The sequence below is a fragment of the Mesorhizobium sp. P2_E9 genome (genome assembly GCF_056403815.1).
On sequence record NZ_JBFUET010000004.1, the window covers coordinates 227,627 to 340,349 of the forward strand.

General features: G+C 62.2%; 115 protein-coding genes and 1 tRNA gene (2 of these 116 cut by a window edge). 75 read left to right on the top strand and 41 right to left on the bottom strand.

The features are described 5' to 3' along the window. Positions 1-4,302, bottom strand: the 5' portion of a protein-coding gene (locus AC1D05_RS09440; protein WP_477440305.1) for a kinesin. Its footprint begins 2,292 nt before the window's first position; only the first 4,302 of its 6,594 coding nucleotides appear in the window; it begins with the start codon at positions 4,300-4,302; its stop codon lies beyond the left edge, outside the window. Between the two features lie 271 nt (positions 4,303-4,573). On the opposite strand from AC1D05_RS09440, the gene AC1D05_RS09445 reads away from it, so the two are divergent. From AC1D05_RS09445 to AC1D05_RS09455, 3 genes are all read left to right on the top strand, one after another. Further along, the gene (locus AC1D05_RS09445) at positions 4,574-4,942 is read left to right on the top strand and encodes an Hpt domain-containing protein (RefSeq protein WP_172228633.1); all 369 of its coding nucleotides are present in this window, start codon (positions 4,574-4,576) and stop codon (positions 4,940-4,942) included. A 97-nt stretch (positions 4,943-5,039) separates the two neighbouring features. Next, positions 5,040-5,360, top strand: coding sequence for a 2Fe-2S iron-sulfur cluster-binding protein (locus tag AC1D05_RS09450; protein WP_027044661.1), 321 nt, complete (start codon positions 5,040-5,042; stop codon positions 5,358-5,360). 98 nt (positions 5,361-5,458) lie between these two features. After that, positions 5,459-6,490: an NAD(P)/FAD-dependent oxidoreductase gene (locus tag AC1D05_RS09455; protein WP_477440307.1), complete on the top strand. Its 1,032-nt coding sequence runs from the start codon at positions 5,459-5,461 to the stop codon at positions 6,488-6,490. A 110-nt stretch (positions 6,491-6,600) separates the two neighbouring features. Here the strand turns inward: AC1D05_RS09455 and AC1D05_RS09460 are convergent, their stop codons facing one another. Together AC1D05_RS09460 and AC1D05_RS09465 are read right to left on the bottom strand one after the other, a co-directional pair. Next, complete coding sequence (locus tag AC1D05_RS09460) at positions 6,601-8,070, bottom strand: MDR family MFS transporter (protein ID WP_477440309.1); 1,470 nt, start codon at positions 8,068-8,070, stop codon at positions 6,601-6,603. 231 nt (positions 8,071-8,301) lie between these two features. After that, positions 8,302-8,925 carry a DUF922 domain-containing Zn-dependent protease gene (locus AC1D05_RS09465; RefSeq protein ID WP_477440311.1) on the bottom strand — a complete coding sequence of 208 codons (624 nt, stop codon included), beginning with the start codon at positions 8,923-8,925 and terminating at the stop codon, positions 8,302-8,304. Between the two features lie 100 nt (positions 8,926-9,025). On the opposite strand from AC1D05_RS09465, the gene folP reads away from it, so the two are divergent. The 3 genes from folP to folK are packed head-to-tail and all read left to right on the top strand — an operon-like array spanning position 9,026 to position 10,736. Further along, a complete protein-coding gene (gene folP / locus AC1D05_RS09470; RefSeq protein WP_477440313.1) occupies positions 9,026-9,877 on the top strand; it encodes a dihydropteroate synthase in 852 nt (283 codons plus the stop codon). A 3-nt stretch (positions 9,878-9,880) separates the two neighbouring features. Then, entirely contained in the window at positions 9,881-10,240 is a 360-nt protein-coding gene (folB, locus tag AC1D05_RS09475) for a dihydroneopterin aldolase (protein WP_027044656.1), read from the top strand. Then, positions 10,224-10,736, top strand: coding sequence for a 2-amino-4-hydroxy-6-hydroxymethyldihydropteridine diphosphokinase (gene folK / locus AC1D05_RS09480; RefSeq protein ID WP_477440315.1), 513 nt, complete (start codon positions 10,224-10,226; stop codon positions 10,734-10,736). Before folB ends, folK begins: the two co-directional genes overlap by 17 nt. A gap of 35 nt (positions 10,737-10,771) precedes the next feature. On the opposite strand, the gene AC1D05_RS09485 is transcribed toward folK, so the two are convergent. Together AC1D05_RS09485 and AC1D05_RS09490 are read right to left on the bottom strand one after the other, a co-directional pair. Next, entirely contained in the window at positions 10,772-11,317 is a 546-nt protein-coding gene (locus AC1D05_RS09485) for a DUF924 family protein (RefSeq protein WP_477440317.1), read from the bottom strand. A 15-nt stretch (positions 11,318-11,332) separates the two neighbouring features. Then, the gene (locus AC1D05_RS09490; RefSeq protein WP_477440318.1) at positions 11,333-13,168 is read right to left on the bottom strand and encodes a monovalent cation:proton antiporter-2 (CPA2) family protein; all 1,836 of its coding nucleotides are present in this window, start codon (positions 13,166-13,168) and stop codon (positions 11,333-11,335) included. 160 nt (positions 13,169-13,328) lie between these two features. Here AC1D05_RS09490 and AC1D05_RS09495 point away from each other — a divergent pair, with 160 nt between their 5' ends. The 3 genes from AC1D05_RS09495 (at position 13,329) to AC1D05_RS09505 (ending at position 16,032) form a co-directional block, all read left to right on the top strand. Then, a complete protein-coding gene (locus tag AC1D05_RS09495) occupies positions 13,329-14,318 on the top strand; it encodes an AraC family transcriptional regulator (protein ID WP_477440579.1) in 990 nt (329 codons plus the stop codon). Positions 14,319-14,377: 59 nt separating this feature from the next. Continuing rightward, positions 14,378-15,586, top strand: coding sequence for an MFS transporter (locus tag AC1D05_RS09500; protein ID WP_477440320.1), 1,209 nt, complete (start codon positions 14,378-14,380; stop codon positions 15,584-15,586). A gap of 179 nt (positions 15,587-15,765) precedes the next feature. After that, positions 15,766-16,032 (top strand): hypothetical protein, encoded by a 267-nt coding sequence (locus AC1D05_RS09505; protein ID WP_095200069.1) that lies wholly within the window; start codon positions 15,766-15,768, stop codon positions 16,030-16,032. A gap of 94 nt (positions 16,033-16,126) precedes the next feature. Here AC1D05_RS09505 and AC1D05_RS09510 read toward each other — a convergent pair whose 3' ends face one another. The 4 genes from AC1D05_RS09510 to AC1D05_RS09525 form a co-directional block, all read right to left on the bottom strand. Then, positions 16,127-16,678 (bottom strand): hypothetical protein, encoded by a 552-nt coding sequence (locus AC1D05_RS09510; protein WP_172228651.1) that lies wholly within the window; start codon positions 16,676-16,678, stop codon positions 16,127-16,129. Between the two features lie 123 nt (positions 16,679-16,801). Further along, the gene (locus AC1D05_RS09515; protein ID WP_477440322.1) at positions 16,802-17,887 is read right to left on the bottom strand and encodes a YcjF family protein; all 1,086 of its coding nucleotides are present in this window, start codon (positions 17,885-17,887) and stop codon (positions 16,802-16,804) included. Beyond that, a complete protein-coding gene (locus tag AC1D05_RS09520; protein ID WP_477440324.1) occupies positions 17,884-19,359 on the bottom strand; it encodes a YcjX family GTP-binding protein in 1,476 nt (491 codons plus the stop codon). Before AC1D05_RS09520 ends, AC1D05_RS09515 begins: the two co-directional genes overlap by 4 nt. 88 nt (positions 19,360-19,447) lie before the next feature. Then, positions 19,448-19,951: a SixA phosphatase family protein gene (locus AC1D05_RS09525; protein ID WP_477440326.1), complete on the bottom strand. Its 504-nt coding sequence runs from the start codon at positions 19,949-19,951 to the stop codon at positions 19,448-19,450. 276 nt (positions 19,952-20,227) lie between these two features. Between AC1D05_RS09525 and dksA the strand changes: the two genes are divergently transcribed. Further along, the gene (gene dksA, locus AC1D05_RS09530) at positions 20,228-20,644 is read left to right on the top strand and encodes an RNA polymerase-binding protein DksA (protein ID WP_006202025.1); all 417 of its coding nucleotides are present in this window, start codon (positions 20,228-20,230) and stop codon (positions 20,642-20,644) included. 164 nt (positions 20,645-20,808) lie between these two features. On the opposite strand, the gene AC1D05_RS09535 is transcribed toward dksA, so the two are convergent. After that, positions 20,809-21,573 (bottom strand): hypothetical protein, encoded by a 765-nt coding sequence (locus AC1D05_RS09535; protein WP_477440328.1) that lies wholly within the window; start codon positions 21,571-21,573, stop codon positions 20,809-20,811. 318 nt (positions 21,574-21,891) lie between these two features. On the opposite strand from AC1D05_RS09535, the gene cckA reads away from it, so the two are divergent. Both cckA and AC1D05_RS09545 read left to right on the top strand, forming a co-directional pair. Then, entirely contained in the window at positions 21,892-24,468 is a 2,577-nt protein-coding gene (cckA, locus tag AC1D05_RS09540) for a cell cycle histidine kinase CckA (RefSeq protein WP_477440330.1), read from the top strand. Positions 24,469-24,558: 90 nt separating this feature from the next. Further along, positions 24,559-25,272, top strand: a complete 714-nt coding sequence (locus tag AC1D05_RS09545) for a purine-nucleoside phosphorylase (RefSeq protein WP_477440331.1) — start codon at positions 24,559-24,561, stop codon at positions 25,270-25,272. On the opposite strand, the gene AC1D05_RS09550 is transcribed toward AC1D05_RS09545, so the two are convergent. Then, positions 25,269-25,574 (bottom strand): ribbon-helix-helix domain-containing protein, encoded by a 306-nt coding sequence (locus tag AC1D05_RS09550; protein ID WP_027044642.1) that lies wholly within the window; start codon positions 25,572-25,574, stop codon positions 25,269-25,271. The two genes, AC1D05_RS09545 and AC1D05_RS09550, sit on opposite strands and share 4 nt — an antisense overlap. Before the next feature lie 228 nt (positions 25,575-25,802). Between AC1D05_RS09550 and AC1D05_RS09555 the strand changes: the two genes are divergently transcribed. From AC1D05_RS09555 to AC1D05_RS09565, 3 genes are all read left to right on the top strand, one after another. Next, positions 25,803-26,198 carry a VOC family protein gene (locus AC1D05_RS09555; RefSeq protein ID WP_477440333.1) on the top strand — a complete coding sequence of 132 codons (396 nt, stop codon included), beginning with the start codon at positions 25,803-25,805 and terminating at the stop codon, positions 26,196-26,198. 76 nt (positions 26,199-26,274) lie between these two features. Continuing rightward, the gene (locus tag AC1D05_RS09560; protein ID WP_477440335.1) at positions 26,275-26,805 is read left to right on the top strand and encodes a gluconate 2-dehydrogenase subunit 3 family protein; all 531 of its coding nucleotides are present in this window, start codon (positions 26,275-26,277) and stop codon (positions 26,803-26,805) included. A 49-nt stretch (positions 26,806-26,854) separates the two neighbouring features. Beyond that, a complete protein-coding gene (locus tag AC1D05_RS09565; protein ID WP_477440337.1) occupies positions 26,855-28,426 on the top strand; it encodes a GMC family oxidoreductase in 1,572 nt (523 codons plus the stop codon). Between the two features lie 59 nt (positions 28,427-28,485). Here the strand turns inward: AC1D05_RS09565 and AC1D05_RS09570 are convergent, their stop codons facing one another. Beyond that, entirely contained in the window at positions 28,486-28,884 is a 399-nt protein-coding gene (locus tag AC1D05_RS09570; RefSeq protein WP_477440339.1) for a hypothetical protein, read from the bottom strand. A gap of 343 nt (positions 28,885-29,227) precedes the next feature. Here AC1D05_RS09570 and urtA point away from each other — a divergent pair, with 343 nt between their 5' ends. From urtA to AC1D05_RS09600, 6 genes are all read left to right on the top strand, one after another. Then, positions 29,228-30,508, top strand: a complete 1,281-nt coding sequence (urtA, locus tag AC1D05_RS09575) for an urea ABC transporter substrate-binding protein (protein WP_477440341.1) — start codon at positions 29,228-29,230, stop codon at positions 30,506-30,508. 106 nt (positions 30,509-30,614) lie between these two features. Continuing rightward, on the top strand, positions 30,615-32,231 hold the full coding sequence (gene urtB / locus AC1D05_RS09580) for an urea ABC transporter permease subunit UrtB (RefSeq protein ID WP_477440343.1): 1,617 nt from the start codon (positions 30,615-30,617) through the stop codon (positions 32,229-32,231). After that, positions 32,228-33,463: an urea ABC transporter permease subunit UrtC gene (urtC, locus tag AC1D05_RS09585; protein ID WP_477440345.1), complete on the top strand. Its 1,236-nt coding sequence runs from the start codon at positions 32,228-32,230 to the stop codon at positions 33,461-33,463. Before urtB ends, urtC begins: the two co-directional genes overlap by 4 nt. A gap of 6 nt (positions 33,464-33,469) precedes the next feature. Beyond that, positions 33,470-34,216: an urea ABC transporter ATP-binding protein UrtD gene (urtD, locus tag AC1D05_RS09590; protein ID WP_477440347.1), complete on the top strand. Its 747-nt coding sequence runs from the start codon at positions 33,470-33,472 to the stop codon at positions 34,214-34,216. A 71-nt stretch (positions 34,217-34,287) separates the two neighbouring features. Next, positions 34,288-34,983 (top strand): urea ABC transporter ATP-binding subunit UrtE, encoded by a 696-nt coding sequence (gene urtE / locus AC1D05_RS09595; protein ID WP_013895283.1) that lies wholly within the window; start codon positions 34,288-34,290, stop codon positions 34,981-34,983. A gap of 267 nt (positions 34,984-35,250) precedes the next feature. After that, positions 35,251-35,427, top strand: coding sequence for a hypothetical protein (locus tag AC1D05_RS09600; protein WP_013531844.1), 177 nt, complete (start codon positions 35,251-35,253; stop codon positions 35,425-35,427). Positions 35,428-35,564: 137 nt separating this feature from the next. Here AC1D05_RS09600 and AC1D05_RS09605 read toward each other — a convergent pair whose 3' ends face one another. From AC1D05_RS09605 to AC1D05_RS09645, 9 genes are all read right to left on the bottom strand, one after another. After that, the gene (locus AC1D05_RS09605; RefSeq protein WP_477440349.1) at positions 35,565-36,713 is read right to left on the bottom strand and encodes a GGDEF domain-containing protein; all 1,149 of its coding nucleotides are present in this window, start codon (positions 36,711-36,713) and stop codon (positions 35,565-35,567) included. A 171-nt stretch (positions 36,714-36,884) separates the two neighbouring features. Further along, positions 36,885-37,691, bottom strand: coding sequence for a DUF72 domain-containing protein (locus AC1D05_RS09610; RefSeq protein WP_477440351.1), 807 nt, complete (start codon positions 37,689-37,691; stop codon positions 36,885-36,887). A gap of 24 nt (positions 37,692-37,715) precedes the next feature. Continuing rightward, on the bottom strand, positions 37,716-38,378 hold the full coding sequence (locus AC1D05_RS09615) for a hypothetical protein (protein ID WP_477440353.1): 663 nt from the start codon (positions 38,376-38,378) through the stop codon (positions 37,716-37,718). Continuing rightward, positions 38,379-38,831 (bottom strand): GNAT family N-acetyltransferase, encoded by a 453-nt coding sequence (locus AC1D05_RS09620; RefSeq protein ID WP_477440355.1) that lies wholly within the window; start codon positions 38,829-38,831, stop codon positions 38,379-38,381. It abuts the gene before it with no gap. A gap of 34 nt (positions 38,832-38,865) precedes the next feature. After that, positions 38,866-41,787 carry an excinuclease ABC subunit UvrA gene (gene uvrA, locus AC1D05_RS09625; protein WP_477440357.1) on the bottom strand — a complete coding sequence of 974 codons (2,922 nt, stop codon included), beginning with the start codon at positions 41,785-41,787 and terminating at the stop codon, positions 38,866-38,868. 723 nt (positions 41,788-42,510) lie between these two features. Beyond that, positions 42,511-42,810: a hypothetical protein gene (locus tag AC1D05_RS09630; protein WP_477440358.1), complete on the bottom strand. Its 300-nt coding sequence runs from the start codon at positions 42,808-42,810 to the stop codon at positions 42,511-42,513. 84 nt (positions 42,811-42,894) lie between these two features. After that, positions 42,895-43,500: an ATP-dependent Clp protease proteolytic subunit gene (locus AC1D05_RS09635; protein ID WP_477440360.1), complete on the bottom strand. Its 606-nt coding sequence runs from the start codon at positions 43,498-43,500 to the stop codon at positions 42,895-42,897. Positions 43,501-43,522: 22 nt separating this feature from the next. Beyond that, a complete protein-coding gene (locus tag AC1D05_RS09640) occupies positions 43,523-44,011 on the bottom strand; it encodes an SRPBCC family protein (protein WP_477440362.1) in 489 nt (162 codons plus the stop codon). Beyond that, a complete protein-coding gene (locus tag AC1D05_RS09645) occupies positions 44,008-44,322 on the bottom strand; it encodes an ArsR/SmtB family transcription factor (protein ID WP_010909628.1) in 315 nt (104 codons plus the stop codon). Before AC1D05_RS09645 ends, AC1D05_RS09640 begins: the two co-directional genes overlap by 4 nt. A gap of 227 nt (positions 44,323-44,549) precedes the next feature. On the opposite strand from AC1D05_RS09645, the gene AC1D05_RS09650 reads away from it, so the two are divergent. Beyond that, entirely contained in the window at positions 44,550-45,077 is a 528-nt protein-coding gene (locus AC1D05_RS09650) for a single-stranded DNA-binding protein (RefSeq protein WP_477440364.1), read from the top strand. Positions 45,078-45,193: 116 nt separating this feature from the next. Then, positions 45,194-45,619: an OsmC family protein gene (locus tag AC1D05_RS09655; protein WP_477440366.1), complete on the top strand. Its 426-nt coding sequence runs from the start codon at positions 45,194-45,196 to the stop codon at positions 45,617-45,619. Positions 45,620-45,668: 49 nt separating this feature from the next. Here the strand turns inward: AC1D05_RS09655 and AC1D05_RS09660 are convergent, their stop codons facing one another. The 3 genes from AC1D05_RS09660 to AC1D05_RS09670 all read right to left on the bottom strand — a co-directional run bounded on the left by AC1D05_RS09660 (position 45,669) and on the right by AC1D05_RS09670 (position 47,339). Further along, the gene (locus AC1D05_RS09660) at positions 45,669-46,298 is read right to left on the bottom strand and encodes a MarC family protein (RefSeq protein ID WP_023670949.1); all 630 of its coding nucleotides are present in this window, start codon (positions 46,296-46,298) and stop codon (positions 45,669-45,671) included. 103 nt (positions 46,299-46,401) lie between these two features. Further along, the gene (locus tag AC1D05_RS09665) at positions 46,402-46,779 is read right to left on the bottom strand and encodes a VOC family protein (protein ID WP_477440368.1); all 378 of its coding nucleotides are present in this window, start codon (positions 46,777-46,779) and stop codon (positions 46,402-46,404) included. A 32-nt stretch (positions 46,780-46,811) separates the two neighbouring features. Beyond that, positions 46,812-47,339, bottom strand: coding sequence for a hypothetical protein (locus tag AC1D05_RS09670; protein WP_477440370.1), 528 nt, complete (start codon positions 47,337-47,339; stop codon positions 46,812-46,814). A gap of 85 nt (positions 47,340-47,424) precedes the next feature. Here AC1D05_RS09670 and AC1D05_RS09675 point away from each other — a divergent pair, with 85 nt between their 5' ends. Next, the gene (locus AC1D05_RS09675) at positions 47,425-48,318 is read left to right on the top strand and encodes a helix-turn-helix transcriptional regulator (RefSeq protein ID WP_477440372.1); all 894 of its coding nucleotides are present in this window, start codon (positions 47,425-47,427) and stop codon (positions 48,316-48,318) included. On the opposite strand, the gene AC1D05_RS09680 is transcribed toward AC1D05_RS09675, so the two are convergent. After that, positions 48,282-48,905 carry a ParB-like protein gene (locus AC1D05_RS09680; RefSeq protein ID WP_477220394.1) on the bottom strand — a complete coding sequence of 208 codons (624 nt, stop codon included), beginning with the start codon at positions 48,903-48,905 and terminating at the stop codon, positions 48,282-48,284. The two genes, AC1D05_RS09675 and AC1D05_RS09680, sit on opposite strands and share 37 nt — an antisense overlap. Further along, positions 48,902-50,602: a SulP family inorganic anion transporter gene (locus tag AC1D05_RS09685; protein WP_477440374.1), complete on the bottom strand. Its 1,701-nt coding sequence runs from the start codon at positions 50,600-50,602 to the stop codon at positions 48,902-48,904. Before AC1D05_RS09685 ends, AC1D05_RS09680 begins: the two co-directional genes overlap by 4 nt. A 211-nt stretch (positions 50,603-50,813) precedes the next feature. Between AC1D05_RS09685 and gyrA the strand changes: the two genes are divergently transcribed. After that, on the top strand, positions 50,814-53,618 hold the full coding sequence (gene gyrA / locus AC1D05_RS09690) for a DNA gyrase subunit A (protein WP_477440376.1): 2,805 nt from the start codon (positions 50,814-50,816) through the stop codon (positions 53,616-53,618). Between the two features lie 69 nt (positions 53,619-53,687). On the opposite strand, the gene AC1D05_RS09695 is transcribed toward gyrA, so the two are convergent. Continuing rightward, the gene (locus tag AC1D05_RS09695; RefSeq protein ID WP_172228706.1) at positions 53,688-53,840 is read right to left on the bottom strand and encodes a hypothetical protein; all 153 of its coding nucleotides are present in this window, start codon (positions 53,838-53,840) and stop codon (positions 53,688-53,690) included. 194 nt (positions 53,841-54,034) lie between these two features. Between AC1D05_RS09695 and coaD the strand changes: the two genes are divergently transcribed. The 7 genes from coaD to tgt are packed head-to-tail and all read left to right on the top strand — an operon-like array spanning position 54,035 to position 58,637. After that, entirely contained in the window at positions 54,035-54,535 is a 501-nt protein-coding gene (coaD, locus tag AC1D05_RS09700; protein ID WP_477440377.1) for a pantetheine-phosphate adenylyltransferase, read from the top strand. A gap of 17 nt (positions 54,536-54,552) precedes the next feature. Continuing rightward, a complete protein-coding gene (locus AC1D05_RS09705) occupies positions 54,553-55,140 on the top strand; it encodes a peptidylprolyl isomerase (RefSeq protein ID WP_477440379.1) in 588 nt (195 codons plus the stop codon). A gap of 43 nt (positions 55,141-55,183) precedes the next feature. After that, a complete protein-coding gene (locus AC1D05_RS09710; RefSeq protein WP_023696509.1) occupies positions 55,184-55,696 on the top strand; it encodes a peptidylprolyl isomerase in 513 nt (170 codons plus the stop codon). Positions 55,697-55,708: 12 nt separating this feature from the next. Beyond that, positions 55,709-56,158 carry a DMT family transporter gene (locus AC1D05_RS09715; RefSeq protein ID WP_477220400.1) on the top strand — a complete coding sequence of 150 codons (450 nt, stop codon included), beginning with the start codon at positions 55,709-55,711 and terminating at the stop codon, positions 56,156-56,158. Further along, complete coding sequence (gene queA / locus AC1D05_RS09720) at positions 56,158-57,246, top strand: tRNA preQ1(34) S-adenosylmethionine ribosyltransferase-isomerase QueA (RefSeq protein WP_477440380.1); 1,089 nt, start codon at positions 56,158-56,160, stop codon at positions 57,244-57,246. The genes AC1D05_RS09715 and queA overlap by 1 nt, the downstream gene beginning before the upstream one ends. Next, positions 57,236-57,505 carry a hypothetical protein gene (locus AC1D05_RS09725; RefSeq protein WP_477440382.1) on the top strand — a complete coding sequence of 90 codons (270 nt, stop codon included), beginning with the start codon at positions 57,236-57,238 and terminating at the stop codon, positions 57,503-57,505. Before queA ends, AC1D05_RS09725 begins: the two co-directional genes overlap by 11 nt. Continuing rightward, entirely contained in the window at positions 57,498-58,637 is a 1,140-nt protein-coding gene (tgt, locus tag AC1D05_RS09730) for a tRNA guanosine(34) transglycosylase Tgt (protein ID WP_477440384.1), read from the top strand. Before AC1D05_RS09725 ends, tgt begins: the two co-directional genes overlap by 8 nt. Here the strand turns inward: tgt and AC1D05_RS09735 are convergent. Together AC1D05_RS09735 and AC1D05_RS09740 are read right to left on the bottom strand one after the other, a co-directional pair. Next, a complete protein-coding gene (locus AC1D05_RS09735) occupies positions 58,634-59,401 on the bottom strand; it encodes a hypothetical protein (protein ID WP_477440386.1) in 768 nt (255 codons plus the stop codon). The two genes, tgt and AC1D05_RS09735, sit on opposite strands and share 4 nt — an antisense overlap. A 368-nt stretch (positions 59,402-59,769) precedes the next feature. Continuing rightward, the gene (locus AC1D05_RS09740; RefSeq protein ID WP_477440388.1) at positions 59,770-60,183 is read right to left on the bottom strand and encodes a DUF4864 domain-containing protein; all 414 of its coding nucleotides are present in this window, start codon (positions 60,181-60,183) and stop codon (positions 59,770-59,772) included. 194 nt (positions 60,184-60,377) lie between these two features. Here AC1D05_RS09740 and AC1D05_RS09745 point away from each other — a divergent pair, with 194 nt between their 5' ends. From AC1D05_RS09745 to AC1D05_RS09830, 18 genes are all read left to right on the top strand, one after another. Continuing rightward, a complete protein-coding gene (locus AC1D05_RS09745) occupies positions 60,378-61,001 on the top strand; it encodes a thioredoxin domain-containing protein (protein WP_477440390.1) in 624 nt (207 codons plus the stop codon). Positions 61,002-61,082: 81 nt separating this feature from the next. Then, positions 61,083-61,319 (top strand): Lrp/AsnC family transcriptional regulator, encoded by a 237-nt coding sequence (locus tag AC1D05_RS09750; protein WP_010909609.1) that lies wholly within the window; start codon positions 61,083-61,085, stop codon positions 61,317-61,319. Positions 61,320-61,489: 170 nt separating this feature from the next. Then, on the top strand, positions 61,490-62,902 hold the full coding sequence (locus AC1D05_RS09755) for a circularly permuted type 2 ATP-grasp protein (protein WP_475450674.1): 1,413 nt from the start codon (positions 61,490-61,492) through the stop codon (positions 62,900-62,902). A gap of 21 nt (positions 62,903-62,923) precedes the next feature. Beyond that, positions 62,924-63,865, top strand: coding sequence for an alpha-E domain-containing protein (locus AC1D05_RS09760; protein ID WP_477440392.1), 942 nt, complete (start codon positions 62,924-62,926; stop codon positions 63,863-63,865). A gap of 64 nt (positions 63,866-63,929) precedes the next feature. Continuing rightward, positions 63,930-64,724: a transglutaminase family protein gene (locus AC1D05_RS09765; protein ID WP_477440394.1), complete on the top strand. Its 795-nt coding sequence runs from the start codon at positions 63,930-63,932 to the stop codon at positions 64,722-64,724. Positions 64,725-64,755: 31 nt separating this feature from the next. Further along, positions 64,756-65,487, top strand: coding sequence for a proteasome-type protease (locus tag AC1D05_RS09770; protein WP_172228726.1), 732 nt, complete (start codon positions 64,756-64,758; stop codon positions 65,485-65,487). Positions 65,488-65,600: 113 nt separating this feature from the next. Continuing rightward, entirely contained in the window at positions 65,601-67,016 is a 1,416-nt protein-coding gene (locus AC1D05_RS09775) for a pyridoxal phosphate-dependent decarboxylase family protein (RefSeq protein WP_477440396.1), read from the top strand. Positions 67,017-67,068: 52 nt separating this feature from the next. Next, on the top strand, positions 67,069-67,473 hold the full coding sequence (locus tag AC1D05_RS09780) for a hypothetical protein (RefSeq protein ID WP_477440397.1): 405 nt from the start codon (positions 67,069-67,071) through the stop codon (positions 67,471-67,473). A gap of 126 nt (positions 67,474-67,599) precedes the next feature. Beyond that, entirely contained in the window at positions 67,600-68,367 is a 768-nt protein-coding gene (locus tag AC1D05_RS09785; protein ID WP_172228732.1) for a DeoR/GlpR family DNA-binding transcription regulator, read from the top strand. 128 nt (positions 68,368-68,495) lie between these two features. After that, the gene (gene glpD / locus AC1D05_RS09790) at positions 68,496-70,022 is read left to right on the top strand and encodes a glycerol-3-phosphate dehydrogenase (RefSeq protein ID WP_477440399.1); all 1,527 of its coding nucleotides are present in this window, start codon (positions 68,496-68,498) and stop codon (positions 70,020-70,022) included. 42 nt (positions 70,023-70,064) lie between these two features. Next, positions 70,065-71,144, top strand: a complete 1,080-nt coding sequence (locus tag AC1D05_RS09795) for an ABC transporter ATP-binding protein (RefSeq protein ID WP_477440401.1) — start codon at positions 70,065-70,067, stop codon at positions 71,142-71,144. A 9-nt stretch (positions 71,145-71,153) separates the two neighbouring features. Further along, complete coding sequence (locus AC1D05_RS09800; RefSeq protein WP_477440403.1) at positions 71,154-72,221, top strand: ABC transporter ATP-binding protein; 1,068 nt, start codon at positions 71,154-71,156, stop codon at positions 72,219-72,221. Next, the gene (locus AC1D05_RS09805; RefSeq protein WP_477440405.1) at positions 72,222-73,088 is read left to right on the top strand and encodes a carbohydrate ABC transporter permease; all 867 of its coding nucleotides are present in this window, start codon (positions 72,222-72,224) and stop codon (positions 73,086-73,088) included. Position 73,089: 1 nt separating this feature from the next. Next, on the top strand, positions 73,090-74,010 hold the full coding sequence (locus tag AC1D05_RS09810; protein WP_477440407.1) for a carbohydrate ABC transporter permease: 921 nt from the start codon (positions 73,090-73,092) through the stop codon (positions 74,008-74,010). 67 nt (positions 74,011-74,077) lie between these two features. Beyond that, entirely contained in the window at positions 74,078-74,365 is a 288-nt protein-coding gene (locus AC1D05_RS09815) for a DUF2160 domain-containing protein (protein ID WP_475450683.1), read from the top strand. Positions 74,366-74,444: 79 nt separating this feature from the next. Continuing rightward, on the top strand, positions 74,445-76,169 hold the full coding sequence (locus AC1D05_RS09820; RefSeq protein WP_477440409.1) for an ABC transporter substrate-binding protein: 1,725 nt from the start codon (positions 74,445-74,447) through the stop codon (positions 76,167-76,169). A gap of 92 nt (positions 76,170-76,261) precedes the next feature. Continuing rightward, entirely contained in the window at positions 76,262-77,755 is a 1,494-nt protein-coding gene (gene glpK / locus AC1D05_RS09825; protein WP_477440411.1) for a glycerol kinase GlpK, read from the top strand. A gap of 32 nt (positions 77,756-77,787) precedes the next feature. Further along, on the top strand, positions 77,788-78,264 hold the full coding sequence (locus tag AC1D05_RS09830) for a DUF6882 domain-containing protein (protein WP_477440413.1): 477 nt from the start codon (positions 77,788-77,790) through the stop codon (positions 78,262-78,264). Between the two features lie 101 nt (positions 78,265-78,365). Here the strand turns inward: AC1D05_RS09830 and AC1D05_RS09835 are convergent, their stop codons facing one another. Beyond that, positions 78,366-78,869, bottom strand: coding sequence for a BA14K family protein (locus AC1D05_RS09835; protein WP_477440415.1), 504 nt, complete (start codon positions 78,867-78,869; stop codon positions 78,366-78,368). 304 nt (positions 78,870-79,173) lie between these two features. On the opposite strand from AC1D05_RS09835, the gene AC1D05_RS09840 reads away from it, so the two are divergent. Continuing rightward, a tRNA-Lys gene (locus AC1D05_RS09840) sits at positions 79,174-79,249 on the top strand. Between the two features lie 359 nt (positions 79,250-79,608). Next, complete coding sequence (locus tag AC1D05_RS09845; RefSeq protein WP_477440417.1) at positions 79,609-80,328, top strand: carbonic anhydrase; 720 nt, start codon at positions 79,609-79,611, stop codon at positions 80,326-80,328. A gap of 39 nt (positions 80,329-80,367) precedes the next feature. Here AC1D05_RS09845 and AC1D05_RS09850 read toward each other — a convergent pair whose 3' ends face one another. Continuing rightward, positions 80,368-80,931 carry a hypothetical protein gene (locus tag AC1D05_RS09850; RefSeq protein WP_477440419.1) on the bottom strand — a complete coding sequence of 188 codons (564 nt, stop codon included), beginning with the start codon at positions 80,929-80,931 and terminating at the stop codon, positions 80,368-80,370. A gap of 102 nt (positions 80,932-81,033) precedes the next feature. On the opposite strand from AC1D05_RS09850, the gene AC1D05_RS09855 reads away from it, so the two are divergent. The 5 genes from AC1D05_RS09855 to AC1D05_RS09875 all read left to right on the top strand — a co-directional run bounded on the left by AC1D05_RS09855 (position 81,034) and on the right by AC1D05_RS09875 (position 87,220). Continuing rightward, complete coding sequence (locus AC1D05_RS09855) at positions 81,034-82,095, top strand: glycosyltransferase family 4 protein (RefSeq protein WP_477440580.1); 1,062 nt, start codon at positions 81,034-81,036, stop codon at positions 82,093-82,095. A gap of 42 nt (positions 82,096-82,137) precedes the next feature. Next, a complete protein-coding gene (locus AC1D05_RS09860) occupies positions 82,138-84,300 on the top strand; it encodes an amylo-alpha-1,6-glucosidase (RefSeq protein ID WP_477440582.1) in 2,163 nt (720 codons plus the stop codon). A gap of 109 nt (positions 84,301-84,409) precedes the next feature. After that, positions 84,410-86,179 (top strand): alpha,alpha-trehalose-phosphate synthase (UDP-forming), encoded by a 1,770-nt coding sequence (locus AC1D05_RS09865; protein WP_477440421.1) that lies wholly within the window; start codon positions 84,410-84,412, stop codon positions 86,177-86,179. Then, positions 86,179-86,961 (top strand): trehalose-phosphatase, encoded by a 783-nt coding sequence (gene otsB / locus AC1D05_RS09870; RefSeq protein WP_477440423.1) that lies wholly within the window; start codon positions 86,179-86,181, stop codon positions 86,959-86,961. Before AC1D05_RS09865 ends, otsB begins: the two co-directional genes overlap by 1 nt. A 46-nt stretch (positions 86,962-87,007) precedes the next feature. Continuing rightward, a complete protein-coding gene (locus AC1D05_RS09875) occupies positions 87,008-87,220 on the top strand; it encodes a hypothetical protein (protein ID WP_477440425.1) in 213 nt (70 codons plus the stop codon). A gap of 9 nt (positions 87,221-87,229) precedes the next feature. On the opposite strand, the gene dprA is transcribed toward AC1D05_RS09875, so the two are convergent. The 4 genes from dprA to AC1D05_RS09895 form a co-directional block, all read right to left on the bottom strand. Then, positions 87,230-88,363, bottom strand: coding sequence for a DNA-processing protein DprA (gene dprA / locus AC1D05_RS09880; RefSeq protein ID WP_477440584.1), 1,134 nt, complete (start codon positions 88,361-88,363; stop codon positions 87,230-87,232). A gap of 17 nt (positions 88,364-88,380) precedes the next feature. Beyond that, positions 88,381-88,968, bottom strand: coding sequence for a glycerol-3-phosphate 1-O-acyltransferase PlsY (gene plsY / locus AC1D05_RS09885; protein ID WP_477440427.1), 588 nt, complete (start codon positions 88,966-88,968; stop codon positions 88,381-88,383). Positions 88,969-89,029: 61 nt separating this feature from the next. Next, positions 89,030-90,316, bottom strand: a complete 1,287-nt coding sequence (locus AC1D05_RS09890; protein WP_477440429.1) for a dihydroorotase — start codon at positions 90,314-90,316, stop codon at positions 89,030-89,032. Further along, positions 90,313-91,278, bottom strand: a complete 966-nt coding sequence (locus tag AC1D05_RS09895; RefSeq protein WP_258583625.1) for an aspartate carbamoyltransferase catalytic subunit — start codon at positions 91,276-91,278, stop codon at positions 90,313-90,315. The genes AC1D05_RS09890 and AC1D05_RS09895 overlap by 4 nt, the downstream gene beginning before the upstream one ends. Before the next feature lie 177 nt (positions 91,279-91,455). Between AC1D05_RS09895 and AC1D05_RS09900 the strand changes: the two genes are divergently transcribed. The 3 genes from AC1D05_RS09900 (at position 91,456) to AC1D05_RS09910 (ending at position 94,160) form a co-directional block, all read left to right on the top strand. After that, positions 91,456-93,084 carry a DNA alkylation response protein gene (locus tag AC1D05_RS09900; RefSeq protein ID WP_477440431.1) on the top strand — a complete coding sequence of 543 codons (1,629 nt, stop codon included), beginning with the start codon at positions 91,456-91,458 and terminating at the stop codon, positions 93,082-93,084. Between the two features lie 156 nt (positions 93,085-93,240). Next, a complete protein-coding gene (locus AC1D05_RS09905; RefSeq protein ID WP_477440433.1) occupies positions 93,241-93,819 on the top strand; it encodes a hypothetical protein in 579 nt (192 codons plus the stop codon). Then, positions 93,819-94,160 carry a DUF6105 family protein gene (locus AC1D05_RS09910; RefSeq protein WP_172228752.1) on the top strand — a complete coding sequence of 114 codons (342 nt, stop codon included), beginning with the start codon at positions 93,819-93,821 and terminating at the stop codon, positions 94,158-94,160. Before AC1D05_RS09905 ends, AC1D05_RS09910 begins: the two co-directional genes overlap by 1 nt. Here the strand turns inward: AC1D05_RS09910 and ruvX are convergent. Continuing rightward, positions 94,078-94,584, bottom strand: a complete 507-nt coding sequence (gene ruvX / locus AC1D05_RS09915) for a Holliday junction resolvase RuvX (protein ID WP_477440586.1) — start codon at positions 94,582-94,584, stop codon at positions 94,078-94,080. The genes AC1D05_RS09910 and ruvX overlap by 83 nt on opposite strands. A gap of 123 nt (positions 94,585-94,707) precedes the next feature. Here ruvX and AC1D05_RS09920 point away from each other — a divergent pair, with 123 nt between their 5' ends. The 7 genes from AC1D05_RS09920 (at position 94,708) to AC1D05_RS09950 (ending at position 99,927) form a co-directional block, all read left to right on the top strand. After that, entirely contained in the window at positions 94,708-95,415 is a 708-nt protein-coding gene (locus AC1D05_RS09920) for a metal-dependent hydrolase (protein ID WP_477440435.1), read from the top strand. A 24-nt stretch (positions 95,416-95,439) separates the two neighbouring features. Further along, positions 95,440-95,856, top strand: a complete 417-nt coding sequence (locus tag AC1D05_RS09925) for a hypothetical protein (protein WP_477440437.1) — start codon at positions 95,440-95,442, stop codon at positions 95,854-95,856. 44 nt (positions 95,857-95,900) lie between these two features. Further along, complete coding sequence (locus tag AC1D05_RS09930) at positions 95,901-96,710, top strand: radical SAM protein (protein WP_477440439.1); 810 nt, start codon at positions 95,901-95,903, stop codon at positions 96,708-96,710. Between the two features lie 75 nt (positions 96,711-96,785). Next, on the top strand, positions 96,786-97,073 hold the full coding sequence (gene gatC / locus AC1D05_RS09935) for an Asp-tRNA(Asn)/Glu-tRNA(Gln) amidotransferase subunit GatC (protein ID WP_010909575.1): 288 nt from the start codon (positions 96,786-96,788) through the stop codon (positions 97,071-97,073). Between the two features lie 7 nt (positions 97,074-97,080). Further along, entirely contained in the window at positions 97,081-97,536 is a 456-nt protein-coding gene (locus tag AC1D05_RS09940; RefSeq protein WP_477440441.1) for a GNAT family N-acetyltransferase, read from the top strand. Continuing rightward, a complete protein-coding gene (locus AC1D05_RS09945) occupies positions 97,536-99,101 on the top strand; it encodes an amidase (protein ID WP_477440443.1) in 1,566 nt (521 codons plus the stop codon). Before AC1D05_RS09940 ends, AC1D05_RS09945 begins: the two co-directional genes overlap by 1 nt. A gap of 28 nt (positions 99,102-99,129) precedes the next feature. After that, the gene (locus tag AC1D05_RS09950) at positions 99,130-99,927 is read left to right on the top strand and encodes a YdcF family protein (RefSeq protein WP_477440445.1); all 798 of its coding nucleotides are present in this window, start codon (positions 99,130-99,132) and stop codon (positions 99,925-99,927) included. On the opposite strand, the gene AC1D05_RS09955 is transcribed toward AC1D05_RS09950, so the two are convergent. Beyond that, entirely contained in the window at positions 99,900-100,619 is a 720-nt protein-coding gene (locus AC1D05_RS09955; protein ID WP_477440447.1) for a DUF599 domain-containing protein, read from the bottom strand. The genes AC1D05_RS09950 and AC1D05_RS09955 overlap by 28 nt on opposite strands. A gap of 173 nt (positions 100,620-100,792) precedes the next feature. On the opposite strand from AC1D05_RS09955, the gene AC1D05_RS09960 reads away from it, so the two are divergent. The 3 genes from AC1D05_RS09960 to AC1D05_RS09970 all read left to right on the top strand — a co-directional run bounded on the left by AC1D05_RS09960 (position 100,793) and on the right by AC1D05_RS09970 (position 103,689). Beyond that, complete coding sequence (locus AC1D05_RS09960; RefSeq protein WP_477440449.1) at positions 100,793-102,196, top strand: L-serine ammonia-lyase; 1,404 nt, start codon at positions 100,793-100,795, stop codon at positions 102,194-102,196. 77 nt (positions 102,197-102,273) lie between these two features. Next, complete coding sequence (locus tag AC1D05_RS09965; protein WP_056576946.1) at positions 102,274-102,711, top strand: DUF1489 family protein; 438 nt, start codon at positions 102,274-102,276, stop codon at positions 102,709-102,711. 276 nt (positions 102,712-102,987) lie between these two features. After that, the gene (locus AC1D05_RS09970) at positions 102,988-103,689 is read left to right on the top strand and encodes a DnaJ domain-containing protein (RefSeq protein ID WP_477440451.1); all 702 of its coding nucleotides are present in this window, start codon (positions 102,988-102,990) and stop codon (positions 103,687-103,689) included. A gap of 48 nt (positions 103,690-103,737) precedes the next feature. Here AC1D05_RS09970 and AC1D05_RS09975 read toward each other — a convergent pair whose 3' ends face one another. Then, positions 103,738-105,195, bottom strand: a complete 1,458-nt coding sequence (locus AC1D05_RS09975; RefSeq protein WP_477440453.1) for an SPOR domain-containing protein — start codon at positions 105,193-105,195, stop codon at positions 103,738-103,740. A 287-nt stretch (positions 105,196-105,482) separates the two neighbouring features. Here AC1D05_RS09975 and AC1D05_RS09980 point away from each other — a divergent pair, with 287 nt between their 5' ends. The 5 genes from AC1D05_RS09980 (at position 105,483) to AC1D05_RS10000 (ending at position 110,614) form a co-directional block, all read left to right on the top strand. Continuing rightward, on the top strand, positions 105,483-105,812 hold the full coding sequence (locus tag AC1D05_RS09980) for a phasin family protein (protein ID WP_172228772.1): 330 nt from the start codon (positions 105,483-105,485) through the stop codon (positions 105,810-105,812). Between the two features lie 297 nt (positions 105,813-106,109). Continuing rightward, positions 106,110-106,439, top strand: coding sequence for an ATP-dependent Clp protease adapter ClpS (gene clpS, locus AC1D05_RS09985; RefSeq protein WP_027029050.1), 330 nt, complete (start codon positions 106,110-106,112; stop codon positions 106,437-106,439). Between the two features lie 6 nt (positions 106,440-106,445). Then, positions 106,446-108,914, top strand: coding sequence for an ATP-dependent Clp protease ATP-binding subunit ClpA (gene clpA, locus AC1D05_RS09990; protein WP_477440455.1), 2,469 nt, complete (start codon positions 106,446-106,448; stop codon positions 108,912-108,914). A 62-nt stretch (positions 108,915-108,976) separates the two neighbouring features. Then, positions 108,977-109,552, top strand: a complete 576-nt coding sequence (locus AC1D05_RS09995) for a chloramphenicol phosphotransferase CPT family protein (RefSeq protein WP_477440457.1) — start codon at positions 108,977-108,979, stop codon at positions 109,550-109,552. A gap of 120 nt (positions 109,553-109,672) precedes the next feature. Then, a complete protein-coding gene (locus AC1D05_RS10000; RefSeq protein WP_477440459.1) occupies positions 109,673-110,614 on the top strand; it encodes a phosphatase PAP2 family protein in 942 nt (313 codons plus the stop codon). A gap of 3 nt (positions 110,615-110,617) precedes the next feature. Here the strand turns inward: AC1D05_RS10000 and AC1D05_RS10005 are convergent, their stop codons facing one another. The 3 genes from AC1D05_RS10005 to AC1D05_RS10015 all read right to left on the bottom strand — a co-directional run. Then, positions 110,618-111,052, bottom strand: a complete 435-nt coding sequence (locus tag AC1D05_RS10005; protein ID WP_477440461.1) for an HIT family protein — start codon at positions 111,050-111,052, stop codon at positions 110,618-110,620. Between the two features lie 174 nt (positions 111,053-111,226). Then, positions 111,227-112,441 carry a GNAT family N-acetyltransferase gene (locus AC1D05_RS10010; RefSeq protein ID WP_477440463.1) on the bottom strand — a complete coding sequence of 405 codons (1,215 nt, stop codon included), beginning with the start codon at positions 112,439-112,441 and terminating at the stop codon, positions 111,227-111,229. Between the two features lie 55 nt (positions 112,442-112,496). Beyond that, a protein-coding gene (locus AC1D05_RS10015) for a glycerophosphodiester phosphodiesterase (protein ID WP_477440464.1) crosses the window boundary here: on the bottom strand, positions 112,497-112,723 show its final stretch. The gene runs 502 nt beyond the window's last position; 227 of the gene's 729 nt are visible here — the last part of the coding sequence; the start codon falls outside the window, past its right edge; the stop codon is at positions 112,497-112,499.

The window sequence follows — 112,723 nt, forward strand, 5'->3', positions numbered from 1 at the left end:
TGCCGTCTCGACGGCGCGGGCAACCAGCTTCTGGTCGGCCGCATCAAAGGCCCCCGCAATCTCGTTTGCACGGGCAGCCAGATGATCAGCGGTGTCCTGAGCCCGGGCGGCCAACTGATCGGTTGTTGCCTGGGCGCGGGCGGCAAGCTTCTGGTCCGCCACGTCGAAGGTGCCGGCGATCTCGCCGGCGCGGGCGGCCAGCTGGTCGGCGGCTTCATGGGCACGGGCCAGCAGCGAGCTGGAGGTGTCGTCGGCACGGGCCAGCAAGGCGTTAGATGTATCTTCCGCACGGGCGTGGAGGCGACGATCGGCCTCCTCGAACGTGCGGGCGATGTCTTCGGCCCGTGCAAGCAGGGCGGCGGACGTCTGCTCGGCGCGCTCGGCGATCTTGCGGTCGGCGTCGCTGAAGGCCGCACCAGCTTGCTCATGCAACGTGCTGGTGACTTCCAGGACCTTTTCGCGCAAGGCGCCGGCAACGAACACCGCGCTCTTCTCAAGCACGCTCCGAACATTGTCGACGCCGGTCGAGAGCGCACGCTCCATGGTTCCGGCGCGTTCCTCGATGATGCCGGTCTGACGGCTGAACGCCTGCTCGATCTTGTCCACATCGGCGGCGATCGCGGCCGAAATGTCGGTGCTCCGGGCCGCGATCTGGTCGATGTGGCCGGACAGCGAGCGATCGACATCCTTGCGGGTCTCGGAAAGCTTGCCGAGATCGTCTTCCAGCGCGCGGGTGAGCATATTGCGGCCTTCGGCCAGCTTGCCGACATGGCCGGCGATGATGCCGTCGATCTCACCGCGGCTTTCGGTCAGCTTCTGCAGGTCGGCCTCCAGCACCCGCGAAAGCTGCCCGCGATCCTCCACCAGCTTTTCCGACTGGCTCGATATGACACCCCTGATGGTGTTGAGGTCCGATTCCAGCGCGCGCTTGAGAATGTCGCGGCCTTCGGCGAGCTTCTCGACCTGGCCGGCGACCAGACCGTCGATGCTGGAGCGGCTTTCGGCCAGCTTGGCCAGATCGGCTTCGAGGGCGCGTTTGAGAACGTCGCGTCCTTCGGCGAGTTTCTCGACCTGGCCGGCAACCAGGCCGTCAATGCTCGAACGGCTTTCGGCCAGCTTGGCAATATCGTCCTCGAGGGCTCTCGACAGAGTAGAACGATCCTGGATCAGCCTGTCTGCATGGCTGTTGACCAGGCCGCTGACGCTCTCAAGGTCGGCTTCCAGAGCTCGCGCGAACTGCGCGCGGTCATCGACAAGCTTCTGCGACTGGTCGTTAACCGCACCTCTGATTGTGTTGAGGTCGGTTTCCAGAGCCCGCTTGAGGATATCTCGGCCTTCGGCGAGCTTCTCGACCTGGCCCGAAACCAGCCCGTCAATGCTGGACCGGCTCTCGGCCAGTTTAGCCAGATCGTCTTCCAACGCCTTGGACAGCGTCGACCGGTCCTGCACCAACTTTTCGCCATGGCTGCTGACGAGGCTGTTGACGCTTTCGAGATCGGCTTCGAGCGCCCGAGCGAACTGGGCGCGATCGTCGACCAGTCTCTGAGACTGGTCGGCAACAGTGTTCTTGATCGTGTGGAGGTCGGCTTCCAGGGCGCGCTTGAGAATGTCGCGGCCTTCCGACAGCTTCTCGACCTGACCGGCGACCAGACCGTCGATGCTGGAACGGCTGTCGGCCAGCTTGGCGAGGTCGTCCTCGAGGGCCTTCGACAAGGTCGAACGATCCTGAACCAGCCTGTTCATGTGGTCGGCGATCACACTGTTCACATTCTGCAGGTCGGCTTCCAGGACCCGCGACAGCTGTCCGCGGTCCTCCGCCAGCCTTTCCGACTGGCTCGAGATTACGCCCTTGATGGTGTTGAGGTCCGATTCCAGCGCGCGCTTGAGAATGTCGCGGCCCTCGGCCAGCTTCTCGACCTGACCGGCGACGAGGCCGTCGATGCTCGAGCGGCTTTCGGCCAGCTTGGCAAGATCGGCTTCGAGCGTCTGCGACAGCAGGCTGCGGTCGTTGGCAAGCTTGACCGAATGATCGTCAAGCAGGCCCCTGATGCCCGAGAGGTCGTTCTCGAGCGAACGGCCGAGATGGCCGCGGTCTTCCACCAGCTTTGTCGAATGCGCCTCGATCAGGCTCTTGATGCCGGCGATGTCGTTTTCCAAGGCCTGGGCGAGCACCGCGCGGCCTTCGGCGATCTTCTCGACCTGGCCGGCGACCAGACCGTCGATGCTGGCGCGGCTGTCGGACAATTTGCCGAGATCTGCTTCCAAGGCGCGCGACAGGATGTTGCGACCTTCGGCGAGCTTTCCCACATGATCGGCGACCATTTCATCAATGATCGTACGGGCTTGCACGAGTTTTCCGGAGTCTTCGTTGAGAGCCAGCGAGAGCCGGTTGCGGCCTTCTTCGAGCCTTTCGAGATGGCTGCCGAGCGACGCATCGATGGCAGCGCGCGATTCGTTGACCTTGCGCAGATCCTCTTCGAGGGCGCGCGCGATCAGGGTGCGGCCTTCGGCCAGCTTCTGCACCTGGTTGGTCACCGCGGCATCGATGCCGGCGCGACCCTCGGCGAATTTCGCCAGATCCGCCTGCATGGCTTCGGCCATGCGCTCGCGGCTTTCGGACAGTTTGCGGCTGTGGTTTTCGACGGCTTCCTCGATGCCGACGCGGGCGTCGGCAAGCCGCTGGATGTCGCTGTCGAAGGAACGCGAGACGACATGACGCGCCGCTTCCATGCGCCCGGCGAAGTCGCTGGCGCGAGCTTCGAGCATGCTCGATGTCGAGGTGACGATGTCGGCCATATCGGCGCCGATCTGGGTCTTACCCTGATCGATCATCGCGGCCAGCGTATCCTTGCTCTCGGCGAAGGTGTGGGCGATTTCGCGGGCGCGCTCGACCAGCGTTTCATTGATCTGGCGGGCGCGGGCCTCGAGCGCGGCGTTGAGCTTCTGGGTGCCGGTGTCCAGCGCCTCGGCGCGGGTCTGGAACTCGCTGATCAGCGCCTGGCCGCGTTCGGCCAGCGTGCGCTCGATGCCGTTGAGGCTGGCTTCGAATTCCGAATTGAGGGTGCGCGCGGCGCCGCCAAGCAGCGACACCATGCCGGTGGTGCGATCGTCGAGCAGATCGGTCAGCGACCGGGTCAGGCCGTCCGTCGTGTCCGTCAGCTTGGCAATGCGCGTGTCGAGAAGGCTGGCGAAGGCCTCGCCAGAGGTCGACAGCCTGTCGGTGATGTTATCAAGCCGGCCTTCCACGGAATCGAAGATCGACATCGAGCTTTCGTTGATGCGGTCGATCAGCGTGTCGCCGGAGTTGGTGATCGTCATCGACAGCTTGGTCGATGCGTTGAGGATCGAGTCGCGGATGATGTCGCTGGCAGCGCCGATTTCATCTCGGAGCGTCTCATGCGCACCCGAAATCGAGGCGCGGACGCGCTCCGCATGGGTGACGACCGCCTCGCGCTCGCTGCCCAGCCCGTCGACGAGCGAACGGATGCGGGTTTCGTTTTCAGAATAGGAGCGCTCGATCTGGTTGACTTCGCTGTGGACCAGCGTTTCCAGTTCCACGGCGCGGGCGAGCGTGCGTTCGATGCCTTCGCCCATGGCCGCCACCTCGCGGCGAACGGCCTGGCCGATCATCATGACGCGGTCCTGCGCCATGTTTTCCGGCTCGGTCAGGCGGAAGGCCACTTCCGTCATCGACTGTGCGGCAAGGCGCATGTCCTGGGCGCGGCGAATCATGGCCGCGAAGGCCCAGAACAGGATGATCGGCACGATCGCCGCGACGGCGATGCCAATCAGCTCGGGACGGGCCAGGAACTGGTCGAGCGTGCGGATCCGCCAGATGCTCGGTCCGAACAGCAGGTTGGCCAGCCCGCCGGCGCCCGCGATCCAGGCGAGCGAGACAAAGGCAATGATCCAGTAGACGGTGTTGGAGGCGCGCCTGTTCAGGCTGTGCAGAAGCGTCTTGTAGTCCTTCTGACGATCGTCATTCGCCGGCGCAAAGCCCGTCGGCTGCGTGCCATTGCCATTGCGTGTCTCAACGGGACGCAACTCGGCGGGCTTGGCCTTTGCGGCCTGATTGGCAACAGGAGCCTGATTGGCGGCGGGCGCCGGCTTCTGGTTGCGTCCCTCGCGTGCCAGTTCGTCGGCGGCCTGGGATATCTGCGCTTCCAGATCTTCCATCGAAGCCGCGATATCGAGGTCGCCGCTGCCGACATCGCTGCTGAGGTCGAGATCGAGCGCTTTTTCCAGTTCCCTGGCCACGTCGCTGTCGAGATTTCTCGTCGTCGTCGTTGGTTTCTTTGCCATGCCTTCGCTACCCTGTACTAGCTGCCGCGGGCTTATAATTGTCGTTGTCGTACCCCCGCGCAGGAGGCTGAAAATGGACCCTCGTATCGTAATGACACAGGGGGGTAAAGAAAACATGCATTCCGCGAGATACGTAAAACTTTAAATATAAGGTTAACGGAAGCGTGATTTGGGCGCCGCTTTCGCAACATTTTTCCCGGCCATTCATTAACCCGTTGTCCATTGGATTCGCCTAGTTTTTCGGGCGACCGAAGAAACGGAGTTCGAGTTCATGCGTGGCGAAAGCGGCATTGCCTTCTCAATGCCCGGGGGCGACGTATCGGGAACCAGGCAGTCCCGACCGGTCGATTTGGCACACCTTGCCCGGCAAACGATGGGCGACCGCGCCCTTGAGCAGGAAGTGCTGGCGCTGTTTGTACAGCAGGCGCTGTCGGTGCGCGACAAAATAGTCGATGCCGACATCAAGGACAGGCTTCTGCTGGCGCATGGATTGAAAGGGTCGGCTCGCGGCGTCGGCGCCTTCGCCATCGCCGATTGCGCGACCGAGATCGAGCGGCGACCGGAAGACAACCAGACACTCAAACGGCTTGGCAAGCTGATCGACGAAGTGCGCGATTTTATCGCCGCCATCAATCGCTGATCCCGGTTTGTGGAAAAACGTCACGGAGCGGCGCTTTCGCGCGGCAGTTGACTTGTCTGCCGGAGTGATTATCTCGGCGGAAACTCTCAGGTGACAAATGACCAAACTGACCTTCATCGCCCATGACGGCACACATTTTGACATGGATGCCGAAAACGGCTCGACGGTCATGGAAAACGCCATCCGCAACGCCGTGCCGGGGATCGAGGCGGAGTGCGGCGGTGCTTGCGCCTGCGCGACCTGCCACGTCTATGTCGACGAGGCGTGGACGGCGGAAGTCGGCGAGCCGGAAGCGATGGAAGAGGACATGCTGGACTTCGCCTACGACGTGCAGCCGAACTCGCGGCTGTCCTGCCAGATCAAGGTGCGCGACGCGCTCGATGGCCTGGTGGTGCGGGTGCCGGAGCGCCAGGGCTAAGGCGCCTTCGGCCCACGTTCCAATTTCTTTGGCACTTGCTGCTTGGCAGCAGGCCACGGCTCATGCAGTCTCGCCCCATTCCCAAGGGGACACATCGCATGACCGAAACAATCAAGACGGACGTTCTCATTGTCGGGGCAGGGCCCGTCGGCCTGTTCGCCGTGTTCGAGCTTGGCCTGTTCGACATGAAGTGCCACCTGATCGACATCCTCGACCGGCCGGGCGGCCAATGCGCGGAACTCTATCCGGAGAAGCCGATCTACGACATTCCCGGCTGGCCTTCGATCTCGGCGCAAGGGCTGGTCGACAAATTGCTCGAGCAGATCCACCCGTTCAAGCCCGACTTCACCTACAATCGCATGGTCTCCAGCCTCGAGAAGCTGGAGGATGGCAGCTTTCGCGTCACCACCGACGAGAACGAGGTGTTCGAGGCCAAGGTGGTGGTGATCGCCGCTGGCGGCGGCTCGTTCCAGCCGAAGCGGCCGCCGATCCCGGGCATCGAGCCCTATGAAGGCAAGAGCGTCTTCTATTCGGTGCGCCGGATGGAGGATTTTCGCGGCCACGACATCATCATTGTCGGCGGCGGCGACTCGGCGCTCGACTGGACGCTGAACCTGCAGCCGGTGGCAAAGAGCGTGACGCTGGTCCATCGGCGCCCTGAATTCCGCGCGGCTCCCGACAGCGTCAACAAGATGTATGCCATGCAGGAGATGAAGCAACTGGGGTTCAAGGTCGGCCAGGTGACCGGTCTCACCGGGGCTAATGGCCAGTTGTCATCGGCCACGATCAAGGGCGGTCCGGACGGCGATATCGAAGTGCCATGCACGCGCATGCTGCCGTTCTTCGGCCTGACCATGAAGCTCGGGCCGATCGCGGAATGGGGGCTCAATCTCCATGAGAACCTGATCCCGGTCGACACCGAGAAGTTCCAGACGTCGGTGCCTGGCATTTTCGCGGTCGGCGATATCAACTGGTATCCAGGCAAGCTGAAGCTGATCCTGTCGGGCTTCCATGAAGTGGCGCTGATGGCGCAGGCCGCCAAGCGCATCATCAGCCCCGGCGAACGGATCGTGTTCCAGTACACGACCTCGTCGACAAGTCTGCAGAAGAAGCTCGGCGTCTCCGGCTAGAGCTTTTTCGGATGCAATTCCCAAGGGAAAGCGCCATGCGCTTTTCCCGGGAAAACCGTTTTACACTTTTCCTGGAATTGCTCCATTTACTCCGCCAGGATCGGTGCCGGTTACTCCGCCAGGATCGGCGCCGGATTGTCGACATGGCCGCGAAGCTCTTTCTCGGGCATCAGCGTCAGCGTGATGAGCCCCAGCACCAAAGTGGCGGCCGCGACGAGAAAGATCATCATGAAGGGTTGGACTGATACGACGTGTCCAGCTATCTGCACGCCTTCGCCGGCCAGCGGCAGCCCAAAGCCCAGAGCGACGGCGCCAAGAATCGCGACTCCCAACGCACTGCCCAGCGAACGCAGGAAGGTCAGCACGCCCGTTGCTACGCCGAGGTGCATGCGGTCGACGGCGTTCTGCACGGAGACGGTGGTTACGGGAAATGTCGTCCCGGTCCCCAATCCGATGCAGATGGTCAGCACTTCGACAACAAGCAGCGTTGCATGGCCGGCGACAAAGGCCAGCAGGCCCATGCACAGGGAGGCGAAGATGACGCCGGTCATCGCGATGCGCTTGTAATGGGTGAAGCGCGGTATCAGGCGGCCGCTGGAAGCGGCGCCGCCCACGGTTCCAAGCAGAAGGCCAAGCATCGCAATGCCCGATTGGCTGGCCGTCAGGCCAAGGATCGACTGCAGATAGACGGCAAGGCCGACGCTGGAGGCCTGGAACAGGAACATCGACAGAGTGCCGGCCAGGACGATCGGATTGCCCAGCACCTCGAGCGAGATGAGCGGTTCGGCGGCTCGCATCAAGCGCAGGGCAAAGGCGCCCCAGAAAAGGGCGGAGCAGGCCAGGACACCAATGACTTCCGGCGATAACCAGGGGTAGGCGCTGCCGCCCCAGTTCAGCGCCAGCAGCAGCAGGGCCGTGGCCACAATCAGAAGCAACGCGCCAAGACCATCGATGCTGTGGTTCTTGGCGGCGATCGGCAGCTTCTTGAGTGGCTTGTTGATGATCGCCATCGCAAGGAAGCCCAGCGGGATATTGATCCAGAAAATCAGCGACCAGTGCAGATGTTGCGCGAAGGTGCCGCCCAGCAGCGGCCCGGCGACGCTGGCGACGGCCCACGTACCGGAGAACCACGCCGCATAGCGCGCCCGCTCGCGCGGCGGAACAAGGTCCCCGACCACCGTCTGCGTCAGGGCAAAAAGGCCGCCGCCACCGGCACCCTGGATGGCGCGTCCCAGGACAAGGACGAACATGTTGGGAGCCATTGCGCTGACCAGCGATCCGGCGAGAAAGATAAGGATTGCCGCATAGACGGTCGGCCGACGGCCATAGACATCGGAAATCTTGCCGTAGAGCGGCGCCACGGCGGTTGCGGTCAGGAGGTAGCCGGTGACGATCCATGGCAGGTATTCGGCATGGCCGAGCGAGCGCCCGATGGTCGGCATGGCAGGCGCGACGATGGTCTGGTCAAGTGCGGCCAGCAGCATCGACAGGAGAACGCCGCCGATGATGGCGTTCTTCTCGCTTTCGGTCAGTGGTGTGGCGGCAGCCGCCATGGTCTGCTTGTCGGCAGCCTGGTCCATAGTCTTTGTCCATGTGCTTTGCGCGCTGTCCGGGTCACCGATTGGGCTTGCCTGGTGTGTCCGCCGCGCGATCGGTCGTGGTGCCCGTGCCTCGAGGGTTGTGTCCTGCCAACCTGTGATATGTCGTTCCGTATAGGCCGATTTCGACTGCCGTTCGAAAATTTTTCGAAGCTGGCACTACGCTTCAGCCCGGTTGGCTTGCATCGGCGCCATTGAGGACGCCGACGAAATTCAGGCCGGTGGCGGCAACTGACCGTTCTCGATGCGCTGGATTCGATAGCGCATGAGCCGCAGGATACGGCTTTCGAAATTGACGCTTTCGACGCGATCGAACTGCACCTGGGCGCGGTCGTGGCTGGCGAGAATGGCGGCGGTGATCTCGGCCGCCTTGGCCTTGGCCGCACCGCAATCCTTCTGCGGATAGGTCGCCTTCAGCGCGTCTTCCAACTGGCGGCCATGGTTCTTGGCGATCTCGACATGGCGTTCTTCGTGGCGCTTGATGTCGGCAGCCAGCGTATCCCAGAACAGCTTCACATCCGGGTCCGCCTTGCGCGGGCGGCGCCATTCCGGAAGGATCACCTTGACCTTGACGGTCACAACCGCGTCGGCGATCCGGCAGGAGCCAGCCTGTTTTGCGTAGCTGATACGGGTGGTGAAGGCCATCTGGGTGGCGCCGGGGTGGCGCGAGCCCGTGCTTTTGACCTGCGGTCCGTGTATGGAGAGCTGCTTCTCGATGTCTTCGAGCGTGCTGCCGCCAATGGAAAAATAGCTGTATGTTTTCACCAGATTGGCCGCGCCCGCCGGGACGGCGGTCACGGCAAGCAGCAGTGCGCAAAGCAGGGATCGTTTCATCATATTGCCTCTTCCACCACCTTGCTTTACGGCCGTTGCCGGCGCAACGGAATTGATCCTTTGCGGATCACACATCGTTGATGAGCCCCATGGTAGATGAGCAATGACGGCAACGCGATGGCAGCTGGCGCATGGACGCCATCTCGACCTTGGCGGCAAGGCCGTGGTCGTCGGCATCCTCAACGTCACCCCCGACAGTTTTTCCGACGGCGGGCTGTTTGATGCGCCCGAAGCGGCACTGGCACAGGCGCGCCGTATGGTCGGGGAAGGGGCTGGCATCATCGATGTCGGCGGAGAATCGACCCGGCCGGGCGCCGCCGCCATATCGGCCAGCGAGGAACAGGCGCGTATCCTGCCGGTGATCGAGGCGCTGGCGAGCGCCAATGAGGTGCTGATTTCGGTCGACACCTATCGTTCTGAGACCGCGCGGCTTGCAGTAGCTGCCGGCGCACATATCGTCAACGATGTCTGGGGTCTGCAGCGCGAGCTCGACATTGCGCGGGTCGCGGCCGAAACCGGCGCCGGGCTCGTCATCATGCATACCGGACGGGACCGTGAGAAACTGCCCGACGTGATCGCCGACCAGTTTGTGTTCCTGGAAAGATCGCTGGAGATCGCGCGTCGCAACGGCGTCACGGACGATCGCATCGTGCTCGATCCCGGCTTCGGCTTCGCCAAGGAGACGGCGCAGGAAAATCTCGATCTGATGGCGCGGTTTTCCGAGCTCCATGCGCTCGGCTTTCCGCTGATGGCAGGCACCTCGCGAAAACGCTTCATCGGCATCGTCACCGGCCGTGATGCGGCCGACCGGGCTGCCGGGACGGCGGCGACCAGCGTCATTCTCAGGCTCAAGGGCGCGCATCTGTTTCGCGTCCATGATGTCGCAATCAACGTGGACGCGCTGGCCGTGGCGGATGCTATGCTGGCGCGTGAAATCGCTGTATCGGGACGCTGAGCCATGTATGTCATCCGCCTGAAGAACTGCGCCTTCTTTGCCCGGCATGGCGTGCTCGACGAAGAGGAGGCGCTCGGCCAGCGTTTCTATGTCGACGCGGTGCTGTCGGTCGAACCCGGACGCGCGCTTGTCGACGACGCCATCGAGGAGACCGTCAACTACGGCATTGCCTTTACGGTGATCGAGAAGATCATCACCGGCGAGCGGCGCTTCCTGATCGAGGCCCTGGCAATGGAAGTGGCAAAGGCGCTGACGGAGCGGTTTCCGCAGATAAAGAGGGCCGAAATCACCGTGCGCAAGCCGAACGCGCCGGTGCCCGGCGTGCTCGATTATGTCGAGGTGACCGTTGTCTGGCCCGAATAACACCGTCTACCTCAGCCTCGGCGGCAATCTGGGCGATCCGGCTGCCTCGATGGCGGCGGCACTGCGCATTCTCGACGCCGATGCGGATACGCGCGTCACCGCCGTCTCCTCGCTCTATCGCACGCCGCCCTGGGGCAAGCTCGATCAGCCGGATTTCCTCAACGCGGCCGCTGAATTGTCGACCCGGCTCTCGCCGCGGGCGCTGCTCGACCTCTGCCTCGACGCCGAGCGGAAGCTGAAGCGGGTGCGCGAGGAGCGCTGGGGGCCGCGCCTGATCGATATCGACATTCTGGTGTTCGGCGACCGCGTCATCCACGAAACCGGGCTGGAGGTGCCGCATCCGCGCATGCTGGAGCGCGCCTTCGTGCTGGCGCCGCTGGCTGAGATCGCGCCGGATCTTGCCGTCGGCGGGCGAAGCGTATCGGAGCGATTGGCTGGGGTCGAGACATCAGGCATCGAACGTCTGACGTCCGGCCGGGATTGGTGGCTGACCTGAGCGCTCTACTGGGTGGTCGCCGGTCGTCGTAGCAATCAGCCTGAGAAGCCGCCTTCGTCGAGGAATGCCTGCTCCTCCGGCGTCGTCTCGCGGCCAAGCATTTTGTTCCGATGCGGAAAGCGGCCGAAGCGCTGGATGATGTCGCGATGCTCCAGTGCGTATTTCAGGTTGAACGCGGCCCTAGCGGTGTGCAGCTCGACCGAAATGTCCTGATCGGCAAGATTTTCCGCATGCTCAAACGGCAGGTACAGGAACACGCGGACTTCCGGTTCCAGCGCCAGGTCATGCCCGGCCTTGACCGCTTTTTCAGCGAAATGCTTCGCCAGCGGGTCGGTCGCGTACATATGGCCCGTGCCGCGAAAGCAATTGCGCGGAAACTGGTCGAGCAGGATCATCAGCGCCAGCGAACCTTCGGCATGGCCTGACCAGTCGTCGCATTCGCGCCGCGCGGCGGCATAGTGCAGTTCGAGAAAGCGGTTGCGGAAACCGGCATCGAAAGCCTCGTTCTTCTCGAACCATGCATCCTCGCCGGCGTCACGCCAGAATTTGGTGACCGACAGGGCCCGGCTGTCCAATTCCATGCATGAATCCTCAGTTCAATCGGCAGTTTCGGATTTGTGTAGAACGCCGGCCGTTTCTTCGTTGAGGGCCTGACCGGGGCGGCGCGGCGTGGAGAGCGGCGTCGGAATCGGCGTGCCGATATTGCCCCGCAAAAAGCGTTGGCCGGCGCGGATGCCTTCAGCGAGCTGGGTTTCGAACCGGTCGTTGTCGCGGCGCCTGACGTCCTCGATCGTTTCAGCCACGTCCTCGGGATCAACGCCAAGCGATTCCAGCGCCGAGCCACCGAAAACCAGTGCCGATTCGAAGGTCTCGCGCAGCTGATAGTCCACGCCGGCGCGGATGAGTTGCAGAGCGGTGCCGCGATCGAAGGCGCGCGCCAGCACGGTCAGCAAGGGAAACTCGGCCTTGACGAGTTCGGCGATGCGAACGGCGGCATCGGCCTTGTCGACGCAGATCAGCACGGCGCGCGCCTGGCCAGCGCCCGCGGCGCGCAGGATGTCGAGCCGTGTGCCATCGCCATAATAGACCTTGAAGCCGAAATCGGCGGCTGCCTGGATCATCTCGACATCGTTGTCGATGATCGAGACGTCGATGCCGCGCAGCAGCAGCGGCTGGCTGGCGATCTGGCCGAAGCGGCCGAAGCCGATGACCAGCACGCTGCCGGTCAGGCCGTCGGCGACATCGACGCCGTCGAGCGATTGCTCGTCGCGCGGGGTGATATAACGCAAGCCAATGATCGCCAGCGGCGTCAGCACCATGGAGATGATGACGATTGCCGTCAGCGTGGCGTTGGCGTTGCTGTCGATGATGCCGACGGCAGCGGCGGCAGAGTAGAGGACGAAGGCGAATTCGCCGCCCTGCGCCATGAAGACAGCGCGTTCCAGCGCCTCGCGATGGCCTGTCTTGAGGATGCGGGCGACGATGTAGATGCCAAACGCCTTCATCACCATGTAGGCGACGACATAGATGGCGATCAGCTTCCAGTTCGCGGCCACCACATGCAGGTCGAGCGACATGCCGACCGCAAGGAAGAACAGGCCGAGCAGGATGCCGCGGAACGGCTCGATGTCGGCTTCGAGCTGATGGCGGAAGGTCGATTCGGACAGAAGAACGCCGGCCAGGAAGGCGCCCATCGCCATCGACAAGCCGCTGAGCTGCATGGCGAGTGCCGATCCGAGCACCACCAGAAGGGCCGCGGCCGTCATCACCTCACGGGCACGGGCATCCGCCAGGATGCGGAAGAACGGGTTGAGCAGATAGCGGCCGGCCAGCACCAGTCCGACGATCGCGGCAAGGCCGATGCCAACCTCGGTCAGCCTTTCCGACAGGCTGGTGTCGGCGCCGCCTGGCGCCAGGAACGCGATCAGGGCCAGCAGCGGCACGATGGCCAGATCTTCCAGCAGCAGGATGGAGACGATGCGCTGGCCTTTCGGCGAGGCGATTTCGCCGCGTTCCTCGAGAAGCTGCATGACGATCGCCGTCGAGGTCAGCACGAAACCGGCGCCGGCGACGAAGGATTGCGAGATCGGAAAACCGCCGGCCATTCCGACACCGGTCAACAAGACCGCGCAGACGCCTACTTGCAGCGCGCCGAGCCCGAAGATTTCGCGGCGCAGGCCCCAGAGCCGCGACGGCTGCATTTCCAGTCCGATGATGAACAGGAACATGACGACGCCGAGTTCGGCGACATGGAGGATGGCCCCCGATTCGGAAAAGACGCCGATGCCGAACGGCCCGATCACCACGCCGGCGGCGAGATAGCCGAGGATCGAGCCGAGGCCCATGCGTTTGAAGATCGGAACGGCGACGACGCCTGCGGCAAGCAGCGCCACCACCTGAATGAGATCGCTGCCCGACGCTTCCGCTGCCATGCCTCTTGTCCCTATGTCCGACAGCACTCCTTGCATGCAGTTGGAGCGGGAGGCAAGGGCGGGGAGCCTGCCAGGACGGGTAGGTGCCGTTGAAGCGTTTCCTCTGGTGGAACAATCGTCTCCGCTTGCTTGCCGGACGATTGGTGTCTATATCGGCGGTATGACTGTCCATTCGTCCCGGCCGTCTCCGCCGCCCCATATTCCGATGGATGCGCTCAGCGAGGTCCTACAAGACTTTCGCCTGAGTGGCGTCAATTATGGCCGCTGCGAGCTCCGACATCCATGGAGCATAGAGTTTCCGCAACAATCGCTGCTTCGTTTTCACTTTGTCGGCCAGGGTCCGTGCTGGATCCATACCGAGGCGCAGGGCTGGCAGGAGTTGCGCGATGGCGATCTGGTGCTGTTGCCGCAAGGCATCACCCATCGGCTGGCGAGTGCCCCGGACGTTGCAGGCGACTCGCTCGAGGGTTGCCAGGTGATCAAATTGGGGGGCAACGTCTGCGAGGTGGTGCGGGAAGGAACCGGCGCGACAAGCACCCTTTTCTGCGGCTCAATGGCCCTGGGCTCTTGTGCGCTTAACCCATTGATCACGCTGATGCCGCCTATCATCAAGGGTTGCGACGTGGCCGGCAATGACCCGATTGTCGGCCCTCTGCTGGCGGCCATGACGGCGGAGGCCGCTCAACCGCAGATGGGCAGCGCCACCATCTTGTCGCGTATGGCAGACTTGCTGACGGCTCGGCTCATCCGCTGCTGGGTCAATTGCAATGGAGCTTCGACCACCGGTTGGCTTGCAGCCATCCGCGACCCCCATATCGGCCGGGCTCTGGCAGCCATGCACCGAGACCCCGGCCACAACTGGACGCTGGAAAGCCTCGCCGGCCTGGCAGGCCAATCGCGCTCGGTTTTCGCCGAGCGCTTCAGCGCTGTGTTGGGGGAGGGTGCTGCACGCTATCTCGCCCGCCTGCGCATGCAGCTTGCCCGCGAGTTGCTGGGGCAAAACGGCTTGTCGGTGGCCGAGGTTGCTACCCGTCTGGGCTATGATTCCGAGGCATCCTTCGCTCGCGCCTTCAAGCGCATCACCAATGTCTCGCCAGGCGTTGTGCGTCGCACAATTCCCGGACGAATAGACATGGATTTCGGATTTTGAGATACATATCATCCGAAGAGACTCGTTTATGAAGGTCTCCAAACTTTGGAGATCTTTCCGTGACTGACACAACATTACAGCTTGAAGACGCGGCGATAGACGTTGATGCGGCTGCGCCGACCGCGTGGAGCGCAACCACCTGGTTCGCGGTCATTTCATTGGCGGCCACCAGCTTTGCCCTGGTCTCAGCCGAATTTCTGCCGGCAGGTCTGTTGACGCCAATGGCGCGCGATCTCGGCATCAGCGAGGGAACTGCCGGACAGGTCGTCACCGCCACCGCTTCTGTCGGCGCCGTGACGGCCATGTTGAGCAATGTTCTCATCGGCCGATTGAACCGCAAGACGGTGCTGGTTGGCCTCATGGCGCTAGCGGTCGCTTCCAATATTCTTGCGGCGCTGGCGCCCAATTTTTGGCTGCTGTTGCTAGGCCGGGCCGGGCTGGGAATCGCTCTCAGCGCTTTCTGGGCGCTTTCGGTCGCCGTCGTCGCGAGGCTGGTTGGTGCCAATGCGACAGGTCGGGGCATGGCTATCGTCACCCTCGGCGTCTCGCTCGCCACCATTGCCGCACCGTCGATGGGGGCGCTGATCAGCGACTGGCTGGGATGGCGCAGCGCCATGGCCATGACAGCGGGGCTGGCCGTGGTTGCCATGTTGCTGCAGTTGCTTAGCCTGCCGTCTTTGCCTGCAACGGCAAGCAATAGTCTTGCAGACGTATTTCGGCTGACACGGCGGCGTGGCGTTCAACTTGGTATGCTTGCTATTCTTTTGCTGATGACGGGGCATTTTGCCGGCTCGGTCTATGTACGCCCCTTTCTCGAAGATGTGACGCTCCTTGCAACCGGGCCAATTGCCCTGGCGTTGCTCGGATTTGGCATCGCCGCGGTGATCGGCAATATTGCCGGTGGCCGCATGGCCGACGCCAATATCCACGTGGCTCTCGTGGTTACCGCCGCATTGATGGCGTTTGCGGCGCTGGCATTGGTGCTTTGGGGCGTGCACATTGGCGTTGCCTTTGGCTTCGCTACGCTGTGGGGCTTCGCTTTCGGCATGGCGCCGGTGGTGCTGCCGACAAATTTGTCTCGCGCAGCGCCGGACGCGCTGGAAGCAGCGGGCAGCCTGATGGTCGCCTCTTTTCAGGTCGCCATCACCATCGGCGCGATTGTCGGCGGCTACGCCGTGGACACCTATGGCCCTACAGCGCCTTTGACCGTGACTGCTATCCTTGCCGCATCGACAGCCGTCTTGGCGCTGCTACAGCCACGCAACTAAACCTTGCCGCCGCTGACACAGTAGCCCGAACCGGCCCGGACCAATATTGCAGGCGCGTTACACAAGTTTACGCCATGCGCGCGTTGCTTGTTGCCACAATCGAAGGCTAAGGACGCTCGGCTACGGCCATTGGAGGGTGAGCGACGATCAAGTCGCGCCCTTTTGAGGAGATGACTGACATGAAGAAGTTTTTGCTTGTTGCCGTCGGCCTGGCGGTGCTCGCCGGTTCGGCCTGTTCGAAGGCGCCTGAATGCACGGCCGAGATCGCGACCAAGAAGGCGCAGGACATGGCTGCCGCGCTGCAGGAAGCGATCACCAAGGATCCGTCCAAGGCGGCTGACCTGACCGCGAAGGTCCAGGCGGTGACAACCAAGTACCAGGGCGCCACGACGCTCGCCGACGCCTGCAAGGCGTATGACGAGGTGACGGCCGCCATCAAGGGCTAAACGCCTGATTCGACTGGTTCAAGGGGGCGGTGGCGATGGGCTGCCGCCTCTTTGTTTTTGGGGATGTGTCAGGGATAGTGGGCGTGATGCGCGCTCAGTTCGGCGCGATGGAGCCGACTTCGACGGCATCGACGCGCTTCAGGCTCATGCCGATGACCGGCACCAGCTGGTCCTGGACACGCACGGCAACCGTCACGGTCATCGAGTTGTCGTCGGGAATGCGGGCCTGCATGACGCCGCGCAACTGGTTGCGGTTGATGGTAAAGACCACCTTGCGGGCATCGACAACGTTGCCGCCGATGATGTCGAGGCCGGAACCGGCTGCGCCGCCCATGAAGGAACCCTTGTAGTCGCGGCCCTTGCGCTCGATCTTGGCCGACATCGGCTGGGTGAACATGCCGACCCGGCAGCCGCCGTCCAGCGTCATGCCCATCTTGCCGTCCGGCGTGGAGCCGGTGAAGCTGCAGTTGAATTTCGTGCCCTTGTACTTGCCGGCGACGATTTCGCCCGGGCCGACCCATTTGCCTTCGGCCGACTGGAAGAACTGCTTGTCCGGCTCTGTAGCGGAAGCCCCCGAGGCAACACCGACGACTGCTGTGATCGCGACGGCCAGGGGCAAGACGCTGGACAGAATTACACTTTTCATCGACGACACCCGGCAACAAAGATGCTGTTTGGAACCGGTTTGACCATGAAGAAGATTGGTTAATGCTTCGTCACCGCAGGGCCTCGAAACCGCGATCCGTTCACCGTCTCGAAGCGTAAAACGCTATTTGCCGGGGCCTGATGTCTCGGTGTCCTTCTTCGTTGCAAACGATGTCAGCGCCGAGAGGAAATCGCCCAGTCCCGGGCGCTTGGCGGCGCTGAAGGGCAGGGGGCGCGCCGTTTCCATCGCCGCGATGCCGATGCGCGCCGTCATCATGCCGTTGACGACGCCCTCGCCAAGCTTGGCCGAAAGCCGTGCCGCCAGCCCATGGCCGACGATCTGCTGGACGAAACTGTCGCCGACGGCGATCGAGCCGGTGACCGCCAGATGCGCCAGCACACTGCGCGCCAGGCGGAAGAAACCCAGCGTTCCCGGCCGTCCGCCATAAAGTTCCGAGAGGCGGCGAATGAGGCGTCCCGCCTCGAACACGACATAGGCGACATCGACGAGCGCACGCGGGCTGACCGCCGTCACCAGTGAGACGCGTTTGGCGGCCTCGAGAATCATCACCTTTGCCCTGGCATCGAGGGGGCCGAGAATTTCCGCTTCGGCCAGACGCACCAGATTGCCGCCGTCGATGATTTCGCCGCGCAGTTCGGCCAAAGCGCGCCGGCCAGCCGCGGTCTCGGGCTTGGCCGCGACGAAAGCCGAAAGCTCGTCGACCACCGATCGGGCCGCCTTGGGGTCGTCGCGTGCGATGGCATCGAGCGCACGTTTTTGCAGCTTTTCGACTTCGGCAAGACGGGCGATGGCCAGGAATTCGCGAACGAGGATCACCAGAAGTGCCAGCACGGCGATAACGGCCATGCCGGCGGCCAGCCAGCCCAGCCATTCGGCGCGGGCGAAGAGATCGCGGATCAGCTGGTCGGTCCACAGGCCGACAGCCAGCGAAACCAGTACGCCCATGGCGCCAAAGAAGATGCTGCCTAACAGCGAGCGTTTCCTGGGGGCGACCGCCGGTGGCAGTTCGGCGGCAATGATGTCTGGCTCGTCGAAGACGTCGACCTCGGCCGGTATGACCAGCGCGACATCGGCCTTCATCACGCGGGGTTTGCGCGACGGCTCGGCCTGGCGCGTCTTTGACGCCTCTTGCGTTGGCGCGGCTTCCGGCTCGATGCGGAATGCCGCCGGCTTGCGGGGCGCGATCATGCCAGATGGTCTCCGATCAGGAACTGCAGGGCACGGTCGAGCCTGATATGCGGCAAGGACAGCGTGACGCCTTCGGCCGTGCGTTCGAGTTTTGGCGGGCGGAACCGGACAAAGCGGATTGCCGGGTCCGTGGAATCCTGCCGGTGATCTGGACCCGAAGTATCGAACACCGCATCAATCTTTTCCGGTAAGTCACCGGGAAATATGGCTGTTTCGGCCTTGCCGTCAAACGTTTCGCCGTTGATCTGCTCGCCGGCGATCGGCGTGCCGATGATGACGGGCAACGTCTCGCGGCCCTGCTTGACTGTGCCTTCGCGGGTGGCGCGCACCGCCGCCAGGGCGACCACGTCGACATCGGCGCCGGTGAAATTCGCCCGCGCCACGGCACGGTCGGCCAGTCGCCGAACGATCGCCTGCAACCGGTCATGGCTTTCGTGATGCAGATGATCGGCCTTGGTCGCGGCGACCAGGATGCGATCGATGCGCCGCGAAAAGAGATCGGTGAGGAAGCTGCCCCGACCAGGGCGGAAACAGCTGAGAATCTCGGTCACCGCGCGCTCCAGGTCGGCCATGGCGCCGGGGCCGGCGTTCAATGCCTGCATGGCATCGATCAGCACGATCTGGCGATCGAGACGCGCAATGTGTTCGCGGAAGAAGGGTTTGACGACATGCGTCTTGTAGGCCTCGTAGCGCCGCTCCATCATGGCGTGCAGCGATCCTGGGCGCGGACGCTTGTCGAGGCCGGCCAGCGGCGCGAAGGTAAGCGCGGGGGAACCCTCGAGATCGCCTGGCATCAGGAAACGGCCGGGCGGCAGGGTCGAAAGCGCGCGTTCGTCGAGCTTGCAGGCCTTGAGATAGGCGGCGAAGCTTTCGGCCAGGCGCCGTGCGGTCATCTCGTCGGCATCGGCATTCGGGTCGATTTCCGCCGAAATCGCTCGCCACGCCCGCGACAGATCCTCGCGCACCGGCAAAGTGGCCATCTCGATGGCCTCACGTGAAAAATCGGCGAAGGATTTGCCGAGCAGCGGCAGGTCGAGCAGCCATTCACCGGGATAGTCGACGATATCGACCGACAGCTTGCCGGAGGAGAACATGCGGCTCCAGCCGGAGGCTGATTCGTATTCGATGGTCAGCCGCAGTTCCGAGATGGCGCGTGTCGAATCGGGCCAGACGCGGTCGTTGACCAAAGCGGCGATGTGATCCTCGTACTGGAATCGCGGCACGGCGTCGTCAGGCTGCTCTTCGAGGAAGGCGCGCGCGATGCGACCGGATTTCTGCGCCTCGAACAGCGGCAGGCGTCCACCATGGATCAGATTGTGGACCAGCGCGGAGATGAACACCGTCTTGCCCGCGCGTGAAAGACCCGTGACACCCAACCGCATCGACGGCGAAAAAAGCCCGGTGGCGCGTCCTGACAGCGTATCGAGGGCAATCCTTGCCTCGTCGGTGAAGGTGGTCAGCGATGATGCCAAAATGTGATCTCTCGGGCTTGCGTCCGTCCGATATAGGCGTTGGAACCCGGCTTTGAAATGGCGCTGGAAATTGACATCCAAATCGATGCTAGAGATCGGCCGGTGTCAAAAACGCTTCGAGATAGCCGGCCTCCTGGCTTGCTTTCGCCAATTCGTCCAGAAAACGAACGACCGCCAGGCCCGAGGTCGGGAAACCGTGATTGAGCAGTGCACGCGCCGTATCGTCGCCGTCGCCCGAGACCGCCATGGCAAGGTCCTCCGTCATCGGGTTGTGGCCGATGACCAGGAGCGAACCCGGCCCGCCATGCTCCCGGATAAGGCGGAGATAGCCGGCAGCGTCTTCGCTGTAGAGGGTGTCGAGAAACAGCACCTTGCCGGTGTCGGTATGGCCGGCCAGGCCTTCGAGCGTTTCCTTGGCGCGCCTGGCGTTTGAGCACAATGTCAGGTCGGGGACATAGCCACGTGACCGCATGGCAGCGCCCATGATCTCGGCGTCGGCGCGGCCGGCTGCGTCGAGCGGGCGATCGAAATCACGCATGCCGGGCAGCGCCCAGCCGGCCTTGGCGTGTCGCAACAGATAGAGCCTGCTCACCCAACCTCCAATGATGCCGATGCCGAAGCCGGATTGCGATTAGCCATGAGAAGGGCATTGCGCACAATGGTCCGTGTTCTTGCGCGCAAGGAATTGCGCACAACACCACGTGGCAAAGGGTTGCGGCACTTTCGCCATCGAATCAGCAGCATCTCGCTCCGACACGTGCCGCAGGGGCACTTTAACAATTGCGTGAGTCGGTGGCCGATTGCGCTTGTGCAGGCGTCGGGCGGCGAATATATAGGCGCGAAATTTGGGGCAGTTTGGGTGAGTCGAATGAACGACATCGTTACCGCCGATTACGTACCCTCCGAAGACGAGCCGTTCATGAACGAACGGCAGAAATCCTACTTCCGCCTGAAGCTCGTCACCTGGAAAAATGACATATTGCGCGAAGCGCGCGAAACTCTCGAAATCCTGCAGCAGGAAAACGCCAACCACCCCGACCTCGCCGACCGCGCCTCTTCTGAAACAGACCGCGCCATCGAGCTCAGGGCCCGCGACCGTCAGCGGAAACTCATCTCAAAGATCGATTCGGCGCTGCAGCGCATCGATGAAGGCACTTACGGCTACTGCGAGGAAACCGGCGAGCCGATCGCGCTGAAGCGGCTTGACGCGCGTCCGATCGCCACCTTGTCGATCGAAGCGCAGGAACGGCACGAGCGCCGCGAAAAAGTCTATCGCGACGACTGACGCATTGCTTCTGGGCTGTGTCTCAGAGGGCTACAATCAAGTTGATATCAAAATGGCCGGATTTTCCGGCCATTTTTGTTGGTGCTTGGCAAATTCATTGCAGCGAGCGGAAGCGTACTCAGGCCTCGGCCAGGTCGCCGGCCGGCAGGTGGCTCAGGCGCCAATCATCTCTTCTGGCTTGAAAGTTCGCCCAGCAGCTTGGTCATTTCATCGTCGAGCGACTGCGGCGCCTTGGCTGCCGGCTTGCCGACAGGGCCGCCGGAACGAGGCTGGTCGAGTGAAAATTCGAGGTCCTTCATCAACGTTTCGTCGATGCTGTCCTGCCTTGGCGGCGGTGGTGGCGCGTGCCTGATGGCATTGGCGTTGGCGGAGCCGTAGGCAGGCAACGGCGTGACATTGGCCGATTGATAGGTCTGCGTCACCGGTTTCGGCGCGGGCGCGGGCGCCGGGGCCGGTGGCGGCGCTGCCGGGCGCGGGCGGGCAGGCGGCACGGCCGCGGTCACCGGTTGTGGCGGCGGTGCCGGTCGTGCCGGTGCGGGAGCCGTCTGAGGCGGCCGCGGTTTCGCTGCCGGGGCCGCGGTGGCCGGGACAGGCTGCAGGCCGCCATCTCCCGTCAGCGCCGGACGGCGCGGAGCGGCAAGACGGATGTCGCGCTCGACGACGAGGTCGGTCGGGCCGCCAATCAGAAGCAGATGCTCGATGTCGTCGCGGCGCACCAATACCAGCCGGCGATGGCTGTCGACGGCGGTGGCGTCCATGACGGCGAGCCGCGTCTTGCGGTTCCGGCCACCCGCGACAAACGTGCCGAAGGTCAGGTTGCGCACGAGCCTGATGATGACGAGCACGATGACCAGCAGGATCAGCGCCGCGAAGGTCCACAGGAGTGCCGCCGCATAACCAGGGCCCGCCACGCTATCCAGCCACTGCATTGGTTTCCCCTGATCGGTTTTGGAAAGTGACGCGACACTAGACCGTTGCGACTGGCTACCGCAAGTTGCCTTTCACCCATCGTGAACAGCTTGAAACACGGCCGGCATCATTTTTATCTGACATTTGCCGCCCGGGCCTTTTCCGGACTAGGAGAATGTGATTCAACCGGCTAAAGCGCGTCGCGCTGACGCCGATTCATGCGACGCGTTTTAGGTCCTTGTTTTCGTGCATGTCGTTTTCCCAAAACCGAAGTCACTTTTGGGCGACATGCATTAGGGGCGGGTGTCGGAACGTCGGACTTCACGAGCAGGGGGCATATGGCCAAGGAAGCGCGCGGCGATTTCTATCCGGTACCGATCGTCGACCAGAACACCCGACCGGGCGCGGTTACCCGGCTCATCATCTTCATCGTCGTTCTGACGGGCGCCGCGATCATTTTCGGCCTGTTCCGCGAGCGCCTCGGTGACCCGTTCCTGCTCGGCATGCTGGGCGTGCTGGCGATGATCGGCGTCGGCTTCCTGTTCGCGACCGCGATTGGCTTCGTACAGGTGACGCCGCGCTCGACCGGCGATGAACTGTCCAAGGCGTTCGTCGATTCGATGGCACAGGGCCTGCTGGTGACGGACACCAAGGGCCGCGTCGTCTACGCCAACCGGGCCTATGCCGAGATGACCGGAGCCTCCTCGGCCGCCGACCTCAAGACGGTCGAAGGGCTGCTTTCGGATGTTCCCGAGGCCTCGGTGACCATTTACCGGCTGGCATCCGGCCTGCGTGACGGCCAACCGGGAGACGGCGAATTTCGGCTGGCGCAGTCGATCAGGCCCGGCGCCGAACCGGGCGCCCGCTGGTACAGGGCGCGTGCACGCACGTTCAACGTTCCGGGCCAGCGATTGCCGATGCTGGCCTGGCAACTCTCCGACATTTCACAGGAACGTGCGGAGCAGGAGCGTTTCTTCCTCGACCTGCAGAAGGCCATCGATCACCTCGACCATGCCCCGGCCGGCTTCTTTTCCGCCGACCAGGACGGTCGGGTCACCTACATCAACGCCACGCTCGCGGAATGGCTCGGTATCGATCTCGCCAGCTTCACGCCCGGCGCCGTAACCTTGCCCGATATCGTTGCCGGCGACGGCATGGCGCTGGTGCGCTCGGTCAAGGCCGATCCCGGCACGACGCGCAACGCCGTCATCGATCTCGACCTGACGACGATGACGGGAGAGGCGCTGCCGGTGCGCTTTATGCATCGCGTTTCGGCCAGCCGCGAAGGTGTCGGCGGCCCGACGCGCACGATCGTGCTCAACCGCACCCAGGGCGAGGATGCTTCGGCTGATCTGCGCGCTTCGGAAGTGCGCTTCACCCGCTTCTTCAACTCGACTCCGATGGCGATCGCGGGTGTCGATGCCAGCGGGCGCATCCTGCGCACCAACGCGCCGTTCCTGTCGCTGTTTTCCTCGGTCGTCGACCGGGATGCCGTGGATCGCCGCGTGCGGCTCGATACGGTGATCCATGAACGCGAGCGGCCGGCCTTTGCCGCGGCATTCGAAAAAGCCCGGCAGCGGCAGGCCGACATCGAGCCGATCGACACCGTGCTGCCCGGCAACGAGGAGCGACACATCCGATTCTACGTCAATGCCGTCGCCGACGGCACCGGCGGCGAGGGTGCCGAGGAATCGGCCATCGTCTACGCCGTCGACACGACGGAGCAGAAGGCGCTCGAAGGGCAGATGGCGCAGAGCCAGAAGATGCAGGCGGTCGGCCAACTCGCCGGTGGCATCGCCCATGACTTCAACAATGTGCTGACTGCCATCATCATGGCGTCGGACCTGCTTTTGACCAATCACCGGCCGTCGGACCCGTCCTTCCCCGACATCATGAACATCAAGCAGAATGCCAATCGGGCAGCCTCGCTGGTCAGGCAGTTGCTGGCCTTCTCGCGCAAGCAGACGCTGCGGCCGGAAGTGCTGAACCTGACCGACGTGCTCGCCGATCTGAGGATGCTGCTTGCCCGCCTGGTCGGCAACGACATCAAGCTGAAGATCGACCACGGCCGCGACCTGTGGCCGGTCAAGGTCGACATTGGCCAATTCGAGCAGGTGGTGGTCAATCTGGCGGTCAATGCGCGCGACGCGATGCCTGCCGGCGGCGATCTTACCGTGCGAACCCGCAACGTCACCGCCGAGGAGTGCAAGGCCTTCCCTTATCGCGAACTCACCGCGGCCGACTATGTCGTGGTCGAAGCCGAGGATACCGGCAGCGGCATCGCGCCCGACGTGCTGAAGAAGATCTTCGAGCCGTTCTTCACCACCAAGGAGGTCGGCAAGGGCACGGGCCTTGGCCTGTCCATGGTCTACGGCATCATCAAGCAGACCGGCGGCTTCATTTTCTGCGATTCCGAGGTCGGCAAGGGATCGACCTTCCGCATCTTCCTGCCGCGCCACATCGCGGAAGCGAAGACGGCGGCCGAAGCCGGGGAAGCGCCAAGCGCAGCACCAGTCAAACCAATCGACAGCACCAAGGACCTGTCCGGGTCAGCCACGGTGCTGCTGGTCGAGGACGAGGATGCCGTGCGCATGGGCGGCATGCGGGCGCTGATTTCGCGCGGCTATACGGTGCACGAGGCATCCTCCGGCGTCGAGGCGCTGGAAGTGTTCGAAGCCCTGGGTGGAAAGGTCGATATCGTCGTCTCCGACGTGGTGATGCCGGAAATGGACGGGCCGACCCTGCTTGGCGAATTGCGCAAGCGCCAGCCGGACATCAAGTTCGTCTTCGTGTCGGGCTATGCCGAGGACGCATTCGCCAGGAACCTGCCGGCCGACGCGCATTTCGGCTTCCTGCCGAAGCCGTTCTCGCTCAAGCAACTGGCGACGATCGTCAAGGACGTGCTTGAGTCCTGATCTTGCGCCCCCCAATGACCGGCCTTGCACAACGCCGTGACAGCGCCATGATTGCGGGTGAAACGGCAAGCGGGCTTGGGGGAGCAGCGGTTGACGCCACACATCGAGGCAGGCAAGGGCGACTACGCCGAAACGGTGCTGTTGCCGGGTGACCCGCAGCGTGCCGAGTGGATGGCCCAGACATTTCTGAAGGCGCCGCGCTGCGTCAATCGCCGGCGCGGTGCTCTCGGCTTTACCGGCCTGTTTCGCGGCCGGCCCATCAGCATCCAGTCGACGGGTATCGGCGTTTCATCGTTCCTGATCTATGTCCATGAATTGCTTGATTATTATGGCGCCCGAACACTGATCCGCACGGGTACCTGCGGTGGCCTCAGCGATGAGGTAAAGCTGCGCAGCCTGGTGATCTCGCAAATGGCACGGCCGGAAAACACTGAGAGCGGTCAGGTCTTTGGCCTTTACGGAGCTGATGCCGGCCCGGATCCGGCGCTGCTTGCTTGCGCCTTGGCCAAGGCGGCCGAACTCGGCATCGACCACCACGTCGGCCTGACAGTGTGCACCGACATATTCTACCATCCCGAAGCGCGCACCCGCTATGCCGAAGCAAGGGCGCTCGGAGCGCTGGCCGTGGACATGGAAACCAGCGCGCTCTACCGCATCTCGGCGCATTTCGGCGCGAGGGCCTTGTCGCTGCTGACCGTCGTCGACAATCTGGTTACCGGCGAACAGGCCGACTATTCCGAGCGCCAGGCGCTTTTCACCGATATGAGCCGGCTGGCGCTCGAAATCGCCGTGGAAGGGTACTAGGCCGCTTCCTGCTTCAACGCCATCCGCTCGTCCAAGTCAGGCCGATGGCCGCGCAGATAGAGCGCGCAGGTGGTGCGCAGCATGGACGCGAAATTGGGGATCTCGCCATTGATCTCGATGGCTTCGTCGTAAAGCTTCGAGATGAATTTCGGCGTCGTCAGGTTCTGGCTTTCAGCGATTTCGTCGAGCAAGGCCCAGAACGTCGCCTCGAGCTGGATGCTGGTCGAATGGCCATCGATACGAATCGACCGGTTGATCTGGCGATAGCCTTCCGGATCCTGTGCGGCAAACACTCTGCACATCGTTACCTCCCATTTTTGTTGGTCTTGGGCGTCGACGGAGCCATCGGCGCCTTTTGATCACTGCCTGCGATTTCATTTTCGATCGGACGGTCGACAACGGCAATCGGACTTTCGTCCTTAATGCATGTACCCGTTTTTCGATCCTATGCGTGGTAATCGGCTGCCACCACCTTATCTCTAGCGGCGCGCATAATCACCTGCGAAAGCACGAACGCTGCGGGGTCTGATTTGGCGAAGGCGATCCACACCATGATCCGGGTTCTCGAGGAGGCCCGGTCCATCGATTTCTACAGCAGGGCGTTCGGCCTGGGGATCGCCCAGCGGCTGGATTTCGAGACCTTCACGCTGATCTACCTCAGCAATGCCGATACGCCTTTCGAAGTCGAGTTGACCGTCAACAAGGGCCGGCAGGAACCTTACGCGCTTGGCGACGGCTACGGCCACCTCGCGGTCTCGGTCGCCGATCTCGACAGCGAACACGACCGGCTCGGCGCGCTTGGCCTCAACCCGAAGAAGATCGTCGAGTTCAACCGCGACGGTTCGCTGATCGCCCGCTTTTTCTTCATCGAGGACCCCGACGGCTACAAGATCGAGGTCCTGCAGCGTGGAGGGCGCTTCCAATAGGGAATCGGCCGCGCTGATCGGCGCGGTGCCAGCAACGGCACTTCTAGGGGTGCAAATAGCAAGCAGGGAGGAACAAATGGTCACGATCTATGACGGGAAACCTGGACTTTCACGTCGGGAACTTCTCAAGCGCGGCAGCATCGGTGCGTTGCTCGTCATCTCCGGCAGCGCCGTCATCAGCCCGGAACAGGCCTGGGGGCTGGAAACCTCGGCGTTGAAGCCGGAGACGATGGCGACGCTGATCCAGGTGGCGCGCGATATCTATCCGCACGACCAGGTGCCGGACAAATACTATGCCGTCGCGGTCAAGGGCCATGACGAGACGGCCGCCAAGGATCCTGCTCACAAGGAACTGATCGAGAAGGGCATTGCCGAACTCGACAAGAAGGCCGGCAAGGGTGGTTATCGCGGGCTCGGCTGGGAAGAGCAGCGTGTGGCGCTGCTTACCGAGATAGAGAAGACGCCTTTCTTCCAGGCGGTGCGCGGCGGTCTTGTCGTCAGTCTCTACAACCAGAAAGAGGTGTGGCCAATCTTCGGCTACGAGGGCGAGTCCTACTCGAAGGGCGGCTACATCGCGCGCGGTTTCAGCGACATCGAGTGGCTCTGAGCCTCGATCGTCCCGATAACCCGCAAACAGGAATTCATGGGAGGAAACCATGGCAGCTTCATTTGATCTGAAAAACGACGGCGTTGTCGTCATCATAGGCTCGGGCGCCGGCGGCGGCACGCTCGGCAACGAACTGGCGCAGAAGGGCATCGACGTCGTCATCCTCGAGGCGGGCGCCCGTCACGAATATGAGGACTTCATCAACGATGAGTGGGACTCTTTTGCCCAGCTTGCCTGGACGGACAAGCGCACGACGTCCGGCGACTGGCGCGTGGCCACCGATTTCCCGAACCTGCCGGCATGGATCGTCAAGTCGGTCGGCGGCTCGACCACGCACTGGGCCGGCGCCTCGCTGCGTTTCCAGGAGCATGAGTTCAAGACGGCATCGACCTACGGCAAAGTGGAAGGCGCGAACCTGCTCGACTGGCCGATCACGCTGGCAGAGATGGAGCCGTACTACGCCAACGCGGAAGCCAAGATGGGCGTCACCGGCACCAATGACTGGCCGCGGCTGCCGGGCAACAACAATTTCAAGGTGCTGAAGGCCGGCGCCGACAAGCTCGGCTACAAGGAATGCCACACCGGCAACATGGCGATCAATTCGGTCGAGCGCGACGACCGCAACTCCTGCCAGCAGACCGGCTTCTGCTTCCAGGGCTGCAAGTGGGGCGCCAAATGGTCGACGCTCTACACCGAGATCCCCAAGGGCGAGGCGACAGGCCACCTCGAAGTCCGGCCGAACGCCATGGTGATCAAGATCAACCACGATGCCAACGGCAAGGTGACCGGCGTCGTCTATGCCGACAAGGACGGCAAGCTGCAGGAACAGAAAGCCCGCATCGTCGCCGTTGCCGGCAATTCGATCGAGAGCCCGCGCCTGCTGCTCAATTCGCAATCGAGCAAATTCCCGCACGGGCTTGCCAATTCGTCGGGGCAGGTGGGCAAGAACTACATGCGTCACACCACCGGCTCGGTCTATGCCATCTTCGACAAGCCCGTGCACATGTATCGCGGCACCACCATGGCCGGCATCATCCGCGACGAGGCGCGCCATGATCCGTCGCGCGGCTTTGTCGGCGGCTACGAGTTCGAGACGCTGTCGCTCGGCCTGCCGTTCATGGCCGCTTTCCTCAATCCGGGTGGTTGGGGGCGCTCCTTCACCACGGCGCTCGACCATTACGACCATATGGCCGGCCTGTGGATCGTCGGCGAGGACATGCCGCGCGAGGAGAACCGCATCACCTTGCACAAGGACGAGAAGGACGCGCACGGCATGCCCATCGCCGACGTGCATTTCGACGATCATCCCAACGACACGGCGATGCGCGACCATGCCTACAAGCAGGCCACCGCACTTTACGATGCGGTCGGCGCCACCCGCACCTTCCCGACGCCACCCTATCCCTCGACCCACAATCTCGGCACCAACCGGATGAGCGAGAAGGCGCAGGACGGCGTCGTCAACAAGCATGGCCAGACGCACGACATCAAGAACCTGTTCGTGTCGGACGGCAGCCAATTCACGACAGGCGCCGCCGAAAACCCGACCCTGACCATCGTCTCGCTGGCGATCCGCCAGGCCGATTATATCGCCGCCCAGATGTCGGCGAAAACCATCTGACCTCCCCCGACTGCCTGCTGGCGCGGAACCTGACATGGTTCCGCGCCTTTTTTTGGCGTTCAGCCCCTGGTGCAGGTCGAGGCGGTGAAGGCGCCGTCGGGCTGCTTCATGATGATGTCGAAAGAGGGCGGGCTCTGGCCATCCAACGTTGCCTGGGTCATCGACAGCGCGTTGCCGCCGGCGGTGTAGCCGCCGAGCGGCCCCAGCCAGGAGATGACGCCGTTTGCGTCCATCTGGTAATTGTAGCCCTGTTGGACGGTGCCGAAGGTGACAGGACCGGTGTAGACATTTCCCTTGATGGTGATGTCGCCGAGGTTGATGAACATGCCGAGCAGGTAGACTTCGCAGTGGTAGGTGCCATCGGGCATCTTGCCGTCACTGAAGTCGGCCCGTGCTGCCCCGGTCGCTGTCGCCAGAAACACGATGCCGATCAAAATGCGTGAAATCAGGGATGCCATGGCGTTGCTCGGTTGAGGAGCGAGCTTGCCCTATTTTTGCGCCGCACCGCAACATTTGTCGTCCGCAACCTGCGCATCCAGGTCAAAATCTAGGCATTTGATGAAAGTGGGCGAAAATTAGGCAGATGCCTTGTGCGCTGCGCAAATTTCCCTCAACCAATTGTTAACCGGCTTTCCTACGTTTATCCAAACTAATATAACAACCATTTGATAATGTTATGATATTTTTCTTTCTCTAACATCGCCCCAGCAGTTGGCATGGGGGTTGCATTGAACTGTTCCGGTGCAATCAACCAGCTTGGGAGTCTTCGGTATGAGGGGTAGTTTCTCTACAATAACAAAAATGTTTTCGGCAAGCGTGGTCGCCGCCGGCCTGTTGATGTCCGTACCCGCCAAGGCGGCTGAGGACACGATCAAGGTTGGCATTCTCCACTCGCTGTCGGGGACCATGGCGATTTCGGAGACGACGCTGAAGGACGCCATGCTGATGCTCATCGAGCAGCAGAACGCCAAGGGCGGCCTGCTCGGCAAGAAGCTCGAAGCCGTCGTCGTCGATCCGGCTTCCAACTGGCCGCTCTTTGCCGAAAAGGCACGCGAGCTGATTTCGAAGGACAAGGTCGCTGCTGTGTTCGGCTGCTGGACCTCGGTGTCGCGCAAATCGGTGCTGCCGGTGTTCTCCGAGCTCGACAACATCCTGTTCTATCCCGTCCAGTATGAGGGCGAGGAAAGCGAGCGCAACGTGTTCTACACCGGTGCCGCTCCGAACCAGCAGGCCATTCCGGCCGTCGACTATCTGATGAGCAAGGATGGCGGCTCGGTAAAGCGTTGGGTGCTTGAAGGCACCGACTACGTCTATCCGCGCACCACCAACAAGATCCTCGAAGCCTATCTGAAGTCCAAGGGCGTCGCGGCCGAAGACATCATGACCAACTACACGCCGTTCGGCTTCTCCGACTGGCAGACCGAAGTTTCGGCGATCAAGAAGTTCGGTTCGGCCGGCAAGAAGACCGCTGTCGTCTCGACCGTCAACGGTGACGCCAACGTGCCGTTCTACAAGGAACTCGGCAACCAGGGCATCAAGGCCGAGGACATCCCGGTCATGGCCTTCTCGGTTGGCGAGGAAGAACTTGCCGGTCTCGACACCAAGCCGCTGGTCGGACATCTCGCCGCCTGGAACTATTTCGAGAGCATCAACACGCCTGAGAACAAGAAGTTCATCGCCGACTGGCACAAGTTCATCAAGAACAACAAGCGCACCACCAACGACCCGATGGAAGCCCATTATATCGGCTTCAACATGTGGGTGAAGGCTGTCCAGAAGGCCGGCACCACCGATCCGGACAAGGTCATCGACGCCATGATCGGCGTTTCGGTGCCGAACCTGACCGGCGGCTATTCAACGATGATGCCGAACCACCACATCACCAAGCCGGTTCTGATCGGTGAAATCCAGGCCAATGGCCAGTTCGAAACGGTTTCGAAGACACCGGGCCTGGTGATGGGCGACGAATGGTCAGACTACCTGCCCGACTCCAAGGACCTGATTTCCGATTGGCGCGCGCCGCTCAGCTGCGGCAACTTCAACGTCAAAACCGGCAAGTGCGGCGGCAAGGGCACAAACTGATCCTCCCGGGCTGGACCTCCGGGTCCATGCCCAAGACCGCGCGCGTCCGGACGGTTTCCTCCGCTGTCCGGACGCGCATTCAACCTTCAAGGATCACCAAGAACCGATGAAGATTTTCCATGCGATGGGCCTGGCGCTTTTGTTCCTGCTGACGACGCTGTCGTCTTCGGGCGCTGCGGAAGCCGATCTGCGTGCCATCATCGCCAAATTCGCGACAGCAACGGACTTTTCCGAGACGGGAGCTGTCGTTCAAGAGTTGACAGCCACAGGCGACCCGGCTGTCGAACGGCCGCTTGCTGCATTGGCGGACGGCAATCTTTACTTTCGCACCGCCGACTCAATGGTGTTTGTCGGCGAGGAAGGCGACGAAAACGTCAAGCTTTTCGATCCGCTGAGCGGTGAGGCAGCTGGCGAGGCCTCCGCGGACGACATAACCAAGATCAGCGTCAACAACACGTTGCGCCGCGCCATCCGTGATGCATTGGGCACGTTGACGCTTGGTTCCAAGGATCCGGCTGTGCGCATCGCCGCTGCCGACACCATGTTCAAGACACCGGACGCAGCCAACATCGAGCCGCTCGATACGGCGATCGCCAATGAGAGTGTGGCCAGCGTCAAGGCCCTGCTCGAACAGGCCCGCGCCGCCTCGGTTCTTGTCTCCGACAGGCCTGAAGCCGACAAGCTGGCGGCCATCGCGCTGATCGGCGCGCGCAGCGACCGTGACGCGGTTTCGCTGCTCACCTCCGTCGAGGCCAACGCCTCTGGAGCAGTCAAGGAAGCGGCGACGGCCGCGATCGCCAGCATCAATTCGACGCTGGCTTTCTGGGATGCCGGCCAGAACATCTGGTATGGCATTTCGCTGGGCTCGGTGCTGCTGCTCGCCGCGATTGGTCTCGCCATCACCTTCGGCGTCATGGGCGTCATCAACATGGCGCATGGCGAGATGGTCATGCTTGGCGCCTACACCACCTTCGTCGTCCAGCAGGTGATCCGCACGTCTTTTCCCGGCCTGTTCGACTGGTCGCTGGTGATCGCGCTGCCGCTTGCCTTCCTTGTCTCAGCCCTGGTTGGCCTGATCATCGAGCGCGGCGTCATCCGCTTCCTCTATGGCCGGCCGCTGGAGACGCTGCTGGCGACCTGGGGCGTGTCGTTGATCCTGCAGCAGGCGGTGCGCTCGATCTTCGGGCCGACCAACCAGGAGGTCGGCAACCCCTCGTGGATGTCGGGCTCGTTCAATGTCGGTCAGCTCGCCATCACCTGGAACCGTCTGTGGATCCTCGTTTTCGCGCTCACCGTCTTCGGCCTGCTGCTCTACGTCATGAAGCGCACCCCCTGGGGCTTGCAGATGCGCGCCGTCACCGCCAACCGGCGCATGGCCGCTTCCATGGGCATCAGGACGCCGTGGGTGGACGCGCTGACCTTCGCGCTGGGATCCGGCATTGCCGGCATCGCCGGTGTCGCGCTCAGCCAGATCGACAATGTCTCGCCGAATCTCGGCCGCGGCTACATCATCGACAGCTTCATGGTCGTCGTCTTCGGCGGTGTCGGCAATCTCTGGGGCACGCTGGTCGGCGCCTTTTCGCTCGGCATCGTCAACAAGTTCCTCGAGCCCTATGCCGGCGCTGTGCTTGGCAAGATCGTCGTGCTGGTGCTGATCATCCTGTTCATCCAGAAACGCCCGCGCGGCCTGTTCGCGCTCAAGGGCAGGGCGGTGGAAGCATGATCACCGGACGCTTCTTTGCCGCCGGCGCGGACCGCCGCATCGCCATCACCATCTTCATCCTGCTGGCGGTGGCCATCATCGTGCCGCTGCTCAACGTGGCGGTGTCGCCGGCGAGCGCGTTCTACATCCCGTCCTATATCGTGGCGCTGACCGGCAAATATCTCTGCTATGCGCTGCTGGCGCTCGCCCTTGACCTCGTCTGGGGCTATTGCGGCATCCTCTCGCTCGGCCACGGCGCCTTCTTCGCGCTCGGCGGCTACGCGATGGGCATGTATCTGATGCGCCAGATCGGCTCGCGCGGCGTCTATGGCAATCCGATCCTGCCTGATTTCATGGTGTTCCTGAACTACAAGGAATTGCCCTGGTTCTGGTACGGCTTCGACCATTTCTGGTTCGCCGGCCTCATGGTGCTCGCGGTGCCCGGCCTGCTCGCCTTCGTCTTCGGCTGGTTCGCCTTCCGCAGCCGTGTCACCGGCGTCTATCTCTCCATCATCACCCAGGCGATGACCTATGCGCTGCTGCTCGCCTTCTTCCGCAACGACATGGGTTTCGGCGGCAATAACGGCCTGACCGATTTCAAGGATATTCTGGGCTTCAACGTGCAGGCCGACGCGACGCGTTCGGCGCTGTTTGCCGCGAGCGCGGTGATGCTGGCGCTCGCCGTGTTCATCACCTGGGCCATCGTCGGCTCCAAATACGGCAAGCTCTTGATGGCGGTGCGCGACGCCGAAAGCCGCACACGCTTCCTCGGCTGGCGGGCGGAGAATGTAAAACTGTTCGCCTTCACGGTATCGGCGGTCATGGCCGGCATTGCCGGTGCGCTCTATGTGCCGCAGGTCGGCATCATCAATCCCGGCGAGTTCGAACCGTCCAACTCGATCGAGGTGGTGATCTGGGCGGCCGTCGGCGGGCGCGGCACCATTGTCGGGCCGATCATCGGCGCGCTGCTGGTCAATGCCGGCAAATCCTGGTTCACCGGCCTGCTGCCGGAGCTCTGGCTGTTCGCGCTCGGCGGCCTGTTCGTCGCCGTCACGCTGCTTTTGCCGAAGGGCATCATCGGCATGTGGGATAGCTGGCGCGGCAATGCCAAGGCGTTGCGCGCTGCCGCCGTTGCTGAAGAAGCCGGCACCGAGGTTGGAGTGGCGACCGCGACCTCGAAGCCCGCTCGCTCGCCGGCGAGAAATCCAGGCGAATGGTCCTTGTCCGAGCCTGAACCGCAGGCGGCGGAGTAGGCGACCATGAGCAAATCGAACACCATCCTCTATCTCGACGGCGTCTCGGTCTCCTTCGACGGCTTTCGCGCCATCAACAACCTGTCGCTGGTGCTCGACAAGGGCGAGATGCGCGCCATCATCGGTCCCAACGGTGCCGGCAAGACGACGATGATGGACATCGTCACCGGCAAGACGCGGCCCGACGAGGGCGAAGTGTTCTTCGACGGCCAGGTCAATCTTACCAGGCATGACGAGGCTGAGATCGCCATGATGGGCATCGGCCGCAAATTCCAGAAGCCGACAGTCTTCGAAAGCCACACGATCGAGGAAAATCTGATGCTGGCGCTGAAAGGGCCGCGTTCGATCTTCCCGGCGCTGTTCCATCGCCGCTCGGCGGCCGAGGCGCGGCAGATCGACGACATTCTCGGCATCATCCGGCTCGGCGACAAGCGCAACCAGTTGGCGGCCAATCTCAGCCATGGCCAAAAACAGTGGCTGGAGATCGGCATGCTGTTGGCGCAGGACCCAAAACTGCTGCTGGTGGACGAGCCGGTGGCCGGCATGACCGATGCCGAGACCGAGGAGACCGCGCGGCTGCTCAAGGATATAGCGCGCGACCATTCGGTCATCGTCGTCGAGCACGACATGCATTTCGTGCGCGAACTTGGCGTCAAGGTGACCTGCCTGCACGAGGGCTCGGTGCTGTCGGAAGGCACACTCGATTTCGTTTCGGCCGACGAGCGCGTCGTCGAAGTCTATCTGGGGAGATGAGCATGGTCTGGCGGGTTCAATTCCATCGCTTCGATCTGTCGTTTCTCCGGTTCTGGAAAAGGCGCTGAGACATGCTCGAAGTTTCAAACGCCACGCTCCACTACGGCGCCGCCCAGGCGCTGCGCGGCGTTTCGCTGAAGGCGGGCGCCGGCAAGATCACTTGCGTGCTCGGCCGCAATGGCGTCGGCAAGACCAGTTTGATGAGATCGATCGTCGGCCACCACCGGCTGACGAGCGGAAGTGTTGCCTTCGAGGGGAAGGCGCTCGACCGGAGCGCGGCGTATGACCGCGCCCGGTCGGGCATCGCATTCGTACCGCAGGGCAGGGAGATATTTCCCCTGCTGACGGTGCGCGAAAACCTGGAATCGGGTTTTGCGCCGTTGAAGCGCGCCGACCGCAACGTGCCGGCGCATGTCTTCGAACTGTTTCCGGTGCTGAAGCAGATGCTCGGCCGCCGCGGCGGCGATCTTTCCGGCGGTCAGCAGCAGCAGCTGGCCATCGGCCGGGCGCTGGTGATGCGGCCGAAGCTTCTGGTGCTGGATGAGCCGACGGAAGGCATCCAGCCCTCGATCATCAAGGACATCGGCCGCGCCATCCGTTACCTGCGTGACCAGGCTGGTATTGCGGTGCTGCTGGTCGAACAATATCTCGACTTCTGCCGTGAACTCGCCGATGAGGTCAACATCATGGATCGTGGCCAGATCGTTCATACCGGCCCGGCGGAAGATTTAGACCGGGCTGATGTTCGCAAATTCCTGACCGTCTAGAATCGGTTCTGGACTTCGGCCGACGATCCAAAGTCTTTGGCAAGTCCAATATTTCTTCCATTCAGCGATCCGCATCTCTGGCGCGCCAGAGGCTGCATGCTAGTCTTTTCTTGGCTTTGTGAGTCGGCCGCTTCCGTATCAGTCTGGTTATCGCAGATCGAGGGCGCGGCGAAGGCCGGGCAAGTTCCACGCAAGCAAGGCTTTCTAGCTTCCCTCCTGCGATCTCTGTCGTTCAACGCGTTTGGGCACACAGGCTAAGGGACAGCCATGGAACGTTACGTCGAGGACTACCAGAAACGGCGGCTTACCGAACGCGTCGATATCATCGCCGCCATCAACATCCTGAGATCGCAGGGCTGCGACTACGACGACCTGATCGAGGAGATCACCAAGGTGTTCTACGTCGACCTCGATACTTTCAATGAAATCGTCATGGCGGCATAGAGCCGCTTTCGCCTAAAGCGCGTCAGGTGACGCGCTTTAGGTCTTTGATTTAATGCGTGTCGTACTCCCAAAACCGAGGTCACTTTTGGGCGACACGCATTATCCAGCAATTACAGGCTCGGCACTGATACGCGCGGTCAGCTCGCGCGCCGGAATGGCGAGGCGGTGACGCGGTTGCGGCCGCCGCGCTTGGCGTCGTAGAGCGCCCTGTCGGCGGCGCTGAGCACCTTGTCGAAGCTGAGGCCATCTTTGCTGCCGAACGCAAACCCGGCACTGACCGTGCAGGTCAGGGATCCCGTCTCGGTCTCTATCAGGCGCGTCGCGAAAGCGGTCCGGATGCGCTCTGCCGCTTCCTCGACCGTTTCCGGCAGGGTGCGCTTCAGCACCAGTGCGAATTCCTCGCCGCCCATGCGCGCGGCGACGTCGGTCTGGCGAAGATTGCCGGCGAGTTCGCCAGCGAACACCTTCAGCACCTCGTCGCCCGCCGCGTGGCCGAACTCGTCGTTGATGGCTTTGAAATTGTCGAGGTCGAAGACGATCACGGCAGTGAACGCGCCGACCGGGACATGGCCATGCAGGTCGAACAGCGCGCGCCGGTTGAGCAGGCCGGTCAATGGATCGGTCAGAGCATTGCGGCGGTGGTGCCTGGCCAGACGCCCCTGGTTGAGCGCAAGCGACAGGGCGCCAATACCCGTCATGCTGGCGATGACGACGATGAGGCTCAATTCCTCGGCCCAGTTGCTGGGCGCATGGCCGAGAACCAGCTTGCCGTCCTCAACAAGAACCATGGCACAGAGCGCGAAGGACGTGGCCGTGGCGGCATAGAGTGCGGTGAGGCCGATCGTCAGGGCAGGGGCTTCGTCGCGGCCTTTCCAGTATTCGAGCGCTGTCGCGACCAGGAGCAGGGCGGCGAACAGGTTTTCGAACATGAAGCCGAGGCCGTCATAGCCCAGAGCCATGGCAGGCAGCGCTATCGCCAGCGAAACGCAGCCCCACAGTGCCCGCGGCAGCGGCGAGCCGCCGGTTCTGAACTGGTAGGCAGCACCCAGCATGGTCGAGAAACCGAGCAGCAACAGGGCCAGGGCGGCGATGCCGAGCAGGCGCCCGGGCATGTCGATATAGGCGTCATAGACAAAGATATCGCCGACCACGAACACCAGGCTGATCGCCCATGTCAGCAGGAATTTTTCCGAGCGCGCGGTCAGCCACATGCCGAACAATGTCAGGCTCAGGCAAGCTGCGGAGAAACCGACAGCCAGCAGAAGTGAAGTGTAGTCGAGCGACATGCCCCTCTTTCCCTGCCGGCGGCGGCTCCAACTCTGCGGCTTGGCGTCGTCGCATTCATGCAGCAAGGAAGTGTCGATAAGGTTACGATGACGGCGAAGATGCCGCGAATAGGCGCTTTGCTACGCGCAAAAAGCATAGATGACGCGCTTACAGCTACCGAGGGACGGTTGTCAGTCGGCTATGCGCTTCATCAGCGCCATTGCCCCGAACGGTGCGCGCACCTTGCCCTCGGTGATGAAGTAGACGAAGACGTCGCGCGGCTGCACAGGCGCCTCTGTGGCGGGATCGGCGCGCCGCAAATCGGCCGGCTGCTTGCCCTCAGCCCATGTCTTTACCCGCGCTGCCCATTCGTCGAGGCCCTTTGGCGTGTAGCAATCGGGATTGTCGTCCGAGCCCTTCTGCAGCCGTGCATAGACGAAGTCGCCGGTGACATCGGCGATATCGGGATACTTGGCATGGTCGGCATAGACGATCGCCGCCTTGTATTTGCGGGCAAGTGCCGCGAATTCCGGCACGATGAAACTGTCGTTGCGCACTTCGAGTGCATGTCGCAGTGCGACGCCATCCTGCTTTTCCGGCAGCAGTTTCAAAAAGGCTTCGAAATCATCGGGATCGAACTTTTTCGTCGGCGCGAACTGCCACAGGATCGGCCCGAGCTTCTCGCCAAGTGCCGCAACGCCGGAGCCGAGGAAGCGCATCATCGATTCACCGGCCTCGCCCAGCACGCGCCGGTTGGTGACGAAGCGGTTGCCTTTCAGCGAATAGACGAAACCGTCCGGTGCCTCACCAGCCCATTTGACGAAGGTCGGCTCCTTGAAGCTGGAATAGTAGGTGCCGTTGACCTCGATGCTCGACACCTGTCGGCTGGCATATTGCAACTGCTTGGCCTTCGACAGTTTGTCCGGATAGAAGGACGTATCCCAGGGCTCGAAGGTCCAGCCGCCCATGCCGGAGCGGATTGTTCCCGATTTGCTCATGGACATTTCCTCCAATGTGTTTTGTCACGAGGGACTTGCGTTGGTAAAATCGATCCGCAATTGGCAATTTCGATCAAGTGGGCGGTGACCTACCCGGGGGAAAGATTGTCGGAGTCCCGGGGGGTAGAGATCCTTCCGTGGCCGCATGACGCGAAACTGATTTCCGTCCTCGACGATGTCGTAGAGAGCCTTGACCGGCTGATAGCGTGCGCGGCGATAGTCGTGCAACATCACGATCGTCTCGACATGACAAAGCAGCGTCGCCATGAACGCGCATTCCATGCGGCGCCGGCCGTCGATGAAGATGAAATCGAATTTGCGCTTCAGGCTCAGCGGCCAGGTCGAATAGTTGAGTTCTGGATCGCGGTCGCCAAACTTGGGACCCTGGAGGTCCAGGCAGATCGGATGGAAACCGCTCCACTGCGGCAGCTGCGGCAGGAGTTGATCGAGGAAGGGCTGGCTGTCGTCGATCGAAAAGAGATTGTCGATGGCCAGTCGGTCCCTCAATTCAAGGATCGCCAGAGTCGTGTGGCCCATGCCCCATTCCAGAAAGGCGCGCGTGCCAGGCTTCACATGCTGCAGCAGGATGCGCTGGAATTCGGACAAATAGTCGGCGCCATAAGCATGCGACGAGCGGACCACGCCACCCAAGGTCAGTTGGTTCTCCGTGGAGCTTCCGGCCTGCATTCACATCGCTTTCGCCATGTCGACGAGTACCCATCCGGGCCGATACGGATTGGGCCGGCGACCCGTTTCGCGATAACCGTAAGCGAGATAGAGCGCGATGTTCCGTTCCATTTTCGCGTTGGTGTAGAGCCGCATCTCCGGCAGGCCCCACAAGCGCGTCTGTTGATCCGCGTGATTGAGCAGCTTTATGCCAAAACCCTTGCCCTGGAAGGCGGGCGACACGGCGACAGAGAAGATCATCGCATGATCCTCATGCCGCTCCAGTGTCAGCACTCCGGCAAGTTCTCCGCCACTCTCCAGCAGCCAGACCTCGCCGCGCTCGATGCGCGGCGCATAGTCCTCGGTGACCGGGATCGGCGGCGCGCCCAACAAAGCAGTGTAAGGCGCATAGGCTGCCGCAGTCAGCGAGACAACGGTTTGCAGATCGCCGGCAACCGCTCTTTGGATGGTCATTCAAAGTCTCCCCAGGCGCCAGTCGGTTCGGCCATCACTCCGCCGCTTCGCGCTTGCCTCCGGGGCGGCGCTCGAGCAGCTCCTTGAGGAACTGGCCGGTGTAGCTGCGCTTTTCGCGCACGATGGCTTCCGGCGTGCCCTGGGCGACCAGTTCGCCACCGCCGTCACCGCCTTCGGGGCCGAGGTCGAGTACCCAGTCGGCGGTCTTGATGACTTCGAGATTGTGCTCGATGACCACCACCGTGTTGCCCTGGTCGACCAGTTCGTGCAGCACTTCCAAGAGCTTGGCGACGTCGTGGAAATGCAGGCCGGTGGTCGGCTCGTCGAGGATGTAGAGCGTCTTGCCGGTTGCCTTGCGCGACAGTTCCTTGGCCAGCTTGATGCGTTGCGCCTCGCCGCCCGACAGTGTCGTTGCCTGCTGGCCGATATGGATGTAGCCGAGACCGACCTGCTTAAGCGTGTCGAGCTTGTCGCGCACGCCGGGCACGGCTGCGAAGAAATCGACGCCTTCCTCGACCGTCATGTCGAGCACGTCGGCGATCGACTTGCCCTTGAACTGCACGTCGAGCGTCTCTCTGTTGTAGCGCTTGCCGTGGCAGACGTCGCAGGTGACGTAGACGTCGGGCAGGAAGTGCATCTCGATCTTGATGACGCCGTCGCCCTGGCAGGCCTCGCAGCGGCCGCCCTTGACGTTGAACGAGAAGCGCCCGGGCTGGTAGCCGCGCGCCTTGGCTTCCGGCAGGCCGGCGAACCAGTCGCGGATCGGCGTGAAGGCGCCGGTATAGGTGGCGGGGTTCGAGCGCGGCGTGCGGCCGATCGGCGACTGGTCGATATCGATGACCTTGTCGAGGAATTCGAGACCCTCGATGCGGTCATGCTCGGCCGGATGCTCGCGCGACCCCATGATGCGGCGCGACGCCGCCTTGAACAGCGTCTCGATCAGGAAGGTCGACTTGCCGCCGCCCGACACGCCGGTGACGGCGGTGAAGGTGCCGAGCGGGATTTCGGCGGTGACGTTCTTCAGATTGTTGCCGCGCGCGCCGACGATCTTCAGCCGCCGGTTCTTTTTCGCCTCACGCCGAACACCAGGGGTAGCGACCTCGAGCGCGCCCGACAGATACTTGCCGGTGATCGAATTGGGGTTGGCCATCACCTGCTGCGGCGTGCCCTGGGCGATGATCTCGCCGCCATGGATGCCGGCGGCCGGACCCATGTCGACGACATAGTCGGCATGCAGGATGGCATCCTCGTCATGCTCGACGACGATCACCGTGTTGCCGATGTCGCGCAGGTGCTTGAGCGTATCGAGCAGGCGCGCATTGTCGCGCTGGTGCAGGCCGATCGACGGCTCGTCCAGCACATAGAGCACGCCGGTCAGGCCCGACCCGATCTGCGACGCCAGCCGGATGCGCTGGCTCTCGCCACCCGACAGCGTGCCGGAATTACGCGATAGGGTCAGGTAGTCGAGACCGACATCGTTGAGGAAGCGCAGGCGCTCGCGGATTTCCTTGAGCACGCGCACCGCGATCTCGTTCTGCTGGGCGTTGAGATGTGGTGGCAGTTCGGTGAACCACTGGTCGGCCTTGCGGATCGAAAGCTCGGTGACTTCGCCGATATGCTTGCCGGCGATTTTCACGGCCAGCGACTCAGGCTTCAGCCGATAACCCTTGCAGACCGGGCAAGGCGTCGCCGACATGAAGCGCTCGATCTCCTCGCGCATCCAGGCGGATTCGGTTTCCTTCCAGCGCCGCTCGAGGTTGGGGATGACGCCTTCGAAGGTCTTGGTCGTCTTGTAGGAGCGCAGCCCGTCATCATACTGGAAGGTGACTTCGCGCTCGCCGGTGCCGCGCAGGATCGCGTCCTGGGCCTCGGTGCTCAAATCCTTGAACTTGTCGCCGAGCTTGAAGTTGTAGGCCTTGCCCAAGGCCTCGAGCGTCTGCACGTAATAGGGCGAGGTCGATTTCGCCCATGGGCTGACGGCACCGTCGCGCAGCGATACGTTTTCGTCAGGCACGACGAGGTTGGGATCGATGGCGCGCTGGCTGCCGAGACCGTCGCAGGTCGGGCAGGCGCCGAACGGATTGTTGAACGAGAACAGCCGCGGCTCAATCTCGGGAATGGTGAAGCCGGACACCGGGCAAGCAAACTTTTCCGAAAACAGGATGCGCTCATGCGTCTCGTTCTTCGACTTGTTGACCGAATCCTCGCCGGTCTGGCTGGAATCGAGCGGCTTGTCGGCGAACTCGGCCACCGCCAGCCCTTCGGCGAGCTTCAGCGCTGTTTCAATGGAGTCGGCGAGACGCGTGGCCAGATCGCCGCGCACGACGATGCGGTCGACGACGACGTCGATGTCGTGCTTGTACTTTTTGTCCAGCGCGGGAACGTCGGCGATTTCATAGAAGACACCGTCGACCTTGACGCGCTGAAAGCCCTTTTTCTGCAGCTCCAGCAATTCCTTGCGGTATTCGCCCTTGCGGCCGCGCACGATCGGCGCCAGCAGGAACAGGCGGGTGCCTTCCTCGATTGCCAGCACCCGGTCGACCATCTGGCTGACCGTCTGGCTTTCGATCGGCAGGCCGGTGGCCGGCGAATAGGGGATGCCGACACGCGCGAACAGCAGGCGCATATAGTCATAAATCTCGGTGACGGTGCCGACCGTCGATCGCGGGTTCTTCGAGGTGGTCTTCTGCTCGATGGAGATGGCAGGCGACAGGCCGTCGATCTGGTCGACGTCAGGCTTCTGCATCATTTCGAGGAATTGCCGGGCGTAGGCCGACAGGCTCTCGACATAACGGCGCTGGCCCTCGGCGTAGATGGTGTCGAAGGCGAGCGACGATTTGCCGGAGCCCGACAGGCCGGTCATGACGATCAGGCTGTCACGCGGCAGGTCGAGATCGACGTTCTTCAGATTGTGTTCGCGCGCCCCGCGAATGGAAAGGAATTTATGGTCGGCCATCGCCGGTCGCCGCCTCAAATCTGGAATTCGTGGGATTGGCGGGATTTTCCCGGCCATCCCCTATGTAGGTGTTTTTGCCGCCACGTCGAGAGACGCCACCATTCTCGACCAAAGTCGTTTAACCGTCTTTCGCGCGAAGGGGCAAGCGGAAAGAACAAAGGCCGAACACGCTCCTGACAAAGCTGTGCAAAAACCGACCTGGCCGTTTCAGAAAGTTGACCTGGACGTAACCTCCCGGCGATCACAATTTTCGGTAACCGGCTATTGATGGTTGACGTGGCCGGCTCACGGGAGCAGTCTCCAACAGTCAAGTGAAGCCGGCCGTCCTTCGATGGCCTCGCCGCCCCAAGGCGGCCTGCGAGACGCCGCAGGCATCAGCGATTTGCGCTTCACGACGACAATGTCGCAACGGACACAGGAGCGGAGCATGACGCCACCGGATAGTCCCCAAGGGCTCCACATCTCGTTGGAGCCGCGGCAGGCATAAGTGCCAGGGTTTAGCGTTTGCGCCACCCGACAAACCGTGACTTGCCGTATTCCCTAAAAATCAGAGACTGCTAGTCGGATCGTCGGCTGACGCCGCGAAGCATCCGAAATCAAACGCCGGCAGTACACTCCCGGCAAAAATGGATTTGAAATCCATAAAAGCCCCGTCCGTTTGCCCCAGGGCACGGCGGGGCTGTTTTTTTGGAGAATGGCTGAGCTGTCCGCGGCGGCGGCAGCTTACTTCCGTGGCTTGAATCCGCCCGTGGCGACATCGACCGTGATGCTGCCGGAAATCCTGACATCGGTATCGCCAATCTTGAACGTGCCGTTGCCGCCAGCGGGCAGCGCATCGTCCGGTTCGGGCTGTGGCGCAGGCTTGGCGATGCGGTAGTCACTGATCACGCCGGGCAGGGCGCCTTTCTGCGGCTGCGCTGAACTGTCGTCGGCAAGTGCCACGCCGCTCACAAGGCCGGCGAAGGCGAGCACTGCACCGGCGATGATGCGATGCGATGTTCTGGGCGAATGAGTGTCGGTCATCCCGGGATTATAGGGACGTGCCGCCGATGCGGCCAGACCGGTATCGTCAAATCTTCGACAGTGGGCAGGATTCCGGCCTCGGCTTCATGCCGCCTTTTTGCGCGTGTCGAAGACGTGGTCGACGATACCCCATGCCTGCGCTTCGCGGGCGGTCATGAAATGGTCGCGGTCGAGCGTGCGTTCGACCTCTTCATAGCTGCGGCCGCAATGCTGCGCGTAGAGTTCGGCCATATGCCGTTTGGTCTTGCCGATGCGCTCGGCATGGCGCTGGATATCGGAAGCCTGGCCCTGGAAGCCGCCGAGCGGCTGATGCAGCAGGATGGTGGCATTGGGCAGCGCAATGCGGCGCCCCGCGGTGCCGGCCATCAGCAGGAACGATCCCATCGAGGCGGCAAAGCCCATGCATACGGTCGAGACCGGGCAGCTGATATATTGCATCGTGTCGTAGATGGCGAAGCCGCTGGTCACCACGCCGCCCGGCGAGTTGATGTAGAGTGAGATCTCCTTGTCGGGATTGTCCGACTCCAGCGACAGAAGCTGCGCGCAGACCAGCGCCGAGACGTCGTCGTTGATCTCGCCATTGATAAAGATGATGCGCTCGCGCAGCAACCGCGAGAAGATGTCAAAGGCGCGTTCGCCGCGGCTCGATTGCTCGATCACCATCGGCACCAGACTGGCAATACCGCTCATTTTTCGTCTCCGATTTCCGTATTTATGCCGCGCGCAGCAGAAGGTGCGGCGTGCTCGCTGCGATAGGCGTTCCGGCTCCGCGCAAGCCGAGCGAAAGCCGGCAGCCGGCGCCCGCCATGGCGACGGCGGGCATCGCCTTGCGGGCAAAACCGTCATGGACAATGCGCAGGTGCGTGCCGCCGGAAACGGTGCGGGCGAGTGTGAAGGTGACAACGCTGTCGAGCGGATCCTGCCGCGTGGCATCGCGTAGCTGCTCGCGCCAGGAATAGCGCAGCAGCTGCTCCGGCTTGGCTTCGAGGATTTCGCACTCGATCGCCGTGTTCGGCCCGGCAAAGGTGAAATTGCTGCCGGTCTGCGGTCTGATGTCGTTGGGCATCATCCAGGCGGCGAGCAGTTCCGGCACGGTCAGCGCCCGCCACACCTTTTCCGGCGGTTCGGCGAGATCGTATTCGAACTCGAGCGCGTCAGGGGTGGCTTCGCTCTTGGCGTTGATCGATCCCAAATCTTTCATTGATCCATGTCCTTCAAAACCGTCTTCAGCCTTTCGATGCGCTCCGGCCAGAAGGTCCGGTAGCGTTCGATCCAGGAGAGCAGGGGGGCAAGTCCCTGCGGATCGGCTCGATAATAGGCGTTGCGGCCGGCCCGCCGCTCGACCACCAGGCCGGCGCCACGCAGCACCGCCAGATGCTGCGACACCGCCGGCTGCGATACCGTCAGGCCGCTGCGCAATTCCGACACGCTCATCTCAGCTGCCGCGAGACGCTCGAAGACGGCACGGCGCGTCGGGTCGGCCAGGGCGCGGAAAATCTCTGCTTCGATCATGACAAAAGCATAAGCAGACACTTATCGATTTGGCAAGCGCTGTTTTGAAACCCATATGATGGGCTCGGGCGTTGCTGCCATTCCTTGACAATCAGCGGCAGTGCATATAGGAACGAAAAGGGAACAAAAACGTTGTGGGAAAAGCCAGCCTTGGCAAGCGGCTGACGCCGGTAGCCTGTAAGGTGCTGCGACAAAATTTTGTTTTCGGATGAGCGCGGAGAAAAATCATGGCGGGTAGCGTCAACAAGGTCATTCTGGTCGGCAATCTCGGCGCGGACCCTGAAATCCGTCGCCTGAACTCGGGCGAGCCGGTCGTCAACATCCGCATCGCCACGTCGGAAAGCTGGCGTGACAAGAATTCCGGCGAGCGCAAGGAAAAGACCGAATGGCACAATGTCGTCATCTTCAATGAGGGCATCGCCAAGGTGGCCGAGCAGTATCTGAAGAAGGGCATGAAGGTCTATGTCGAGGGCCAGCTGCAGACGCGCAAATGGCAGGACCAGACCGGTGCCGACAAGTACACGACGGAAGTCGTGCTGCAGAAATTCCGCGGCGAGCTGCAGATGCTCGACGCGCGCGGCCAGGGTGAGGGCGGCCAGGTCGGCAGCTATTCCGGTGGCGGCAACAGCAGCCGCGGTTCCGATTTCGGCCAGTCCAGCCCGACCGAAGGCTTCAACCGTGGCGGCGGCGCTCCCAGGGGCGGCGGCGGTGGCGGCGGTTCGTCGCGCGAGCTGGACGACGAAATTCCGTTCTGATCGAAAGCAACAGGAAACGGCTGACGCCGCGTGATCGATACACCCCGAGAGTCCTGCATGGACTTTCGGGGTTTTGCGTTGTTGATTTGGGATCAAAGGACTGAAAGGACAGGGCTGTGAAAGCACGCGTAAAATGGGTCGAGGAACGCACCTTCGTTGGCGAGTCCGGCAGCGGCCACAAGCTGGTGCTGGGAACGGCATCCGGCCCTGAAGGCAAGACGCCAGGGCCGAGCCCGATGGAACTGGTGCTGATCGGCACTGGCGGCTGCTCGGCTTATGATGTCGTGCATATCCTCGAAAAGGGCCGCGAGGCGGTCGAGGACTGCGTGGTCGAGCTCGACGCCGACCGGGCCGAGACCGAGCCAAAAGTGTTCACGCGCATCCATATGCATTTCGTCGTCAAGGGCAGGGCGCTCTCGTCCGACAAGGTCAAGCGGGCGATCGATCTATCGATCGAAAAATACTGCTCGGCCTCCGCCATGATGGCCAAGACGGCCACGATCACGCATGATTTCGAGGTCATCGATACGACGGCGCAGTAGGGCAGTAGGGCAGTAGGGCAGTAGGGCAGTAGGGCAGTAGGGCTGCCGTTCACCCGGCCATCAATGCCTTGATGCCGTCTGCCACGAACTGCACGGCCAGTGCAGCCAGGATGACGCCGAGCAGGCGGGTCAGGATCGAGCGGCCGGTCTGGCCGAGGATGCGGTCGATGCGTTCCGACAGCACGAACACCAGATAGGTGATGGCGAGGCAGACGAAGATGATGCCGACCAATGCGGCCTGCGCCGCAAAACCCTGAAACGAGCCGGAGAGCAGCACCGTCGCCGAAATCGCGCCGGGGCCGGCGATCAGCGGGATCGCCAGCGGAAAGGCGGCGATGTTGTGGATCATGTCCTTGGTGATGGCGACGTCGCCGATCTTCTCCTTGCGATCCTGCCGGCGCTCGAACACCATTTCGAAGGCGATGAAGAACAGCAAAAAGCCGCCGGCGACGCGGAAGGCCGGCAGCGTGATGCCGAACACCGACAGGATCGAAGCGCCGGCGACCGCGAACAGCGCCATCACCAGGAAGCCGATGATCGAGGCGCGGACCGAAACCTGCTGGCGCTCCTCGCGGTTCATGCCGCGTGTCACGGCGAGGAACAGCGGCGCCAGCCCGGGCGGATCGATGGTGACGAGAATGGTGACGAAGGCATTGAACAGGCTGTCGAAACTCGGCATCGCTGACCCCTCCCGCCGGGTCGAGCCCGCGCCCCGATATTGGTAGAGCAAAGCCCGGTCGGTGGGAACAGTCAGGGCTGCGAAACTACAGCTCTCGGCAGGGTCAGCCGGCAGCGCTGCAATAAGCCTCCAGGCGATAGCCGTCCGGGTCGATGACGAAGGCGGCATAGTAGTTGTCGCCATAGGCGGCGCGCAGGCCGGGCAGGCCATTGTCGCTGCCGCCTTCGCGGAGCGCGCTGACATGAAAAGCATCGACGCTGTCCCGTGTCGGGGCGGTGAAGCAGAAATGCAGGCCGGATTTTTCGTCCGCCGGGACCGGCCGCGCCGCCTCATTGACCCACAGCATGGGACTCTGGGCGCCGTAACCCAGTGAGCCCGGCGACTGGCTGAGACAGGTATAGCCGAGCGGCTTCAGCGCTGCGTCATAGAAGCGCTTCGAGGCATTGGCGTCGTGGACGCCGATCGAGATATGATCGAACATGGTTTTCTCCATTGTTACAAAGGGTTGTGATGTCATCTTGCAGATTGACGGCGCGCCAGGAACTCGACTTCGAGGTGCCAGTCCGCGCCGTCGTGCGAGCGCTCGCCGAGCCAGCGGAAGGAATTCTCGGTGATCCGCGAAAAACTCCAGCGCACCGAAGAGCCGGTACCGTCGGCGCCGACCTGCACGATGGTGTCGCCCTCGGCGCGGCTGAGTTGGCGGCTAAAGTACTGGTTGCGCGGATCGCTCCAGAAAATGTGCCAGGCGTCCGCGCCGGGATCATAGACCCGCAGCGTCGTTCCGTAGAAAGTCCATTTGCCGAGGGAAGGCTGGGAACCGGTGTTCCGCGCGGGCAGAATCCACACGTCCTGGATGGCGCGGCCTTCCAGCACCCAGCCGAAATGCACCTCGCCACGTCCGGTCAGCACGGTGCCATCCTCGAGGTGGCGCGAGGCGTCGAAAGTCCAGGCACCGACGAAGCGGCCGTAAAGGTTCAGTTTTTCGGCAAGTCCGCCGATCGGACCGGGACTGTGCAGGGCTTCGGCAAAGGGGTCGAACATGGCTGCGGTCTCTTTCTGTCAGGAGACCGGGAGGAGTAGGCATTGACAGGGTTCTGGGCTTGGGAAAAATTGCTATATTCCGGCCATGACCGCGACGACCCGCACTCTCGCATCCGGACCCGGTTGGCACGTGGCGGATGTCATCTGCACGGCCGGCGTCGGCGACCGGCCGTTCGAGGAATCCCATCAGGACATCTGTGTCGCCGCGGTGACAAGCGGCACGTTCCGCTACCGCGCGCAGCAAGGCACGGCGATGCTGGCGCCGGGCGCGCTGCTGCTCGGCAATTCCGGCACCTGCTATGAATGCGGGCACGAGCATGGCGCCGGCGACCGCTGCCTCTCGTTCCATTTCGGGCCGGCCTATATGGAGCGGATCGTGGCCGGCGTGCCGGGCGCCCGGACGCTCACCTTCGAGGCGCCACGCCTGCCGCCCTTGCCGGCCCTGGCGTCGTTGCTGGCCGAGGCGGAAGCCGCGCGCGAAATGGCCGACAAGGATGCCTTCGAGGAACTTTCCCTGCGCATTGCCGCTGCCGCCGTGGCCACGGTTTGCGGCGCCACGCCTGCCAGGCGCGCGCCGAGCTGTCGCGATCAGAAGAGGGTGGCGGAAGCGGTGCGGCGGATCGAACTGGATGCCGACGGGCCGATTTCGCTGTCGGCACTGGCGGATGAGGCGGCGACCAGCCCGTATCATTTCCTGCGCACCTTCCGGCAGGTCGCCGGCATGACGCCCTACCAGTTCCTGCTCAAGACCCGGCTGCACCGGGCAGCGGTGCGGCTGCACCTGTCGGACGATGCGATCTCGACGATCGCCTTCGACGCCGGCTTCAACGATCTGTCGACCTTCAACCGTCGGTTTCGACGCGTCATGGGCGAGACGCCGGGTGACTATCGCGCTCGCCTATCAAGCAGTTCCGGCATGCGTATGCCTCAACCGAGACAAGCTCAATCCGAGGTCGGCCCGCACCAGCCCGGCAGATAGTCCGCGTCCTTGCCCTTGGCGAGCGTCAACGCCTCTTTCATTGCCTTGTCGAAGTTCTTAGCCACCGCATCGCGGTCGATGCGCCGGCGCAGAAAATCCGCCCAGATGAATTCGCTGAACGGCGTCGTGTCCTTGGCAAAGCCGCCTTGCCGGCGCAACTCGCCGGCCATGCTCCGGTAGGGATCATCGATCAGTTCGCCGATTGTCTTCGGAATTGCCGAGTAATCACGGCGCCGGCCGTTCTCATCGAAGGGGTGCATCCAGCCTCTGTTGTCGAGCACGAACAGAAATGCGTCCTTGTCGAGCGCGGACAGGTCGCTGATCACGGTCACAAGCACGTCCTTGACGCCTTCCTCGAGCAGGGCGCGAGCGAGGTGATGGTGATCGGTGACGTAGTTGCGATTTTTGGGACCTAATACCACCGGCACCATGTGTTTGCCGAGAAAAGCGCCGGTCCTCTTCCTGGCGTCCTGCGCCCGGATCATCTGGCGCTTCAACGCAACTTCTCTCATGCCGACCGTTATCTGCGTTGGCCTCAGGTCCTCGACGGGAACCGGCGTGACGATGGGTTCTCGGGGGTCAATCATGGCACTCCATCCTGTTCTTGCTGCTGCTGTTTCCCCGGACCAAGTGATTTAATCGCGGCGTCGACGCTGTGGAATATGCGCTGCGTGCCGACCATTTCAGCGATGCCGAACCGCGCCAGTGCCGCCTGAGCACGCACGGATTCCAGCCGCGCTATGGCAAAGACCGCGCCAGCCTTGCGGCAATGAAGGATGGTGTCGATCAGCGCCTGCGCAGCGGTATAGTCGATTTCGACGATGTTGCTGGCCTCGAGCACGACCAGTTTCACGGTTTCGTTCCTGGCGTCGATGAGATCGCAAAGGCCGCGCTTGAAGCGGTCGGCGTTGACGAAGGACAGCGGTGCCTGAAAAGCCGCGACCAGCACGCCCGAGAGCTGTTCGCCAGCACTGGGTTTACCCGGTGGCCACCACACGGACGTGCCCGGCACCTGTTCCAACTCGATCGGCTCCGTGCGGGTGGCGCTCCAGATCCCGTGCAGCAGTGACAGGCCGATGCCCACCGCCACGCCGGTCTCGATCGGCAACACGACGATCGCCGCCATGGTGATCAGGATCAACATGAATTCGACAGGCGCCTGCCGATAAACGCTCGCGAACACCTTCCAGCGCAGGATGTGCTGGGCAACGAACATCAGAACGCCGGCAAGAGCGGCCTGGGGAACATTGGCGAGCAGACCGCCGCCAAAGGCACCGAGCGCCAGCACGATGGCCGCGGCAATAAGACCGGACAGTTGCGAGCGGCCGCGCGATTGGGAGACGATTGCGGTGCGCGGCGGGCTGGCATTGACGGCAAAGGCGCCGAACAGGCCGGAAGCGATGCTGCCGGCGCCGACGCCGATGAAATCGCGGTTGACGTCCGGGTCGCCCTGTTGCGGCACGAAGGAACGCGAGGTCGCCGCCGTCTGCACCATGACGACGATGGCGATCAGCAATGCCAGCGGAACCAGCGCTTGCACATCGTCGAGGCTGACGAGCGGCAGGCCCGGTTGCGGCAGGCCATTGGGCAAGGCGCCGAGCACTTCGACGCCGCGATCCTTGAGGCCGAAGACCGCGACCGCTGTCGTGGCAAGCACCATGCCTATCAAGGCCCCGGGGATGCGGGCGCTGATCCGTTCCGAGCAGAACACGATCGCGAACACGCCAAGGCCGAGCCCGAGGCTCCAGGGATTGGTCAGGTGGAGACTGCCGGCGATCTCACCGATACGCCGCAGGGTTTCACCGCTTTCGGAAGGCAGGCCGAGCAGTCCGGGCATTTGCGAAACGATGATGTGGACGGCAATGCCGGCCAGGAACCCTGTCGTCACCGGCACGGACAGGAGATCGGCGATCCAGCCGAGGCGAAAGACACCGCTCAGCGCCACGATCAGCCCGACCATCAGCGCCAGCATGGCCGCCAGCGCCAGATAATGCGGCGAGCCGGATACAGCGAGCAGCGCCAGGCTGCCGGCAAACAGCGGCGTGATGGTCGAATCCGCGCCGGCCGAGAGGTGACGGTTGGCGCCAAACAGGGCAAACGCCACCGAACCGGCAACAAAAGCGAAGAAGCCGACCTCGGGAGCAAAGCCGCCGAGCCGGGCCGTTGCCATCTGCTCGGGAATGGCGATCGCAGCCAGTGTCAGGCCCGCGATCAGATCGCCATTGAGATCCCGAGCCTGCCATCCGCTCAGCGCCCGCAAAGGCAACCACGAGCGCCAATTCACGGGGCTCGCGGCTTTTGCTTGGGGAATTTGGTCCATTGCCGGCTTTTGCCTTGGTGGCGGCGAAAAGCGTGATGGCCATATCGTCGCAATCTGCGGTATCCTTTTGAAATTACCACCAAAAATGACACTGGAAAAGTGCCGCGAATATTGGAGTTTCGCCCTCGCATCCTATATAAGCGGTCAGTGATTCCTGATTAGATTGTGATCCAATTTGACCGACCAAAAGACACCGCGCGGCGCCGACGGCGGCCCCACCGGCATCGAGCCGATCTCCATCATTGAGGAGATGCAGAGCTCCTATCTCTCTTACGCCATGAGCGTGATCGTCAGCCGTGCGCTGCCGGACGTGCGCGATGGCCTGAAGCCGGTGCATCGCCGCATTCTCTATGCGGCGCATGAGAGCGGCTACCACTGGAACCGCAAATATGTGAAGTCGGCGCGTCCGGTCGCCGACGTGATGGGTAAATACCATCCGCATGGCGATGCCTCGATCTATGACGCCTTGGTGCGCATGGCGCAGGACTGGTCGTTGCGCGTGCCGCTGATCGACGGGCAGGGCAATTTCGGCTCGATCGACGGCGATCCGCCCGCGGCGATGCGCTACACCGAATCGCGGCTGACCAAGGTCGCGCATGAGCTTCTGGAGGATATCGACAAGGATACCGTCGATTTCCAGGACACTTATGATGCCTCGGACACCGAACCGAAGGTCCTGCCGGCGCGCTTCCCCAATCTGCTGGTCAATGGCTCCGGCGGCATCGCCGTCGGCATGGCCACCAACATCCCGCCGCACAATCTGGGCGAAGTCTGCAACGGCGCCATTGCCATCATCGACAATCCGGCGATCGACCTGCCGGCGCTGATGGAGATCATTCCGGGCCCCGATTTCCCGACCGGCGGCATCGTTCTTGGCCGTTCCGGCATCTACAGCGCCTATTCGACCGGCCGTGGCTCCATCGTGATGCGCGGCAAGGTCAACATCGAACAGCGCGGCAATGACCGTGAATCGATCATCATCACCGAGGTTCCCTACCAGGTGAACAAGTCGTCGATGATCGAGAAGATGGCCGAATTGGTGCGCGACAAGCGCATCGAAGGCATTTCCGACATCCGAGACGAGAGCGATCGCCAGGGTTATCGCGTCGTCATCGAGTTGAAGCGCGACGCCGTCGCCGATGTCATCCTCAACCAGCTTTACCGCTTCACGCCGCTGCAGACCTCGTTTGGCGCCAACATGGTGGCGCTGAACGGCGGCAAGCCGGAAGTGATGAACCTGACCGACATGCTGAAGGCGTTCGTCTCCTTCCGCGAAGAGGTCATTACAAGGCGGACGAAATTCCTGCTGCGCAAGGCGCGCGACCGCGCCCATGTGCTGGTGGGTCTCGCCATCGCCGTCGCCAATATCGACGAAGTCATCAAGCTGATCCGCACCGCGCCCGACCCGCAGACGGCGCGCGAACAGTTGATGGAGCGGCGCTGGCCCTCGGGCGATGTCGAATCGCTGATCCTTTTGATCGACGATCCGCGCCACCGCATCAATGAGGACGGCACCTACAATCTGTCCGAGGAGCAGGCACGCGCCATCCTCGAACTGCGCCTGCAGCGCCTGACCGCGCTCGGCCGTGACGAAATCGCCGACGAGCTGAACACGATCGGCGATGAGATCAAGGACTACCTCGACATCCTGTCGTCGCGCGCGCGCGTCCAGCAGATCGTCAAGGACGAACTCGCCGCCGTGCGCGACGAGTTCGGCACGCCCCGCCGCACCGAGCTCACCGACGGCGGCGCGGATATGGAAGACGAGGACCTGATCCAGCGCGAAGACATGGTCGTGACGGTGAGCCATTCCGGCTACATCAAGCGCGTGCCGCTGTCGCTCTACCGGGCGCAGCGCCGCGGCGGCAAAGGCCGCTCCGGCATGTCGACCAAGGAAGAGGATTTCGTGACCCGGCTGTTCGTGGCCAACACCCACACGCCGGTGCTGTTCTTCTCCTCGCGCGGCATCGTCTACAAGGAAAAGGTCTGGCGGCTGCCGATCGGCAACCCGCAGTCACGCGGCAAGGCGCTGATCAACATGCTGCCGCTCGAGCAGGGCGAGCGCATCACCACCATCATGCCGCTGCCCGAGGACGAGACGAGCTGGGGCGAACTCGACGTGATGTTCGCCACCACGCGCGGCACCGTGCGCCGCAACAAGCTGTCCGACTTCGTCCAGGTCAACCGCAATGGCAAGATCGCCATGAAGCTGGAGGAGGAGGGCGACGAGATCCTCGGCGTCGAGACCTGCACCGACAATGACGACGTGCTTTTGACCGCCAGTTCCGGCCAGTGCATCCGCTTCTCGGTCGGCGACGTGCGCGTCTTCCAGAGCCGCAACTCTGTCGGCGTGCGCGGCATCACCATGGCCGAGACCGACCGCATCATCTCGATGTCGGTGATCGAACATGTCGACGCGCCGCCGGCCGAACGCGCTGCCTATCTCAAGCGAGCTGCGGCCGAACGGCGGGCTGCCGCCGGCATCGCGGCCGGCGAAGAGGAAGAGATCGCACTGACCAATGAAGAGGTCGGCGAGGAGACGGAGCTTTCCGACGAGCGCTACGAGTTCCTCAAGGCACATGAGCAGTACGTGCTGACGGTGACCGAATATGGCTACGGCAAGCGCTCGTCGTCCTATGATTTCCGTCTGACCGGCCGTGGCGGCAAGGGCATCCGCGCTACCGATGTGTCGAAAGTGGCGGAGATCGGCCGGCTGGTGGCGACCTTCCCGGTTGGCAATGACGATCAGATCATGCTGGTGTCAGACGGCGGCACGGTCATCCGGGTGCCGGTCAACGGCATCCGCTTCGCCAGCCGCGCCACCAAGGGCGTGACCATCTTCAACACGGCTGAAGGCGAGAAGGTGGTGTCGGTCGAGCGGATCTCGGAGCCGCAAGCTGACGAGGAAAGCGAAGAGATCGTCGAGGGTGGCGCTGAGTCTGCTCCGGCATCTGATACTGCTCCGGACAGCGCTGAGTAAGTCCCGGGTCAGTTTTGACATAGCAACGCCGGCCCATTGGCCGGCGCGGCAGCAAGTCTGGATTGACTTTTAGTAGTGACGATACGGCTTGCGAGGGCCGAAGCCTTCTAAGCGCTTGGTCGTCGCCCTGACGCGGACGCGTTGTGCCTCCTGATGCAGCCCAAAAACGGTGGCGATCAGCATGGCGACGGTCATTGCGGTGGCGAGCATGTAGATCAGCATGTGCGTGTTCTCCTGCGCCTTACAACGGATAGATGGGATTTTGGTTTCATCTTATTAAGGGGCAATCTAGTGAACGCTGCGTGAAGGCCTCGTGATCAGCGTGTTCATCTGTCGTTCATGTGCAGGAAAAGGTTCACGGCCTTCGCGCCAATCGGATTTGCCTTTGCGAGAGAGGCTCGCTAGAAGCACCTGCCATGACTGAACGCACCGCCCTTTATGCCGGCTCCTTCGACCCGCTGACCAACGGCCATCTCGATGTGCTGAAGGCGTCGCTTGCGGTTGCCGACATCGTTTATGCCGCAATCGGCATTCATCCGGGCAAGAAGCCGCTGTTTTCCTTCGAGGAGCGGGTGCAGTTGATCGAAACCGCCACGAAAGCCGAATTCGGCCGCGATGGCGCCCGCATCAAGGTCGTTGCCTTCGATGGGCTTGTGATTGAAGCCGCCAGGAAGCAGGGCGCCTCGATCATGATCCGTGGCCTGCGTGACGGCACCGATCTCGATTACGAAATGCAGATGGCCGGCATGAACGAGACCATGGCGCCTGAGTTGCAGACGGTATTTCTGCCCGCCAGCCCTTCGGTCCGCACCATTACCGCCACACTTGTGCGCCAGATAGCTTCGATGGGAGGCGACATCCGCCCCTTCGTGCCGGCCGCTGTTGCCGGCGCGCTCACCGCCAAATTCGCGAAATAAGCCCGGAGAAAATCCTCATGCAGCTCAAAAGGCTCGCCTCGTTTTTTGTCGTGCTCGCCGGTCTTTTGACCGCGTCCGTCTCTGCCTATGCCGCAGACCCGGAAAACACCATGATCATTACGCTAAAGGACGGCGACGTCACCATCGCGCTGCGGCCCGATCTGGCGCCCAAGCATGTCGCGCAGATCAAGAAGCTGGTGCGTGACCATGCCTATGACAATGTCGCTTTCCACCGCGTCATCGATGGCTTCATGGCGCAGACCGGCGACGTCAAGTTCGGCAACATGAAGAAGGGTTTCAACGCCCAGGCAGTCGGCACCGGCGGTTCCGACCTGCCCGACCTGCCGGCTGAATTCTCGCAGACCGAGCACTACAAGCGCGGCGTGGTCGGCATGGCCCGCTCGCAGGATCCGAACTCCGCCAATTCGCAGTTCTTCATCATGTTCGCACCGGCACCGCCGCTCGATGGCCAGTACACCATCGTCGGCAATGTCGTCAGCGGCATGGAGCTTGTTGACAAGATCAAGAAGGGTGACGAGGCCGACAACGGTACGGTCTCCGACCCCGACCGGATGATCAAAGTGCGCATCGCCGCAGACAAGTAAAATTGTCAAATAATTCTGTTTTTTGAAAAAAAGGATAACTGACATGGCTGAGATCAAGGACCGCGAGAACGCGCTCATCTTGGAAACGACCAAAGGTAAGGTCGTCATCGAACTGTTCCCCGATTTGGCCCCCGGCCATGTCGCCCGCATCAAGGAACTGGCCAGGGAAGGCGCCTATGACGGCGTGGTCTTCCACCGCGTCATCGAAGGCTTCATGGCGCAGACCGGCGACGTCAAGTTCGGCAATTCGAGCAAGCCGACGTTTGCGCCTTCCCGCGCGGGCATGGGCGGCTCGGAAAAGCCGGACCTGAAGGCCGAGTTCTCCAACGCCAACCACGGCCGCGGCACCTGCTCGATGGCCCGTTCGCAGAACCCGAACTCGGCCAATTCACAGTTCTTCATCTGCTTCGATGATGCCGCCTTCCTCAACCGCCAGTACACGGTCTGGGGCCAGGTCATCGAAGGCATGGACAATGTCGACAAGATCAAGCGCGGCGAGCCCGTGGTCGATCCCGACAAGATCGTGTCGCTGAAGGTCGCTGCTGACGTCAAGTAGGGCGAAACGACAATGATGGGCGTCGTCTGGTCGCTTCTCGGCATCCTGTCCGGCGCCTTCATTGCCATTCAGGCACCGATCAATTCGCAGCTGGCGCGCGGCCTGGGTCTCCCGGTCGCGGCGGCTGCGTTTTCGTTCCTGTCGGGCGCTGTCGTGCTCGGCATCATTTCCGTTGCGGTGGTGAAGCTGCAAGGCATCACGCTCGACTGGAAGGCGCCGGCGCCCTGGCTGTTCGTCGCCGGCGGCATGCTCGGCGGCTTCTATGTCACGCTCTCCACAATCCTGACGCCGCGCATCGGCGCCGCCGCCCTGATGGCGTTCCTGGTGGCCGGCCAGCTGTTGGCCGGTATGCTCATCGACCGTATCGGCTTCCTCGGCGTCGCGGTGCGCGAAATCTCGCTCGGGCGCGTTGCCGGTGCGGTGCTGCTCTTGGCCGGAGCGCTGCTCGTCCGGCTCTACTGATGCGCGTCGATCTCTTTGACTTCGACCTGCCGGAGGAGCGTATCGCGCTTCGCCCGGCGGAGCCGCGCGACAGCGCCAAGATGCTCGTGGTCAAACCCAGCGAGGCGCTCGACGACCGCAGGGTTGGCGACCTGCCGTCCCTGCTGAAGGCCGGCGACGTGCTGGTCTTCAACGACACCAAGGTCATTCCGGCGCAGCTCAAAGGCATCCGGCGGCGCGGCGAAGCACAGGCGCAGATCGAAGCGACGCTGCATATGCGGGTGGCGCCGGACCGTTGGCTGGCCTTCATGCGGCCGGGCAAGCGCATCGCCGCCGGCGACCGTATCCATTTCGGCCATGACGGCAATTCCTGCTTCCTTGGCCATCTCGACGCCACGGTGATCGAGAAGGGCGAGGGCGGCGAGGCGCTGCTTGGCTTCGACCTGTCGGGGCCTTTCCTCGATGAGGCGCTGCACGCGGTCGGCCACATTCCGCTGCCGCCTTACATCGCCTCGAAGCGCGACGATGACGAGCGCGACCGGGCCGATTACCAGACCATCTATGCAAGGGAGGAAGGCGCCGTTGCCGCGCCCACCGCAGGCCTGCATTTCACGCCCGAGCTGTTTGCGGCTCTCGACGCCAAGGGTGTCGAACGCCACTTCGTGACCTTGCATGTCGGCGCCGGCACGTTCCTGCCGGTCAAGGCGGACGACACCGCCGACCACAAGATGCATGCCGAGATCGGTTCGGTCAGCGAGGAAACAGCCAAGGCGCTGAACGCGGCCAAGGCGAGGGGCGGGCGCATCATTGCAGTCGGCACGACATCATTGCGCCTGCTGGAGAGTGCCGCGCGAGAGGACGGTACAGTGCCTGCATGGTCAGGCCCGACCGACATCTTCATTACGCCCGGCTACCGCTTTCGCACCGCCGACATGCTGATGACCAATTTCCACCTGCCGCGCTCGACCCTGTTCATGCTGGTTTCGGCCTTCAGCGGGCTCGACACGATGCGTGCGGCCTATGCGCATGCCATCGACAACCGCTACAGGTTTTACTCCTATGGAGACGCAAGCCTGCTTTTTCGAGCGGAGATGAGCGATGGACGATGATCTGCAAACACTTGATCGGAAAGACCTGATCGCCGAGGTGAAAAAATTGCGCGCCGGCATTCGCGCACACCGCGACACATCAGGCCATGATCTGTGCTGGCATCATCCCGATTTGTGGGATCTGCTGCCGGAGAAGACCGAGCCATCGATCGCCGTGCCGCCATGGCCCAAATTCATGCGCGGCTGCGTGCAATACCGCCAGTCGCTCGACAGACAGGCGCCTGACGCGCCGATCCACGACAAGGAATTCAATGGCTAAGCCGTTCAGCTTCAAGGTCCTCGCCACCGACGGCAAGGCGCGGCGCGGTGTGATCGACATGCCGCGCGGCGAAATCCGTACGCCGGCCTTCATGCCGGTCGGCACCGGCGGCACCGTCAAGACGATGTATATGGACCAGGTGCGTGGTGTCGGCGCCGACATCATCCTGGGCAACACCTACCACCTGATGCTGCGGCCCGGCGCCGAGCGCGTGGCGCGGCTCGGCGGCCTGCATGAATTCGCCCGCTGGCCGCATCCGATCCTGACCGACAGTGGCGGGTTTCAGGTAATGTCGTTGTCGAAGCTCAGGAAACTGACCGAAAAGGGCGTCACCTTCCGATCGCATATCGACGGCGCCGCCTACGAGATGTCGCCGGAGCGCTCGATCGAGATCCAGGGCCTGCTCGATTCCGACATTCAGATGCAGCTCGACGAATGCACGGCGCTGCCGGCCGAGCTGAAGGAGATCGAGCGCGCCATGGAGCTGTCGCTGCGCTGGGCCGAGCGTTGCAAGACGGCGTTTGGCGACCAGCCGGGCAAGGCGATGTTCGGCATCGTGCAGGGCGGCGACAATGCGGCTCTGCGGGTGCGCTCGGCGCAGGCGCTGAGCGCGATGGAGTTGAAGGGCTATGCGGTCGGTGGGCTGGCCGTCGGCGAACCGCAAGCGGTGATGCTGGAAATGCTCGAGATCACCTGTCCGGAACTGCCTGCCGACAAGCCGCGCTATCTCATGGGCGTCGGCACGCCCGACGATATCCTGAAATCGGTGGCGCGCGGCATCGACATGTTCGATTGCGTGATGCCGACGCGGGCCGGGCGGCACGGTCTTGCCTACACAAGGCGCGGCAAGGTCAATCTGCGCAACGCCCGCCACGCCGACGATCCGCGCCCGCTCGACGAGGAAAGCGATTGCCCGGCGGCGCGGGATTATTCGCGCGCCTATCTGCATCACCTGGTGCGCTCGCAGGAGGCGCTGGGCGCCATGCTGCTGACCTGGAACAATCTTTCGTATTATCAAAAGCTTATGCAGGATATCCGCGCCGCGATCGAAGCCCAAATCTTCGAAACCCGCGCGGCGGAGATTTCCGAAGGCTGGGCGAGAGGCGATATTCCGGCCGCGGTGCGGTCTTAATCGCGTTTGTCTGAGCTGTTTTTGGTGCGCAATTTTACCTGCTGGTGCCAATCTTCAAAAGTCGTCCATCCCCGCCGCTCGTTGAACCACTCAGTCTCAAGCCGATCTAATATCTTGGCGTTTTCCGGCTTGAGCATTTCAAAGCGATACCGGCGATTGGCCTCATCCAATAGCCCGCGCATTATGCCGTTATTGCTGCAATCCTCCGGAAGAGGAAACAGAGCCGCAATATGCGCCTTAATTCGGCCGATAATTCCGGGGCCGACGAAGCCGATTTCGTTGTATGCATCGCAATAGTATGCCCAAAGATCAGGGTCATTGTTCTGTATATGCTCGAGCAAGATAACGGCTTGCTCTTCATTCCATTCGACATTTCCGTTAACAACTTGCCGATGTTTCTTTATGTGTGCCGACAGCATTTCCCTACGCAAGAGTCGATTTTCGGGCTGCCACATCGAAAAGTGAAAATACCGCTCATTCGCAAATCGAAAATCAATTGCGGCAGCGCGGTAGTGTTTTCGATGGAGACCGGGAAACAATTTCTCAATGAATAAACAAATGCGATCGTTCAACGCGCTCGAAATGAACCCATTATTGCTCTCGGCATCAACATAGGCCTGCCACTCGTCAGGACAACGTTCCTTGTAGGATGTGATGATGAGGTTGATCTCCTCTGGGGTCCATTCCTTGATCCCTAAAATTCGACCCGGAAAGGTCTCGCGAGTTTTGAAAGGAATCGATGCAACCTCTTCGCTTTCAGGCATAGCGTCTCTCATTTCCAGTGAATAACTAGGCCTTACATTTTTACGGCTAACGAATGAACGAAAGTTCATCATCCAGAACACGAGCATCAAGAGCGCTGTAAGCCAAACAGCGGAAAAAATCGTTGCCTGAGTGACGGCGAAATCAAACCCCCTCATGCAATTCACACAATAACGTCGTTGCCGAGAACATCACCACCATAGCACATCCATATTTTGTGATCATGGTTCAAGTGAGTATTCTGCGATCCGACAAGGCAATGGGTCGTATGCCGTCGATGTGGTTACGGCTCCGCGACATGCTACCCACACCATCTGAATCTTGATGACCTTCAAGACGTTCTGAACATCAATACGCGTTGAATGGAGCCTCAGGTGCTGAGCGAGTTCGACGCCCGCAGGCTGCAGCCGGTGATCTGGAACGTGCCGTCGGGCTGCTGCTGCAGCGTATAGACCGCCTCATAATCCTTGCCGTCGGGGCCGACGATCAGCACCTGCTGGACAATCGAACCCGGGCCGGTCTGCTCGACCTTGCCGAAGGCATAGGACTGCGGCTTGCGCACCGGCGGGTAGCCATTGGTCACCATATTCATGAAGGCATCGACGGTCGGGAAGACCTGTTTCACGTTCGGGGCGGCGAAGCTGTAGGCCTTGGCGCCGTCATCGGCGATGAGGGCCTTCAACTGACCGTCGATGACAGCCTGGCCGGCCTTGACCTCGGCATCGCCGGCAAACGCCGAGGATGCCAGCATGACGAACGCGAATGCGAAAAAGGCGCGGCGCATGGCCTGTCTCCACTGTCCCTCGAAAGATGCCTCCGGAAAAAGCTGTTCCAGGACACATTCTAACATACGCGTGACGGCGCTCCACGGTTTCAGCGGCCGAGAATATTCGTCTCGCCGAGGCGGATGCCTATGCTTAAGCTTCCTTTAAGGCGGGGCGCTCATCGTGAACCCCTGGGGGAGAGAGCGAGCAACCCATGGGACGAATGATGTTCGCGCAGCCTGTCAGCCGGCGCCTTTTGCTCGGAGGTGCCGCCAGCCTTGCGGCTCTGGCACCGCTGCCGGCCTGGGCAGGGATCGCGCCGACGGTCACGGAAGTGGCCTTCGATCCGGCGATACCGGCACTTGGCAATCCGCAGGGGGATGTGACCATTGCCGAATTCGTCGACTACCAGTGCCCGGTGTGCAAGCTCGTCTTTGTCGAATTGAAGAAGCTGATGGCCGAGGATCACGGCATCCGGCTGGTGATGAAGGACTGGCCGATCTTCGGTGACGTCTCGCGCGACGCGGCGCGGATGGCATTGTCGGCCGGCCCATATTACTCCGCCGCCGTCGATGCGCTGATGGGCAACGAAATTGGGCTTTCCGCGCATCGCACCGACGACATTCTCGACGCGATCGGTGTCGATGTCGCCGGCGCGCGTACCGGTCTCGCTGCCCGTCAGTTGGAGATCGACGCGCTTCTGTCGCGCAACGATGCCCAGGCAACGGCCTTCAGGCTGCAGGGCACCCCGGCGCTGGTGATCGGCGGCAGGCTGTTCAAGCGCGGCATGCCGGTTGCGGAGCTGCGCGAGGCCGTGGCCAGGGCCCGCGCCGGCTAAGCGCGGATTCCAGTGCTTGAAAGGCCGCGTCCAGTCTGCCAGAAGGGCCGCTTGGACTTGGACGTTTAGCGGGACGAAGCCATGAAGGCGTTTTTCGTGCAGATCAAATGCGAGCTCGGCAAATCCTATGAGGTTGCCAGCGCGCTTGCCGACGCCGAGATTGCCTCGGAAATCTACTCCACCGCCGGCAATTACGATTTGCTCGCCAAATTCTATGTCGATGACGAGGAAGATGTCGGCCATTTCGTCAACGAGAAGGTGCAGATTCTCCCCGGCATCAAGGACACCTTCACGGTCGTCACCTTCCGCGCCTTCTAGCCAGAAATGCATCTGCCCGGGCACGAGGCAAAGCCTGATCAAGGTCATATTTCGGCTGCCTCAATTTTAGGCAGGCGCAACATACTGATCGTCCGGATCTCCCAAATCGCCGATTGCGCTTGATTTTCTCCGGCGACGCCAGTGAAATGGCGTCACAGGGGAGTATGCGATTGGCAGCGTTTGATGAAATGCTTCCGGAAGTCTCCGGATTGAGAAGACCATATTCGGCTTATGATCGCTGGCTGAAGGAGCAGGATCCAGCCAGGCTTACCGAGAAGATGCAGGACGCCGAACGCGTCTTCCGCAAGACCGGCATCACCTTCGCCGTTTATGGCGAGCAGGAGGCGTCCGAACGGCTGATCCCGTTCGACATCGTTCCACGCATCATTTCAGGCAATGAATGGCGGCGCCTGACGCAAGGCATCGAGCAGCGCGTGCAGGCACTCAACGCCTTTCTCGACGATATCTACCATCGTCAGGAAATCCTGCGCGCCGGTCGCGTTCCCAGGGAATTGATCGCCAAGAACGAGGCCTTTTTGCCGGAGATGATCGGCGTGAGGCCGCCGGCCGGCGTCTATACCCACATCATCGGCGTCGATATCGTGCGCATCAGTGAAGACGAGTTCTACGTGCTGGAAGACAATGCACGCACGCCGTCCGGTGTCTCCTACATGCTGGAGAACCGCGAGACGATGATGCAGCTGTTCCCCGAGCTGTTCCAGAAGATCAAGGTGCGGCCGGTCGAAAACTACCCGCAACTGCTGCGCCAGTCGCTTGCTGCGGTGCGGCCGCAGAGCACCAAGGGCGCGCCGACCATCGCGGTGCTGACGCCCGGCAGTTTCAACTCCGCCTATTTCGAACACGCCTTCCTCGCCGACCAGATGGGCGTGCAATTGGTCGAGGGCCAGGATCTGCGGGTCGTCGACGGCCATGTCGCGATGCGCACGACCGAAGGCTACAAGCAGATCGACGTGCTTTACCGCCGCGTGGATGATTCCTTCCTCGACCCACTGACCTTCAGGCCGGATTCGGCCCTTGGCATACCCGGCATCATGGATGTCTACCGGGCCGGCAACATCACTATCGCCAATGCGCCGGGCACCGGCATCGCCGATGACAAGGCGATCTATTCCTATATGCCCGAGATCGTCGAATTCTACACTGGCCGCAAGGCGATCCTCGGCAACATCCCGACCTGGCGCTGTTCGGAGCCGGACAGCCTGAAATACGTGCTCGAGCACATCCATGAACTGGTGATCAAGGAAGTGCATGGCTCCGGCGGCTACGGCATGCTGGTCGGACCGGCCGCGACCAAGAAGGAGTGCCAGGATTTCGCAAAGAAGCTGGCGGCAAAGCCTTCCAACTACATCGCCCAACCGACATTGGCGCTGTCGACCTGTCCGATCCTGACAGACAAGGGACTGGCGCCACGCCACGTCGATCTCAGGCCCTACGTGCTGGTTTCCGACCGCATCCAGATCGTGCCTGGCGGCCTGACGCGCGTGGCGCTGAAGGAAGGCTCGCTAGTCGTCAATTCCTCGCAAGGCGGCGGCACCAAGGACACCTGGGTGCTGGATGATTGATTTTCATGTGAAGGTTTTTGGATGCTTTTAGGCCGGACCGCCAACGGACTGTACTGGATGAACCGCTACATTGAGCGGGCTGAAAACATGGCGCGTTTGGTCGATGCGGGATTGCGTATGGCGCTGACCCGCACCCAGAGCGCGTCTGAAGAGTGGAATTCGGTGCTGCTCAGCGCCGGCGCCGACGTCGCTTTCAAGCAGAAGTATTCGGACTATACGGCGGCTGATGTCGCCGATTTCCTTTTGCGCGACACCTCGAACCCGTCGAGCACGATGTCGTCGATCGAGACCGCCCGCAACAATGCCCGCATGGTGCGCACCGCGCTGACGCGCGAGACCTGGGAAAGCATCAACGAAGCCTGGATGTCGCTGAAGCGGATGCTGGCCAGGCCGATCGACGAGCGTGACCTGCCAAGCGTCCTCGATGCGATCAAGCGCGAGACGGCACTGATCCGCGGCTCGTTCTACGGCACCATGCTGCGCAACGAGATCTTCGACTTTTCGCAGCTCGGCACCTATGTCGAGCGCGCCGACAATACGGCGCGCATCCTCGATGTGAAATATTACGTGCTGTTGCCGTCCATCTCCTGGGTCGGCTCGACACTCGACAACTATCAGTGGGAATCGATCCTGCGCTCGGTGTCGGCGCACCGCTCCTATCGCTGGGTCTATGATGCCGACTACAAGCCGACCAACATCGCCGATTATCTGATCCTCAATGTGCGCATGCCGCGTTCGCTGACCTTCTGCTATCGCTTCCTGTCCGAGCATCTGAAATTCCTCAGCGACGACTACGGTGAACGTCATGCCTGCCACGCAACGGCGGAAAAGACGCAGGCGATGCTGAGGGCAGGGTCGATCAAGGACATATTCGACGCCGGGCTGCACGAATTCCTGGCCAACTTCATTCGCGACAACACCAAGCTCGGCGACGAGATCGCGCAAGATTACCGGTTCAATTGAGCATGATCCCGAAAAGTGGGCTCCGGTTTTCGGGCGAGATCATGCTCACAAACGGAAAATAGACATGCGGCTCAAGATCACCCACCGGACCGAATACCGATATGACGCGCCGGTGCAATATCTGCTGCAGCGGCTGCGATTGCTTCCTGTCAGTGGATCGACGCAAACCGTTCTATCCTGGGCGCTGACGATCGAAGGTGCACGCGAAGAGGTTCGATTTGTCGACCATTTCGGCAACGATACGCGGCTGTTGAGCGTCGAGGGCGAGCGCGACTTCATCACGGTCGAGGCAGCAGGCGAGGTGGTGACGCGCGACACCGCAGGCGTCTCCGGCCCGCACCAGGGCTTTACGCCGCTCTGGCTATACAGCCATGAAACGCCGCTAACGACGATCGGCGATGGGATTCGCGAACTCGCCGCCTCGGTCGGCAAAGGAACCGATATCGAACGGCTTCACAGGCTGATGGCTGTGATCGGCGAGCGTGTCATCTACACGCCCGGCACCACCAATGCGGCGACACCGGCCGAGGAGGCCTTGGCGCTGAAAACCGGTGTCTGCCAGGATCACACCCACATCTTTGCCGCCGCGGCGCGCTGCATGGGCTTTCCAGCCCGTTACGTCAGCGGCTATCTGATGCTGGATGCGACCGTGGAGCAGGCGGCAAGCCATGCCTGGGCCGAAGCGCATGTTTATGGGCTGGGCTGGGTTGCCTTCGATGCGGCAAACGGCATTTCGCCTGACGAGCGCTATGTGAAGGTGGCAACTGGCCGGGACTACCGCGATGCCACGCCGGTGTCGGGAATTCGACTGGGACAGGCGGAAGAACAGCTTGCGGTCACCGTCACGGTAGAGCAGTAATCCGGCAAGGATTGCCGCCAGAAGAGATTCCATGACCTATTGCGTCGGCCTCAAGATCGATAGGGGGCTCGTGTTCATGTCGGACACGCGCACCAATGCCGGCATGGATTCGATCTCGACCTTCAAGAAGATGCATGTCTGGGAGGAACCCGGCGAGCGCGTCATCGTCTTGATGTCGGCGGGCAATCTGGCGACGACGCAGGCCGTGGTCAGCTTGCTCGAAGAGCGCACCAAGGCGGTGGCGGATCGCCGCGCGACATTGCTCGAAACGCCATCCATGTATCAAACGGTGCGGCTGGTCGGCGATACGGTCAAGGAAGTGATCGCGCACTCTTCGCCCGCCGGTGAGAAGGCCGATTCCTATTTCAACGCCTCCTTCATCCTGGGCGGGCAGATCAAGGGCAGTCCGCCGCGGCTGTTCATGATCTATCCCGAGGGCAATTTCATCGAATCGACCGACGACACGCCGTTCTTCCAGATCGGCGAGACCAAATACGGCAAGCCGATCATCATCCGCGCCTATGAGCGGACCATGAGCCTGGCTGAAACGGTGAAGTTGTTGCTGGTGTCGTTTGATTCGACGCTGAAGTCGAACCTGTCGGTCGGCCTGCCGCTCGACCTGCTGTTCCTGGAGAAGGATGCTTTCAAGGTTGGCCTGAAGAAGCGGATCGGTCAGGACGACCAGTATTACCGCACGATTTCAGATGGCTGGTCGAATGCGTTGAAGACGGCCTTTGCCAGCCTGCCGGATTTTCCGGGGTAGTCCGCGGCTCGCCGCCCGGTTGCAGTTGCAAATATTTCACGTGTTAATTAATATCTGACCCTGAAGAGCCAGCGGCAACGACTGGCGGCGAAAGGTCATGTCGGGAGGACAGGATGAACAATGATGAGTTCCGACAATGGTCGCAGCGCGCCGCCGACTGGGGCGCCGACTATCGCGAGACGTTGCGCGAACGGCCGGTACGGCCACTGGTCGAGCCCGGCGACATTTTCAGGAGCATAGAAGCGTCGCCACCCGAAGACGCCGAACCGATGGACAAGATCTTCGCCGACTTCGAGGAGAAGATCGTGCCGGGCATGACGCACTGGCAGCATCCGCGCTTCTTTGCCTATTTCCCGGCCAACGCGGCGCCGGTCTCGGTGTTGGCCGAGTACCTCGTCTCGGCAATGGCCGCGCAATGCATGCTGTGGCAGACCTCGCCGGCAGCGACGGAACTCGAAACACGCACCGTCGACTGGATGCGCCAGGCGCTCGGCCTGCCCGAAGGGTTCTCCGGCGTCATCCAGGATTCGGCGTCGTCGGCGACACTCAATGCTGTGCTGACCATGCGCGAGCGGGCGCTGGACTGGCAAGGCAACAAAAAGGGACTGGCTGGGCAGGGGCGGCTGCGCATCTATTCCTCGGATCAGGTGCACACGTCGATCGACCGGGCGATCTGGGTCTCGGGCATCGGCGAGGACAATCTGGTGCGCATTCCCGTCAGCGGCCGCTTTCGCGCCATGGACACCGCTGCCCTGGAAGCAGCCATCGTGTCCGACCGGCAAGCCGGGCTGCTGCCGGCGGGCATCATCGCTTGCGTCGGTGGCACCAGCACCGGCGGCACGGACGATATTGCAGCGGTCGCGGCGGTCGCCAAGCGGCATGGGCTCTACCTTCATGTCGATGCCGCTTGGGCCGGGTCGGCGATGATCTGCCCGGAGTACCGGCATTTCTGGACCGGAGTCGAAGGCGCCGATTCGATCGTCTTCAATCCGCACAAATGGCTCGGCGCGCAGTTCGATTGCTCGATCCAGTTCCTGCGCGACCCAGAAAGCCATGTCCGGACGCTGGCGATCAAGCCGGACTATCTGAAGACGCATGGTCATGACGGCATCATCAACTATTCCGAATGGTCGGTGCCGCTCGGTCGGCGCTTCCGAGCCCTGAAACTGTGGTTCCTGCTCCGCGCCCACGGGCTGGAAAACCTGCGGGCGATGATCCGCAATCATGTCGCGTGGAGCGAGAGCCTTGCCATGCGGCTGGCAAAAGAGCCTGATTTCGAGATCGTCAGCGAGCCGATGCTGTCGCTGTTTTCGTTCCGGCACAAGGCGGCCTCAAGCGCTGATGCCGACGCGCACAATCTGCGACTGGTCAATGCGATCAACGACGATGGCCGCATCTACCTGACGCAGACGAGGGTCGACGGGCAGGTGGCGATCCGCTTCCAGGTCGGCCAGTTTGAAGCTAAGGCGCAAGATGTCGATGCAGCGTTCGAGGTGATTTGCGAATGCGCAAGGTCACTTGTCGCCTGACAACAAAGCATGTGAATACGCAGAGGGTCACCGCACTGCTTTAGAGGGCTATGTGAGCGCGAAGGGTGGGAAAACAACAGAAAGCCTGACGGGTGTCTGGCACGGGCGATATTTTTATCCGCGTGACCTGGAACCGGTCTCGTTTGTCGCGACGCTGATCGAGACCGCTACAAGGCTCACGGGCGCAGTTCACGAGCCCGCGCCTTCGTTGGATGATTCGATAGCTTACGCGACGATACTGGGAGACCGCGCAGGGACCATCGTCACTTTCGTGAAGACATATGACAACGTCAAACGGAACCCACATGCGGTCGAATATAACGGTGTTCTGAATGGTGATGCCACGGAGATCGAGGGCACTTGGCGGATCAGGGGCTACTGGTCCGGCACGTTCGTGATGATACGTTCGCGCGGCAAGGCGGTGTCCGTTTCCCGGAAAGCCGTCGAACGGGTCTGACACGCCAAGTCGGCATTGCGCCGCGGTTTGCCTTTACAAACAGCGAATTCCATTAGCCGGCTTATGCCTTTCCATCTCTTTCGTTTTCAGCTATAGACAAGAAAAACGAAAACGGGAGGTCGCTCTATGTATCTGTCGCCACGCCATGCCGAGATCATCCAGATGGCCAAGGATCATGGCCGCGTGCTGGTCGACGATCTGGCCACGCATTTCAACGTGACGCCGCAGACCATTCGCAAGGATCTCAACGATCTCTGCGACCAGCGGCTGCTTTCGCGCATCCATGGCGGGGCATTGTTCCCTTCCGGAATCGAAAACATGGAGTATGAGGCCCGGCGCAAGATCGCGGCGGACGAGAAGGAAGCGATAGGCCGTGCGGCGGCCAGGCTGATCCCCGACAACGCCTCGCTGTTCATCAACATCGGCACCACGACGGAAGCGGTCAGCAAGGCGTTGCTCGATCACAATGGCCTGATGGTCATCACCAATAATATCAATGTTGCCAATAGGATGCGCATATATCCTTCAATCGAGGTGGTGATCGCCGGCGGGGTGGTGCGCGGTTCGGATGGCGGTGTCGTCGGCGAGGCGGCAGTCGATTTCATCAGGCAATTCAAGGTCGACTATGCCGTTATCGGCGCCTCTGCCATTGATCATGACGGCGCCTTGCTCGATTTCGATTTTCGCGAGGTGAAGGTGGCGCAGGCGATCATCGCCAATGCCAGGCATGTCATCCTGGTTTCCGACCAGACCAAGTTCGAACGCACGGCGCCGGTGCGCATCGGCCATTTGTCACAGGTCAACACCTTCATCACCGACCGTTGCGACATCCCGTCGGTGCGCAAAATCTGCGAGGAGGCGGAGGTTCAACTGATCGAGACGTCGCTCGGCTAGAGGCCCCCAAGAACGCCGATCACGGGCGCGCGACATTTCGTTTGACATTCGTTCTCATTTCGAAATAATCCCGATACGGTTTCGTAAAAACCTAAAAATGCTGCAATGCGAAATCGCGGGAGGATTTTGTGGACGCATCCCCGATCCATGACATTTTCGTCATCGGCGGCGGTATCAACGGCTGCGGCATTGCCCGCGACGCCGTCGGGCGCGGCTTTTCGGTCTTCCTTGCCGAAATGAACGATCTGGCCAGCGGAACCTCCTCCGGCTCCACCAAACTCATCCATGGCGGCCTGCGCTATCTCGAATTCTATGAGTTCCGCCTGGTGCGCGAGGCGCTGATGGAGCGCGAGGTTCTGTGGAGGAACGCGCCGCACATCATCTGGCCGATGCGCTTCGTGCTGCCCTATGCCAAGGGCCTGCGTCCGGCCTGGCTGATCAGGCTTGGCCTGTTCCTCTACGACCATATTGGCGGGCGCAAATTGCTGCCGGCGACCAGGACGCTCGACATGGCAAGCGATCCGGCGGGCAAGCCTTTGAAACCCTTGTTCAAAAAGGCTTTCGAATATTCCGACGGCTGGGTCAATGATGCGCGGCTCGTGGCGCTCAACGCTCGCGATGCCGCTGACCGGGGCGCAACGATCCGGACTCGCACCAAGGTTGTCGGCGCGCGCCGCGAAAACGGCCTTTGGACAATTAAGATCGAAAACCTGCGGAGCGGCGAGACCGAAGAGATCAAGGCGCGGCTGCTGGTCAACGCGGCCGGACCGTGGGTCGATCATGTGCTTTCCGGCGTCGTCGGCCTGAACGATGTGCACAATGTCCGCCTGGTGCAGGGCAGCCACATCGTCATCGCCAAGAAGTTCGACGACCCGCGCGCCTATTTCTTCCAGAACAAAGACGGGCGCATCATCTTCGCCATTCCCTACGAGGAAGAGTTCACACTGATCGGCACCACCGACCAGGATTATCCCGGCGATCCGCACGATGTGAAGATAAGCGACACCGAGATCGACTATCTCTGTGCCGCCGCCAGCGAATATTTCGCGCAACCGGTCAAGCGTTCCGACATCGTCTGGACCTATTCGGCCGTGCGTCCGCTCTACGACGACGGCGCCTCCAAGGCGCAGGAGGCGACGCGCGACTACGTGCTGAAGGCCGATGGCGGCGAGGGTGCCGCCCCGATCGTCAATGCCTTCGGCGGCAAGATCACCACCTATCGCCGGCTGTCGGAATCGATGCTGGAAAAGATCGAAGGTTTTCTCGGCAAGCGTGGCAAGCCGTGGACATCAGATGCGCCGCTGCCCGGCGGTGATTTCCCGGCCACCGGTTTCGACGCGCAAGTGGCAAAGCTGAAGACGGCCTATCCGTTCCTCGATGCGCGCCTCGCCCGCCGGTTGACGCGGCTTTACGGGACGCGCGCTCAGGCTCTGCTTGGCCTTGCCAAGTCGAATGCCGAGCTCGGCCGCAATTTCGGCGGCGATCTCTACGAGGCGGAAGTGCGCTATCTCGTTGAAAATGAATGGGCCGTCACATCAGAAGATGTACTGTGGCGGCGGACCAAGCGCGGCCTGCATCTCAGCCGCGAGCAGGTCGCGGCACTCGACGAATTCATGCAAGGCATAAGCCGGCGACATGTCGCGGCCGCCGAATGAAGAGGGTTTAGAGCTGATGCAGAAAGCCTGGGAGGAGGCGTCATGCTTGAATTGAGGAACGTCACCAAGACGGTCGGTGCGGTCGAGCACATCCGCGACGTGTCGCTGACGCTGCAGCACGGCTCGCTCAACGTTCTGCTCGGGCCGACGCTTTCCGGCAAGACCAGCCTGATGCGGCTGATGGCCGGCCTCGATGTGCCGACCTCGGGCTCGGTGTGGTTCGACGGCCAGAACGTTACCGGGACGCCGGTGCAGAAGCGCAAGATCGCCATGGTCTACCAGCAGTTCATCAACTATCCGGCGATGACCGTCTATGAGAACATCGCTTCGCCGCTCAGGGTGGCGGGTGTCGAGCAAGCCAAGATCGACAGCCAGGTGCGCGAGGCCGCAGGGTTGCTCAAGCTGACGCCGTATCTCGACCGCACGCCGCTCAGCCTGTCCGGCGGCCAGCAGCAGCGCACCGCGCTGGCGCGCGCCATCGTCAAGAATGCCAGCCTGGTGCTGCTCGACGAGCCGCTGGCCAATCTCGACTACAAGCTGCGCGAGGAATTGCGCGCCGAATTGCCGAGGATTTTTGCTGCCGCCGGCACCATCTTCGTCTATGCCACCACTGAGCCTCATGAGGCTCTGCTGCTCGGCGGCAACACGGCGACGCTGTCGGAAGGCCGCATCACCCAGTTCGGTCCAACCATCGACGTCTTCCGCAAGCCGGTCGACCTGGTAACGGCGAGGACCTTCGCCGATCCGCCGCTCAACACCATCGTGCTGGCCAAGAAGGGTAGCGACTTCCTGCTCGAAGGCGGGGTGAAGCTGCCGGTGCCGTCCGAACTCGTCGGCATTGCCGACGGCAACTACACGATCGGTTTTCAGCCCCATCATCTGTCGCTCGAACGGCCCAACGCCTTGGCCGTGCCGGTGCGGGCCAAGGTCACCATCACCGAGATCACCGGGTCCGAGAGCTTCATCCATCTCGACTTCGCCGACGTGCGCTGGGTGATGTTGACCCATGGCATCCGCGATCTCGAGATAGACGAAGTGGTCGAGGTGTTCATCGATCCGCGTCACATCATGGTCTTCGACGAGCACGGCCGCGCCGTGACCGCGCCGAAGCTGGCGGCATAGGAGGGCGATATGGCGCGCATCGACGTTAACCATGTCAGGCATTCCTACCTGCCGAACCCGCAGAAGGATGCCGATTTCGCATTGCGGGAAGTGCATCACACTTTCGAGGATGGCGGCGCCTATGCGCTGCTCGGGCCGTCCGGCTGCGGCAAGACCACGCTGCTCAACATCATTTCGGGGCTGCTGCATCCCTCGCACGGCCAGTTGCTGTTCAACGGCAGGGACGTGACCAATCTGTCGACACAGGAACGCAACATCGCACAGGTGTTCCAGTTCCCGGTCATCTACGACACCATGACAGTCTACGACAATCTGGCCTTCCCGCTGCGCAATCGCGGCGTGCCGGAAGCCGACGTCGATCGCAAAGTGCGCGAGACGCTGGAGATGATCGATCTGGCGTCCTGGGCGAAGAAGAAGGCGAGGGGCCTGACCGCCGACCAGAAGCAGAAGATATCGCTCGGCCGCGGACTGGTGCGCTCCGATGTCAACGCCATCCTGTTCGACGAGCCGCTAACCGTCATCGACCCGCATATGAAATGGGTGCTGCGTTCGCAGCTCAAGCAGCTTCATCGCCGCTTCGGCTACACCATGGTCTATGTCACCCACGACCAGACCGAGGCGCTGACCTTCGCTGACCAGGTCGTGGTCATGTATGATGGCGGCATCGTCCAGATCGGCACGCCGGCGGAACTGTTCGAGCGTCCGCGCCATACTTTTGTGGGCTATTTCATCGGCTCGCCCGGCATGAACGTCATGCCGGTGGCGATCGAAGGCAAGACGGCGACGCTCGGGTCGCAACGGATCGAATTGCCGGGCGCACCCAAAGCCGTCGGCGGCGCTGTCGAACTCGGCATTCGGCCCGAATATGTGCGGCTTGGCCGCGACGGCATGGCTGTTTCAATCAACAAGGTCGAGGATGTCGGCCGCCACAAGGTGGTGCGTGCCAAGCTCGAAGGCCGCGACATCGCCGCCGTCATCGGCGAGGACGAGACCGTTCCCGCCGAACCGAAGGTGCGGTTCGATCCGGCCGGCATCAACATCTATGCCGATTCCTGGCGCGTCGAGATGGGGGCATAGATGGACAAGACCTGGAACAACAAGGCCTGGTTCCTGGTGCTGCCGGTGCTGGTGCTGGTGGCTTTCACCGCCGTCATCCCGCTGATGACGGTCGTCAACTATTCGGTGCAGGACACGTTCGGCAACAATGTCTTCACCTGGGCCGGCACCGAATGGTTCGAGGAACTCCTGTCGTCGAGCCGCTTCTGGGAAGCGATGGTCCGCAACCTGATCTTCTCCTTCATCATCCTGGCGATCGAGGTGCCACTCGGCATCTTCATCGCGCTCAACATGCCGAAAAGAGGCTGGGGCGTGCCGGTCTGCCTGGTGCTGATGTCGCTGCCGCTGCTGATCCCGTGGAACGTCGTCGGCACCATCTGGCAGGTATTCGGACGCAACGACATCGGGCTGCTTGGCTATTACCTCAACGCGATCGGCATCGACTACAATTACGTGCAGGATCCGTTCGATGCCTGGGTAACGATCATCGTCATGGATGTCTGGCACTGGACCAGCCTCGTCGTGCTGCTCTGTTATGCCGGACTGGTCTCGATCCCTGACGCCTTCTACCAGGCGGCCAAGATCGACGGCGCCTCGCGCTGGGCGGTGTTCCGCTACATCCAGCTGCCGAAGATGCAGCGCGTGCTTTTGATCGCCGTGCTGTTGCGCTTCATGGACAGTTTCATGATCTACACCGAACCCTTCGTCGTCACCGGCGGCGGGCCGGGTAATTCGACGACCTTCCTGTCGATCGACCTCGTCAAGACGGCGCTCGGCCAGTTCGACCTTGGTCCGGCGGCCGCGATGTCGCTGGTCTACTTCCTCATCATCCTGTTGTTGTCTTGGGTGTTCTACACCGTGATGACCAACTACGACGCGGAGCGCTGAGATGGCTGGCGCCAATGAACGAACCGAGCGCAATGCGATGAACGGAACGGCTACATCGGGAGGCCTGGCCAGTTCGCTGTCGCAGAGCGACCTCGACAAGCGCATGCGCCGGCGCGGCGAGGAATCGCGCTGGTGGTGGATCGTGCCGACGCTCTACATCATCGTCCTTCTGCTGCCGATCTACTGGCTCATCAACATGAGCTTCAAGACCAACGCGGAGATCGTCAACTCGCTGACGCTCTACCCGCACGCACCGACGATCGCCAACTACGTCACCATCTTCACCGAGAAGGTCTGGTATTCCGGCTACATCAACTCGATCACCTATGTCGTCATGAACATGGTGATTTCGGTGTCCGTGGCGCTGCCGGCGGCTTACGCCTTCTCGCGCTACCGCTTCCTTGGCGACAAGCATCTGTTCTTCTGGCTTTTGACCAACCGCATGGCGCCGCCAGCGGTGTTCGCGCTGCCGTTCTTCCAGCTCTATTCGGCCTTCGGCCTGATCGACACACACATTGCGGTGGCGCTCGCCCACTGCCTGTTCAACGTGCCGCTGGCGGTGTGGATCCTCGAAGGGTTCATGTCGGGCGTGCCGAAGGAGATCGACGAGACCGCCTATATTGATGGCTATTCGTTCCCGCGCTTCTTCGTCAAAATCTTCATGCCGTTGATCGCCAGCGGTATCGGTGTCGCCTGCTTCTTCTGCTTCATGTTCTCATGGGTGGAACTGCTGATTGCCCGCACGCTGACGACGACCGACGCCAAGCCGATCGCTGCCACCATGACCCGCACTGTCTCGGCTTCCGGTATGGATTGGGGTCTTCTCGCCGCTGCAGGCGTGCTGACGCTGATCCCTGGCGCGCTCGTTATCTGGTTCGTCCGCAACTACATCGCCAAGGGCTTCGCCCTGGGGAGGGTGTGATGAAACGAACGCAAGAGTTCGTCCGCAGCACCATCTTCAAGGGCTTCGCCCTGGGGAGGGTATGATCATGAACTTCGACTTCTCCTGGATGGCATGGACCTGGCCGACGGCCGCTTTTTTTGGCGTCATCGCCCTGCTGCTGGTCGGCATGGGCGCCTGGGAATACGCCTCGCCCGGCGGCAATCCGCGCGTCGGCGTGCTGCGCTTCGAGACGACGCGCGGCGACCGCCTGTTCCTATCGCTGCTCGGCAGCGCTTTTATCCATCTCGCTTGGCTGGGTCTTGTCGGACCGAGCCTCTGGTGGGCTCTCGCTCTCTCCGTGGTCTACGCCATCGGCGTGTTCCGTTACGTATAGAGGGGGAAACTGTTGGAGCGGCAGCGTGCCGGCCGCCGCTCCAGATCGCACTTGAAACCTGAAACAGTGGAGGAAACACATGCGACGGCAATTTTTAACATCAACAACGGCCCTTGTCCTGTTGCTCGGCGTAGGCAATGCCTATGCCGGCATGGATGAGGCAAAAGCCTTTCTGGACAAGGAGATAGGCGGCGTGTCGACGCTTTCTCGCGCCGACCAGGAAAAGCAGATGCAGTGGTTCATCGACGCGGCCAAGCCCTTTGCCGGCATGGACATCAAGGTGGTCTCGGAAACCCTGACGACCCACAAGTATGAGTCAGAGGTGCTGGCGCCGGCCTTTACCGCCATCACCGGCATCAAGGTCACGCATGACGTCATCCAGGAAGGCGACGTCGTCGAAAAGATCCAGACCCAAATGCAGACCGGCCAGAACATCTATGACGGCTGGGTCAACGATTCGGACCTGATCGGCACGCACTGGCGCTACCAGCAGGTGCGCAACCTGACTGACTGGATGGCGGGCGAAGGCAAGGACGTTACCGATCCGATGCTCGACGTCAACGACTTCATCGGCACCAAGTTCACCACCGCGCCGGACAAGAAGCTCTACCAACTGCCCGACCAGCAGTTCGCCAACCTCTACTGGTTCCGTTACGACTGGTTCAACGACGAGAAGAACAAGGCCGACTTCAAGGCCAAGTACGGTTACGATCTCGGCGTGCCGGTCAACTGGTCGGCCTATGAGGACATCGCCGAATTCTTCACTGGCCGCGACGTCAACGGCAAGAAGGTCTATGGCCACATGGACTACGGCAAGAAGGATCCGTCGCTCGGCTGGCGGTTCACCGACGCCTGGCTGTCGATGGCGGGCAACGGCGACAAGGGCCTGCCGAACGGCCTGCCGGTCGACGAGTGGGGCATCAAGGTCGACGCCAATTCAAGGCCTGTCGGCTCTTGCACCGCGCGCGGCGGCGACACCAACGGACCAGCATCGGTCTATGCCATCCAGAAGTATCTCGATTGGCTGAAAGCCTATGCGCCGCCGGAAGCCCAGGGCATGACCTTCTCTGAATCCGGCCCCGTGCCGTCGCAAGGCAATGTTGCCCAGCAGATCTTCTGGTACACCGCGTTCACCGCCGACATGGTCAAGCCCGGCCTGCCGGTCATGAACGACGACGGTACACCGAAGTGGCGCATGGCGCCGTCGCCGCACGGCTCCTACTGGAAGGATGGCATGAAGCTCGGCTATCAGGACGTCGGTTCCTGGACGCTGATGAAGTCGACGCCGACCGACCGCGCCAAGGCCGCCTGGCTCTATGCGCAGTTCGTCACCTCGAAGACCGTCGACGTGAAGAAGAGCCAGGTTGGCCTGACCTTCATTCGCGACTCCACCATCCATGACAAGAGCTTCACCGAACGTGCGCCGAAGCTCGGCGGTCTGATCGAGTTCTATCGCTCGCCGGCCCGTGTGCAGTGGACGCCGACCGGCACCAACGTGCCGGACTATCCGAAGCTGGCGCAGCTCTGGTGGCAGAACATCGGTGACGCATCCTCGGGTGCCAAGACACCGCAGGAAGCCATGGATTCGCTCTGCGCCGATCAGGAAAAAGTCATGGCCCGTATCGAGAAATCCGGTGTCCAGGGCGACATCGGCCCGAAGATGGCCGAAGAGCATGACCTTGCCTACTGGAACGCCGACGCGGTCAAGGCCGGCAATCTCGCGCCTCAGCTGAAGCTCGAGCAGGAGAAGGACAAGCCGATCACCATCAACTACGACGAACTGGTGAAGAGCTGGCAGAAGTAAGACTGCCTATGCGGGCGTTCGCGCCCGTGTGAAATTGGGGGAGGCGGCGCGTTGCCGTCTCCCTTCTTTGTATCCAGGTGGAGGACGCGGGAATGAACGGTTTTGTGCTGGCGATCGACCAGGGAACGACATCAACCCGGGCGATCCTGTTCGACGGCCAGATGAAGGTCGCCGGCAGCGGGCAGAAGGAATTCACCCAGCACTATCCGGCCTCCGGCTGGGTCGAGCACGATCCGGAAGAGATCTGGGCAAGCGTCGTGATGACCGTGAAGGCTGCGCTGAAAAAGGGAGGCTGTGAAGCATCCGAAGTGGCAGCGATCGGCATCACCAACCAGCGCGAGACCGTCGTCATCTGGGACAGGGCGACGGGCAAGCCGATCCACAACGCCATCGTCTGGCAGGACCGGCGCACCGCGCCGCTGTGCCATAAACTGAAGAAGCAGGGGCTGGAGAAGAAATTCACGCGCAAGACCGGCTTGCTGCTTGATCCCTATTTCTCGGGCACCAAGGTCGCCTGGATGCTCGACAAGGTGAAGGGCGCCAGGAGACGTGCCGAGAAAGGCGAATTGCTGGCCGGCACCATCGACAGCTTTTTGATCTGGCGGCTCACCGGCGGCAAGGTCCACGCCACCGACGCCACCAATGCCTCGCGCACGCTGGTCTACAACATCGAGAAAAATGCATGGGACGACGAGCTTTTGGCGATTCTCAACATCCCGGCAAAAATGCTGCCGGAGGTTAAAGACTGCGCTGACGATTATGGAGTGACCGAGAAAAATCTGTTTGGCGCCGAGATAAAAATCCTCGGTGTCGCCGGCGACCAGCATGCCGCGACCATCGGCCAGGCCTGCTTTGAGCCCGGCATGATGAAATCCACCTATGGCACCGGCTGCTTCGCGCTGCTCAACACCGGCAGCGATCTGGTGCGTTCGAAGAACCGGCTCTTGACCACCATCGCCTACCGGCTGAATGGCAAGACCACCTATGCGCTGGAAGGCTCGATCTTCATTGCCGGGGCGGCCGTGCAATGGCTGCGCGACGGCATCAAGGTGATCGGCAAGGCCGAGCAGAGCGGCGTTTTGGCGGCGACCGCCGACCCGACCCAGAATGTCTATCTCGTGCCGGCTTTCGTTGGGCTGGGCGCGCCGCATTGGGACGCCGAGGCGCGTGGCGCAATCTTCGGCCTGACACGCAATTCAGGCCCGGCGGAGTTTGCCCGCGCGGCACTCGAATCCGTCGCTTACCAGACCCGCGACCTGCTCGACGCCATGCGCAAGGACTGGAAGGGCACTTCGGCCAAGACGGTTCTCCGGGTCGATGGCGGCATGGTGGCGTCGGACTGGACCATGCAGCGCCTGGCCGACATCCTCGATGCGCCGGTCGACCGTCCGACCATCCTCGAGACAACCGCGCTGGGTGCTGCCTGGCTCGCTGGCTCGGAGGCAGGGGTTTGGCCGAAGGCGAAGGAGTTTGCCAAGAGCTGGGCGCTCGAGCGCCGGTTCAAGCCGGAGATGGATATCTCTACGCGAGCCGCCAAGCTGGCAGGCTGGCGCGATGCTGTGCGCAGGACCCTGAGCGTGCCATAACGGTCGCTATAGAAAGATTTGAAGGTGGGGACATGCAGCCGGACTGGTATCCTGCTTGGCGCGGCCAGGCTTTTGAACAGCTAACTGCCAAGAATGCTGGTTTGGAGAAGGAGTTTCGCCTCGGCCACTGGCCGCGCTATGACTACGACCTGACGACCGGCAGGCTTCTGTTCTCGGACCAAGGCGCCGTCAAAGTCATTACCGAGATCCAGATTGCGGGCTCGACGAGCGCCAAAGCTGGTAACTGGCTTTGGGCCTGGTCGAATTCAAACTTGCCCACCGAACTTCTCGCCGACGCCAAACGGGTTCGTTCCTTCGGCGAAGAGAACGATATAGCCGAACTTCAGCAGGCCTATGTGACCGACACGAAAGACGACCTGGAAGCGCTGGGCTGGGAACTGACGGCAGCGATGGTGCGTATATGCGACGCACTGGGGGCTTACCGCTCTCCGCGCGGGGAAGGGGGCGGTCTTTATCTGATCCTCAAAAGCGCAAACTGGGCCAGCTGACATCGCTGACAGGGATGCTGAAAGTCACACGGAAAAGGCCCGCGCCGTTTCCAACGCGGGCCTTTTACTCAGACTACCTGCTACTGATACTCGTCTTTGGATCAGTAGGGCGAACGGCATTCCTGCCGCGGGCCGTAATTCGGCTGGAACGTGTCGTCCGAAGAGCGGTAGCTGCGATAGTGGTCATAGCACCACTGCACGTGCGAGTTGCCCTCGTAGACGCGGTTGTTCTCGTTGTTGATGATCGCACCGGTGATCAAGGCACCAGTCGCGAAAGCTGCCAGCGGGAACCAATAGTCGCCGTGACGGCGATAACCGCGGTGGTAGTCGCGATAGCCGCGATGTCCGTTCCAATAGCCGCCGCCATCATTGTTTCGCGCAAAGTTGCGATCGCCGAAATTGCGATTGCTGAAATTGCGATTGCTGAAATTGCGGTGGAAGTGGCGATTCTTCATCCACGGCTGGTAGTCGACGGTTTGTACGTCGCTCGACGCCGATGCCGCCTGCGGCACAAACATCTGCGCCGCATTGGCTGGCATAGCGGCGGCAGCGGCAAACGAAACTGACAGGGTGGTCGCCAGTATACCCGTTACGAACTTGTTCATTGTCTTCTCCTTCGAAAGGGTGATTGACGTCCCTTGTGGCGAGACAACGAGCGATGCACTGGATGGTTCCTCGCAAAACACCAAGTTGCTGATCTGTAATGGTTCTCTAGCCTGACACCAGCACTGCAAAGTGCTCAGCCAATGGCTCTGCAGCGCCTATATCTCGCTTCATCGAAGGGGCCGTTTGGGCAAGTCGACGATGTCGGAAAAGCTTGGCTGTCTGATCCGTTTTTTCCGGTTGACCGGTTGAGCCACTCTCCCTATGTTCCGCGCAATTTCGAGGGCGCCCCTTTCAAGCCCACGGGAGCGCGTAGCTCAGCCGGTAGAGCAACTGACTTTTAATCAGTAGGTCATGGGTTCGAATCCCATCGCGCTCACCAATCAACCCAGGATGCAGCACGCGGTCAGTCTCCGTGCCCGCAAATTGGGCGAGCGCAGGCCCGGGGCTTCCGCGATCACCCCATAGGCTAACGCGATCACACAGTTCACAATGCAGTCATAAGCGGTCGATTCCTTCAGGGATGTAGCCACTCCAAAGGCCCCGTCGCAGGTCGCTCCTGTGGCGGGCTTTTTATTGATCGGGACTGTTTTAGGGCCACGGCGCACCGCATTTGTTGACCCCCAGCGCCCTTCTTCACCGTCGGCGTGATCCCCTCGCTCCGTAATTCCTTGCGACTATATTAGAGAAGGCGCATGTTTGTCGTAGAGCAGTCTCAAATCTCAGCGACGGAGCCAAACAGTGTGCAGCAACTGCGACGGTGAAGGGCTTGGCCGGAGGGATTTCCTCAAAGTCGGCGCGGGACTCGTTGCGTTCGGTCTTGGTGGAGCGTCGTGGCCGGCGCGCGCGGCCGAGGGCGCGGCAACGTCGCTGACCCTCGATGAATCACTCGCTGCGCTGAAATCAGGCAATGAACGCTATATCAGCCACCCGGAACTTTGCTCGATCGACCTTGCCGCGCAACGGAACGCTGTCGCCGCACACCAGGCGCCCTGGGCCACGATCATCAGTTGCGCCGACAGTCGCGTTCCACCGGAGCTGATCTTCGGCGGCCACGGTGTTGGAGAATTGTTCGTCGCCCGGAATGCCGGCAACCTCGTCGACACCGCGACGCTCGGCACGGTCGAATACGGCGCGGCGGTGCTCGGCTCACCCTTGATTGTCGTCCTGGCGCACACAAGTTGCGGAGCCGTCAAGGCTGCGTGCGACGTGGTCACCAAGAACGCGACCTATCCCGGCGCGATCGGCCCGATGATCGAACCGATCCTGCCTGCGGCGATCGCAGTGCGCAGCCAAGCGGGCGATTTCGTCGACAACACCGCAAAGGAGAGCGCGCGGAGGACGGCGATGCGCTTGACCGCTTCGAGCAAACTGTTGGCCGGTCTTACCAAGGCGGGAAAGCTGAAGATCGTCGCGGGGATCTATGATCTCCAAACGGGTGCGGTGACCTACATCGAATAACACACCACCATACGACGCCCGACCCGCCGCGATCGACCTTTAGCCGCGCCGCGACAGATGGACGTCGAGTATGGCGGCCTTCTTTGCAATCAGGCCTTCCAGATCCGCGTCCGACCGTTTGGTGCCGGTCCGTTCGCGCAGCAGCGAGATCACCGCGCTCATTGAGAGCGGCGCGGGCTGGGCACCCAGAATGGCATCCACCGCGCCGGCAACATCAGGGGTCTCCGTTGGCGCTCGCATGGTCGGTTCCTTTCTGCGCAGGCCGGCCTCGGCGATATCGGCCGGTGTTCTGACACCGCGATCGAAGACGACTGCCAGGCCGTTCTTGACGGCGAGGGCGGCGACCATATCGTCGAGCTTGCGGTCTGAGAGGGCTGGGTCCGTGGGTTTCAACATCCTGCGGACCACCCTGGCGGCCTGATCCGTCGACACGAAGTCATAACGCCGTTTTCTGGCCTCGACATATTGTTCGATGATCATGCCCAGGCGTCGGGCTGCAATATCCCTGGGTTCCTGCACATCCTTGGGTTTGTGCACCTGGGCCTCCTCAAGCTGAGTGCAAATTCGGCAATCAAGAGAAAATAGGGCGACTCGATCGGACATCAAACACTCCTGATCATTCGGCGCATCTGCCAATGAGGCCGGAACGATCCGGCGGCTGAAGCATTTCGCTCCATGACCAGCTCATTGAGGGAAGGCCGGGCCATGAAGATCGCCCATGTCGCACCATTGCACGAATCCGTGCCGCCAAGGCTCTATGGTGGCACCGAGCGCATCATTTCCTATCTTACCGAGGCGCTCGTCGACCTCGGCCACGATGTGACGTTGTTTGCCAGCGGCGACACCAAGACCTCCGCCAGGCTCGTGCCATGCCGTGAGCGGGCGCTTCGTCTTGATCCGCGTCCGTTGAAATCCGAGATCGCGGCGCATCTGTCGATGCTCGATGAGGTGAGGAAAAGGGCTGACGATTTTGACGTCATTCACTTCCATCTCAGCCATTTCCTCCATTTCCCGTTTTTCCGCGACATGTCGCAGCGTACGGTGACGACGCCACATGGCAGGCTGGACTACGCGGACCTCGCACAAGCCTATGATCGGTTCCCACGCTTCCCGATGATTTCGATATCGCGCAGCCAGCGGGCGCGATTCGCATCCGCGAACTGGCTGGCGACAATCCACCACGGCCTGCCGGTCGATCTCTACGAACCCGATTTCGAGGCAGGTTCGGATGGCGGCTATCTTGCTTTTCTCGGCAGGATGTCGCGCGACAAGCGCCCGGATCGGGCGATCGAGATCGCTCGCCGCACCGGCTTGAAGCTCAAGCTCGCGGCCAAGATCGGTGATGACGATCGCGCCTATTTCGAGGAAGTCGTCCAGCCGATGATCGATGGCGACCAGATCGAATATGTCGGCGAGATCAATGAGCAGCAGAAGACGGCGTTTCTCGGAAATGCCGTCGCCCTGCTTTTCCCGATCGATTGGCCCGAGCCATTCGGCCTTGCCGTGATCGAGGCGATGGCCTGCGGGACACCTGTGATGGCTTGGAGTTGCGGCGCCATGCCGGAGATCGTCGACTACGGCGTGACCGGTTTCGTCGTCGAGACCATAGAGGATGCCGTTGCCTCCATGCCGGCTCTCCTGCAGCTTGACAGGCGGCGAGTCCGGGCGGTGTTCGAGCGGCGCTTTTCAGCCCTCAGGATGGCTCAGGACTACGTCGCCGCCTATGCAGAGCTGGTCGACGCCGGCGGTCACGTAAAGGCCTCGTAGCGGTACTCCTTCTGGAAATGAACAGGGACAGGCCACTTGACCATCACCCAACTCGACGAGCGCGCGCTTGATCCTGCAATAGCCCTGGCTTCCCTGGACGAAACCGCGCCACGGGAGCCGCACAGGCTGTTCGCCCTCAAGCATGGCGACTGCTTTGTCGTCGCCGACGCCTATGGCGATATACGCGGTGTCGGCGACGGGTTCTTTCGCGACGACACGCGCGTGCTCTCCGAATTTCGTCTCACCGTCGGTGGGCGGTCGACGTCGTTGCTTGGCGCGTCGCTGAGCCAGGACAACGTCCTCTTCACCACCAATTTGACCAATCTGCCGATTGAAAGCGCTGCTGGCCGCCAGATTCCGCAAGGCGCCATTCATATCGAGCGCGTCCGGCTGCTGTGGGAGGAAAGGCTGTATGAGCGCATAACGCTCTCCAACTACAGCCGGGAGCATTCGACGATTCTGCTGTCGCTGCGCTTTGGCGCCGATTTCCGCGATATGTTCGAGGTCCGGGGCTCGACCCGCTCGAAGCGCGGAACCGCCCATACGGCAGAGATGGCTCAGAACGCGGTGGTGCTTCGCTACGAAGGCCTGGACCAGGTGGTGCGGACATCGGCGATATCGTTTTCGCAGACGCCCGATCAGCTGACCTCCGAGCGGGCGGATTTCGTCATCGCCGTCACCAAGCGCAGCAGTCAGACGCTTTACGTGGAAGTGGGCAACCAGACGGATGATCGCCCCGAAAGCCAGCGGTTTCGCGCTGCTGCTGCCCGTGCCCGTTTCGGCATGCGCGCCAAACGCCGGCATGGCGCGACGCTGCACAGTTCGGGCCGCGTTTTCAACGACTGGATGGCGCGGGCTCGCGCCGATGTCGCGCTGCTCACGACGGAACTGCCAACCGGGCCGTATCCCTATGCCGGCATTCCCTGGTTCTCCACCGCCTTCGGCCGCGATGGCGTGATTTCAGCCTTGCAGATGCTTTGGCTCAATCCCGGTCTGGCGCGGGGCGTCCTGGCGTTTCTCGCCCAGCACCAGGCGACCGAGACCTCGCCTTTCAGCGATTCCGAACCCGGCAAGATCATGCACGAGACCCGCAAGGGTGAGATGGTGGCGCTCAGCGAGTTGCCGTTCGGCCGCTACTATGGCGGTGTCGACACGACGCCGCTCTATGTTCATCTTGCCTGCGCCTATGCGGACCGCACGGGGGACATAGCCTTCATCGATACGCTGTGGCCGTCGCTGTGCGCCGCGGCCGAGTGGATCGAAACGGCGAGCCGTTCGACGGGTTTCCTCACCTACCAGCGCGCGGCGGAATCCGGCCTTGCCAACCAGGGATGGAAGGACAGTTTCGATTCCGTCTTTCACGCCGATGGCCGCATTCCGAAGGGGCCGATCGCGCTGGTCGAGGTGCAGGGCTACGTCTTCGCGGCATTCCAGGGGTTGGCGAAACTGGCACGGCTGCGCGGCGAAACGGAGCGGGCGGAGAGTTGGGAAATACGCGCGGACACACTTCGCCAACAGGTCGAACATCATTTCTGGATCGAGGATCTCGGCTACTATGCGCTGGCGCTGGATGGCGAGGGCCAGCCGTGCAAGGTGCGCACGTCCAATGCCGGTCACCTGCTTTATGTCGGCCTTCCCAGCCTGGATCGCGCGCGCATGGTCGCCGACCAGTTGCTGTCGGCCTCGTTCCATTCCGGCTGGGGACTGCGGACGCTGGCGGACGATGCGATCTTCTTCAATCCGATGTCCTATCACAACGGATCCATCTGGCCGCACGACACAGCGATCTGCGCGGCCGGGCTGGCGCGATACGGCAGGCGCGAAAGCGTGGTGCGGTTGATGAGCGGAACCTTCGAATCCGCCGTCCATTTCAACATGCGTCTGCCCGAACTCTTTTGCGGCTTCACGCGCGCGGCCGGCGAGGCACCGATTGCCTATCCGGTGGCTTGTCTGCCGCAAGCCTGGTCCGCGGGCTCAGCCTTCATGCTCATGCAATCGTGTCTCGGCCTTCAGATCGATGGCTGGGCAGGCGAGATCCATGTGACCCGGCCGCGCCTGCCGATCGGTATCGACAGCCTCGTCATCCGCCATCTGTCGGTAGGGCAAGCGGCGGTGGATCTGACATTCCAGCGCGTCGGAGATCGTGTCGGTGCCTTCCTTGCCGAACCGCATGAGGGGCTGGTGCCACTCGTGGTCAGGAGCTGAAAAATCGGAACCATCTCGCGCCCCTGGACGTTGGGCTACCGCACTATGGGTGTCGAAACTCCGGCAGAATGAGCCGCTGCGGTATCCCATTGAAAGGTCGTCTATTTAAATGCTCGACAACAGTTCGTCCTTGGTCGTTCCCCTATTCGCATTGTGGCTCTTCACCCTGGCAGCTGTCGGCGTCCTGGTGATTGTGCTGGTGACGATGATGTTGCGGGCGCACAAGGGCAGCAAATTGGCCGCCGTGGAGGTTGAACCGGCTCGTGGCCCATTGCCGGAATTCGACAAGGACGGGAAGTCTGCTGTCGCCGCGCTGGTGCAGTGGTCGCCCGAAACACTGCGTCATATCCTGGCAACGGAACTTCCCGATGCCCAGGTGATCGTCGTCTCCAATCGTGAGCCGTATATCCACAACCGCGAGGGCGATGACATCCAACTGGTCGTACCCGCCAGCGGGCTCGTCTCCGCCCTGGAGCCGATCACGCGTGCCTGCGCGGGCACCTGGATCGCCTATGGCGGTGGTTCGGCCGACGCGCTTGTGGTCGACAAGAACGACCGGATCGAAGTGCCGCCGGACAGTCCTTCCTACACGCTGCGCCGGGTCTGGCTGAGCGAGGAGGAGCAGCAAGGCTATTATCTCGGCTTTGCCAATGAAGGCCTCTGGCCGCTGTGCCATATCGCCTTCACCCGGCCGATATTCCGCGCCTCGGATTGGGAAGCCTATGAGGCGGTCAACCGCAAATTCGCCGACACCGTTATCGCGGAAGCCCGCAACGAGCGGCCGATCGTGCTGGTCCAGGATTACCATTTCGCGCTGCTGCCGCGCATGATCCGGGAGCGCCTGCCGGAGGCGATCATCATCACCTTCTGGCACATTCCATGGCCGAATTCGGAAGTGTTCAGCATCTGCCCGTGGCGCGAGAAGATTCTCGACGGCCTGCTCGGCAGTTCGATTGTCGGCTTTCACACCCAGTTCCACTGCAACAACTTCATCGACAGCGTCGACCGTTTCCTGGAAAGCAGGATCGAGCGCGAGGATTCAGCCATTTCCTATGGCGGCGAGATCAGCCTGGTGCACGCCTATCCGATTTCAATCGAGTGGTCGCCGCCGCACCTGGACAAACTGCCCGACGTCGCGCAATGCCGTCGCCAGGTTCGCGAGAAATTCGGCTTGGCCGAACATGTCAAGCTGTGCGTCGGCGTTGAACGTCTCGACTACACCAAGGGCATCCTCGATCGCTTCAATGCGCTCGATGAACTGCTGACGCTTCACCCGGAATGGATCGGCAAGGTGGCGTTCCTGCAGATCGCGGCGCCCAGCCGCGGCACTCTGCCTGCCTATCAACAATTGTACGAGGAGTGCCTGCGCCATGCCGAGGAGCTCAACCAGCGCTATGGGCGCGAAGGCTACACGCCGGTGCTGATGGTGACGGAACATCACTCGCAGCTGCAGGTCTACGAAATCTACCGTGCCGCCGACGTTTGCATGGTCACCAGCCTGCATGACGGCATGAACCTGGTCGCCAAGGAGTTCGTCGCGGCGCGCGAGGATGAACAGGGTGTGCTGCTGCTCAGCATGTTCGCCGGCGCCTCCAAGGAGCTGCTGGAAGCCCTGATCGTCAACCCCTATGACGCGGCGATGATGGGCGATGCCTTGCTGCAGGCCTTGACCATGCCCGAGGAGGAGCAACGCCAGCGCATGCGTCGCATGCGCGAGATCGTGCGCGAAAACAATGTCTATCGGTGGGCGGGCAGTATGCTTCTCGATGCCGCGCGTTTGCGCAAGCGTGATGCAGTCGATCGAGCCGTGGGTGCTGCTCCAGCGGCCCCAGCCAATGTGATATCGCTGCTCGATCGCAGACGTGTGGCGGCGCTGTGATGTCGATATCGCCAAACCTGCCGGAACCCGTCGTCCCGCAAGGGCCATGGAGCCTGTTCCTCGATATCGATGGCACGCTTCTCGAACATGCCGCGCATCCTGATGCGGTGGTTGTCAGTGAGGAGTTGCGCGTGCTGTTGACACGGCTTGAATCGCAATTGGACGGAGCATTGGCGTTCATCACGGGACGGTCGATCGCCGCCGTCGACCATCTCTTCCAGCCCCTCAGATTGCGCGCCGCGGGACTCTATGGCCTCGAGCACAGGCTGGCACGCGATGGTCCGGTCGAAGCGGCTGTCGAACCGGCCGACATTGCGGCGCTTGCCAACGAAATCGCGACGGAACTGGACAATGCGGACGTCTATATCGAACGCAAGGGACCAATCCTGGCCATCCATACACGCGCGGCCCCGCATTTGCTGCAGCGCGCGACGGAGTTGGTCGAACAGGCACTGGACAAATTACCCGCGGGATATCGGGTCTTGGCCGGAAATGCCGGTGTGGAACTGATGCCGCTGGAGGCGGCGAAGGGCGCAGCCATCCGACGCTTCATGCAAATTCCGGCTTTCAGGGGACGCCGACCGGTATTTCTCGGTGACGATACTTCAGACGAGAACGGGTTCGAGGTCGTCAACGAATTGGACGGTGTCTCGGTTCGCATAAAGCCGCATGGATCGACAGCGGCACCTTTTGCGCTGGCCGGTGTGGATGCGGCCTTGGCCTGGCTGGACGGGATGAGCAGACGCGAGACTGCGGCCACGCTGGCCGCAATGGCCAAATGAACCGGATTGCACCTAAGCCGTTCACGCGCATGGAAGGAGTATGCAAATGACCCAACTCACCAGCTTCATCCGGGAAATCATGCCTGCCTGGCTGCAACGGCGCGCCGAGCCGCAAAATGGTGATGCCAAGACGGCAACTGAGCCGTTGCGTCCCGAAGACGCCGATGCAGTCTGGCGCAAGGCTGTCGAGAAGGATTTGTTTGGAGCCAACACAACGGATTATGCCGAGACCGTCGGGAAGGGCCGCAATCGCCATTGACGGTTGCGCTCAGCCGTTCCCGAAAACCAGCGAGACATTGCCGCCGGCATGGCGTTCGAGCCGGCCGGCGAGGTCGAGTTCCAAAAGCACCATGAAGACCTGGGCCGGGTGCAGACCGGTGTGGCGGATGATTTCGTCGACCGACACCGGCGTCGGGCCGAGCGCTTCGATGACTTTGGCGCGGTCGCTCTCGCCGGGTGGCGGCGTGGCCGAAAAGTCGGGCGGGTCCTCAAATGGCGGCACATCAGGCGCCCGCATGCCGGTCAGTGGGGCGATCGCCCTGGAAATATCCGATGCCTCGGTAACCAGCGTGGCGCCGTCCTTGAGCAGGCCGTTGGTGCCGGCCGCGCGTGGGTCAAGTGGCGACCCCGGCACGGCAAAGACCAGCCGGCCCATTTCGCCGGCAAGCCTGGCGCTGATAAGCGAGCCCGAACGTTGTGCCGCCTCGACCACCACCAGCCCAAGGGCCGCACCTGCGACAAGGCGGTTGCGGCGTGGGAAATCCTGGGCGCGCGGCTGCCAGCCGAACGGCATTTCCGAAATGATGGCGCCGCGCTCGGCGATTTCCGCGCACAGACCGGCATTTTCGGGCGGATAGGGCAGGTCGAGGCCTCCGGCCAGCACGCCGATCGTGCCGGTTGCCAGGCTGCCCTGGTGCGCCGCCGTGTCGATGCCGCGCGCCAGGCCGGAGACGATGCCATAGCCGTCGCCGCCAAGAGCCGCCGCCAACATGCGCGCCATCTTGATGCCGGCCAGCGATGCGTTGCGGGCGCCGACGATGGCAACGCCCGGCAGCCGGAAGACAGCGGCATTGCCTTTGACCGCCAGAAGGGGTGGAGGATTGTCCATACTTCTCAGCAGGGATGGATAGTCTGGCTCGCCGATACCGACAAAACGCGCGCCAGCCTTGCGGGCTGCCTCGAGTTCGGCCTCGGCTTCGGCGATCGACGGGATGCGGGCGATCCGGCTGGCGCCGCCGGAAATCATCAGTTCCGGCAGGATTTCGAGCGCGACCTCGGCCGACCCGAAGCGGTTGATCAGGTCGCGAAAGGAAGCTGGGCCGACATTCTGGGTGCGGATCAGCCGCAACCAGCTCAGCCGCTGCCGGTCGCTGAGGCGCGGCCCGGCGGCCGGCTCGCTCACCGCAGTGGCGTGCTCGCTCACCCCTTGGCTCCGATCTTACCCTCGGTGCCGGCAAGCAGCCGCGAAATGTTGGCCCTATGCTTGATGAAGACGATGATGCTCATCACCACGAACAGGACGGCTATCTGCGGTGTGCTCATGAAATAGAGGGCAATCGGCACGACGACGGCCGCCGCCAGCGCTGCCAGCGAGGAGAAACGGAACAGGAAAGCCATCACCAGCCAGACGACGGCAAAAATCAGCGCCACTTGCCAGGCAAGGCCGATCAGCACGCCGAGATAGGTCGCGACCCCCTTGCCGCCCTTGAAGCCCAGCCATGCCGGGAAGAGATGGCCGAGAAAGGCGCCGAGGCCGGCCCAGACCGCCGTTTCCGGCGCGAAATGGCCTGCAATCAGAACGGCGGCGGTGCCCTTCAACGCATCAAGCAGCAAGGTCGCGGCGGCCAGCCCCTTGTTGCCGGTGCGCAGCACGTTGGTGGCGCCGATATTGCCGGAGCCGATCTTGCGCACGTCACCAAGGCCGGCGGCACGGGTGAGCAGCAGCCCGAAGGGAATCGAGCCCAGGAGATAGCCGAACACAAGCGCCAGGATAACGCCATAAGTCATTGTTTCCCCCCACTTCCCATCGCCGATATGTAGCGGCTTCAGATGGCGCCAGGATGTGCTCCTAGGCCGAGAATACTGTGCGGCCCGCCACCAGGGTTTGCAAGACCTTGCCTTGCAGGCGCGCGCCTTCGAAACAGGTGTTTTTCGAGCGCGAGCGAATGCCGCTTTCGCTGACGATCCAGGGTTCGTCGAGATCGACAAGCGCGAGATCGGCGACGGCACCCGGCTTCAGCGTGCCGCCGGGCAATCCGAACAGCCTTGCCGGCGCGGTGGAGAGCGTTTCGACCAGCCGCAGCAACGGCACGTCGCCATTATGGTAGAGCCGCAAGGCGGCACCCAGCAGTGTCTCCAGCCCGATGGCCCCGGCTGCCGCGTCGGCGAAGGGCAGGCGCTTGGTGTCGACATCCTGCGGATCGTGCGAGGAGACGATGATATCGACCGTGCCATCCCTGACCGCCTCGATCATCGCCAGCCGGTCTTCCTCGGCGCGCAACGGCGGCGTCAGGCGGAAGAAGGTACGGTATTCGCCGACATCGTTTTCATTGAGCGACAGATTGTGGATCGACACGCCTGAAGTGACGGCAGCGCCGTCGGCTTTCGCGCGCGTCACGGCGCTTGCCGCCATCGCCGTCGAGATCTTCGCTGCATGATAGGAACCGCGCGTCAGACGGGCCAAAGCCAGATCACGCTCCAGCGGGATCGATTCGGCTTCACGCGGAATGCCGGAGAGGCCGAGCCAGCTGGCGTACAGGCCCTCGTTCATGACGCCTGACGAGCCGAGGTCGGCATCCTGCGTTTCATGCACGATGGTGGCGCCGAAATCGCGGGCATAGGTCAGCGCGCGGCGCATCACCAGCGCGCTTGATATTGTGTGGCGGCCATCGGTGAAAGCGACGGCGCCGGCCTCGCGCAACAGGCCGAATTCGGTCATCTCGCGACCGTCGAGGCCCTTGGTGATCGCCGCCGCAGGAAAGATATTGACGATCGCCGTGTCCTTGGCGGTGCGCAGCACGAACTCGACCAGCGCGACATTGTCGATTACCGGGTCGGTATCGGGCATCATGACGACGGAGGTGACGCCGCCGGCCGCTGCGGCGACGCTCGCCGAAGCGATGGTTTCGCGATGCTCGCCGCCGGGTTCGCCGATGAAGACGCGGCCATCGATCAGGCCGGGAATGATCGCTTTGCCGGCGCAATCGATTGTCGCAGAGCCCTCGGGCGCGCCCTGGTTCAACGCCGCCTTGCCGGCGGCAAGGATTTTCCTGCCATCGACGATGACGGAGCCGACTTCGTCGATACCGCGCGAGGGGTCGACGATGCGGGCGCGTTCAAAGACCGTCGTGCTCATGCGCCGCGGCCCTCTTGATTACGACGGGGATCGAGCAGCGCTTCCATCACCGCCATGCGTACGGCAACGCCCATCTCCACCTGTTCCTGGATGACGCTTTGCGGGCCGTCGGCGATTTCCGAGGCGATCTCGACGCCGCGGTTCATCGGGCCGGGGTGCATCACCATGGCGTCGTCCTTGGCGGCCTTCAGCTTTTCGGCGTCGAGGCCGAAATAGCGGAAATATTCGCGCACCGAAGGCACGAAGGCGCCCTCCATCCGCTCACGCTGCAGGCGCAGCATCATCACCACGTCGGCGTCCTTCAGGCCCTCGGCCATCGACCGGGTAACGATGACACCCATCTTCTCGATGCCAGAGGGCAGCAACGTCGAGGGCGCCACCACGCGCACCTGCGCCCCGAGCGCGTTGAGCAGCATGATGTTGGAGCGCGCCACGCGCGAATGCAGGATGTCGCCGCAGATCGCGACGATCAGCTTCGACAGTGGGCCCTTGGCGCGGCGGATGGTCAGCGCGTCGAGCAGCGCCTGTGTCGGATGCTCATGCGCGCCGTCGCCGGCATTGACGACGGAGCAGCCGACCTTTTGGGCCAGAAGGGCTGCGGCACCCGCCGACTGGTGGCGGATGATCAATATATCGGGTCGCATGGCGTTCAGCGTCATCGCCGTGTCGATGAGCGTCTCGCCCTTCTTCACCGAAGAACTTGCCACCGACATGTTCATGACGTCGGCGCCGAGCCGCTTTCCGGCCAGCTCGAACGACGATTGCGTGCGGGTCGAGGCTTCGTAGAACAGATTGATCTGGGTGCGGCCGCGCAGCGTCGAGGTTTTCTTCTCGGACTGCCGCGAAATCGCGACCGCCCGATCCGCCCTGTCGAGCAAAAGCTCGATGTCGGCGGGCGAAAGGTCGCTGATGCCCAGAAGATGGCGGTGAGGGTAGAGTGGCAGGGACGAAGCGTCGGTCATCTCAAGGGGCTGCTATAGGGTGCGGATTTTGCGCCTGCAAGCACCAGCTTTGGATTGGCGCCATTCTCCCCGGTATTTTCGTCGCGCGCGCGGCAACGCTTGGCTATATCTAGCCGATGGCCTCGGATTCGTGGCTTTCGCACGATAAGGGCCTTTCTACCGATTGAAGGATTGGGCGTGACCGACGACGTAACCAACCAGCCGCCGCCACTGACGGGCGGCAATGCCTGGCGAGGCGATCCGTTGCTGATCCAGCTTGCCGAGCGTTTTTCCGACCCGGTGCGCAAGGATCTCGACGGTCTCGGCCGTTTCGTCCTCACGCAGGAGGCGCAGGAACTGGCGCGTCTCGCCAATGTCGAGACGCCGAAGCTCAGGACGCATGATCGCCAGGGACGGCGCCTCGACCTGGTCGAATCCCATCCCGCCTATCACGCCTTGATGCGCCGTTCGGTGGCGTACGGGCTGCATTCCTCGGTCTGGGAAAATGGCGACGCCGAGATCGGCCGCCGGCATCAGGTGCGCGCCGCTCGTTTCTACCTGACCGCCGAGCTCGAGACGGGGCATCTCTGCCCGATCACCATGACCAGCGCCTCGCTGGCGGCACTGATGGCCAGTCCAAAGCTGTTTCGCGAATGGGCGCCGCGCGTGACGACGCGCAAATACGACCAGAGCCAGAAGCCACCGGTCGAGAAGACCGGGCTGACACTCGGCATGGGCATGACCGAGAAGCAGGGCGGCACCGATGTGCGCGCTAATGTGACAAGAGCGGAACGCGCCGGCAGCGGTTTTTATCGCCTGACCGGGCATAAATGGTTCATGTCGGCGCCGATGTCGGACGCCTTCCTGGTGTTGGCGCAGGCGCCGGAGGGACTGTCGTGCTTTCTCGTGCCGCGTGTTCTCGGCGACGGATCAGGCAATGGCTTTCGCTTCCAGCGGCTGAAGGACAAGCTCGGCAACCGCTCCAACGCGTCTTCCGAGGTCGAATTCGTCAACGCCATCGGCGAGATGGTCGGCGAACCCGGCGCCGGGGTAAAGACGATCATGGACATGGTGACCTTGACCCGGCTCGACTGCGCGGTGGCGTCGTCGGCGATCATGCGGGCAGGGTTGGCGGAGGCCGTTCATCATGCCCGCCATCGCCAGGTGTTCGGCTCGGCCTTGATCGAGCAGCCGCTGATGCAGCGCGTGCTGGCCGATATGGCGCTGGATGTTGCCGCCGCCACCGCGCTGTCTTTCCGGCTGGCGCGCTCCTTCGACGAGGCGGCGAGTGATCGCGGCGAAGCAGCGTTTGCCCGCGCCATGACGCCGGTCGTCAAATACTGGGTGTGCAAGATCGCACCGCCGCTGCTCTACGAGGCGATGGAATGCCTCGGCGGCAATGGCTATGTCGAGGAGGCGCCGCTCGCCCGTTATTACCGCGAAGCCCCCGTCAACGCGATCTGGGAAGGGTCGGGCAATGTCATGGCGCTCGATGTGCTGCGCGTGCTCGGCCGCGCGCCCGGCCTGTTCGAAGAGGTGCTGGCCGGCATCGACCGTGACCTCGGCGCCGGAGGGCGCGGCACGATCGGTGTGTTGAAGGCGGCGATGCAGGTTGCTTCGACCGATGAGGGCTCGGCACGCCTGCTGACCGAACAGCTGGCACTATCGGCGGCGGCGGCGGAGCTTCGCCGGCTCGGGGCAGGGCGGATTGCCGATGCTTTCGTCGAAACGCGTCTGGCCGGCCAGTGGCGCAACACCTATGGCATGCTCGATGCGCGCCACGATGCGCGCATGATCATCGACACGCTCTATCCGCCGGTGAACTGAGCCGGGAGCGGCGCGCTGCTGGGTTCTTCGATTGGTTGAACGCCTCTGAGGGCATCATCGTGCGCCCTGTGGATCGCCGTTAACCTTAACAAATGGTTTCCATTGCGGCGGCGAGCGGCAAAGCCCAGTGTCATTCCTGCCGAAGCAGGAACCACGATGCGACACGTACTGACCTCCTTTCTGTCTGTGCACTGGGCAATTGTCTTCGCCTTGCTGGCGCTGATCTGCATTGACGGAGACCGCGGTGTGACGGCAGCCCTCGGCGTGCTCGGTGTGACGGTCGAGAACGCCCGCTTCGTCAATCTGGACAACATCGTCGTTGTCGCGCCGCTGGCCACCGCCTTGCTGGTCGTCTCGGTGCTGTTCTTCTGGGCCTTTGTCGATTCCCTGATCAACGATGCGACCAGCCCGAGCGCCGACAGCGTCGTTCGTATCGCCTTCATTTCCGCTTCCGGTGTCCTGTCGATGATCCTGATCGGTGGCGCCGCGCAGGGCATCAACGGGCTCTTCATGGTCGTCGCGGTGCAGTTGGCAGCGCTTCTGGCCTCCTATGTCGCGATGCTGGCCGAGCGGCGCTCGGCTGCGGTGTCTGATGACGCCGCTTTCCACGCCACGGCGCACAACATGGCGAAGGCAGCGGCCCACAATTCGCTGCTGTCTCTAATATCAGGCCGGACCGGCCCCAGCCGGACTGGCCCCAGCCGAGCCGGCCCTAAAGCGAAGGGAGGCCGCTGATGCGCTATATCTTCGCATTTTGGGCGGCTCCGATGGCGCTGTTCTGGGGCTGGTTCTATCTGTCGGCCAATGACATGAATTTCGGTTATGTGATGCTCAGCCGGCAGATGCATGACTTCTTCTTCCAGCTCTATGGCCAGATGCTAGGCGTCGATCCAACGATCATCCCCGGCTTGGTGGCGAAGACCTGCATCTTCGATGGATTTCTGCTGATGGCGCTGTGGGCGTTCCGCCGTCGCCGCGAAATCGCCGGCTGGCTTAAACAGCGCTGGGAGGGTCCGGTTCCCTTCGAGCGGATGCAGCGAGCGACTGAAGCCGGTCCAAAACTCCCTGCAGAATAAAGGCCGCGGCCGCCGAATCGATCTTGCCGGCGCGTTTGGCGCGCGAGAAATCCATCTCGATCAGCGTCCTTTCGGCCGCCACCGTCGACAGCCTTTCATCCCAGAACACGAAGGGCAGGTCGCTCAGCTGCGCCATGTTGCGCACGAAGGCACGTGATTTCTGCGCGCGCGGACCTTCCGACCCATCCATGTTGATCGGCAGTCCGATCACAATCGCGCCGGCATTCTCCTTCTCCAGCAAGGCCAGAAGCACGGCAGCGTCGAGCGAGAATTTCCTTCGCATGATGACCGGGCGTGGGTGAGCAAAGGAGAATCCCCGGTCGGAAACCGCGACGCCGATCGTCTTGTCGCCGAGATCGAGCCCGGCCAGTGTCTTGCCGCCGGCGAGCCGCGCCGGCAATTCCTCGATCGTGATAATACTCAACGGCCGTCCTTCGCCTTTCACCACCACGTGCTTTGTCAAACGCGCAACGGACACAGTAACCCTTTGATCTCGGGACCATCGGCGTTCTATCCTCTGGACCGACAAAAATCGAGGAATGCATTCATGAAACTGACCTGGTACGGCCATTCGGCCTTCCGTATCGAAACCGGCGACTCCAAAATCCTCATCGACCCCTATCTGATCGGCAATCCGTCCTGGACGGGTGGCTGGGAAGGGCCGGCCGAGGGGATCACGCATGTTCTGCTGACGCACGGGCACAACGACCACATCAGCGGCGCGCTGGAAGTGCTCGGCAAGAGCGGCGCCCAGTTGGTCGCCAATTTCGAGATCTGCATGTATCTGGTCGGCAAGGGCGCTGACGGTAACAAGATCAACCCCGGCAACATCGGCGGCACGGTCGATTGCGGCGGCTTCACCACCACTTTCGTCCAGGCGTTGCACTCCTCCTCGTTTGGCGAAGACGGCGGCAAGAACGTCTATCTCGGCAATCCTGGCGGGCTGGTCCTGCATTTCCCGGAAGACAAGACGCTTTACCATATGGGCGATACCGACATCTTTTCCGACATGGCGCTGATCAACGAACTGCATGAGCCGAAGATCGGCATCGTGCCGATCGGCGACCGCTTCACCATGGGCGGTGCGGTGGCCGCACTCGCCTGCCGCCGCTTCTTCAAGTTCGACACGGTCGTCCCCTGCCACTTCGGCACGTTTCCGATGATCGATCCGACGGCTGAGAAATTCGAGGCCGGCCTGGAAGGATCCGGTGTTCAGGTGGCATTGCCTGGGATTGGTGAGACGATTACGATCTAGAGGAAGCTAAAGCGGAACAAATCCATGGCGTTGCGGCAAACTCTTTTCATTTCGGTGTTTGCCGCGGCGTCGCCTGCGCTCGCCGCGGATGACTTCATCAAAGGCGTCTACCTGCAGTCCGAGGAGCTTTGTGCACAGGCCAAAAAGGATACGCTGCAGACGCTGATCGACGCCAGCAACATTGTGTTGTCGGCGCATGGCCTGCAAGGCGTCGAATACAATTGCGAGTTCGTTCAAATCAGCAAGGCGACACGCTCGCCAAGCTGGGCGGTGACGGCCATCTGCCAGGAGCCGGGCTATGTCTTTCCCGATGTGCTCTCGGTGACGCAGATGAACCCGACGCAGGTCGATCTCGTATCGGTCCGGCCGATCGATAACGAAAGCGAGGCGAGCGGCAACAGCGGCAGCTACTATCTGTGCGAGGGCGTTGCCCTGCCATGAAGATGCTGAACCGTGTCAGGTCGCTTTTTCGCCGTGAGCGGCTGGTGTTCCCGAAACTGGAACTGCATGTCGCGCATGGCTGCAATCTGTCTTGCGACAGCTGTTCGCACTACTCCAATCACGGCCATTCCGGCACCGTCTCGCTTGAGGAGGCGGACCGCTGGATGGGGCTGTGGAGCCGGCGCATAGACGTTGTCTGGTTCTCCCTCCTGGGCGGAGAGCCCACCATCCATCCGGAGATGCCGGCCTTCGTCGGGCTGGCCCGGCGGCATTGGCCTCGTGCCCGCATAGAGATCGTCAGCAACGGCTTTTTCCTGCACCGTCACCCGACATTGCCGGCGATTCTCGCCGCCGATGGCAACACCCAATTGAGTGTCTCGGTTCATCACGCCTCCGAGGAGTACCAGGAAAAGTTGAAGCCGGTCTTCGCTCTCCTGGAGGCGTGGCGCCGGGAACACGGGATATATGTTCAGATCCGGCCATCAGACAAGAATTGGACCCGTCGCTACGAAGGCTTCGGCGACGCCATGTTGCCCTTCGAGGATGGCGACCCCCGCGCCAGTTGGGAAATCTGTCCGGCCCGCGAATGCAAGCAACTCCATGCCGGGCAGATCTGGAAGTGCGCGCCTCTCGCCTATCTGCCGATGCAGAAGGCAAAGTACCGCCTCTCCGACAAATGGGATCCCTATCTGGCATATCGACCGCTTGAGCCAGGCTGTTCCGATGCGGAATTGCGAGCCTTCGCGGCGCTGGAAGACGAGGGCGCATGCAGCATGTGTTCGTCAAGCAAGCGATTGTTCGAGTTGCCCAACCCGCTGCGCCGCCCCAAGGACCGGGCCAGCATCGCTGTATAGGCTTGCTATGATGCATGTTGCGCACCGCGCGTGGCGCCGCTATAGCCCGGACTGGTTTTTCCCCGAGGCAAATACATGTCCGTTGATCTTCAGACTGTGAAGCGCGTCGCGCGTCTCGCCCGCATCGCGGTGAGCGAGGAAGATGCAGAACGCATGACCGGCGAGCTGAACGCCATACTGGGCTTTGTCGAGCAGTTGAACGAGGTCGATGTGTCCGGCGTCGAGCCGATGACCTCGGTAACGCCGATGGAGATGAAGAAACGCCAAGACGTCGTCACCGACGGCAACAAGGCGGCCGACATCGTTGCCAACGCACCGGCGACCGAAGAGAATTTCTTCCTCGTGCCAAAGGTCGTGGAGTAAGGCGCCGATGGCAATCGAGATCGCCATCGAGACGCCGCTGCAGGACGACGTGCGCGGCCTGGTCAAGGAACTCAACGAAACGTTGCTCGAATTGACGCCGCCGGAGCATTGTTACCACCTGACGGTGGAGCAGATGGCAGGCCAGGACACGACCGTTTTCATCGCCCGCGACAATGGCATCGCCATCGGTTGTGGCGCGCTGAAGCGCCATGATGGCACAATCGGCGAGGTCAAGCGCATGTATACGCGGCCTTCGCATCGCGGCCGCAAGATCGGCGCCAGCATCGTCGAGCGGGTCGAGGCGCTGGCGAGGCAGGAAGGGCTGAAGCGGCTGGTGCTGGAGACGGGCGACCGCCATCCTGCCGCCTGGGCCGTCTACGAACGTGCCGGGTTCTCGCGCTGCGGACCGGTTCTGGATTATCCCGATTCCGAGTGGTCGGTTTTTTACGAAAAGAGCCTTTGATGAGCGACCTGACCCAACTGACGATTTCGCAGGCCCGCGCCAAGCTGCGTGGCAAGGAAATCACAGCGACCGAGATCACCGAGGCCTATCTCTCGGCGATCGATCGCGCCAATCCGGCGCTCAATGCCTATGTCGCGGTGACCAGCGACCGAGCGCGCGACATGGCCAAGGCGTCCGACGCCAGGCTGGTCAAAGGCGAGGGCGGTGTTCTGGAAGGCATTCCGCTGGGGATCAAGGACCTGTTCGGCACCGAAGGCGTCCATACCCAGGCCTGCAGCCATGTGCTCGACGGCTTCAAGCCGCGCTACGAATCGACTGTTACCGCCAATCTGTGGGCGGATGGCGCGGTGATGCTCGGCAAGCTCAACATGGATGAGTTCGCCATGGGCTCGTCCAACGAAACGTCCTACTACGGCCCGGTCATCAACCCGTGGCGGCGCTCGCGCCTCGACACGGTGGTGATGCCGACGACGCATCAGGGCGATGGCGGCTTCGTATCGTCCGGCGGCACGAGAACCCAGCGCAGCCTGGACAATGCACAGCTGGTGCCGGGCGGTTCGTCCGGTGGGTCGGCGACCGCCGTGTCGGCCTTCCTGTGCGCCGGCGCGACAGCGACCGACACTGGCGGCTCGATCCGCCAGCCGGCCGCTTTCACCGGCACGGTCGGCATCAAGCCGACCTATGGCCGCTGCTCGCGCTGGGGCATCGTAGCCTTCGCCTCGTCGCTCGACCAGGCCGGCCCGATCGCGCGCGACGTGCGCGACGCCGCGATCATGCTCAGGTCAATGGCGTCCGTCGATCCGAAGGACACGACCTCGGTCGACCGGCCGGTGCCGGACTATGAGGCGGCGATCGGCAAGCCGATCAAGGGCATGAAGGTCGGCATTCCCAAGGAATATCGCGTCGACGGCATGCCCGAAGAGATCGAGGCGCTGTGGCAGAAGGGCATTGCCTGGCTCAGGGATGCCGGTGCCGAGATCGTCGACATTTCGCTGCCGCACACCAAATACGCGCTGCCGGCCTACTACATCGTGGCGCCTGCCGAAGCTTCGTCCAACCTGGCGCGCTATGACGGCGTCCGCTTTGGGCTGCGCGTGCCGGGCAAGGACATCGTCGAGATGTATGAGAAGACCCGTGCCGCCGGTTTCGGCCGCGAGGTCAAGCGCCGCATCATGATCGGCACCTATGTGCTGTCGGCCGGCTACTACGACGCGTACTATCTGCAGGCGCAGAAGGTGCGCAACCTGATCAAACGCGACTTCGAGAATGTCTTTGCCGCCGGCATCGACGTCATCCTGACCCCGGCGACGCCGTCAGCCGCGTTCGGCATCGCCGACGAGGACATGGCGGCCGACCCGGTCAAGATGTACCTCAACGACATTTTCACGGTCACCGTGAACATGGCCGGCCTGCCGGGCATCGCTGTGCCCGCCGGCCTCGATCCGAAGGGGCTGCCGCTCGGCCTGCAACTCATCGGCAGGCCGTTCGAGGAAGAGACGCTGTTCCAGACGGCTGCCGTCATCGAACAGGCGGCGGGCACATTTCAGCCGGAGAAGTGGTGGTAAGGGTATCGCTCGTCTGAATGGGTGAGCGATGTTCTACTATCTTTCCAAGGTGTTCTGGTTCTTCATCCAGCCGCTCAACCTGACGATCTTCCTGCTTCTGGCGGGGCTGATTGCCGGGCTGATCGGCCGCCGGCGGCTGGCCGTCACCGGCAGCGTGCTCGCCTTCCTGATTCTTGCATTGTCGGCTTGGACGTCACTTGGCGCCATGATGCTCACTCCGCTTGAGGAGCGTTTTCAACGACCGCCGCTGCCGCAAAAGGTCGATGGCATCGTCGTGCTCGGCGGCGGGTTCGAAGGCGGCATCAACCTCGTGCGGGGCGGCTATGAATTGAGCAGCGGCGGCGATCGCATGGTCGAGACCGCAATCCTCGCTCGGCGCTTCCCGCAGGCCAAGGTGGTCGTATCAGGTGGAAACGGCTCGCTTTTCCTTGATGGCGAGGGCGACGCCGACACCGCACCCCGCCTGCTCGTCCCGCTTGGTGTATCGGCCGATCGCCTTGTCCTCGAGGACAAGTCCCGCAACACCTACGAAAATGCGGTCTTCAGCCGCAAACTTGTCGAACCGAAGCCGGGCGAGACCTGGCTGCTGGTGACCTCAGCCTTCCATATGCCGCGGGCCAAGGCGCTGTTCGACAAGGCCGGTTTTCCCACCGTCCCATGGCCGGTCGACTATCGCACCTCGGGCAAGGAAGGCGTCGGCTTGTTTCGCGACAATGCGGCCGATTCGCTGGAGAATACGACGATGGCGATCCGCGAATGGATCGGACTTTTCGCCTATTGGCTTTCGGGCCGCATCGATCAGCCTTTTCCAGCACCGGGCGGCTGACCAATGACGGCGCGCCGCGCCGCCGAGAAGAACTGGCGCCGCACCAGCACGGCCAGCAGCAGAAGCGTCGACAGCACGAACACCAGGGGATCGACGAACCAGCCGAGATAGCCGATCGAGAAAAACACGCCGCGCAGGCCGGAGTTGAAGTGCTTGCCAGCCAGCATGTTCATCTGCGTCGCGCGCCACACCGCCGTTTGCGTGACCGGATTGCGCGAGGCTTCGCCGTGCGGGATCGGCACGGCGCCGATCAGGATCGAGCAATAGTTGAACAGCCGATAGGCCCAGCCGAATTTGAAGAAGGAAAAGGCCAGGATCAGCACCAGTCCCAGCACCTTGATCTGAAAGGCCGGGCGCGACGGCGCGCCGCCGAGCGGCAGGTTGCTCAGCACCTCAAGCACCCGGTCGGACGCGCCGAGCAAGGCAAAGCAGCCGCCGAGCGCGATCAGCGAACTGGAGGCGAAGAAGGCGGTTCCTTGCTGGAGGCCGCTCATGATGGCGGTGTCGACGATGCGGATCTCGCGCTCAGCCATGGTGCGCATCCAGGCCTCGCGCTGCGCATTCATCGCCGTCGTCAGCGACACGCGGCTGACCAGTCTGCCGTCGGAAGCGAGCGTGTGCAGCAGCCACGCGATCAGGAAGAGGGCCAATGCCCCGAGATCGGCCGTGGACAGATAGGAGGAATCACCCATGGGCTGAATTTACCACATCCAGCGCGGTTGCTTCGATGCCGGCTTCGGCGAACGACGGCAATGTCGCTGCCGGAGCAAACAAGGTCGGCAGGTGCTGCGCCGCGATTGCCAAAAGAGCGGAAACATCCGGGGAATTCCTATATGTAGTCACCGACGCGACTCCAGGAGACAACGTGTTCCTTTCGGTTTTCGACCTGTTCAAGATCGGCATCGGTCCCTCCAGCTCGCACACGATGGGGCCGATGACGGCCGCCGCCCGCTTCCTGGACGAGATCCTCAATGGCGACTGGCCGCGACCGGCCGGTGTCGCGGTGGATCGCGTCGGCGCCAGCCTGCACGGGTCGCTCGCCTATACCGGCATTGGCCATGGCTCGGACCGCGCAGTGGTGCTTGGTCTTGCCGGCCTGACACCGCAGACCGTCGACCCGGATCAGGCTGATGGGATTGCTGGCCGCATCGCTGCTGAAAAGCGCCTTTCGCCTCCCGGCCATCCATCCTATCGCTTTGACCCGACTACCGATCTGGTGCTCGACCGCAAGACGCCGCTCACGGGTCACGCCAACGGCATGGCATTCTATGCCTACGACGCCGGCGACCGCCTGCTGCTCAAGCGCATCTACTATTCGATAGGCGGCGGCTTCGTGGTTTCGGGAGAAGAGCTGCAGCGAATGAAGGCCAAGGGGTCGGTGACGACAGAAGGCAAGAAAGTGCCTTATCCCTTCAAGAACGCCGTCGAGATGCTGAAGATGGCGGCCAAGAGCGGCCTTTCCATCGCCGAGATGAAGCGCATCAACGAGGAAACGCAGATGTCGCGCGAGGAGCTCGACGCCGGCCTCGACGCCATCTGGGGGGCAATGAAGGCATGCATCGACCGTGGCCTGTCGCAGGACGGCATCATGCCGGGTGGGCTGAAGGTGCGGCGCCGCGCGCGCATGCTGCACGACAAGCTGCAGGAACAGTGGCAGCAGAACAAGCCCAATCCGTTGCTCGCCAATGACTGGCTCTCGATCTACGCCATGGCCGTCAACGAAGAGAATGCGGCCGGCGGCCGTGTAGTCACCGCACCGACCAATGGCGCCGCCGGCACGCTGCCGGCGGTGCTGCGCTACTGGCTGCATTTCCATCCCGAGGCCGACCAGCCGAGCATCCGCGACTTCCTGCTGACGGCGGCCGCCGTCGGCGGCATCATCAAGACCAATGCCTCGATCTCGGGCGCCGAGGTCGGTTGCCAGGGCGAGGTCGGTTCCGCTTCGGCAATGGCCGCGGCCGGGCTTTGCGCCGTCATGGGCGGTACGCCCATGCAGGTCGAGAATGCCGCCGAGATCGCGCTCGAACACCATCTCGGCATGACCTGCGATCCAGTCGGCGGGCTGGTCCAGGTGCCATGCATCGAGCGCAACGCACTCGGCGCGGTCAAGGCGGTGACCGCCGCGTCACTGGCGATCAAGGGCGACGGCGTCCACTTTGTACCGCTCGACGCGGCGATCGAGACAATGCGCCAGACCGGCCTCGACATGAACGAGAAGTATAAGGAAACCAGCCTTGGCGGGCTCGCCGTCAATGTCGTGGAGTGCTGAGGGACTGGCCTAAGCCGGCACTGTGGAGAAGTCCGTCAGGCCGTTGACGTCGCGGCGCTCCGGACTAACCTTAGCGGATGGCTCTCAATCTCCTAAAACTGTGCGTCGGCTGCGACAGCGTCGAGGATCTCGAGGAATGGATCGAGTTCCGGCTCGACGAACGACGCCGCGCCGGCGAACCGGCCGAACACTGGCACACCACCCGCATGGTGCCGACGCGTGGCGCCGAGATCACCGATGGCGGCTCGCTCTACTGGGTGATCAAAGGCAATGTGCAATGCCGCCAGTTGATTACCGAGATCCGGCCGTTCACCGATGACGAAGGTATCGGCCGCTGCCACCTGATGCTCGACCCGCAAGTCGTGCGCACCGACTGGCAGCCGCGCCGGGCCTTTCAGGGCTGGCGCTACCTGAAACCGTCGGATGCGCCTCTCGACCTTGGCAAGGGCAAGGCTGGGTTGGTCGAAATGCCGCCGAAACTCAGGCGCGAGCTTGCCGACCTGGGGTTGCTGTAGGCTGTCGCGCAGAAGCGTTGTCTGTTCCGGCTCGGTTTTCCTGGCCCTCCATCTTGCTTCGCACTGGACTTGCAAGCAGCGCGGCAACGCCACATCTTGAATTTCATGCGCGATGAAAGCTGTCGAACTCGACAAAAAGTCGCGGCGTTGGCGAAGCCAGCTCGCATGGCAGACCTCTTCCTGTCCAAGCGAAGGCCATGATTCCGGCGCAGAAAAAGTGTTTGATGAAGTGATGCGGCTGTCCAGGCGGGCAGGGAATCCGCAGGGCGGTGGGAAATGTTAGGCGCAATTATCGTCCTGGTCGCATTGCTGCTGGTGCTGCTGATCGCGGCCACGGCGTTTCTTCGCGCCGATCCGGCCAGCCTCGCGAGCACAACCCGAACTCTGGGGCCGATCCTGTTGGCGCTGGTGGGTGTTGCCGTGCTTCTGGTCGGGCGAAGCGGAATCGGCGGCGTCATCCTGTTCGTCGCAATCGGCTGGTATTTCGCCACGCGCACGAACCGGCCTGATGTCAGCTTGGCACCGGGAAAACGCTCAACGGTGCGGACGGCAGCGCTCGAGATGGAACTCGATCACAATACGGGCGGCCTCGAAGGGCTGGTTCTGGCCGGCCGCCATGACGGCAAGATGCTTGGCGCGATGGGCCTTGCGGAGTTGCAGCATCTCTACCGCGAACTCTCCGGCGATGCGGAGAGCCGCCAGTTGCTAGAGACGTATCTTGACGGCAGATTTCCCGTCTGGCGCAAAAACACTGAGACGAACGGTGGCGAAGGGCTGGGTGTTGCGCCAGGTCCGGGCGCCATGACTAAGGAGGAGGCCTACAAGGTCCTTGGTCTTGAAGCGGGGGCCGCCGCGGCGGATGTCCGCAAGGCGCACCGCCGCCTGATGCAGCGCCTGCACCCCGATATCGGTGGCACGTCTTTCCTGGCGGCGCGAATCAACGAAGCCAAGGACGTCTTGCTCTCCAATCACAACTAAGTCTCCTTCGACGCAAAAAAATTTCCGGGAGATCGCTTCCACGCCGTCCTATTGCTGGACGGCGTAGCACTCGATTTTCTTCTTCTTCAAAGCGGTACAGGCCTTCCAGGCGGCGTCCTTCGAACCGAAGCCGCCGAAGCGGGCGCGGTAATAGGTCATCCCATCCTTGTCGAAGGCGACGGTGAAGCCTGAAGCATCCGCCAGCACCTTGGGCGCCTGCTTGGCGGTCTTGTCGAGGAATGCCTGGGCTTCCGACTGCTTCGGCGAGGAGGCGACCTGGATGGCCCAGCCCGACGGCACCGACGCGGTGTTGACCGGATCGACAGTTGGCGTCGGCTCGACAGCCGGTGGTGTCGGCTCGGCATAGGCAGCCACGACCTGTGCGGTGGCGACCTTCGGCGCCGCGACGATGACGGTCTTCACCTTCTTTGCCGGGACAACCAGCTTGGGTGCTTCGGCCTCGGCGCTCTCTTCATCATCACCTTGATCATCACCCTGCGCAACAGTCGCGTCTTCGGCGACTGCTGTGTCGTCGGCGCTGGCCACCGCTACCGGCTTGTCGTCCGGGGTTGGCGCGTCGTGCTTGGGCAGGAGAACCTTGGCAAGCGCCTTGATCGGATTGCTGCTGCTGTCAGCCTTTGCAACCAGATCGCCGCCACCGCGGGTCGAGGCCCTCGGCATGTAGGTGTTGATCAGGTTCGCCATTTGGTTGTCGCGGCTGCCGCCCGAGGTGCCGCCCATGACAACGGCGACGAGCCGGCGGTTGCCGTCATTAACCGACGAGACGAGATTGAAGCCCGAGGCGCGGGTGTAGCCGGTCTTGATGCCGTCGACGCCCTTGATGCGTCCGAGCAGACGGTTGTGGCCATTGATGCGCTGACGGCCGTAGAGAAAGGAGCGCTGCGAGAAATAGCCGTAGTACTGGGGAAAATGCTCACGCAGCGCGATGCCGAGCGTGGCCATGTCGCGTGCGGTGGTGAACTGGCCGGGGTCGGGCAGGCCGTTGGCGTTGCGGAAGACGGTGCCGTTCATGCCCAGCGCCCGCGCCTTGGCGGTCATCATGCGGGCAAAAGTGGGTTCATCGCCGCCGAGCATTTCACCGAGCGCGGTGGCCGAGTCGTTGGCCGACTTGGTGACGATCGACAGGATCGCGGTCTCGACCGAGACCGAACCGCCCGGCTTGACGCCGAGTTTCGTCGGCGCCTCGGCGGAGGCATGGGCCGAAAACACGACCTGCGAATTCCTGCTGATCTTGCCCTTCGCCATCGCTTCGAAGGTTAGATAGAGCGTCATCATCTTGGTCAGCGACGCCGGATAGCGCCTGCCATTGGCATCCGCGGAGTACAGCACCTTGCCGGTCTTGGCGTCCACGACAATGGCCGCCGGTCGCGCTGCCAGCGACGAGGCGACGTCGGCGCAAACGAAGGTCAACGCCAAGGCGAAGACCATGATCGCTTTGAGGGGGGAGGTGGATTTGGAAACGATGCCCAACAACGCCTGACGCACTGATATTTCCCTTGAATTCTTCGTTGCGTTGGAGGCGGCAAAGGGTTCCTGCCTCACTTCTAGCCAAGCTAGCGGGGCAGCGTTACCAATCCGTTTATGGTAACCGCCGCGTTCACCATTTTCTTCGGGCTTGAAACACAGTTTATTTGATTTTTAGCCATTGCCTGCGCAGGCGGGCTCCGCACGCCGACGAAATATTGACTTTTGTGCGACGCACAATATATTAAGGTGCATTGCACAAGGGCGCCCCCGAAGAAGGACGCCTCAACCGCCAAGGGAATCGTGAAATGACCCAGACCTATGAGGACTTCAGCAAATACGGCAAGGACTTCGCTGATACCGGTTTGAAGAGCTTCGCTTCGCTGTCCAAGGGCGCTCAGGCGATCGCCACCGAGGCCGGTGAGTACACCAAGAAGAGCTTTGAAGCCGGCAGCGCCGCTGTCGAGAAGCTGTTTTCGGCCAAGTCGCTGGACAAGGCGATCGAGATCCAGTCCGACTACGCCAAGCAGTCCTACGAGGCGTTCGTCGCCGAGGCCACCAAGATTGGCGACCTCTATGCCGAACTCGCCAAGGAAGCCTACAAGCCGTTCGAATCGATCGTTGCCAAGGCGAAGTAATTTCGCCTAGGCGAAGCAATCTTCGCCTGACAAGTTCAAATCCGGCCCCTTGGGTTCGGGACAAAACCCGGTCGCGGAAGCGTGGCCGGGTTTTTTCATGTCAATTTCCCATCTGAAACCGCATTGCGCTTCACGATTGCGAAAATCAGCCAAGTTTGGGCACCTAGCCATATTGTCAGCTAACCAGAAGGGCTTAAAATCGTCCATCGAACACCTACATGTCGAACTCGCATGGGGATTCGAAAGAGGCAGGATTACGTGACGATCGGTTTGACTGCCACGAGACAAGTGGCGCGGATGGCAAACGGCGGCGGCGATGGCAATGAGGCCGGCCGCGGGACCGCTGTCATCACGCGCACCAAAACCAAAACCAAGAAGCCCAGCCTTTACCGGGTCCTCATCCTCAACGACGACTACACTCCGATGGAGTTCGTGGTTCACGTGCTGGAACGGTTTTTCCAGAAGGACCGCGAAGCCGCCACACGCATCATGCTTCATGTTCACAATCATGGAGTGGGCGAGTGCGGGGTCTATACATTCGAGGTGGCCGAGACCAAAGTGTCTCAGGTCATGGATTTCGCCCGACAGAATCAGCATCCGCTGCAATGCGTGATGGAGAAGAAGTGAGGTAACATGCCGGCTTTCTCCCAAGGCCTGGAAAAGGCGCTTCACCAGGCGCTGACGCTCGCCAATGAGCGGCACCACGAATACGCAACCCTTGAACATCTGCTGCTCGCGTTGATCGACGACACCGAGGCGGCCGCCGTCATGCGCGCCTGCAACGTCGATCTCGATGAGCTGAAGCACACTGTTCTCACCTATATCGACACCGAGCTCGACAATCTGGTCACCGGCTACGATGAGGATTCCAAGCCGACCGCCGGCTTCCAGCGCGTCATCCAGCGCGCCGTGATCCATGTGCAGTCGTCGGGCCGCGAGGAAGTGTCGGGCGCCAACGTGCTCGTCGCGATCTTCGCCGAGCGCGAGAGCCATGCCGCCTATTTCCTGCAGGAACAGCAGATGACCCGCTACGACGCGGTCAACTACATCTCGCACGGCATTGCCAAGCGCCCCGGCGCATCGGAAACGCGCTCGCCGCGCGGCGCCGATGACGAGCAGGGCGGCCAGAACGGCGCAGAGCCGCAGGAGGAAGGCGGCAAGAAGAAGCAGCAGCAGGACGCGCTGACGGCTTACTGCGTCAACCTCAACAACAAGGCCAAGGCCGGCAAGATCGATCCGCTGATCGGCCGTGAGTCGGAGATCAACCGCACCATCCAGGTGCTATGCCGCCGCTCCAAGAACAATCCGCTCTACGTCGGTGACCCCGGCGTCGGCAAGACCGCGATCGCCGAAGGGCTGGCCAAGCGCATCGTCGAGGGCGACGTTCCCGAAGTACTGCACAATGCCACCATCTTCGCGCTCGACATGGGTACGCTGCTGGCCGGCACGCGCTACCGCGGCGATTTCGAGGAACGGCTGAAGCAGGTCGTCAAGGAACTCGAGGATTATCCGGGCGCCGTGCTGTTCATCGACGAGATCCACACCGTGATTGGTGCGGGTGCCACGTCAGGCGGCGCCATGGACGCGTCGAACCTGTTGAAGCCCGCGCTGTCTTCCGGTGCGATCCGCTGCATCGGCTCGACCACCTACAAGGAATTCCGCCAGTTCTTCGAGAAGGACCGCGCTCTGGTGCGGCGCTTCCAGAAGATCGACGTCAACGAGCCGACCATCGAGGACGCCATCGAGATCATGAAGGGCCTCAAGCCCTATTATGAGGAATTCCACAAGGTGAAGTTCACCAACGAGGCGATCAAGGCTTCGGTGGAACTGTCGGCACGCTACATCAACGACCGCAAGCTGCCGGACAAGGCGATCGATGTGATCGACGAGACCGGCGCCTCGCAGATGCTGGTGCCGGAAGCCAAGCGCAAGAAGACCATTGGCATCAAGGAGATCGAAGCCACGATCGCCACCATGGCACGCATTCCGCCGAAGACGGTTTCGGCCGACGACGAGAAGGTGCTGCAGGGCCTCGACATCGAGCTGAAGCGCGTCGTCTATGGCCAGGACACCGCCATCACCGCGCTGACCTCGGCGATCAAGCTGGCTCGTGCCGGCCTGCGCGAACCGGAAAAGCCGATCGGCTCCTACCTGTTCTCGGGTCCGACCGGCGTCGGCAAGACCGAAGTGGCCAAGCAATTGGCTGCCTCGCTCGGCGTCGAGCTGATCCGCTTCGACATGTCGGAATATATGGAACGCCACACCGTTTCGCGGCTGATCGGCGCGCCTCCCGGCTATGTCGGCTTTGACCAGGGCGGTCTGTTGACCGACGGCGTCGACCAGCATCCGCACTGCGTGCTGTTGCTGGACGAGGTCGAGAAGGCACATCCGGACCTGTTCAACATCCTGTTGCAGGTGATGGACCACGGCAAGCTCACCGACCACAACGGCAAGCAGATCGACTTCCGCAATGTCATCCTGATCATGACCACCAATGCGGGCGCATCCGATGCGCAGCGCGCGGCGATCGGTTTCGGTTCGACCAAGCGCGAAGGCGACGATGTCGAGGCGATCAACCGGTTGTTCACGCCGGAGTTCCGCAACCGTCTCGATGCGATCATCCCGTTCGGCTCGCTGCCGGTGCCGGTCATCCATCAGGTGGTGCAGAAGTTCGTCATGCAGCTCGAGGCGCAGCTCTCCGAGCGTGGCGTCACCTTCGACCTGTCGCCGGATGCGATCGCCTGGCTCGCCGACAAGGGCTATGACGAGCGCATGGGCGCGCGGCCGCTCGGCCGTGTCATCCAGGAGCACATCAAGAAGCCGCTGGCCGACGAGGTGCTGTTCGGCAAGCTCAAGAAGGGCGGCACGGTGCGCGTCACCGTCGAGAAGAAGGAAACCGGCGAGACCGGCCTGAAGCTCGAATCGCTGGCTGACGAGGCACCGGTGAAGCCGAAGAAGGAAGAGCCGGAAGACGCGCCCAAGCCCGCCAAGGCCGTGGCCAAGAAGCCTGCCGCGAAGAAGCTCGTGGCGCAGAAGCCGGAGCCCAAGGGCAAGGATGGCGGCAAGCGCAGCCTGGTCCCGCAACTGCCCCGCAAGGGCTGATCGGCACTCACTCGAAAAAGCCCCGGCAACGGGGCTTTTTTCATTTGGACAATGGGGTGGCTATGCCAGGCCAGATCATCATCCTCAACGGCGCACCGCGATCAGGGAAGTCGAGCATCGCTCGAGCCATCCAGGAAAGCTTCGATGGCCCATGGATGAACCTGGGCGTTGACAGCTATGAGCAGATCACACCGCCGCAACTTCGCCCGGGAATAGGGTTGCGCCCCGGCGGCGAACGCCCTGACCTCGAAGTTTTTGTGCCGCGTTTGTACGCCGCCCTCTACGAATCGATCGCGGCGCATAGTCGACTGGGCCTGAACGTCGTGACCGATGTCGGCCATCACGACGCCTATTCGAAGCCCCTCGATTGTCTCGCCGACTGCGCGCGCCGTCTCGCCGGTCTGCCCGTGCTGTTTGTCGGCGTGCGCTGTCCGATTGAAATCATTATGGAAAGACGAGCTGCCAGCGAGGCGGGCAGGGGTTATGTCACCGGCTCTTCAGACGATCCTGTGCCTTTGCCAGTGCGCCTGTGGCAGGAAGCGGTGCACCAGCCGGGCATTTACGATCTAGAGGTCGACACGTCACTCTTGGACTCTGCGCAGTGCGCAGACGAAATCCGTAAGCAACTTCTAATATAAGGCATGCATTCGACAGCATTTAAGAGACTTTTGGATTCGCATTCCGCGATCCATGGGCCTTCTTGAGTATTACTAGCCAATTTTCACTCCGAATTAACGCCGGATGCTCATGTTCCAGGAATGGTCTTGCTGCCCGCGGAACGGACAATACTGACTGTCGTTTTGGCGCTGGTCGTCGTTTGCTTGTTCCTTGCGTGGGACAAGGATGTCGCCGTCGCGCTCGACGGCTATGGGTTTTCGATCGGCTTTGCCGTCGTCATGACCGCACTAGGTCAATTCTATCGCCGGGTTCGTAAGGCCGAGCGGATCGCGCTCACCGCGCATGTCCTGGCGCTGTTCATCCTCTTTTCAGTGGTTGCCTCGCTCTTCAACCTTCTGCTCTTGCCACGGTACTCGGCGCCGATCGACGCCACCCTGGTGCGGATCGACTCCTGGTTCGGTTATTCGTGGCCAGATGCCTGCGCGTGGATTTCTCAATATCCGCTCCTGTCGGATGCTCTCAGGCTGATCTACACCCTGACGCTGGCTCAGATCCTGTTTGTCTTTCTTTTTCTCGGTATGGCCAATGATCGGCGACAACTGCACGCCGCCATGCTGGCAACGGTTTTTGCTGCGCTGGCCGCTATCTTTTGCTGGGCACTGTTTCCGTCCAGCGGAGCTTCCGCCTACTGGACTTTAGACCTTGAAATCGATCGCATTGTTCGGCCCGTAGTCAATTCAGCCTACGGAGCGGAATTGAATCGCCTGCTTGTTGACGGCATCAAGGATATTTCGGCCATACAAGTGACAGGGCTGATAGGGTTCCCTTCGTTCCATACGGTTATGGCGCTGATGTCTCTAATCGCAATCTGGCCGTATTCCTTTGCGCGTTTCGCGCTGATCCTCGTCAATACCGCGCTGTTGCCGGCAATTCTCATCCATGGCGGACATAATCTGATGGACGTGTTTGGCGGCACGGTGATTACAGTCGCGTGCTGGCGGCTGGGCTTGCTGGCATTCGACGCGCAGCAACGCCGGTCATTGTCGAGGGCCGAAGGGGAGAGACTGGCGACCGAGGGCTGAGCATCACTGCTCGGCCAGTGCCGCCCGTATCTTCTCGGCGTTCCCAGCCAGCACTTCGGGCTTCTCCATCCCACCGCTATGCGGCTTCAGCGGCACGCCCTCGAAGCGGGGGATGACATGGACGTGCAGGTGATAGACGGTCTGCCCGGAGGCCGGCTCGTTGAACTGGAGGATGGTGACGCCGTCGGCACTGAGCGCCATCTTCACTGCGAGCGCCACTTTCTGGACGACCGTGAAAAGCGGGCCGAAAGTCGACGGATCGGCGTCGAGCAGATTGCGCGACGGGGCCTTTGGCACCACCAGCGTGTGGCCCGGTCCCTGCGGCATCACATCCATGAAGGCCACGACTGCGTCGTCTTCGTAAACGCGATGCGAAGGGATGTCTCCACGCAAGATCTTGGCGAAGATGTTGTCGGTGTCATAGGCGGTTTCAGCCATGGCGAACACTCCGGATTGGGCCTCGCCGTCTCGTGTAGCGAAGCTCTCCCGGAGCGGCAAGACGATGTGGCGGGCGATCAGGCGAGATCGACCATGCCAGCTTCGACAAGCGCGCGGTGGAAACGTCTTCCAGCCGGGCGGTAAACAGCGTCAGCAGGCACGCCAAAAGGCTTGCTATTCCTCGAGATCCTTGCGGAACGGCGTGTGCTCTTCCAGATATTCGCCCATCCGCTCCACCTCGCGCCGCTCGCGCTTGAGGTAGTCTGCGACCGCATTGCGCAGGCCGGGGTGCGAAATGTAGTGGGCGGAATGCATGGTCACCGGCCGGTAGCCGCGCGCCAGCTTGTGCTCCCCTTGCGCACCGGCTTCGACCACCTTCAGCTTCCGTTCGATGGCGAAGTCGATGGCCTGGTGGTAGCAGACCTCGAAATGCAGGAAGGGGTGATCCTCGATGCAGCCCCAGTTGCGGCCATAGAGCGCGTCGGAGCCGATAAAATTGATGGCGCCGGCCACGTAGCGCCCGTTGCGTTTGGCCATCACCAGCAGAATGTCATCCGCCATGCGTTCGCCGATCAGCGAGAAGAACTGCCGGTTCAGATACGGACGGCCCCATTTGCGGCTGCCGGTATCCATGTAGAAGGCGAAGAAATCATCCCAGGCCTTCTCGGTCAGGTCCTTGCCGGTCAGCCAGTCGATGGTGATGCCAGGGGCAAGTGCTTCGCGCCGTTCCTTCTTCATCGCCTTGCGCTTGCGCGAGGCGAGCGTGGCGAGGAAGTCGTCATAGGTCGAAAAGCCTTCGTTGAAGAAGTGGAATTGCTGGTCGGTGCGATGCAGGAAGCCGGCGGCCTCGAGCGTTACGACGTCGCTTTCCTGCGCGAAGGTGACATGCGCCGAGGACACGCCGAGTTTGTCGGTCACCATCTTCAGGCCGGCGGCAAGCCCGGCCTTCACCGCATCCGGATCCTCGCCCTTGCCGACCAGCAGGCGAGGGCCGGTGACCGGCGTGAACGGCACAGCGCATTGCAGCTTCGGATAATAGCGGCCGCCGGCCCGCTCGAAGGCATCCGACCAGCCATGATCGAACACATATTCGCCCTGGCTGTGCGACTTGAGATAGCAGGGGACAGCACCCAGAAGCCTGCCTTGCGCTGTCTCCAGACGCAGGTGATGTCCCTGCCAGCCAGTGCGCCGCACGGCGCAGCCGGAATCTTCCAGCGCGCTCAAAAAAGCGAATGAAACGAGCGGGTTATAGCCATTTTCCGCATCGCCGCGCGTGGTGCCGGCAAAGCCGTTCCACTCATCGCACGTGAATGCGCCGATACCCGCGGCGATGCGGATCGAGTAGTCCGCATTTGCTGTTTGTCCGTCGCCATCATCGCCCTGATCCATCAGGCTTATTTAAGCTCCATCCGGGCCGCTACAAGTCACGTTTGAGACACCCCGCTCATGCGACGTTGACCAGATCGGGTTCGAACCCTTCGAATGTCATCTGATCGGCATATTTGAAGGTCAGGTCGATCGCGGGCTGGTCATGCACCGTCCAGGTGATGACAGGCATTTTGAGCTTTTCACGCACGAAGCTGACGAACGGGTTCGGCAGGTCGCCGGCGGCGTAGGAGGTGAAGGAGAGTTCATGCGCCAGCATGGAAAAATGCGCTTCGATCAGCTTGA

Excerpts from the sequence above, each read along its gene's own strand:
- AC1D05_RS09495 (WP_477440579.1), top strand. The coding sequence starts at position 13,329 with ATGACTGTCCATTCGTCCCGGCCGTCTCCGCCGCCCCATATTCCGATG.
- gatC (WP_010909575.1), top strand. The coding sequence starts at position 96,786 with ATGTCCGTTGATCTTCAGACTGTGAAGCGCGTCGCGCGTCTCGCCCGC.
- AC1D05_RS09740 (WP_477440388.1), bottom strand. The coding sequence starts at position 60,183 with ATGCGCCGCGCCTTTTTCGCATTCGCGTTCGTCATGCTGGCATCCTCG.
- AC1D05_RS09460 (WP_477440309.1), bottom strand. The coding sequence starts at position 8,070 with ATGGACCAGGCTGCCGACAAGCAGACCATGGCGGCTGCCGCCACACCA.
- AC1D05_RS09910 (WP_172228752.1), top strand. The coding sequence starts at position 93,819 with ATGCGCTATATCTTCGCATTTTGGGCGGCTCCGATGGCGCTGTTCTGG.
- AC1D05_RS09805 (WP_477440405.1), top strand. The coding sequence starts at position 72,222 with ATGGACAAGACCTGGAACAACAAGGCCTGGTTCCTGGTGCTGCCGGTG.
- AC1D05_RS09815 (WP_475450683.1), top strand. The coding sequence starts at position 74,078 with ATGAACTTCGACTTCTCCTGGATGGCATGGACCTGGCCGACGGCCGCT.
- AC1D05_RS09735 (WP_477440386.1), bottom strand. The coding sequence starts at position 59,401 with ATGCCTGAAAGCGAAGAGGTTGCATCGATTCCTTTCAAAACTCGCGAG.
- AC1D05_RS09550 (WP_027044642.1), bottom strand. The coding sequence starts at position 25,574 with ATGTGCAGAGTGTTTGCCGCACAGGATCCGGAAGGCTATCGCCAGATC.
- AC1D05_RS09745 (WP_477440390.1), top strand. The coding sequence starts at position 60,378 with ATGGGACGAATGATGTTCGCGCAGCCTGTCAGCCGGCGCCTTTTGCTC.
- AC1D05_RS09455 (WP_477440307.1), top strand. The coding sequence starts at position 5,459 with ATGACCGAAACAATCAAGACGGACGTTCTCATTGTCGGGGCAGGGCCC.
- urtD (WP_477440347.1), top strand. The coding sequence starts at position 33,470 with ATGAGCAAATCGAACACCATCCTCTATCTCGACGGCGTCTCGGTCTCC.
- AC1D05_RS09875 (WP_477440425.1), top strand. The coding sequence starts at position 87,008 with ATGACCCAACTCACCAGCTTCATCCGGGAAATCATGCCTGCCTGGCTG.
- AC1D05_RS09605 (WP_477440349.1), bottom strand. The coding sequence starts at position 36,713 with ATGTCGCTCGACTACACTTCACTTCTGCTGGCTGTCGGTTTCTCCGCA.
- AC1D05_RS09650 (WP_477440364.1), top strand. The coding sequence starts at position 44,550 with ATGGCGGGTAGCGTCAACAAGGTCATTCTGGTCGGCAATCTCGGCGCG.
- otsB (WP_477440423.1), top strand. The coding sequence starts at position 86,179 with ATGTCGATATCGCCAAACCTGCCGGAACCCGTCGTCCCGCAAGGGCCA.
- AC1D05_RS09665 (WP_477440368.1), bottom strand. The coding sequence starts at position 46,779 with ATGTTCGATCATATCTCGATCGGCGTCCACGACGCCAATGCCTCGAAG.
- AC1D05_RS09705 (WP_477440379.1), top strand. The coding sequence starts at position 54,553 with ATGCAGCTCAAAAGGCTCGCCTCGTTTTTTGTCGTGCTCGCCGGTCTT.
- AC1D05_RS09660 (WP_023670949.1), bottom strand. The coding sequence starts at position 46,298 with ATGCCGAGTTTCGACAGCCTGTTCAATGCCTTCGTCACCATTCTCGTC.
- AC1D05_RS09645 (WP_010909628.1), bottom strand. The coding sequence starts at position 44,322 with ATGATCGAAGCAGAGATTTTCCGCGCCCTGGCCGACCCGACGCGCCGT.
- urtA (WP_477440341.1), top strand. The coding sequence starts at position 29,228 with ATGTTTTCGGCAAGCGTGGTCGCCGCCGGCCTGTTGATGTCCGTACCC.
- plsY (WP_477440427.1), bottom strand. The coding sequence starts at position 88,968 with ATGACTTATGGCGTTATCCTGGCGCTTGTGTTCGGCTATCTCCTGGGC.
- AC1D05_RS09670 (WP_477440370.1), bottom strand. The coding sequence starts at position 47,339 with ATGTTCGACCCCTTTGCCGAAGCCCTGCACAGTCCCGGTCCGATCGGC.
- AC1D05_RS09640 (WP_477440362.1), bottom strand. The coding sequence starts at position 44,011 with ATGAAAGATTTGGGATCGATCAACGCCAAGAGCGAAGCCACCCCTGAC.
- AC1D05_RS10000 (WP_477440459.1), top strand. The coding sequence starts at position 109,673 with ATGGTCTTGCTGCCCGCGGAACGGACAATACTGACTGTCGTTTTGGCG.
- AC1D05_RS09890 (WP_477440429.1), bottom strand. The coding sequence starts at position 90,316 with ATGAGCACGACGGTCTTTGAACGCGCCCGCATCGTCGACCCCTCGCGC.
- dksA (WP_006202025.1), top strand. The coding sequence starts at position 20,228 with ATGAACGACATCGTTACCGCCGATTACGTACCCTCCGAAGACGAGCCG.
- AC1D05_RS09835 (WP_477440415.1), bottom strand. The coding sequence starts at position 78,869 with ATGAACAAGTTCGTAACGGGTATACTGGCGACCACCCTGTCAGTTTCG.
- AC1D05_RS09600 (WP_013531844.1), top strand. The coding sequence starts at position 35,251 with ATGGAACGTTACGTCGAGGACTACCAGAAACGGCGGCTTACCGAACGC.
- AC1D05_RS09895 (WP_258583625.1), bottom strand. The coding sequence starts at position 91,278 with ATGACCGACGCTTCGTCCCTGCCACTCTACCCTCACCGCCATCTTCTG.
- AC1D05_RS09560 (WP_477440335.1), top strand. The coding sequence starts at position 26,275 with ATGGTCACGATCTATGACGGGAAACCTGGACTTTCACGTCGGGAACTT.
- clpA (WP_477440455.1), top strand. The coding sequence starts at position 106,446 with ATGCCGGCTTTCTCCCAAGGCCTGGAAAAGGCGCTTCACCAGGCGCTG.
- AC1D05_RS09965 (WP_056576946.1), top strand. The coding sequence starts at position 102,274 with ATGGCTCTCAATCTCCTAAAACTGTGCGTCGGCTGCGACAGCGTCGAG.
- AC1D05_RS09920 (WP_477440435.1), top strand. The coding sequence starts at position 94,708 with ATGAAACTGACCTGGTACGGCCATTCGGCCTTCCGTATCGAAACCGGC.
- AC1D05_RS09850 (WP_477440419.1), bottom strand. The coding sequence starts at position 80,931 with ATGTCCGATCGAGTCGCCCTATTTTCTCTTGATTGCCGAATTTGCACT.
- AC1D05_RS09680 (WP_477220394.1), bottom strand. The coding sequence starts at position 48,905 with ATGATTGACCCCCGAGAACCCATCGTCACGCCGGTTCCCGTCGAGGAC.
- AC1D05_RS09510 (WP_172228651.1), bottom strand. The coding sequence starts at position 16,678 with ATGAAAAGTGTAATTCTGTCCAGCGTCTTGCCCCTGGCCGTCGCGATC.
- AC1D05_RS09630 (WP_477440358.1), bottom strand. The coding sequence starts at position 42,810 with ATGACCGACACTCATTCGCCCAGAACATCGCATCGCATCATCGCCGGT.
- AC1D05_RS09970 (WP_477440451.1), top strand. The coding sequence starts at position 102,988 with ATGTTAGGCGCAATTATCGTCCTGGTCGCATTGCTGCTGGTGCTGCTG.
- AC1D05_RS09820 (WP_477440409.1), top strand. The coding sequence starts at position 74,445 with ATGCGACGGCAATTTTTAACATCAACAACGGCCCTTGTCCTGTTGCTC.
- AC1D05_RS09795 (WP_477440401.1), top strand. The coding sequence starts at position 70,065 with ATGCTTGAATTGAGGAACGTCACCAAGACGGTCGGTGCGGTCGAGCAC.
- AC1D05_RS09515 (WP_477440322.1), bottom strand. The coding sequence starts at position 17,887 with ATGATCGCGCCCCGCAAGCCGGCGGCATTCCGCATCGAGCCGGAAGCC.
- AC1D05_RS09760 (WP_477440392.1), top strand. The coding sequence starts at position 62,924 with ATGCTTTTAGGCCGGACCGCCAACGGACTGTACTGGATGAACCGCTAC.
- folP (WP_477440313.1), top strand. The coding sequence starts at position 9,026 with ATGACGGCAACGCGATGGCAGCTGGCGCATGGACGCCATCTCGACCTT.
- AC1D05_RS09610 (WP_477440351.1), bottom strand. The coding sequence starts at position 37,691 with ATGAGCAAATCGGGAACAATCCGCTCCGGCATGGGCGGCTGGACCTTC.
- AC1D05_RS09505 (WP_095200069.1), top strand. The coding sequence starts at position 15,766 with ATGAAGAAGTTTTTGCTTGTTGCCGTCGGCCTGGCGGTGCTCGCCGGT.
- AC1D05_RS09940 (WP_477440441.1), top strand. The coding sequence starts at position 97,081 with ATGGCAATCGAGATCGCCATCGAGACGCCGCTGCAGGACGACGTGCGC.
- AC1D05_RS09830 (WP_477440413.1), top strand. The coding sequence starts at position 77,788 with ATGCAGCCGGACTGGTATCCTGCTTGGCGCGGCCAGGCTTTTGAACAG.
- AC1D05_RS09675 (WP_477440372.1), top strand. The coding sequence starts at position 47,425 with ATGACCGCGACGACCCGCACTCTCGCATCCGGACCCGGTTGGCACGTG.
- urtC (WP_477440345.1), top strand. The coding sequence starts at position 32,228 with ATGATCACCGGACGCTTCTTTGCCGCCGGCGCGGACCGCCGCATCGCC.
- AC1D05_RS10010 (WP_477440463.1), bottom strand. The coding sequence starts at position 112,441 with ATGGATCAGGGCGATGATGGCGACGGACAAACAGCAAATGCGGACTAC.
- glpK (WP_477440411.1), top strand. The coding sequence starts at position 76,262 with ATGAACGGTTTTGTGCTGGCGATCGACCAGGGAACGACATCAACCCGG.
- AC1D05_RS09715 (WP_477220400.1), top strand. The coding sequence starts at position 55,709 with ATGATGGGCGTCGTCTGGTCGCTTCTCGGCATCCTGTCCGGCGCCTTC.
- AC1D05_RS09775 (WP_477440396.1), top strand. The coding sequence starts at position 65,601 with ATGAACAATGATGAGTTCCGACAATGGTCGCAGCGCGCCGCCGACTGG.
- AC1D05_RS09945 (WP_477440443.1), top strand. The coding sequence starts at position 97,536 with ATGAGCGACCTGACCCAACTGACGATTTCGCAGGCCCGCGCCAAGCTG.
- AC1D05_RS09485 (WP_477440317.1), bottom strand. The coding sequence starts at position 11,317 with ATGGAATTGGACAGCCGGGCCCTGTCGGTCACCAAATTCTGGCGTGAC.
- cckA (WP_477440330.1), top strand. The coding sequence starts at position 21,892 with ATGGCCAAGGAAGCGCGCGGCGATTTCTATCCGGTACCGATCGTCGAC.
- AC1D05_RS09995 (WP_477440457.1), top strand. The coding sequence starts at position 108,977 with ATGCCAGGCCAGATCATCATCCTCAACGGCGCACCGCGATCAGGGAAG.
- AC1D05_RS09535 (WP_477440328.1), bottom strand. The coding sequence starts at position 21,573 with ATGCAGTGGCTGGATAGCGTGGCGGGCCCTGGTTATGCGGCGGCACTC.
- AC1D05_RS09750 (WP_010909609.1), top strand. The coding sequence starts at position 61,083 with ATGAAGGCGTTTTTCGTGCAGATCAAATGCGAGCTCGGCAAATCCTAT.
- AC1D05_RS09710 (WP_023696509.1), top strand. The coding sequence starts at position 55,184 with ATGGCTGAGATCAAGGACCGCGAGAACGCGCTCATCTTGGAAACGACC.
- folB (WP_027044656.1), top strand. The coding sequence starts at position 9,881 with ATGTATGTCATCCGCCTGAAGAACTGCGCCTTCTTTGCCCGGCATGGC.
- AC1D05_RS09620 (WP_477440355.1), bottom strand. The coding sequence starts at position 38,831 with ATGACCATCCAAAGAGCGGTTGCCGGCGATCTGCAAACCGTTGTCTCG.
- coaD (WP_477440377.1), top strand. The coding sequence starts at position 54,035 with ATGACTGAACGCACCGCCCTTTATGCCGGCTCCTTCGACCCGCTGACC.
- AC1D05_RS09765 (WP_477440394.1), top strand. The coding sequence starts at position 63,930 with ATGCGGCTCAAGATCACCCACCGGACCGAATACCGATATGACGCGCCG.
- AC1D05_RS09865 (WP_477440421.1), top strand. The coding sequence starts at position 84,410 with ATGCTCGACAACAGTTCGTCCTTGGTCGTTCCCCTATTCGCATTGTGG.
- AC1D05_RS09565 (WP_477440337.1), top strand. The coding sequence starts at position 26,855 with ATGGCAGCTTCATTTGATCTGAAAAACGACGGCGTTGTCGTCATCATA.
- AC1D05_RS09785 (WP_172228732.1), top strand. The coding sequence starts at position 67,600 with ATGTATCTGTCGCCACGCCATGCCGAGATCATCCAGATGGCCAAGGAT.
- AC1D05_RS09725 (WP_477440382.1), top strand. The coding sequence starts at position 57,236 with ATGGACGATGATCTGCAAACACTTGATCGGAAAGACCTGATCGCCGAG.
- AC1D05_RS09490 (WP_477440318.1), bottom strand. The coding sequence starts at position 13,168 with ATGGCAGCGGAAGCGTCGGGCAGCGATCTCATTCAGGTGGTGGCGCTG.
- queA (WP_477440380.1), top strand. The coding sequence starts at position 56,158 with ATGCGCGTCGATCTCTTTGACTTCGACCTGCCGGAGGAGCGTATCGCG.
- AC1D05_RS09905 (WP_477440433.1), top strand. The coding sequence starts at position 93,241 with ATGCGACACGTACTGACCTCCTTTCTGTCTGTGCACTGGGCAATTGTC.
- AC1D05_RS09950 (WP_477440445.1), top strand. The coding sequence starts at position 99,130 with ATGTTCTACTATCTTTCCAAGGTGTTCTGGTTCTTCATCCAGCCGCTC.
- AC1D05_RS09450 (WP_027044661.1), top strand. The coding sequence starts at position 5,040 with ATGACCAAACTGACCTTCATCGCCCATGACGGCACACATTTTGACATG.
- AC1D05_RS09465 (WP_477440311.1), bottom strand. The coding sequence starts at position 8,925 with ATGATGAAACGATCCCTGCTTTGCGCACTGCTGCTTGCCGTGACCGCC.
- AC1D05_RS09980 (WP_172228772.1), top strand. The coding sequence starts at position 105,483 with ATGACCCAGACCTATGAGGACTTCAGCAAATACGGCAAGGACTTCGCT.
- AC1D05_RS09615 (WP_477440353.1), bottom strand. The coding sequence starts at position 38,378 with ATGCAGGCCGGAAGCTCCACGGAGAACCAACTGACCTTGGGTGGCGTG.
- tgt (WP_477440384.1), top strand. The coding sequence starts at position 57,498 with ATGGCTAAGCCGTTCAGCTTCAAGGTCCTCGCCACCGACGGCAAGGCG.
- urtB (WP_477440343.1), top strand. The coding sequence starts at position 30,615 with ATGAAGATTTTCCATGCGATGGGCCTGGCGCTTTTGTTCCTGCTGACG.
- AC1D05_RS10005 (WP_477440461.1), bottom strand. The coding sequence starts at position 111,052 with ATGGCTGAAACCGCCTATGACACCGACAACATCTTCGCCAAGATCTTG.
- AC1D05_RS09695 (WP_172228706.1), bottom strand. The coding sequence starts at position 53,840 with ATGCTGATCTACATGCTCGCCACCGCAATGACCGTCGCCATGCTGATC.
- AC1D05_RS09810 (WP_477440407.1), top strand. The coding sequence starts at position 73,090 with ATGGCTGGCGCCAATGAACGAACCGAGCGCAATGCGATGAACGGAACG.
- AC1D05_RS09855 (WP_477440580.1), top strand. The coding sequence starts at position 81,034 with ATGAAGATCGCCCATGTCGCACCATTGCACGAATCCGTGCCGCCAAGG.
- AC1D05_RS09445 (WP_172228633.1), top strand. The coding sequence starts at position 4,574 with ATGCGTGGCGAAAGCGGCATTGCCTTCTCAATGCCCGGGGGCGACGTA.
- AC1D05_RS09770 (WP_172228726.1), top strand. The coding sequence starts at position 64,756 with ATGACCTATTGCGTCGGCCTCAAGATCGATAGGGGGCTCGTGTTCATG.
- AC1D05_RS09955 (WP_477440447.1), bottom strand. The coding sequence starts at position 100,619 with ATGGGTGATTCCTCCTATCTGTCCACGGCCGATCTCGGGGCATTGGCC.
- AC1D05_RS09800 (WP_477440403.1), top strand. The coding sequence starts at position 71,154 with ATGGCGCGCATCGACGTTAACCATGTCAGGCATTCCTACCTGCCGAAC.
- urtE (WP_013895283.1), top strand. The coding sequence starts at position 34,288 with ATGCTCGAAGTTTCAAACGCCACGCTCCACTACGGCGCCGCCCAGGCG.
- uvrA (WP_477440357.1), bottom strand. The coding sequence starts at position 41,787 with ATGGCCGACCATAAATTCCTTTCCATTCGCGGGGCGCGCGAACACAAT.
- clpS (WP_027029050.1), top strand. The coding sequence starts at position 106,110 with ATGGCAAACGGCGGCGGCGATGGCAATGAGGCCGGCCGCGGGACCGCT.
- AC1D05_RS09925 (WP_477440437.1), top strand. The coding sequence starts at position 95,440 with ATGGCGTTGCGGCAAACTCTTTTCATTTCGGTGTTTGCCGCGGCGTCG.
- AC1D05_RS09570 (WP_477440339.1), bottom strand. The coding sequence starts at position 28,884 with ATGGCATCCCTGATTTCACGCATTTTGATCGGCATCGTGTTTCTGGCG.
- AC1D05_RS09635 (WP_477440360.1), bottom strand. The coding sequence starts at position 43,500 with ATGAGCGGTATTGCCAGTCTGGTGCCGATGGTGATCGAGCAATCGAGC.